At 74.6% G+C, this 90,624-nt stretch carries 66 protein-coding genes, 5 tRNA genes and 2 pseudogenes; 41 read left to right on the top strand and 32 right to left on the bottom strand.

What is annotated here, in order from left to right:
* Nucleotides 1-452 precede the first annotated feature (452 nt).
* The 4 genes from PUR56_RS28720 to PUR56_RS28705 all read right to left on the bottom strand — a co-directional run bounded on the left by PUR56_RS28720 (nt 453) and on the right by PUR56_RS28705 (nt 5,113).
* Nucleotides 453-1,142 carry a nucleoside/nucleotide kinase family protein gene (locus tag PUR56_RS28720; protein WP_329883741.1) on the bottom strand — a complete coding sequence of 230 codons (690 nt, stop codon included), beginning with the start codon at nt 1,140-1,142 and terminating at the stop codon, nt 453-455.
* Nucleotides 1,143-1,192: 50 nt separating this feature from the next.
* On the bottom strand, nt 1,193-2,164 hold the full coding sequence (locus PUR56_RS28715; RefSeq protein ID WP_329951067.1) for a S66 peptidase family protein: 972 nt from the start codon (nt 2,162-2,164) through the stop codon (nt 1,193-1,195).
* Nucleotides 2,165-2,257: 93 nt separating this feature from the next.
* Nucleotides 2,258-3,322, bottom strand: coding sequence for a tryptophan--tRNA ligase (gene trpS, locus PUR56_RS28710; protein ID WP_329951066.1), 1,065 nt, complete (start codon nt 3,320-3,322; stop codon nt 2,258-2,260).
* A 174-nt stretch (nt 3,323-3,496) separates the two neighbouring features.
* Nucleotides 3,497-5,113, bottom strand: coding sequence for an APC family permease (locus tag PUR56_RS28705; RefSeq protein ID WP_443034584.1), 1,617 nt, complete (start codon nt 5,111-5,113; stop codon nt 3,497-3,499).
* Between the two features lie 279 nt (nt 5,114-5,392).
* On the opposite strand from PUR56_RS28705, the gene PUR56_RS28700 reads away from it, so the two are divergent.
* Both PUR56_RS28700 and PUR56_RS28695 read left to right on the top strand, forming a co-directional pair.
* A complete protein-coding gene (locus tag PUR56_RS28700) occupies nt 5,393-6,514 on the top strand; it encodes an ABC transporter substrate-binding protein (RefSeq protein WP_329951065.1) in 1,122 nt (373 codons plus the stop codon).
* A gap of 203 nt (nt 6,515-6,717) precedes the next feature.
* Nucleotides 6,718-7,893, top strand: coding sequence for a hypothetical protein (locus tag PUR56_RS28695; protein ID WP_329951064.1), 1,176 nt, complete (start codon nt 6,718-6,720; stop codon nt 7,891-7,893).
* An 18-nt stretch (nt 7,894-7,911) separates the two neighbouring features.
* Here PUR56_RS28695 and PUR56_RS28690 read toward each other — a convergent pair whose 3' ends face one another.
* The gene (locus tag PUR56_RS28690; protein WP_329883735.1) at nt 7,912-8,448 is read right to left on the bottom strand and encodes an NUDIX hydrolase; all 537 of its coding nucleotides are present in this window, start codon (nt 8,446-8,448) and stop codon (nt 7,912-7,914) included.
* A 159-nt stretch (nt 8,449-8,607) separates the two neighbouring features.
* Here PUR56_RS28690 and PUR56_RS28685 point away from each other — a divergent pair, with 159 nt between their 5' ends.
* On the top strand, nt 8,608-9,618 hold the full coding sequence (locus PUR56_RS28685; protein ID WP_329883734.1) for an ATP-grasp domain-containing protein: 1,011 nt from the start codon (nt 8,608-8,610) through the stop codon (nt 9,616-9,618).
* A 96-nt stretch (nt 9,619-9,714) separates the two neighbouring features.
* On the opposite strand, the gene PUR56_RS28680 is transcribed toward PUR56_RS28685, so the two are convergent.
* On the bottom strand, nt 9,715-13,635 hold the full coding sequence (locus PUR56_RS28680) for an ABC transporter ATP-binding protein (RefSeq protein WP_329951069.1): 3,921 nt from the start codon (nt 13,633-13,635) through the stop codon (nt 9,715-9,717).
* 480 nt (nt 13,636-14,115) lie between these two features.
* On the bottom strand, nt 14,116-14,892 hold the full coding sequence (locus tag PUR56_RS28675) for an SACE_7040 family transcriptional regulator (protein ID WP_443034583.1): 777 nt from the start codon (nt 14,890-14,892) through the stop codon (nt 14,116-14,118).
* A gap of 135 nt (nt 14,893-15,027) precedes the next feature.
* Between PUR56_RS28675 and PUR56_RS28670 the strand changes: the two genes are divergently transcribed.
* From PUR56_RS28670 to PUR56_RS28655, 4 genes are all read left to right on the top strand, one after another.
* Entirely contained in the window at nt 15,028-16,749 is a 1,722-nt protein-coding gene (locus tag PUR56_RS28670; protein ID WP_329883730.1) for a carboxyl transferase domain-containing protein, read from the top strand.
* A gap of 195 nt (nt 16,750-16,944) precedes the next feature.
* Nucleotides 16,945-19,305: an acetyl/propionyl/methylcrotonyl-CoA carboxylase subunit alpha gene (locus PUR56_RS28665; RefSeq protein WP_329951061.1), complete on the top strand. Its 2,361-nt coding sequence runs from the start codon at nt 16,945-16,947 to the stop codon at nt 19,303-19,305.
* A complete protein-coding gene (locus PUR56_RS28660) occupies nt 19,302-20,300 on the top strand; it encodes a hydroxymethylglutaryl-CoA lyase (protein WP_329951060.1) in 999 nt (332 codons plus the stop codon). The genes PUR56_RS28665 and PUR56_RS28660 overlap by 4 nt, the downstream gene beginning before the upstream one ends.
* A gap of 148 nt (nt 20,301-20,448) precedes the next feature.
* The gene (locus PUR56_RS28655) at nt 20,449-21,636 is read left to right on the top strand and encodes an acyl-CoA dehydrogenase family protein (RefSeq protein ID WP_329883726.1); all 1,188 of its coding nucleotides are present in this window, start codon (nt 20,449-20,451) and stop codon (nt 21,634-21,636) included.
* Between the two features lie 105 nt (nt 21,637-21,741).
* Here the strand turns inward: PUR56_RS28655 and PUR56_RS28650 are convergent, their stop codons facing one another.
* The 3 genes from PUR56_RS28650 to PUR56_RS28640 form a co-directional block, all read right to left on the bottom strand.
* On the bottom strand, nt 21,742-22,533 hold the full coding sequence (locus tag PUR56_RS28650) for a bestrophin-like domain (protein ID WP_329883725.1): 792 nt from the start codon (nt 22,531-22,533) through the stop codon (nt 21,742-21,744).
* Between the two features lie 22 nt (nt 22,534-22,555).
* Complete coding sequence (locus tag PUR56_RS28645; protein WP_329951059.1) at nt 22,556-24,343, bottom strand: hypothetical protein; 1,788 nt, start codon at nt 24,341-24,343, stop codon at nt 22,556-22,558.
* Between the two features lie 214 nt (nt 24,344-24,557).
* Nucleotides 24,558-25,085 carry a universal stress protein gene (locus PUR56_RS28640; RefSeq protein ID WP_380364626.1) on the bottom strand — a complete coding sequence of 176 codons (528 nt, stop codon included), beginning with the start codon at nt 25,083-25,085 and terminating at the stop codon, nt 24,558-24,560.
* A 685-nt stretch (nt 25,086-25,770) separates the two neighbouring features.
* Between PUR56_RS28640 and PUR56_RS28635 the strand changes: the two genes are divergently transcribed.
* Nucleotides 25,771-27,099: an HAD-IA family hydrolase gene (locus PUR56_RS28635; RefSeq protein WP_329951058.1), complete on the top strand. Its 1,329-nt coding sequence runs from the start codon at nt 25,771-25,773 to the stop codon at nt 27,097-27,099.
* Between the two features lie 125 nt (nt 27,100-27,224).
* Here PUR56_RS28635 and PUR56_RS28630 read toward each other — a convergent pair whose 3' ends face one another.
* Nucleotides 27,225-28,025, bottom strand: coding sequence for a GNAT family N-acetyltransferase (locus PUR56_RS28630; RefSeq protein ID WP_329951057.1), 801 nt, complete (start codon nt 28,023-28,025; stop codon nt 27,225-27,227).
* Nucleotides 28,026-29,038: 1,013 nt separating this feature from the next.
* On the opposite strand from PUR56_RS28630, the pseudogene PUR56_RS28625 reads away from it, so the two are divergent.
* From PUR56_RS28625 to PUR56_RS28605, 5 genes and pseudogenes are all read left to right on the top strand, one after another.
* Nucleotides 29,039-30,226, top strand: a pseudogene (locus PUR56_RS28625) (helix-turn-helix domain-containing protein); the annotation flags it as partial.
* A 587-nt stretch (nt 30,227-30,813) separates the two neighbouring features.
* Entirely contained in the window at nt 30,814-31,416 is a 603-nt protein-coding gene (orn, locus tag PUR56_RS28620; protein WP_329951056.1) for an oligoribonuclease, read from the top strand.
* A gap of 121 nt (nt 31,417-31,537) precedes the next feature.
* Nucleotides 31,538-31,613 (top strand) — tRNA-His (locus PUR56_RS28615).
* 167 nt (nt 31,614-31,780) lie between these two features.
* A complete protein-coding gene (locus PUR56_RS28610; RefSeq protein WP_329883720.1) occupies nt 31,781-32,227 on the top strand; it encodes a DUF4442 domain-containing protein in 447 nt (148 codons plus the stop codon).
* Nucleotides 32,228-32,400: 173 nt separating this feature from the next.
* Entirely contained in the window at nt 32,401-33,462 is a 1,062-nt protein-coding gene (locus PUR56_RS28605; protein WP_329951055.1) for a hypothetical protein, read from the top strand.
* Between the two features lie 220 nt (nt 33,463-33,682).
* Here PUR56_RS28605 and PUR56_RS28600 read toward each other — a convergent pair whose 3' ends face one another.
* The 3 genes from PUR56_RS28600 to PUR56_RS28590 form a co-directional block, all read right to left on the bottom strand.
* Nucleotides 33,683-34,147, bottom strand: a complete 465-nt coding sequence (locus PUR56_RS28600) for a GNAT family N-acetyltransferase (protein ID WP_329951054.1) — start codon at nt 34,145-34,147, stop codon at nt 33,683-33,685.
* 109 nt (nt 34,148-34,256) lie between these two features.
* Nucleotides 34,257-35,195: a spermidine synthase gene (locus PUR56_RS28595; protein ID WP_329883717.1), complete on the bottom strand. Its 939-nt coding sequence runs from the start codon at nt 35,193-35,195 to the stop codon at nt 34,257-34,259.
* 91 nt (nt 35,196-35,286) lie between these two features.
* Entirely contained in the window at nt 35,287-35,805 is a 519-nt protein-coding gene (locus tag PUR56_RS28590) for a hypothetical protein (RefSeq protein WP_329951053.1), read from the bottom strand.
* Between the two features lie 376 nt (nt 35,806-36,181).
* On the opposite strand from PUR56_RS28590, the gene PUR56_RS28585 reads away from it, so the two are divergent.
* Nucleotides 36,182-37,726: a tetratricopeptide repeat protein gene (locus tag PUR56_RS28585; RefSeq protein WP_329951052.1), complete on the top strand. Its 1,545-nt coding sequence runs from the start codon at nt 36,182-36,184 to the stop codon at nt 37,724-37,726.
* Between the two features lie 24 nt (nt 37,727-37,750).
* Here the strand turns inward: PUR56_RS28585 and PUR56_RS28580 are convergent, their stop codons facing one another.
* Complete coding sequence (locus tag PUR56_RS28580) at nt 37,751-38,401, bottom strand: histidine phosphatase family protein (RefSeq protein ID WP_329951051.1); 651 nt, start codon at nt 38,399-38,401, stop codon at nt 37,751-37,753.
* 200 nt (nt 38,402-38,601) lie between these two features.
* Here PUR56_RS28580 and PUR56_RS28575 point away from each other — a divergent pair, with 200 nt between their 5' ends.
* From PUR56_RS28575 to PUR56_RS28550, 6 genes are all read left to right on the top strand, one after another.
* A complete protein-coding gene (locus PUR56_RS28575; RefSeq protein WP_329951050.1) occupies nt 38,602-39,903 on the top strand; it encodes a hypothetical protein in 1,302 nt (433 codons plus the stop codon).
* On the top strand, nt 39,900-41,567 hold the full coding sequence (locus PUR56_RS28570; RefSeq protein ID WP_329951049.1) for a hypothetical protein: 1,668 nt from the start codon (nt 39,900-39,902) through the stop codon (nt 41,565-41,567). The genes PUR56_RS28575 and PUR56_RS28570 overlap by 4 nt, the downstream gene beginning before the upstream one ends.
* Nucleotides 41,568-41,575: 8 nt before the next feature.
* The gene (locus PUR56_RS28565) at nt 41,576-42,931 is read left to right on the top strand and encodes an AAA family ATPase (protein ID WP_329951048.1); all 1,356 of its coding nucleotides are present in this window, start codon (nt 41,576-41,578) and stop codon (nt 42,929-42,931) included.
* Nucleotides 42,932-43,145: 214 nt separating this feature from the next.
* The gene (locus PUR56_RS28560) at nt 43,146-43,553 is read left to right on the top strand and encodes a hypothetical protein (RefSeq protein WP_329883709.1); all 408 of its coding nucleotides are present in this window, start codon (nt 43,146-43,148) and stop codon (nt 43,551-43,553) included.
* 217 nt (nt 43,554-43,770) lie between these two features.
* Nucleotides 43,771-44,301, top strand: a complete 531-nt coding sequence (locus tag PUR56_RS28555; RefSeq protein ID WP_329883708.1) for a bifunctional DNA primase/polymerase — start codon at nt 43,771-43,773, stop codon at nt 44,299-44,301.
* 120 nt (nt 44,302-44,421) lie between these two features.
* A tRNA-Lys gene (locus PUR56_RS28550) sits at nt 44,422-44,495 on the top strand.
* 129 nt (nt 44,496-44,624) lie between these two features.
* On the opposite strand, the gene pgi is transcribed toward PUR56_RS28550, so the two are convergent.
* Together pgi and PUR56_RS28540 are read right to left on the bottom strand one after the other, a co-directional pair.
* On the bottom strand, nt 44,625-46,286 hold the full coding sequence (gene pgi / locus PUR56_RS28545; RefSeq protein ID WP_329951047.1) for a glucose-6-phosphate isomerase: 1,662 nt from the start codon (nt 46,284-46,286) through the stop codon (nt 44,625-44,627).
* 323 nt (nt 46,287-46,609) lie between these two features.
* Nucleotides 46,610-48,193 (bottom strand): Na+/H+ antiporter, encoded by a 1,584-nt coding sequence (locus tag PUR56_RS28540; RefSeq protein WP_329883706.1) that lies wholly within the window; start codon nt 48,191-48,193, stop codon nt 46,610-46,612.
* Nucleotides 48,194-48,369: 176 nt separating this feature from the next.
* Between PUR56_RS28540 and PUR56_RS28535 the strand changes: the two genes are divergently transcribed.
* The gene (locus tag PUR56_RS28535) at nt 48,370-49,278 is read left to right on the top strand and encodes an NADP-dependent oxidoreductase (RefSeq protein ID WP_329951046.1); all 909 of its coding nucleotides are present in this window, start codon (nt 48,370-48,372) and stop codon (nt 49,276-49,278) included.
* Nucleotides 49,279-49,401: 123 nt separating this feature from the next.
* Nucleotides 49,402-49,475: transfer RNA gene (locus PUR56_RS28530), tRNA-Lys, on the top strand.
* A 96-nt stretch (nt 49,476-49,571) separates the two neighbouring features.
* On the opposite strand, the gene hemC is transcribed toward PUR56_RS28530, so the two are convergent.
* Entirely contained in the window at nt 49,572-50,507 is a 936-nt protein-coding gene (gene hemC / locus PUR56_RS28525) for a hydroxymethylbilane synthase (protein ID WP_329951045.1), read from the bottom strand.
* A gap of 17 nt (nt 50,508-50,524) precedes the next feature.
* On the bottom strand, nt 50,525-51,295 hold the full coding sequence (locus PUR56_RS28520) for a DUF2306 domain-containing protein (protein WP_329951044.1): 771 nt from the start codon (nt 51,293-51,295) through the stop codon (nt 50,525-50,527).
* A 239-nt stretch (nt 51,296-51,534) separates the two neighbouring features.
* On the opposite strand from PUR56_RS28520, the gene PUR56_RS28515 reads away from it, so the two are divergent.
* Nucleotides 51,535-52,758, top strand: coding sequence for a sensor histidine kinase (locus PUR56_RS28515; RefSeq protein WP_329951043.1), 1,224 nt, complete (start codon nt 51,535-51,537; stop codon nt 52,756-52,758).
* Entirely contained in the window at nt 52,755-53,438 is a 684-nt protein-coding gene (locus PUR56_RS28510) for a response regulator transcription factor (protein ID WP_329883701.1), read from the top strand. Before PUR56_RS28515 ends, PUR56_RS28510 begins: the two co-directional genes overlap by 4 nt.
* 81 nt (nt 53,439-53,519) lie before the next feature.
* Here PUR56_RS28510 and PUR56_RS28505 read toward each other — a convergent pair whose 3' ends face one another.
* Nucleotides 53,520-54,719, bottom strand: a complete 1,200-nt coding sequence (locus tag PUR56_RS28505) for an MFS transporter (protein WP_329883700.1) — start codon at nt 54,717-54,719, stop codon at nt 53,520-53,522.
* A gap of 65 nt (nt 54,720-54,784) precedes the next feature.
* Between PUR56_RS28505 and PUR56_RS28500 the strand changes: the two genes are divergently transcribed.
* Nucleotides 54,785-55,147: a MerR family transcriptional regulator gene (locus PUR56_RS28500; RefSeq protein ID WP_329951042.1), complete on the top strand. Its 363-nt coding sequence runs from the start codon at nt 54,785-54,787 to the stop codon at nt 55,145-55,147.
* Nucleotides 55,148-55,184: 37 nt separating this feature from the next.
* Here PUR56_RS28500 and PUR56_RS28495 read toward each other — a convergent pair whose 3' ends face one another.
* Complete coding sequence (locus tag PUR56_RS28495) at nt 55,185-56,867, bottom strand: chitinase (RefSeq protein WP_380357772.1); 1,683 nt, start codon at nt 56,865-56,867, stop codon at nt 55,185-55,187.
* Between the two features lie 140 nt (nt 56,868-57,007).
* Here PUR56_RS28495 and PUR56_RS28490 point away from each other — a divergent pair, with 140 nt between their 5' ends.
* Entirely contained in the window at nt 57,008-60,388 is a 3,381-nt protein-coding gene (locus PUR56_RS28490; RefSeq protein ID WP_329951041.1) for a S41 family peptidase, read from the top strand.
* Nucleotides 60,389-60,526: 138 nt separating this feature from the next.
* Here the strand turns inward: PUR56_RS28490 and PUR56_RS28485 are convergent, their stop codons facing one another.
* Entirely contained in the window at nt 60,527-60,823 is a 297-nt protein-coding gene (locus PUR56_RS28485) for a hypothetical protein (RefSeq protein WP_329951040.1), read from the bottom strand.
* Nucleotides 60,824-60,995: 172 nt separating this feature from the next.
* Between PUR56_RS28485 and PUR56_RS28480 the strand changes: the two genes are divergently transcribed.
* On the top strand, nt 60,996-62,039 hold the full coding sequence (locus tag PUR56_RS28480) for a helix-turn-helix transcriptional regulator (RefSeq protein WP_329951039.1): 1,044 nt from the start codon (nt 60,996-60,998) through the stop codon (nt 62,037-62,039).
* Here PUR56_RS28480 and PUR56_RS28475 read toward each other — a convergent pair.
* Nucleotides 62,030-62,998: an SDR family oxidoreductase gene (locus PUR56_RS28475; RefSeq protein WP_380357761.1), complete on the bottom strand. Its 969-nt coding sequence runs from the start codon at nt 62,996-62,998 to the stop codon at nt 62,030-62,032. The genes PUR56_RS28480 and PUR56_RS28475 overlap by 10 nt on opposite strands.
* A gap of 194 nt (nt 62,999-63,192) precedes the next feature.
* On the opposite strand from PUR56_RS28475, the gene PUR56_RS28470 reads away from it, so the two are divergent.
* Nucleotides 63,193-63,990: a phosphoribosyl-dephospho-CoA transferase MdcG domain-containing protein gene (locus tag PUR56_RS28470; protein WP_329951037.1), complete on the top strand. Its 798-nt coding sequence runs from the start codon at nt 63,193-63,195 to the stop codon at nt 63,988-63,990.
* Between the two features lie 82 nt (nt 63,991-64,072).
* On the opposite strand, the gene PUR56_RS28465 is transcribed toward PUR56_RS28470, so the two are convergent.
* Nucleotides 64,073-64,732, bottom strand: coding sequence for a pentapeptide repeat-containing protein (locus PUR56_RS28465; RefSeq protein ID WP_329883694.1), 660 nt, complete (start codon nt 64,730-64,732; stop codon nt 64,073-64,075).
* Nucleotides 64,733-65,047: 315 nt separating this feature from the next.
* Complete coding sequence (gene snpA / locus PUR56_RS28460; RefSeq protein ID WP_329883693.1) at nt 65,048-65,674, bottom strand: snapalysin; 627 nt, start codon at nt 65,672-65,674, stop codon at nt 65,048-65,050.
* A 658-nt stretch (nt 65,675-66,332) separates the two neighbouring features.
* Between snpA and PUR56_RS28455 the strand changes: the two are divergent.
* A pseudogene (locus PUR56_RS28455) lies at nt 66,333-67,205 on the top strand (LysR family transcriptional regulator); the annotation flags it as partial.
* A gap of 263 nt (nt 67,206-67,468) precedes the next feature.
* Here the strand turns inward: PUR56_RS28455 and PUR56_RS28450 are convergent.
* Nucleotides 67,469-68,659, bottom strand: a complete 1,191-nt coding sequence (locus tag PUR56_RS28450; protein ID WP_329951036.1) for a low temperature requirement protein A — start codon at nt 68,657-68,659, stop codon at nt 67,469-67,471.
* Between the two features lie 586 nt (nt 68,660-69,245).
* Nucleotides 69,246-70,955 (bottom strand): ABC transporter family substrate-binding protein, encoded by a 1,710-nt coding sequence (locus tag PUR56_RS28445; protein ID WP_329951035.1) that lies wholly within the window; start codon nt 70,953-70,955, stop codon nt 69,246-69,248.
* Nucleotides 70,956-71,318: 363 nt separating this feature from the next.
* Between PUR56_RS28445 and PUR56_RS28440 the strand changes: the two genes are divergently transcribed.
* The 5 genes from PUR56_RS28440 (at nt 71,319) to PUR56_RS28420 (ending at nt 76,192) form a co-directional block, all read left to right on the top strand.
* A complete protein-coding gene (locus tag PUR56_RS28440; RefSeq protein WP_329883690.1) occupies nt 71,319-72,302 on the top strand; it encodes an ABC transporter permease in 984 nt (327 codons plus the stop codon).
* 24 nt (nt 72,303-72,326) lie between these two features.
* Nucleotides 72,327-73,289, top strand: coding sequence for an ABC transporter permease (locus tag PUR56_RS28435; RefSeq protein ID WP_380357788.1), 963 nt, complete (start codon nt 72,327-72,329; stop codon nt 73,287-73,289).
* Nucleotides 73,286-75,499 (top strand): ABC transporter ATP-binding protein, encoded by a 2,214-nt coding sequence (locus PUR56_RS28430; protein WP_329951034.1) that lies wholly within the window; start codon nt 73,286-73,288, stop codon nt 75,497-75,499. Before PUR56_RS28435 ends, PUR56_RS28430 begins: the two co-directional genes overlap by 4 nt.
* A gap of 97 nt (nt 75,500-75,596) precedes the next feature.
* Nucleotides 75,597-75,670 (top strand) — tRNA-Lys (locus PUR56_RS28425).
* 189 nt (nt 75,671-75,859) lie between these two features.
* Nucleotides 75,860-76,192, top strand: coding sequence for a hypothetical protein (locus PUR56_RS28420; RefSeq protein WP_329951033.1), 333 nt, complete (start codon nt 75,860-75,862; stop codon nt 76,190-76,192).
* A gap of 31 nt (nt 76,193-76,223) precedes the next feature.
* Here the strand turns inward: PUR56_RS28420 and PUR56_RS28415 are convergent, their stop codons facing one another.
* Nucleotides 76,224-77,126, bottom strand: coding sequence for an alpha/beta fold hydrolase (locus PUR56_RS28415; RefSeq protein WP_329951032.1), 903 nt, complete (start codon nt 77,124-77,126; stop codon nt 76,224-76,226).
* Nucleotides 77,123-77,353, bottom strand: coding sequence for a hypothetical protein (locus PUR56_RS28410; protein WP_329951031.1), 231 nt, complete (start codon nt 77,351-77,353; stop codon nt 77,123-77,125). The genes PUR56_RS28415 and PUR56_RS28410 overlap by 4 nt, the downstream gene beginning before the upstream one ends.
* Before the next feature lie 124 nt (nt 77,354-77,477).
* Here PUR56_RS28410 and PUR56_RS28405 point away from each other — a divergent pair.
* The 3 genes from PUR56_RS28405 to PUR56_RS28395 all read left to right on the top strand — a co-directional run bounded on the left by PUR56_RS28405 (nt 77,478) and on the right by PUR56_RS28395 (nt 81,626).
* Nucleotides 77,478-77,551, top strand: a tRNA-Lys gene (locus PUR56_RS28405).
* A gap of 243 nt (nt 77,552-77,794) precedes the next feature.
* A complete protein-coding gene (locus tag PUR56_RS28400; protein ID WP_329951030.1) occupies nt 77,795-80,320 on the top strand; it encodes a transglycosylase domain-containing protein in 2,526 nt (841 codons plus the stop codon).
* A gap of 127 nt (nt 80,321-80,447) precedes the next feature.
* Nucleotides 80,448-81,626 carry an EamA family transporter gene (locus PUR56_RS28395; protein ID WP_329951029.1) on the top strand — a complete coding sequence of 393 codons (1,179 nt, stop codon included), beginning with the start codon at nt 80,448-80,450 and terminating at the stop codon, nt 81,624-81,626.
* On the opposite strand, the gene lepB is transcribed toward PUR56_RS28395, so the two are convergent.
* Entirely contained in the window at nt 81,589-82,479 is an 891-nt protein-coding gene (gene lepB, locus PUR56_RS28390; protein WP_329951028.1) for a signal peptidase I, read from the bottom strand. The genes PUR56_RS28395 and lepB overlap by 38 nt on opposite strands.
* Before the next feature lie 190 nt (nt 82,480-82,669).
* Nucleotides 82,670-83,032, bottom strand: a complete 363-nt coding sequence (locus tag PUR56_RS28385) for a chorismate mutase (protein ID WP_329951027.1) — start codon at nt 83,030-83,032, stop codon at nt 82,670-82,672.
* Between the two features lie 343 nt (nt 83,033-83,375).
* On the opposite strand from PUR56_RS28385, the gene PUR56_RS28380 reads away from it, so the two are divergent.
* Nucleotides 83,376-83,804 (top strand): OsmC family protein, encoded by a 429-nt coding sequence (locus PUR56_RS28380; protein ID WP_329883681.1) that lies wholly within the window; start codon nt 83,376-83,378, stop codon nt 83,802-83,804.
* 389 nt (nt 83,805-84,193) lie between these two features.
* Entirely contained in the window at nt 84,194-86,425 is a 2,232-nt protein-coding gene (locus PUR56_RS28375) for a putative bifunctional diguanylate cyclase/phosphodiesterase (RefSeq protein ID WP_329951026.1), read from the top strand.
* A 48-nt stretch (nt 86,426-86,473) separates the two neighbouring features.
* Here PUR56_RS28375 and PUR56_RS28370 read toward each other — a convergent pair whose 3' ends face one another.
* Nucleotides 86,474-87,589 carry an LLM class flavin-dependent oxidoreductase gene (locus PUR56_RS28370; protein WP_329883679.1) on the bottom strand — a complete coding sequence of 372 codons (1,116 nt, stop codon included), beginning with the start codon at nt 87,587-87,589 and terminating at the stop codon, nt 86,474-86,476.
* 536 nt (nt 87,590-88,125) lie between these two features.
* Here PUR56_RS28370 and PUR56_RS28365 point away from each other — a divergent pair.
* Nucleotides 88,126-88,722: a DedA family protein gene (locus PUR56_RS28365; protein ID WP_329883678.1), complete on the top strand. Its 597-nt coding sequence runs from the start codon at nt 88,126-88,128 to the stop codon at nt 88,720-88,722.
* 318 nt (nt 88,723-89,040) lie between these two features.
* Nucleotides 89,041-90,333, top strand: coding sequence for a hypothetical protein (locus PUR56_RS28360; RefSeq protein ID WP_329951025.1), 1,293 nt, complete (start codon nt 89,041-89,043; stop codon nt 90,331-90,333).
* The last annotated feature ends 291 nt before the right edge of the window (nt 90,334-90,624 follow it).

The following is a 90,624-nucleotide window of genomic DNA, read 5'->3' as shown; positions in this document are numbered from 1 at the left end:
TACTTCAAAAGGAATCTCCAACCCCGAAACAAGTCCGAGGCCGGGGATGTCAACATATCTGGCGTTGACTTTTGGCACGCTGTTGAGTTCTCAAGGAACGGACACTTCCTTCAGGCGGCTTTCACACCGGCCCTCCGGGCGCTTCGTTCTTTCGTGCTTCCAGCTTACCAGACGTTTTCCACTCCGTTTCCGGCGCTTCGTTCGTCCAACTCGCTGGTGTCTTCTGCGGCTTGACGCCCCGTCCGACGTTTCAAACTCTAGCCGAACCCCGCTCCGAAAAGCGAATCCGGCCGCAATCCCCGGAAATGGGCACGCCTAATAAACCCTGGCCGGAACGCATCGAAACAAAGACGACACGCCTCGGCCCGAATCAGGAAGAGGTGGTGTTTCAGAGGATTGGCCACTCCGGGACCGTCCGCGCTGATGCGTGTCCGGTTCTCCCTGCCGAGCGACTAGAGAACACTACGCCCGATCTGCTCCGAAGGCAAACCCGTCCCCCGGACGACGCGTGTGCAGAGCGGACGCCCGGTCTTCACGTACTCGCCGTTGGGGTGGTCGTTGGTGGTGACCCAGTGGCGGGCGGCGGCCTCGTCGCGGCCCGCGTCGCGGTGGCGGTCGAGGAGACGCCGCTCGCGCTCGGCGTCGTCGGTGTCCACGTACCAGAGTTCGTGGAGCAGCCCGCGGGCCTCCGGCCAGGGGTGGTCTCCGGCGGCGAGGTAGTTCCCCTCGGTGACGACCAGGCGGGTGTGCGGTCGGACGACGTGGCGGGCCGCCACCGGCTCGTCCAGGCCGCGGTCGAAGTCGGGGACGTAGATGTCCTGGAAGCGCTCGGTGGTGACCCGGCGCAGCAGGGCGACGTACCCGTGGGCGTCGAAGGTGGCCGGCGCACCCTTGCGGTGGCCCAGGCCCAGGCGGTCGAGCTGGGCGCCGGAGAGGTGGAAGCCGTCGAGCGGGAGGTAGGCCGCGCTGCCCGGACCCTCACGGCGTTCGACCTCGGCGACCAGGTGCCGGGCCAGGGTGGACTTGCCGGCACCGGGCGGGCCGGACAGTCCGAGGATGGCGCGCGGGTGACTGCCCGGACCGTGCAGGAGGCCGAGGGCGAGAGCGGTGAGGCTGTCCGCTGTGGGGCTGTCCGCGTTCATGGGCGCACCCTACTCACCCGTCCGTGGCGCAGTCTCCGCCTTCCTCGGCGTCAGCGGTCGAGGAGCGGCCGTTCGGCGAGGGCGGGCAGTTCCAGGGTGAGCGTGCCGGTATCGGCGTCGAGCAGCGCGGGCACGCCGAGGGGGACCGTCAGGGTCGACGGGCAGTGGCCGAAGCCCAGCTCCCAGAGGACCGGTACGCCCAGCGGGCCGAGCCGGTCGAGCATGACGTCGCGGACGCGGTCGAGCGGTCCGCAGCCCTCCCAGGAGCCGAGGGCGATTCCGGCGACGCCCTCGAAGGCGCCCGAGCGCAGGAACTGGGTGAGGATCCGGTCCAGCTGGTAGGGGTGCTCGTTGACGTCCTCCAGGATCAGGATGTTCCCGGCGAACGAGGGGCGGGCGGCGGGCGTGCCGCGCTCGGCGGCGAGCACGTGGGTGCAGCCGCCCGCGGTGATGCCGCGGGCGCGGCCCGGAACGAGCGGACCGGCGCCGGGGGCGGTGACGACCGTGGTGGCCGCGGGGTCGAAGAGGGTGCGGCGCAGGTGCTCGGCGGTCGGGCCGTCGGTGATGAAGGAGGCCGTGGCGCTCATCGGCCCGTAGAGGGTGGCGAGGCCGAGGCGCCGGGCGAAGGCCTCCTGCAGGGAGGTGACGTCACTGAAGCCGATCAGCACCTTGGGCCGGACGGCCCGCATGGCCTCCCAGTCCAGCAGGTCGACCATGCGGTGGACCCCGTAGCCGCCTCGGGCGCAGATGACGGCGTCGACGGTGGGGTCGAGCCAGGCGTTCTGCAGGTCGGCGGCGCGGTCGGCGTCGGTGCCGGCGAGGTGACCGAGCACGGGGTGGGTGTCGAGGACGTGCGGCGCGACGGTGACCCGCAAACCCCAGGACCGCAGGAGTGCGCTGCCGGCGGTGAGCCGCTGCGGATCGACGGGGCCGCTGGGGGCGACCACCACGACGTGGTCCCCGGGGCGGAGCTGCGGCGGACGGGTCAGGCCTCGGCCCGGCGTGGTCGGGAACTGGTCCATGGCCTGGCTCCTTCCGGGGTGGGGGCGGGGAGGGTGTCGTGCTCTCGGGGCGGCCCCGGCGGAGCCACCCCGAGAGGTTATGCCCTCACACCTTCACACCGACCCCATCACGGTCCTGACCTCGTCGAGGGTGGCGTCGGCGACGGCATTGGCGCGCTCGGCGCCGTCACGCAGGACCTGCCGGAGGTGGCCGCGGTCGGCGGCGAGCGCGGCGCGGCGGGCGCGGATCGGGCGGAGGTGTTCGTTGACGGCCTCGGTCACGGTGCGCTTGAGCGCGGCGGCGCCGCCGTCGCCGATCTCCTCGGCGATCTCCTCCGGCGCCCGGTCCCGGCAGAGGGCGGCGAGCAGGACGAGGCCCGAGACCCCGGGGCGGGTGACCGGGTCGTAGGTGATCCGGCGGTCGGCGTCGGTCCGGGCTCCCTTGATCAGGCGGGCGGTGGTGTCCTCGTCGGCGGAGAGCGGGACGGCGTTGCCGCGGCTCTTGCTCATCTTGCCGCCGTCGGTGCCGAGCAGCAGCGGGGTGTCGGAGAGAAGGGGGCGGGGCGTGGGGAAGACGGCGCTGCCGTCGGCGTGCGGGTAGCGCTCGTTGAAGCGGCGGGCGACGGTGCGGGCGACCTCCAGGTGAGGCAGCTGGTCCTGTCCGACGGGGACGAGGTCGGCCTTGCAGAAGAGGATGTCGGCGGCCTGGTGGACGGGGTAGGTGAACATGAGGCCGTTGACAGCGGACTGGTCGGAATGGGCGATCTCGTCCTTGACCGTGGGGTTGCGGCTCAGCTCGGCGACGCTGACCAGGCTGAGGAACGGCAGCAGCAGCTGGTTGAGGGCGGGGACCGCGCTGTGCGCGAAGATCGTGGCGCGCTCGGGGTCGAGGCCGGTGGCGAGGTAGTCGAGGACGAGGTTCTCGGTGTGCTCGGCGAGCCGGTCGGCGGTGTCCCGGTCGGTGATGACCTGGTAGTCGGCGATGACGACGAACATCTCGGCGCCCCGGGCCTGGAGGCGGACCCGGTTGCGCAGGGTGCCGAAGTAGTGGCCGAGGTGGAGCGGGCCGGTGGGGCGGTCACCGGTCAGGACGCGGTGGGCGCCCGGGTCGGCGGCGGCGCTCCCGTCGAGGGCGGGAGCTGTGGCGGCGGAGACGGTGGTGGAAACGGCGGTGGTCACGGGGTTCTCCTCGGTACGGCGTGATGCGGCCGTCCGGGGCTCCGGGCCCGTCCCGTCGGGGAAACGCGACAGGGCCGTCCATCCCGGACGGCCCTGGTCAGGCGTGGCTGGTGGCCGTCCTAGGACGGCCACCAGTCGAGACCTGCGAAGCGCTTCATGCGTTCGAGGATAGCGTCAGTCCTCCACGACGAGGGCGGGCGTGTCCTTGCGCAGCGTCTCGCCGCGGAAGAACTCCGGCCGGTACGCGCCGTACGAGAACATCAGCACCGCGCCGAGCAGCAGGATGCCGACGCCGATGACGAACACCGAGCCGATGCCGAACACGGCGCCGCTGCCGTACTCCGGGTCCCAGGCGTCGGTGAGGGTCTGCAGGAAGACGGCGGCGAGCAGCACGCCGCCGAGCAGCGGGGCGACCCCCTTGACCAGGAGGTCGCGCGGACCGTTGCGGAGCGAGCGGCGGAAGTACCGGACGCAGGCGAAGGCGGTCAGCGCGTAGTAGAAGCAGATCATCAGGCCGAGGGCCAGGATGGTGTCCTGGACGACGTTCTCGCTGATCACGCTCATGCCGACGTAGAAGGCGGCGGTGGCGACGCCGGCGGCGACCGTGGCGTAGCCGGGGGTGCGGAAGCGCGGGTGGACGGTGCCGAAGCGCGGCGGGACGGCCCGGTAGGCGCTCATGGCGAGCAGGGTGCGGGCGACCGGGATGAACGTGGTCTGCAGGCTCGCGGCCGCACTGGCGACGACGGCGAGGAACAGCAGGATGCTCCACGGCGAGCCGAGCACCGGGCGGGCCAGGGCGGCGAAGACGTTGTCGGCGGTGTCCGGGTTGCCCAGACCGGTACCGGCGGCGCCGACGCCGGCGAACATCTGGGAGGCGATCGCGACCAGCAGGTACGAGCCGACCAGGGTCACCATCGAGATCATCGCGGCCCGGCCCGGGGTCTTGGCGCTGCCGCTGGTCTCCTCGTTCATGGTGAGGCAGGTGTCCCAGCCCCAGTACATGAAGATCGACAGCGAGAGGCCCGCGGTGAACGCGCTGAACGAGCTCACTTCCAGCGGGTTGAGCCAGGAGGCGGAGAAGCCGATCGAGTCCGGCAGGTCACCGGCCGCGGCCTTGGCGACGGCGATGCCGGCGAAGAGGAGCAGCACCGCGAGCTGGAGGCCGACCAGGCTGTACTGGAACCACTTGGTGGCGGTCATGCCCCGGTAGCTCATCGCGGTGGCGGCGGCGATCAGGACGACCACCGTGAGCAGGTGGACGGCCTTGTTGTCGTTCAGCTCCGCGACCGCGCTGTTGCCGGTCATCTCGCCGAGCATCAGGTAGAGGAAGTCGGTCGCCACGCCGGCCAGGTTGGAGAGCACGATGATGGTGGCCACCGTCAGGCCCCAGCCGGCCATCCAGCCGACCCGCGGGCCGAAGGCCTTGACCGTCCAGGTGAAGGACGTTCCGCAGTCCGGGAAGTCCTTGTTCAGCTCCTTGTACGCGAACGCGACGAGCAGCATCGGCAGGAAGCCGGCCAGGAACACCGCGGGCATCTGGACGCCGACGGCGGTCACGGTGGGACCGAGCGTCGCCGTGAGGCAGTAGACCGGGGCGACCGTCGAGATGCCCAGGACCACGCTGCCCAGCAGGCCGACCGAGTTGCCCCGTAGGCCCTTGTCCCCCGTTGCCCCCGCCGCCCCCGGGTCGGGGGCTCCACCACTGGCGCCACTGACCGGGGCACCCTGCGGAGCGGTGGGCGCCGTTGCCCGTCCGCTGCTTCCGTGCTCTGAGAGCTGCTGATCGACCACCAGCGCACCCTAGGTGGGGGTACCGAAGGTTGAGTAGGCCAACCCCTGGTGATCTGAGCCACTCCCTTCGATTCACCAGGGCGTGGCATCCGATGCCGCCCGATACATGGGACGCAGGGGCGTGTACCTTTATTTCTAAGGGTTGTTATCGAATTGATTTGCCGCTTATGTCATGGTTTGAGATGTTCTGCCGCCGCCCGAAAGGGGTTCGAGCGGGAGGAATCGGGGCCTTCGGATAGGTTTGCCTCACCTAATCCCCCGACCTCGAAGGAGCGCCGCGTGGCCCCCACCTCCGGCAACCAGACCGTCGTCCCCCGCCCCTCCCGCCGGAAGCTGCTCACCGTGAGCCTCACCGGCAGCGCCGTGCTCGGCCTCGGCGGGCTGCTCACCGCCTGCGGCAGCTCCGGGGGCTCCGGAGACGGCTCGGGCGGCGGCGCGGCAGGGGGCGGCGCGAAGCCGTCCGGCGGCTCCTCCCCGGACCAGAAGTCGGTCAAGCAGGGCGGCGACGACTACGCCACCGTGATCGAGAAGATGAAGAGCTTCGGCACCGACGCCGCGCCCGGCGTCTACCCGCGGACCGTCCGCCACGCGATGGGCGAGACGGTCGTCCCCGCCAAGCCCGTCCGGGTCGTCGTACTGGACACCGGCGAGCTCGACAACGTCGTCTCGCTCGGCATCCAGCCGGTCGGCGTGGTCCACACCGACGGTTCCAAGACCATGCCGTCCTACCTCAAGGCCAAGGCCGGCAGCCCCGCCGCCGTGGGCACCATCAACAGCCTCAACCTGGAGGCCATCGCCGAGCTCAAGCCCGACCTGATCCTCGGCAGCCAGCTGCGCGCCCAGGACCAGTACGCACAGCTCTCGAAGGTCGCCCCGACCGTCTTCTCGCTGCGTCCCGGCTACCCCTGGAAGCAGAACTTCCTGCTCAACGCGAGCCCGTTCGGCCTGGAGGCGGAGGCCAGGGCCCAGCTGGACGCCTACCAGGCCGCCGCCGCCGCGATCGGCTCCGGTCTCGGCGACAAGCGGCCCACGATCACGCCGATGCGCTTCATGCCCGGCAAGATCCGGCTGTACGCGGAGCTGTCCTTCATCGGCACCATCCTCGGTGACATCGGGCTGCCGCAGCCCGGGATCGAGCAGGTCAAGGAACTCGCGGTGGAGATCAGCCCCGAGCAGATCGACAAGGCCGACGCCGACTGGATCTTCTACGGCGTCTACGGCTCGCCCAGCTCCACCAACCAGGACGCGGTTCTCGGCGGCGCGCTCTGGAAGACCCTCGGTGCGGTCAAGTCCGGCCAGGCCCGGCCGGTCTCCGACGAGACCTGGTTCCTCGGCCTCGGTGTGGCCGCGGCCAACGTCGTCCTGACCGAGCTGAAGGGCTTCGTCGCACCCGGGGCCTGAGCCCCGGACCCCGCCTCCGGCGGCCGACGCCCGGAGCCGGCTCCTGCCGTCCCGGCCCGTCCGACCGACGCCTGACGTGCCGTCATGGCGCCGTGCGGGCGGGCCGGGACGGCGTCCTCGCCCACAGCGGACGGAAAGGCGCTTGGAGCTGGTCGCAGGGTGCGGGAGGATCATCCGGACCGTACCCCGAAGGGCCCGTGCCGATGACCACGCTCGACCAGACCACCGCCGACCGCTCCCCGACCGACGCGCCAGCGCGTACGGCCGGCGAGCGGCCCCTGACCGCAGCACCGGCATCGCCGCGACCCACCGTGGAGGGCGGTGCCACGCGCTGCTCGATCGCGGCGGCGGGAACGGACTGTGCACCGGTCGGTGGCACCGGGGCCGGAGCCGCCCGGGACGGCTCGGTGCCGCGGCCGCGCGGCGGGGCGGCCGACGACGACGGGTCCGGCGCCGGCGGCTCCGGCCGGGGCGGCCCCGCAGGTGAGGGGGCGCCGGTGGCCCGGGTCCGGACCGGACCGGGCGAGGGTCCGCAGGCCGCGCAGGGGCAGGTGCCCGCGCCGGCCGGCCCCGCCGTCACCCACCGCCGACCGGCGGAGGCGGACCGCACGCCGCCGGCCGAGGAGTACGGCCACGACCCCACCGGTGCGGGCCACCCGGACATTCCCAACCCGGCCGGGACGGACGCGACCGGGACGGAAGCCGTCACCACGGAAGCCGTCGGGACGGACCGGACCGGGGCGCAGCCCGTCGGGACGGGCGGCGTGGTGTTCGTCCGGCTCCAGCAGCCGCCGACGGTCGAGGACCGGACCGTCCCCGTGCTGCGCGCGGCCCAGGAGGAGCTGCGGACCGCCGCCACCCGGCGCCCTTCGCCCTCCCGCCGGCTGCGTCGGATGCACCCGCAGCCGGCCGGTGCGGGCCCGGCGCGGGCGAACCGCGCGCGAACGCGGCAGGCGACGGACCTCCCGACCGCCTCCGGCGACGCCAGGGCCGGAGCCGGGCCCACCGGTGAGTCCGCTCCACCGGCGCCCGCCGCCGAAACGCCGCTGGGCATCCTGATCGGCGGCACCCCGAACCTGCCGGAGACCGCCGGCCGCCCCGAGGAACGGCCGACCCTCCGGGCCTCGGCGGAACTGGTCCGTCTCGGTCGCGGGACCTGCCTGGTGATCCTGCCCGCGTGGCGGCCCGCCATCGCCGTCTCGGTACCGACCGAGCACCTGCTGGCGGCCACCGGGCTCGCCTACGAGCAGCTGGCCGACACGCCGCTCTCCGTCGTGATCAACCCCGGCGCCCTCCACGACCGGGAGCTGGAACTCCGGGACTGGCAGGCCGGTCCGACCGGGCGGCAGGGCCGACGCGGCGGGCGTCGACAACCCTGACCGGAGCCCCCCGCAGGCTCAGCTGACGACCGACCCGGCGTTCGGGACGTAGCCGAGGTCGACCGGCTCCGGTTCCCGCCGGTCGGCGAGCCAGCCCTCCCGCACGGCCGACAGCAGCTCGGGAAGCCGCGGCGGCCAGAGCGCGTCGGCGTTCTCGTCGGCGAGATCGGCCGGGGTCCACCAGCGCCAGTCGAGGATCATGTCGGCGGCGTGCATCGCGCTGACGTCACCGACGGGGCCCCGGTGCGGGCCGCTCGTGAGGTAGATGTGCTCGTGCTGGCGGACGGGAGTGCCGTGCCAGGTGAAGTCGTGCTCCCAGGTGCAGAGCAGCGGGCCGGGTTCGAGGTCGGTCCAGCCGGTCTCCTCCCACAGCTCGCGCCGCGCGCCCGTGTGCGGCGTCTCACCGGGCTCGATGCCGCCGCCCGGCATGGTCCAGTGCACGCCGACCTCGCTGTTGTCCGAGCGGAGGAGGAAGACCGAACCCTGCTCGTCCAGGACCACCGTACGGGCCGCGCGTCGCGGGGTCCTTCTCACGTTTCGCCACAGGTTTCGCATCGGGTCACTCTCGCAGCGGGCCCGGTCGGCCGTCGAGCGGATTGTCCGGTGCCGGCCCGATGCCGACCCCGTCCGGGACGAGCCCGTTCGGCCCGTCGACCGGGCGGCGGTGGGGTGTTGACGGGCCGACGAACAGTCGGCGCACGTAGCCTGGCGCCCATGCCCGCACCCGCGTTCCTCCTCCCGGCCGACCCGCTCGACCCGCGCCGCCCCGATCCGCACTTCGCCTGGGAGGCGCGGCTGCTGCGCGGGCTGGGCGGCGAGCACCATCTCGTCGACCACGACGCCCTGCTCGCCGGTGACGCCCGGGCGGCGGTGGGCCGGGTGCCCGGAGGCCTCGGCCCGTTCTGGTACCGGGGGTGGATGCTGCCCGCCGATCGCTACGCCACCTTCGCCACCGCCCTGGCCGAGCGCGGCGCCCATCTGCTGACCAGCCCGCCCGGGTACGCCTCGGCGCACGAACTTCCGGGCTGGTACCGCGTGTTCGAGGGAGCGACGCCGACCAGCGTCTGGCTGCCTGCCTCGGCGTCGGTGCCGCCGGGGCCCGAGCAGTTGGCGGCGGCCGTCACACGGCTCGGCGGGCGCGGTCCGGCGATCGTCAAGGACTACGTGAAGTCACGCAAGCACGAGTGGCACGAAGCCTGCTACGTCCCCGAGTTGGCGGACCTTCCGGGGGTGGCCCGGGTGGTGGACCGGTTCGTGGAGCTGCAGGGCGAGTTCCTGGCCGGGGGTGTGGTGCTGCGGCGGTACGAGGAGTTCGCCCGGGCCTCGACGGACCGACCGGACGACCGGGATGACGGACCGTCGGGCGGGGGCGGCGACGGCGCGGATCCGGTCGGGGGCGCGGGTGCCGTCGGGGACACGGATGCGGACGGCCCGCGTGGCGAGGGCGGCAGGGGCCGCGCGGTGGAGGCCCGGGTGTGGTGGCTGGACGGAGAGCCCGTCCTGGTCGGGCCGCACCCCGACACGCCCGGCTGCGCGGCCGACCCTGACCTCGACGTGGTCCGGCCCCTGGTGCGGGCCCTCGGCTGCCGTTTCGTCACCACCGACCTCGCCCACCGGGCCGACGGTTCCGGCTGGCGCGTGGTCGAGGTCGGTGACGGGCAGGTGAGCGACCTGCCCCGGGGGGTCGACGCGTCCGGGCTGCTGGTCGCGCTGCTCGCGGCCTGAGGACGGCGCGGACGCCGCCCGGACGCGGCCCCGCCCGGACCGGGCGGCAGGGCCCCGGTCCGGGCGATGGCCCTGCCGCCCGTCCGGACCGGACGGCTAGCCGACGGCCGTACCGGGCACCGGCGCCGGACGGCCCTCCTGAAGGCCGTCTCGAAGGCCGTCGTGAAGGTCCTGCCCGTGGTGCCTGTCCGCGACGAACGCCTGCCAGAGCCGGGTGTACACGCCGCCGAGGGCGAGCAGTTCGGCGTGCGTACCGTCCTCGACCACCCGGCCGTGGTCCAGCACGACGACCCGGTCGGCGCGCTCGGCGGTGGTCAGGCGGTGCGCGATGACGAGCGCGGTACGGCCGCCGCTGAGCCGGTCCGCGGCGTGGTTCACCGCGGCCTCGGTGGCCAGGTCGAGGGCCGCGGTGGCCTCGTCCAGCAGCAGGATGTCCGGGCCGACCAGTTCCGCCCGGGCCAGCGCGATCAGCTGGCGCTGCCCCGCCGAAAGGTTTCGTCCGCGCCCGGTGACCTCGTGGTCGTAGCCGCCCGTCAGCCGGAGGATCATCTCGTGCGCGCCGACGGCCCGGGCCGCCGCCTCGACCTCGGACGCCGAGGCCGTGGGCCGGCCGTACGCGATCGCCTCGCGCACCGTCCCGGCGAAGAGGTACGCCTCCTGCGGCACCACGCCGAGCCGGTGGCGGTACTGCGCCAGGTCGTACCGGGTCAGGTCGATGCCGTCCACCCGCACCGTGCCGGTCGTCGCGTCGTAGAACCGGGCGACCAGCTTGACCAGGGTCGACTTGCCGGCCCCCGTCTCGCCGACGAGCGCCACCGTCTGGCCGGCGGGGATCCGCAGGTTCACGCCGGAGAGGACGTCCGGGGCGCCGTCCGCGCCACCGTTGTAGGCGAAGCCGACGCCGTCGAACTCGATCTCGCCGCGGAGCCCGCCCGGGACCGGCACCGGGTCGGCCGCCTGCGCGGTGCTGGTCGGGGTGCGCAGCAGCTCGCGGATCCGGCCCAGGCCCACGGCCGCCTGCTGGTAGCCGTCGAACACCTGGGAGAGCTGGTTGACCGGTGCGAAGAAGAGGTCGATGTAGAGCAGGTACGCCACCAGGGCGCCGACGGTCAGCGTCCCGGACTCGACCCGCGACGCACCGACGATCAGCACCAGCGCGGCGGCCACGCTGGAGAGGAACTGGACGAACGGGAAGTACAGCGAGATGTAGAACTGGGCCCGCACCCGGGCCTCCCGGTAGGCCATGCCCCGGGCGACGAACCGGTCGGTGTTGGTGTCCAGCCGACGGAACGCCTGGACGATCCGCATGCCCGCCACGTTCTCCTGGAGATCCGCGTTGACGGTGCTGATCAGGTCCCGGGAGATCTCGTACTGGGCCTTGGACTTCCTGCGGAAGACCAGGGTCGCGACGATCAGCAGCGGCAGCACCGCGAAGACCACCAGGGCCAGCCCGGCGTCGATGACCAGCAGGGCGGCGAAGATGCCGAGGAACGTCAGCAGGCTGACCACGGCCGTGACCACGCCGGTCTGGAGGAACGAGGTGAGCGAGTCGAGGTCGGTGGTCATCCGGGTCATGATCCGGCCGGAGAGCTCGCGCTCGTAGTAGTCCAGGCCGAGCCGGTTGAGGTGGGCGAAGATCTTGAGCCGCAGGGTGTAGAGCACCCGCTCGCCGGTCCGGCCGCTGACCCGGCTCTCGGCGCCCTGGACCAGCCAGTCCAGCAGGACGATCGCCAGCGCGGTGAGTGCGGCGACGGCGACGCCGGACAGCATCGCCTTGCTGACGCCGTCGTCGATGCCGTGGCGGATCAGGATCGGCAGGACCAGCCCGGCCCCCGCGTCCAGGGTGACCAGCAGCAGGGCGAGGGCGAGCGGGGCGCGGAAGGGGCGGAGCAGGCGGCGGAGGGAGAAATCCGGGTCGCCGGTCTCGGCCTCGCCCCGGGACACCGCCGGGGTGTCGGTGGCCGGCGGGAGGGCGGCGACCCGGGCCACCAGATCGGGGGCCGCGGTGCGGACCGCCTTGGTCAGGGCCGGGGTGGGCATCACGGGGGCCTCGGTCCGACGCCGACCGTCGGCGTCGGGTACGGCTTCGGCGTCGGGTACGGCTCGCGTCCCGGCCCCGGTCCGGGCCCCGGCGGGCTCAACCACGGCGGCGGTGCCGACGGCCTCGGCGGTCTGCGGTGTTCCGGGAGCCTCCGGTGCGGCGGTCGCGGTCGCGGACGCGGTCCGACCGGCCTCGGGGTCGGAGATCAGGGCTCGGTACTGCGGACATCGGGCGTCGAGTTCCTCGTGCGTCCCGATGTCCAGCAGACGGCCGTGCTCCAGGATCGCGATCCGGTCGGCCAGCTGGAGGGTGGAGCGTCGGTGGGCGATCAGCAGGGTGGTCCGGCCCGCCATCACCGAACGCAGCGCGTCGTGGATCTCGGCCTCGATCTGCGGATCGACCGCCGAGGTGGCGTCGTCCAGCAGCAGGATGCGCGGGTCGGTGAGGATCGCGCGGGCCAGGGCGATCCGCTGGCGCTGGCCGCCGGAAAGAGTGAGCCCCTGCTCGCCGACCTTGGTCTCGTAACCGGCGGGCAGCTGTCGGACGAACTCGTCCGCCTGGGCCGCCCGGGCGGCGGCCACGACCTGCTCGTCGGTGGCGTCCGGCCGGCCGTAGGCGATGTTGGTACGGACCGTCTCGGAGAAGAGGAAGCTCTCCTCGGGCACGATGCCGACGGCCGCCCGGACCGAGTCGAGCGTCAGGTCCCGCAGGTCGTGGCCGTAGAGGCGGACGGCGCCGGCCGCCGGGTCGTAGAACCTCGGCACCAGCTGCGCCACCGTGGACTTGCCGGAGCCCGACGCGCCGACCAGCGCCAGCGTCTCGCCGGGGGCGAGCCTGAGGCTGAGCCCGTGCAGGACGGGTGCCGGGTGCTCGGGGTCGTAACGGAACTCGACCCCGTCGAACTCCAGAGCCACGTCGGCGGCGCGGGGGCCGACGGCGGGCGGGCCGCCGGCCGTCCCCGCGACGGCGCTCCCGGGGGCGTCGCTCCCGGGAGCGGCGGCCTCCGCGGCGAGGTCGAGGGTGACCGCGTCCGGCCGCTCGCGGACCAGCGGGCGCTCGTCGACCAGCTGGAGCACCCGCTCGACGCCCGCCCTGGCCTGCTGGCCGACCGTGATGACCATGGTCAGCATCCGCACCGGACCGGTCATCTGCGCCACGTACGTGGAGAAGGCGACGAAGGTGCCGAGCGTGACACGGCCGTCGACCGCCAGCCAGCCGCCGAAGGCCAGCACGGCGACCTGGGCCAGCGCCGGGATCGCCTGCATCGCCGGGTTGTAGCGGCTGTTCAGTCGGATCGAGCGCAGCCGGGCCGCGAAGAGGCGGCGCGAGGCCGTCTCCAGCTTGTCCAGCTCCTGGGCCTCCTGCCCGAAGCCCTTGACCACCCGCACGCCGCCGATCGCCTCGTCGACCACGCCCGCGACGGCGGCCGCCTCCTGCTGGGCGGCCCAGGTGGACGGGAACAGCCGCTTCCGGCTGAGCACCGAGATCCACCAGAGCAACGGGCCCATCACCAGGGCGATCAGGGTGAGCGGAGGCGAGAGCCAGATCATCACGCCCAACGACATGACGAACATGACGAGGTAGCCGGTCATCATGGGCAGCATCGAGAGCAGCCCGTTGATCAGCTGGAGGTCGGAGGTGGCGCGGCCGACCACCTGCCCGGTGTCCAGCCGGTCCTGCCGGTGGCCGTCCAGTCGGCCGAGCGAGCGGAAGAGGTCGCTGCGCATGTCGTGCTGGACGTCCAGGGCCAGCTGCCCGCCGTAGTAGCGGCGCACCTGTGTGCAGCCGAACACCACGGCGGCGGCCAGCAGCAGGACGCCCGCCCACGGTGCCAGCGAGCGGGTGTGCGAGGTGATGACGTCGTCGATGATCAGCTTGGTGACCAGCGGCACCAGGGCGGTGACGGCCATGCCGACGAGCGAGGCGCCGAAGGCCAGCAGCACGCTGCGCCGCGACCGCCAGCAGTAGCCGAGCAGCCGTCGGAGCCAACCCTGCCCCTCGGCGCCCTCGGCGTCCTCCGCGCCGGCGGGGCGGTCGGGACCGCCCGGTCCTTCGTCCGGGCCGGGGGCCGGGTTCGGCCCGGCGTTCCCGGTGCCGTTCGACGTGCTCGTGTCGCCCCGTGCGCCGCCGGTCGTGCCGGCCGCGCCCCGGGAGCCGGTTCGGGTGCCGCTCGGGGAAAGCTCCACCGTAGATCCGTGAGTCTCAGGCATATTTAGGGATGCTAACCATTTCGTCGGGTGGCCGCCATGGATTTCAGGCCGGGGCGAGCCGGGATTCCCGGCCCGGCGGAGGAACCAACAGCCCGCAACCTGCGGTGATTCCCGCGTCGGCCCGCCCTCCGCGCCCTCTACCAGGGTCGCCGACCGCGCGCGGAATGCCCACCTCCCGCCGACGCAGCGGGCGCACCGCCATTGGTCCTAGGGCTGTCGGCCGACCCCGACGGCACGAGTCGGAGCTCAGTCCTGCGGCACGACGGTGTCGGCGACGGGGGCGGCGGCGGTGGCGGTGGTCGTGGCAACGTCGGCGGGCGCGTCCGCCGCCGCGGGCGCGACGGCGGCGGAATCGGCACTCTCGTGGCCGCCGGTGGCCACGACGGCGCCCGCGGCGACCGCTCCGGCGGCGGCCGCGAAGGCGCCGTGCGCGAGGCTGTGCAGCAGCGCGGCCATCGCGTCGCGCTGGAGTCCGGCCCGCTCGTCCTGGGCGGGGCTCGGGCCGAGGCTGTGCGGGGTCGAGTTGATCAGCCCGAAGACGGCGTGCACGGCCGCGCGGGCGACCGGCTCCGCCGCCGGGGCCGCGAGCGACGGGTAGGCCTGGCGGACCACGTCCACCCAGAGCTCCACGTAGCCGCGCTGGAGCCGGCGGACCGTCCGGCGGTCCTCCGTCCGGAGGTTCAGCAGCTCCCGGTCGTGCAGGGTGATCAGGTCGCGGTCGTCGAGCGCGAAGTCCACGTGCCTGCCGATCAGCGCGTCCAGTGCCGCGGCCGGACCGTCACTGCCACCCGCTCGGCGGCGCCCTTCCTCAAGGAGTCGCTCGCTGATGCCGATCAGCAGGTCGGCGAGCATCGCGTCCTTGCCCGCGAAGTGCCGGTAGAGCCCGGGGCCGCTGATGCCGACGGCCTTGCCGATCTCGTCCACCCCGACACCGAGGAAGCCGCGGGCGGCGAACAGCCTCGCGGCCTCCTTCCGGATCTGGTCGCGGCGCGGGAGCCCTGAGGCGGATGGGGCGTTCGACATGAGGCCCATCGTAGACAGTGGGGTTATCGGTCGTTAACCTGGGCGACAGAAGTTAACGTTCATTAACGTGTGGGGGCCGCAGGCTCACCAGGCTCTGCCGGCCCACCTGCCACCGAGGGCAAGGGAGCTCTTGGAATGGTCATCTCCACCGCCGGAGCACCTGCCGGCGTCAACGGCAGCTCCGCGACCGGCACCCCGGCGACCGGCGCAGCCTTCGGGTCCGTCGCCCCTGGTGGCGCCGCACCGGCACCACGGCTGGACACCGCCGCCGACCCCGGGTCGGAGGCCTACCGGACCAACACCGCCGCCCACCGGGCGCTGGTCGCCGAGCTCCGCGAGAAGCTCGGTGCCGCCTCGCTCGGCGGAGGCGCCAAGGCCAGGGCCCGGCACACCTCGCGCGGCAAGCTGCTCCCCCGCGACCGTGTGGACACCTTGCTCGACCCGGCCTCCCCCTTCCTCGAACTGGCCCCGCTGGCGGCCGACGGGATGTACGACGGCGCCGCACCGGCCGCCGGGGTGATCGCGGGCATCGGCCGGGTCGCCGGACGGGAGGTCGTCGTGGTCGCCAACGACGCCACCGTCAAGGGCGGCACCTACTACCCGATGACGGTCAAGAAGCACCTGCGCGCGCAGGAGGTCGCGCTGGAGAACCGGCTCCCCTGCATCTATCTGGTCGACTCCGGCGGTGCCTTCCTCCCGATGCAGGACGAGGTCTTCCCGGACCGCGACCACTTCGGCCGGATCTTCTACAACCAGGCCCGCCTCTCGGCGGCCGGGATCCCGCAGATCGCCGCCGTGCTCGGCTCGTGCACGGCGGGCGGCGCGTACGTCCCGGCGATGAGCGACCAGGCCGTCATCGTCCGCAACCAGGGCACGATCTTCCTCGGCGGGCCGCCGCTGGTGAAGGCCGCGACCGGCGAGGTGGTGACCGCCGAGGAGCTGGGCGGCGGCGACCTGCACTCCCGGACCTCCGGCGTCACGGACCACCTCGCCGAGGACGACGCCCACGCCCTCTCGATCGTCCGCACCATCGTCGCGGGACTCGGGCCGCGCGCGGCCCGGCCGTGGCCGCTCGCCCCGGCCGAACCGCCGGCCGTCGACCCGGCCGGCCTGTACGGGGCCGTGCCGGTCGACCCGCGCACGCCCTACGACGTGCGCGAGGTGATCGCGCGGCTCGTCGACGGCAGCCGGTTCGCCGAGTTCAAGGCCGAGTACGGCGCGACCCTGGTGACCGGCTTCGCCCGGATCCACGGCCACCCGGTCGGCATCGTCGCCAACAACGGCGTGCTGTTCGCCGAGTCCGCCCTCAAGGGCGCCCACTTCATCGAGCTGTGCGACCAGCGGGGCATCCCCCTCCTCTTCCTGCAGAACATCACCGGGTTCATGGTCGGCCGGCAGTACGAGGCGGGCGGCATCGCCAAGCACGGCGCCAAGATGGTCAACGCCGTCGCCTGCACCCGCGTCCCGAAGCTGACGGTGGTGATCGGCGGCTCGTACGGAGCCGGCAACTACTCGATGTGCGGCCGGGCGTACTCACCCCGCTTCCTGTGGATGTGGCCGGGCGCCAAGATCTCCGTGATGGGCGGCGAGCAGGCCGCTTCGGTGCTGGCCACCGTCCGCCGTGACCAGCTGGAGGCGCACGGCGAGGAGTGGCCGGCCGAGGCGGAGGACGAGTTCAAGCGCCCCGTCCGCGAGCAGTACGACCGCCAGGGCAACGCCTACTACGCCACCGCCCGGCTCTGGGACGACGGAGTGATCGACCCGATGGACACCCGGACCGTCCTCGGCCTGGCCCTGACGGCCTGCGCCAACGCCCCGCTGCCGCCGCCCGGCCCGTTCGGCGTCTTCCGCATGTAGGTCGTCCGCCGAAGGCCCTCCACCGGCGGGCCTTCGGCAGGCGGCCCCGTGCGCGGACGCGCGGGCCGTAGACCCGCCGGACGCCCCCGTCCGACGGCCGACGGCGCCGCAGCGCCGCCACCGCGGTCCGACCGCCGCTCCCGCTCGACCACCTCCTCACGTACGGCTCCCCCTCGACCCGGAGGAACGCCTCCCATGTTCGACACAGTTCTGGTCGCCAACCGCGGTGAGATCGCCGTCCGGGTGATCCGCACCCTGCGGCGTCTCGGCGTGCGCTCGGTCGCCGTGTTCAGCGACGCCGACGCGGACGCCCCGCACGTCCGCGAGGCCGACGTCGCGGTCCGGCTCGGCCCTGCCGACCGCAGCGACAGCTCGGCCGCCGAAACCTACCTGCGGACCGACCAGATCCTCGCCGCCGCCCGCCGGACCGGCGCCCAGGCCGTCCACCCCGGCTACGGCTTCCTCGCCGAGAACGCCTCCTTCGCCCGCGCCTGCGCAGAAGCGGGCCTCGTCTTCATCGGTCCTCCTCCCGCCGCGGTCGAGCTGATGGGTGACAAGATCAACGCCAAGGAGGCCGTACGGGCCGCCGGCGTGCCGGTGGTGCCCGGCAGCCGTGCCACCGCGCCCAGCGACGACGCACTCGTCGCGGCCGCCGACGAGATCGGCTACCCGGTCCTGCTGAAGCCGTCCGCCGGTGGCGGCGGCAAGGGCATGCGGCTGGTCCGCGACCCGGCCGACCTGCCCTCCGAGATCGCCGCCGCCCGGCGCGTCGCCCGCACCGCCTTCGGCGACGACACCCTGCTGCTGGAGCGCTGGATCGACCGGCCGCGCCACATCGAGGTCCAGGTGCTCGCCGACGCCCACGGCACCACCGTCCACCTCGGCGAACGCGAGTGCAGCCTTCAGCGCCGCCACCAGAAGCTGATCGAAGAGGCTCCCTCCGTCCTGCTCAATGCCGAGACCCGCGCCGCGATGGGCGCCGCCGCCGTCCGGGCCGCCGAGTCCTGCGGCTACACCGGCGCCGGCACCGTGGAGTTCATCGTCCCCGGCGTCGACCCGGACTCCCCCACCCCCACCGAGGGGGTGCGGGACTTCTTCTTCATGGAGATGAACACCCGCCTCCAGGTGGAACACCCCGTCACCGAGCTGGCCGTCTCCGTGGGCGGCTCGCGCTCCCGGGGTTCGTCTGCGTCAGGTTCGACCGCGGGTGATCCGGACACGGACGGTCGGGACGCCGACGATCCGGCCGTCGCCGACCCGGGAGCGGACCGGCCCCGGCGGCTCGACCTGGTCGAGTGGCAGCTGCGGATCGCCGCGGACGAACACCTCGCCTTCACCCAGTCCGACATCTCCTTCCTGGGCCACGCCATCGAGGCCCGGATCTGCGCCGAGGACCCGGAACGGGACTTCCTGCCCACCGGCGGACGCATCCTGCTCCTCGACGAACCACGGGGCGAAGGCATCCGGGTGGACTCCGGGGTCGCCCCGGGGACCGTCATCACCAGCTCCTACGACCCCATGCTCGCCAAGGTCATCGCCTACGGACCCGACCGGCCGACCGCGCTGCGACGCCTCCGCGCCGCGCTGGCCGACACCCGGATCCTCGGCGTCACCACCAACACCGGCTTCCTGCGGCGACTGCTCGCCCACCCCGAGGTCGCCGCCGGACGGCTCGACACCGGCCTGGTGGAGCAGACCGCGCAGCAGCAGCCCGGGCTGCTCGCCTCGCCCTACTCCCCGGCCGCCGCGCCCGCACCGGACACCGAAGCCCCGGAGGCCGCGGCACCCGACGCGCTGCCGCCCGGGTCACCGACACCCGCCCACCTCCTCTACTACGCCGCCGCGCTCGCACGGCACCTGGACCTGGCCCCCGCCGCCGACCACGACGGCTGGACCGACCCCTTCTCCCTTCCCTCCGGCTGGCGCCTGGGCGGCGCCCCCGCCTGGACCACCCACCGACTCCGTACCCCCGGCCAGGACCCGGTGTCGGTGCGCATCCGTTCGATCACTGCGGGCAACGTATCCGAGGCCACCGACAATCCGCCCGGCGTCGCCCCCGAGGTGGAGATCCGGCTCGACGCCGGGCCGGTCCACCGCGCCCGGGCCACCCGGGCCGGCGACCGGCTCCGCCTCACCGTGGACGGCCTGCGGACGACCTTCGCGCTGGCCGCCGACCGGGCCCCCGGCACCGCGGCCGGTCCGGTGACGTGGCTCGGGATCGACGGCGACGCCTGGCCGGTGCACGGCCACGACGCCGTCGGCGGGAACGCCGCCGCCGGCGCGGCCCACCACGGCGCCCTGACCGCACCGATGCCCGGCACCGTCACGGTCGTGAAGACCACGGCCGGCGAGACCGTCCGCAAGGGCCAGCCCCTGCTCGTCCTGGAGGCCATGAAGATGGAACACGTGATCGCCGCCCCGCACGACGGGACGGTGAGCGAGCTGCGGGCCACCGCGGGCGCCACCGTCGCGATGGAGGAACTGCTGGTCGTGGTCACCCCCGCCGAGGCCGCACCTGCCCCCGCCGAGGGCGCCGGAGCCGAGGTGCGGCCGTGACCGCCGCCACCCCCGCGCGCGAGCCCGACGCGCTCGACCTGGGCCTGCCGGCCCAGGTCCCGGCGCCCGGCCTGCCCGCGGAGGTCCGGATCCACGAGGTCGGACCGCGAGACGGGCTGCAGAACGAGAGCGCCCTCGTCCCGGTCGAGGTCAAGGCCGAGTTCATCGCCCGGCTCGCCGACGCCGGCCTGCGGACCGTCGAGGCCACCAGCTTCGTGCACCCGAAATGGGTACCCCAGCTCGCCGACGCCGAGGAGCTGATGCCCCGGCTCGCCGGTCTGCCGAGCGGGCGCCCCGGGCTGCGCCTGCCGGTCCTGGTGCCCAACGAGCGCGGGCTGGACCGTGCGCTGGCCCACCACGCCGAGGACGTCGCGGTCTTCGCCAGCGCCACCGAGACGTTCGCCCGACGCAACCTCAACCGGTCGGCGGACGAGGCGATGGAGATGTTCCGGCCCGTGGTGGAGCGCGCCACGGCCGCCGGGGTCCGGGTCCGCGGCTACCTGTCGATGTGCTTCGGCGACCCCTGGGAGGGCCCGGTCCCGCCCGCCCAGGTGATCGGTTTCGGGGTGCGGCTGCTGGAGATGGGCTGCACCGAGCTGAGCCTCGGCGACACCATCGGCGTGGCCACCCCGGGCCAGGTCACCGCTCTGCTGGACGGGTTCGCCGAGGCAGGGGTGCCGACGGGACGGCTCGCGGTGCACTTCCACGACACCTACGGCCAGGCGCTCAGCAACACGCTGGCCGCGCTGCGCTCCGGGATCACGGTGGTCGACGCCTCGGCGGGCGGCCTGGGCGGCTGCCCGTACGCCAAGAGCGCCACCGGGAACCTGGCCACCGAGGACCTGGTGTGGATGCTGCACGGACTCGGCATCCGCACCGGTGTCGACCTCCGCGCCCTGGTCGCCACCAGCGGCTGGATGGCGAGACGGCTCGGTCGCCCGAGCCCGTCCCGGACGGTCCGGGCCCTGCTGGGCCCCGGCGCCGGACAGGACTGACGTCGGCGGGGGTCCCCGGACGCCCATCCGCTCGTCCGGGCCCCGCCCTTCCCCCCTCATCACACCGCGCGTCCGCCACACCATCGAACGGACGGCGGTCGTCCCGATCAAGCCCGCGCCCACCCGGCGGGGCCTCAGGAGGATCACCATGCTCGACCACCGGTTGAACACCGAGCACGAGGAACTGCGGCGCACCGTGGCCGAATTCGCCCAGGACGTGGTCGCCCCGAAGATCGGCGAGTACTACGAGCAGGGCGAGTTCCCCTACGAGATCGTCCGGGAGATGGGACGGATGGGCCTGTTCGGCCTGCCCTTCCCCGAGGAGTACGGCGGCATGGGCGGCGACTACTTCGCGCTCTGCCTGACGCTGGAGGAGCTCGCCCGGGTCGACTCCTCGGTCGCCATCACCCTGGAGGCGGCGGTCTCGCTCGGAGCGATGCCGATCTACCGCTTCGGGACGGAGGAGCAGAAGCGCGAGTGGCTGCCCCGCCTGACCTCCGGCGAGTTGCTCGGCGCGTTCGGACTGACCGAGCCCGAGGGCGGTTCCGACGCGGGCGCCACCCGCACCACCGCCCGGTACGACGAGGCCACCGACGAGTGGGTGATCAACGGCACCAAGTGCTTCATCACCAACTCCGGCACCGACATCACCGGTCTGGTCACCGTCACCGCGCTCACCGAACCGCTCGCTCGTTCGAGTGAAGGGGGCGAATTCTCCTCGCCACGGCGCGAGATCTCCTCCATCATCGTGCCCAGCGGCACCCCCGGGTTCCAGGTGTCGAAGAAGTACTCGAAGGTCGGATGGAACGCATCCGACACCCGCGAACTGTCCTTTACCGACTGCCGCGTCCCCGCGGCCAACCTGCTGGGTGAGCGCGGCCGCGGCTACGCCCAGTTCCTGCGGATCCTCGACGAGGGCCGCATCGCGATCGCCGCCCTGGCCACCGGCCTGGCCCAGGGCTGCGTCGACCAGTCCGTCTCCTACGCCGGTACGCGCCGGGCCTTCGGCCGGACGATCGGCACCAACCAGGCGATCCAGTTCAAGCTCGCCGACATGGAGCTGCGCGCCCACACCTCCCGCCTCGCCTGGCGGGACGCCGCGTCCCGGCTGCTGCACTCGGAACCGTTCAAGAAGGAGGCCGCGATCGCCAAGCTGTACTCGTCGGAGGCCGCCGTCGACAACGCCCGCGAGGCGACCCAGATCCACGGCGGGTACGGCTTCATGAACGAGTTCCCGGTCGCCCGCTTCTGGCGCGACTGCAAGATCCTTGAAATCGGCGAGGGCACCTCGGAGGTCCAGCGCATGCTCATCGCCCGCGAGCTCGGCGTCTCCTGAGAGAGCTCCCGCAAGCCCTGTCCGCACACGACGACACGTCCCCGTCCGTCGATCCTCCCGCTCCGTCCGCCGCGCACCGGCCGGCCGGTGGGCGGGGCCGGAGGGTCACGGGAGGGGCGGCCCGACCGCACCACGGTCACCGACGTCGATCTGCTCGTACCGGGTGAGCGCGAGTTCGAACGCCGCCGGTTCGACCTTCACCGTGCCGTCGAACGGGCCGCTGAGCTGGAACACCAGACCGACCGCGAACGCCACCGCGGCGCCCATGAACCCCATCAGCACCAGATTGCGCCCGCCGGCGGTCAGCCCGATCAGCGGCGGCACGGCCAGCACGACCACCGCTCCCACCACCAGACCCCACAACTCCAGTGTCGGCGCCCGCGAGCCGACGTCGGCCAGCCGGGCCGTCCGCCGTGCGTAGGCATCCTCCAGCCCTCTCAACGTGTCCGCCTTGGCACCGAGTTCGACCGGGTCCTCGGTCCGTACCGCGTCCGCCGCGATCCGGACCCGGTCGATCGACACCCACGCCTCGGCACTGCCGTGCCCCTGCCCCAGCTGCACCCACTCCTCGTCGATCACCTGCCGGGTGTACGCCCGCAGCCGCTGCCGCACCACCGGACGGTCCGGTCCCGGCAGCAGCCGCGCGGACCAGTACACCTCGGTGAGCGCGCGGGACTCCTCGTAGGTGTGCCGACGCGCGTCGCTGAGCTCCTGCCAGGCACCGGCGACAGCGAAGCCCGTGAAGAGGGCGAAGAACCCGAGCACGGCCGCACTCACGAAGCCGACCGCGGACGAGTTCCCCTCGTCGTCCGGGGAGGAGCGAACCCGCCCGATACCGAGACCGATCACTACGGCGAGAGCCGCACCGGCCAGCACCGCGACGACGTTGACCCACATCTACGGGATCTCCCTCAGAGGTTCATGATCCACTACGGCCTCCGGGGCCACCACCGGGGCGCTTGCGCACCATCGTGGCGGCGGCCAGGACCACAAGGACCGGAAGCATGATCGCCATCAGCAGCATCAGCACTTCGCCGGTGCCCCATCCGTTCTCCCAGTCGAACGGCGAGCCTTCCGGCCCCTGGGCGGCCGCAGCCACTCCTCCACCCGAATTGCCGGAACCCACGCCCGTGTCGCCCGCGCCGGGGTTCCGGGCGTCGGCGCCCGCGCCACCCGCCCCACCATTCGCGGCACCACCCGGGGCACCCGCCGCGCCGCTCCCGGCCGCGCCTGCCGCCCCGGCCGCCGCCGGGGCGGGCACGGCCTGGAAGGGGCTCGCCGGAAGTCCGAAGAGCGCGGTACCCGGACGGAAGGGCACTGCCGACCCGGTTGCCGCCGCCACGGCAGCGGAAGCGGCAGCAGCAGCGGCGGCCTGGGCAGCGGCACTCTGGCCGGCGGCAGCGGCAGCCGCTGCGGCTGCCGCCCCCGCGATGGCTGCCGCGTTGGCGGGCGCGGCTGCCCCGGGGGCCGCAGCCGCGGCTGCTGCTGCCGCGGCTGCTGCCGCGGCGTTCGGAGCGGCAGCCGAACCGGCCGGCGGCGCGGCCGGGTTGGGCGGCGGAGCGTTCGCGGCGGCAGCGGCTGCCGCCGCGGCACCGGCCGCCGGGGGCGCGACCGCCGGGTTGACCGCCCCGGGGGCCGCTGCCCCGGCCACCGCTCCACCGGGAACGGCTGGAGCACCTGGAGCAGCGGGAGCGCCGGCGGTACCCGGCGGCGCCGGATTGCCGGCCGTGCCGGGCGGGGCTGCCGCCCCGGGCTGGGCGGGCGCACCCGGTTGGGCGGCCGGAGCCGGGCCCTCGCCCTCGTATTCCCCCGGCGCCTCCGCCGCGAGCGGGCGGGGAGCCAGCGGGCGCCCGTCCTGGCCGACCGCCCCGTCCGCTGCCAGGCCCTCGGCCCGGGCCACGGCGGAGTGCCTGCCGGGCCGGGCCTCGCCCGAGGCGGTGCAGTCCAACGGCCGGCCCGGCTCCAGCAGACCGGCCGCGGACTGGCCGAGACAGCTGACCTGCCCCACCCCGGGGAGGAGGTCCACCACGCTGACCGCGCTGACCGGCGAGTCCCCGACCGCGTCCACCCGGTACCTCAGCAGGACGTCTCCGCCCACCCGCGCCACGGTGACGCGACGCCCGGAGAGCCGCTCGGGAGAGGAGGCCGGACCAGCCGGCGGGAGGGCTCCGTCGGCCACCGCCTCCCGGTCCCCGGGCGGCACGACGGAACGGGCGACGGAACGGGCGGCGGAACGGGTCACCACACCCGAGCCCGCCGGAACGCCGACCCGGGCCAGCGTCAGCCCGGCGACCAGTCCGAGATAGCCGGCCTCCGCGGTCACGACGGCCTTGGGGAGGCCCTTCGGAGCGTCCGCCTCGACGCGGACGACGGCCCGCTGTTGACCGCTCTGCGCCGGCAGGGTGGCCGAGCACTCGACGACACCGAGGGCGGGAAGCACGAACGGCTGCTGCCCGCCGCAGACCACCGCGGCCCCGGAGACCTGGGCGTCCTTCAGGACCGAGACGGTCAGCGGGTACTCCGCCTGGTTCGCCAGCCGGTAGACCCGGAGCAGCTGTTCGCCGGACCGGACCCGGACCCCGGTGCCGGTGGCCCCGTTGGTGCGGACCTCCAGCCGCACCGCGCCACGGGCTTCTCCGCCCGCCGGGCTGAGCGCCGACGCCCCGGGGGCGCCGGCGAGGAGCGCGAGCGGCAGGAGTGCCGGCACAGCGGCCGACAGGACGAGGAGGGCGGTGACACGGCGGGGAGCACGACGGAGAGGACGTCCGGGCGGCCCGGAATCGGGCGGAGTGGGCCGATTGATCACCTTGTCATTCTTCGCACCGCGCTTCCCGGCCGGGCGGGAGCGCGGTACCGACCCACCGGCAGGGGTGACACGTTCGGCCCAGCGGCAGGCCCGCCACGCCGTAGCCGGCGAATCGTCAGGGGATCACGATCACCGGACGGTTGGCCCGGCGGGCGAGGCGACCCGACACGGATCCGAAAATCTTGCCGAGCAGGCCGTGCGTACTGCCGACCACGATGGCGTCGGCGGCGTACTCACGGCCGACCTCCTCGATCTCGTGGCAGATGTCGCCGCCCCGTTCGACCAGGACCCAGGGGACGCCGGCGAGGAAGTCCGCGCAGGCGAGCTCCAGGCCGAGCACCTCGGTCCGGTGGTCGGGGAGGTCGACGAAGACCGGCGGTTCACAGCCCGCCCAGACGGTGGCCGGCAGGCGGTTGGCCACGTGCACGATCACCAGTCCGCACTGGGAGCGGCGGGCCATGCCCACCGCGTAGGCGAGGGCGCGCTCGCTCGACAGCGAACCGTCGAAACCCACCACCACACCGTGACGGAAGGCGGGGTCGCAGGAACGCGAGGACGCCGGCCGGACCGCCGGTTCTCCGACGGCGCGGGTGGGGCCGGAGGCGCTCGGCCGGTCGGCGCCCGGACCGGGGCGGCCCGTCACCGGGGGCTCCGCGCGGTCGTCGCGGTGCTCGTCCCGCCGGTGGCGGGAACCCGAGCCGGGTCGGCCTCGGCGCACGATGTTGCGGAGGGGCCGGGTGAGGCCACTGCTCCGGACGTCCGCATCCGGCTCCACCGGTCGGAAGGACTCAGAACCAGCCATGGCACAAGGCTCTTCGAAGGGGATGGGCTGACAGGAGAGGACATCGCTGCCCGAGCAGCAGGCCCGCCCAGGGGACGACGTCGGTCTGCGCCGCGCACCACCGTTGGTGACCTGTTCCTTTCAGAGTACGACGGGCCGGGGACTCGGCCCAGCCACAAGACCTCGGGGCGACACTGTTCCCGCGAACGGGGGATGTAACCCCCGTCGGCCGTACGCCCCCGGGCACGCTGACGCGCCCCTCCGGCGACAGAGGTTCCCTGGAGCTTGACGGAGCGGGCCGGGCGGCGCAACAGGCCACCGGGACACCGTGACCGGACTGTCATGGATCGATGACGATCCGTTGCCGCCCGATCACCGCGCGGCGGGCCCGCGGCGGGTCGTCCGGGGCCCGTAGGGCGAGCCCCACCTGACGCAGCCGCCCCGGGAGTGTGGCACCGAGCCCCCGTTTCGGCCATTTCGCACGGGTTCGCGACGCCGTCTGGCATTTGCCAGGTGCATAGGCACGGCCGCTGGCACCATGCTCGGCATGCCCCTGCTCCTGCTCGACCTCGACAACACGCTGCTCCCCAGGGACGCCGCTTTCCGGGCCTGGGCTCAGGAATTCCTGACCGAACGAGGGCTGCCGCCCGGCGACGTCGACTGGCTCTCCACCATCGACGGCGGCGGCTACGTACCGCGCAGCACCGTACTGTCCGCCGCCCGCCGCCGCTACGGACTGGACGAGTCACTCGACCGCCTTCTCGCCCACTACCGGCGCGGCATCAACTCCCACATCCACTGCCCGTCCCGCAACATCGACGCGCTGCGGGCGGCGCGGGCCGCCGGGTGGACGCTCGGGATCGTCAGCAACGGCGGCACGGGGCCGCAGCTGGAGAAGATCCGCCGGACCGGACTCGGTCCGCTGGTCGACGGCTGGGTGATCTCCGAGGAGGCGGACTGCCTCAAACCGGACCCGCTGATCTTCGAGATCGCCGCGCAGCGGTGCGGCATCGCACCGATCGGCGACTGGGCCAGCCACACCTGGATGATCGGGGACCACGCCCCCGCCGACATCGCCGGGGCCGAGCTGGCCGGCCTGCACAGCGTCTGGCTGCACCACGGCCGTCCGTGGGCCGAGCCCGGCTACCGGCCCACGCTGAAGGCGGCCGGGCTGCCGGAGGCCGTCGGGCAGGTGCTGTCGGCCCGCGTCGCTCCGTCACCCCGGCCGGGGATCCGGGCGGGCGGACCGCTCGGGCGGCGGGCCGGCGACTCCGAGGGCGTCCCCCGTTCCCGGGATCGGGGAATCCCCGGTGCCAGGGCTCTCGCCCTGGCACCGACCGGGACGGTCACGGCATCCGTCGGCGCCGCGGTCCCGATCGGGACCGTCACCGCAGCCGGAATCGGCATCACGGCCGGCGGCACCCCGGCGGCCGGGACCGTCGTCACGACCGGAAGCGTGACCGCGACCGGGGTCGCCGTGGTGCCGATCGGCCCGAGGTCCCCGGGGCCGGGCATCAGGGCGCAGACCGGCGTGCGGTCAGGCGCACAGTTCTCGCCGTCCGCCCTGGACGACGGGCATGCGCCTGTTGCCGCGAACGCCACGAGCTGTGCCACCCCGCATCCGGGGGCAGGGTCCGTTGTCCGAAACCGACCCGGCGGGTTTGCCGCCGACAGCGCGGAGCACTCCGCGTCTGCGGGCACCGCCGACGTGGTGGAACCGCCGGTCGGGCTCCCGTCGACGACGGGCGGGCCGCCCGCCCGGACGAGGTTCGCGGCGCCGCCGGCCCGCAGGGTTCCGCGTCCGGGCACCGCCGCCTCCCCGCGAACCGCCGGAGCCCCGGCGGCCCCGGCGCACCGCGCCGCCCGGACCGGATAGAGGGCGACTCGCGCCGTGGTCGCCGGGCGAAGCACCGGAGCGTCGTCGCCCGAGACGCACCCGGGCGCCCGGGTGGGTCCGGGCGGCACAGGCCGCGCCGCCGGGCGGCTACGCCGGGAGCCTGCTCAGCGCGTCCACCAGCGGGTGCGGGCCAGTTCGGTGAAGCCGAGCCGGCGGTAGAGCGGCTCGCCGAGTTCGGTGGCCACCAGAGTGGCCGGACGGTCGGGGTGTGCGGCGGCCGGCGCCGTCCGCAGCACCGCCCGGGCCACTCCGCGTGAGCGCTGGGCAGGCAAGGTGGCGACCCAGTAGACGCCGGTGGCGTGGCCGTCGTCGTAGGTCAGGCAGGCACCGGCGGTCACGCCGTCGACCCGGCCGAGCCAGGCCCGGCAGCCGGGTTCGCCCAGGAGCCGCACCGGCAGCTGGGCGCCCTCGGTCCAGGGCTGCCGGGGCAGGATCGGGAAGCCGTCGACGATCGCGCGCTCGGCTTCGGCGAGGGCGTCCGCCCCCAGGACCTCACCCACCGTCAGCACCTCTGCGGCAAACACTCCCGAGCCCGAGCCCGAGCCAGTCGCCGGCCGTTCCGGCCGTTCCGGCGGCAGCGGACCGGGCTCGCGCACCATCACCGCCATCCGCCGGCCGTGGCCGCAGCCCTGGCGGGTCAGGTCCAGCCCGCCGCACGGGTCCTCCACGGTGAGCCGTACGGTGTGCCAGGCGGCGAACAGGTCCGTCAGTTCCGCTTCCGGCGCTCCCGGTTCGCCGATGGGGCGGGCGACCACCACGCGGTGGGCGTCGTCCGGGGTGCGGGCGCAGCGGACCGCGGTGAAGCCGGGGCGCGTGAGGTACTGCCAGCCGTGCGCACGCGCCTGGGCCAGCCAGAGTGCGGCGGCGTTGTCGTTGGCCTGTTCGAGCCGGCCGAGGATCTCCACTCCAGGACGGTAGCCTTGACGGCCCGTCCGCGCTGTCCGGCCCCGGCCCTGGCCGGATGAAGCCAGGGAGGCGCACACATATCGGCCGTGCGCCCTCGCGTGCACCGCCGATTTTCGGTCAATCTCGCGCGACTCCCCCGCCCTTGGGCAAATCCGCAGCCCAGACGCGCCGGCCGGGTGCGCCGAAGCCGGACGTCCCAGGACCCGTCCCGCGACAACCAGCCACCGTTGCACCGGCCCCCTTCCCAGAAGGGTCGACGGGTGCCACGCTTCGTGATCGAATGCATCACGCCAAATTGCCATGTCGACATAGCGTCGGATGGTGAACTTGTCACAACGGCAATGGTCCACCCGATAGATTCGATCTTGGCCAGCAGTGCCGCACCACCACACCACACCACCGAGGGGGCTTGAGCGCCTTGAGCAGGGTGAGCAGGAGCGACGCGGGTCCTGACAGCGGCCAGACCGCGGCCGGCATCGCGGGTCGTTCCGCGAGAGGCACCGGCAACAAGGCCCCCGCCGTCAACACCCGCACCTCCGGCACAGCCTCGTACCCCTCCTATTCCGCTGCGGCCACACCCGCCCCGGGAACCACTTCCGCACCAGCCGCCCCCGGCGGCCCCGGTGCCTCCGGCTCCCCGGGCACCCCACCCTTCCCGGCCTCCCCGGAGCACGGCGGACGCACCGTCAGCCGATCCGGAGTCAGCCACGGGACCGGGTACGGCATCGGCTCGGACGGCCGGCACGGGCAGTCGGTTACCGGCCAACCTGGCGGCCACCCCGGCGGCGGTCACCCGGGCGGCCACCCGGGCGGACAGGAGAGCGGATTCACGACCTTCGCCGCCGCTCCGACCGGCGCGCTCTCCGGCCCGGCCCTGGCCGGCGCCGGAACGTCCGGCGGGATCCCGCCGGGATCGCTCGGGCTCGGGGTGTCCGGCCACGGCGCGGGCGGACACGGCGCGGGCGGACACGGCGGACCGGGCTCCGGCCTCAACGGATCCTCGACTCCGGTGATGGCGGTCTCGCCGCGCAAGCTCTCCGGCCGGCGCAGGCGCGAGACCGTCGCCGTGCTGATCTTCGGCGGCGCACCGATCTTCGAGAGCTCGATCCCGCTCTCCGTCTTCGGTGTCGACCGCCAGGACGCCGGGGTGCCGCGCTACCGCCTCCTGGTCTGCGCCGGCGAGGAGGGGCCGCTCGCCACCACCGGCGGCCTCACCCTCTCCGCCCCCTACGGGCTGGAGGCACTCGCCCGCGCCGGGACGATCGTCGTACCGGCCTGGCGCTCGATCTCGCAGCCGCCGCCGGTCGAGGCGATCACGGCGCTCCGCAAGGCGCACCACGAGGGCGCCCGGATCATCGGCCTCTGCACCGGCGCGTTCGTGCTCGCCGCCGCCGGTCTGCTGGACGGCCGCCCGGCGACCACCCACTGGATGTACGCCCCGACCCTGGCCAAGCGCTACCCGCGGGTCCACGTCGACCCGCGCGAGCTCTTCGTGGACGACGGCGACGTGCTGACCTCGGCGGGCACCGCCGCCGGGATCGACCTCTGCCTGCACGTGGTCCGCAGCGACCACGGCGCCGAGGCGGCCAACGCGCTCGCCCGGCGGCTGGTGGTGCCGAGCCGTCGCAGCGGTGGCGGACAGGCCCAGTACATCGACCAGTCTTTACCTGAGGAGATCGGCAACGACCCGCTTGCCGAGGTGGTCACCTGGGCGCTGGAGAACCTCAACCAGCAGTTCGACGTCGAGGTGCTGGCGGCTCGCGCCTACATGAGCCGACGGACCTTCGACCGGCGCTTCCGCACGCTCACCGGCAGCGCGCCGTTGCAGTGGCTGATCACCCAGCGGGTGCTCCAGGCCCAGCGGCTGCTGGAGACCTCGGAGCTGTCGGTGGACGACGTCGCGCGCCGCTGCGGCTTCCGGTCGCCGGTGGCGCTGCGCGGGCACTTCCGGCGCCAGCTCGGGGTCTCGCCGGCCGCCTACCGGACCAGCTACCGGGCCCGTCGGCCGGGCAGCGTCTCGGCCGCCCAGGCCGCGGCGCAGGGCAACGACCTCCGGATGACCGGGGCCGTGCCGCAGCCCGCCACGGCCGCCGCCCCGGCGGGCGGGACGGTCCCGGGTCAGCACGGTGCGCACGGGCAGGCGTCGGTGCCGGGCTTCCCGGGCGGCGCCGCGACGCACCCGGGGCAGCACGGGCAGCCGTCCGGCCAGGGCGTCCACGCCCGGGCCGGGCAGCCGTACCCGCACCAGCCGGCGGGGCACCAGCAGCACCCCGGCCAGCCCGGAACCGGACGCGGCCCGGCACGGCCGCCGATGGTCCCGGCGCAGCCCGGTCCGAACGCGGGCCGGCCGCCCCGGACGGCGGAGCACGCCGCGGCCGAGGACGGGCACCCGCAACCGGGCGCCCGCGGCCAGGGGCAGGGGCACCGGACCGCGGCCGACCGGCCGCAGGACGAGTCCCCGGCGGCCGGACGCGGTCACGGCGCGGCCGGAGGCCGGCTGCCGGCGCCCGCACCGGCCGGGACCCCCGAGGCGCGGGCCCGGCAGGCCCGGGCCGGTCAGGTCCGCCCGCAGGGCGGCCGGGCCGCCGCGCCGGATGGTGTCCGGGAGCCCCGCGACGCCCGGGCCGCGCGGGACGGCCGTCCCACGCATCCGGCCCACCCCGGCCGGGAGAACCGTGAACCGGACGGTCACGCCCAGGAGGAACACGGCTCCGAGGCCTGCGCCCCGGCGCCCCGCTCGGCTCCATCGGTGCCCGTGGCGCGTGATCGCGCCGTAGGGTGAGTGGCGTGAATGACCGTTTGGTATGGATCGACTGTGAAATGACAGGCCTCGACCTCGACCGGGACGCCCTGGTCGAGGTCGCGGCGCTGGTGACCGACTCCGAGCTGAACATCCTCGGCGAGGGTGTCGACGTCATCATCCGCCCGCCGGCGGAGGCGGTGGCGCACATGCCCGAGGTGGTGCGGACCATGCACACCTCCTCCGGGCTGCTCGACGAGCTGGAGCACGGCGTGACGCTCGCCGAGGCGGAGGCGCTGGTCCTCGCGTACGTGCGCGAGCACGCGCCGGAGGCCGGCCGGACGCCGCTCTGCGGGAACTCGGTCGCGACCGACCGCGGCTTCCTGAGCCGGGACATGCCGGCCCTGGAGAGTCATCTGCACTACCGGATCGTGGACGTCTCCTCGATCAAGGAGCTGGCCCGCCGCTGGTACCCGAAGGCGTACTACAACAGTCCGCAGAAGGGCGGCAACCACCGGGCGCTCGCCGACATCCGGGAGAGCATCGACGAACTGCGGTACTACCGCGAGGCGGTGTTCGTCGCCCAGCCCGGCCCGGACACCGACACCGCGCGCGCGATCGCCGAGAAGTACCAGCCGCCGGCCGGCTGACCCGGGGACCCGGGAGGTGCCCGCTCCCTGCTGAAACCCTGGCGCGAGCACCCTCCCGGATCCTGTATTGTTCTTCCTGTCGGAACGGGAACGCGAAGAGCGGGACCGGGCCGGACAGATGGTGGGTGTAGCTCAGTTGGTAGAGCACCTGGTTGTGGTCCAGGTGGCCGCGGGTTCGAGTCCCGTCACTCACCCCAGAGCCTGAGGGGCCGGTTTCTTCAAGAGACCGGCCCCTCAGGCGTTTTCGCGTGCCCGGCCGCGGACCTCCCCGCCCTCACCGCCTCCGCCCACGTGGCCTCCGTCTCACCTTTTTCTCCCCCGGCGGAGCTGCCGCCGAAAGCTACCGGCTAGTAACGTTGCGGCCATGACCACACCTTCGATCGGCCAGCTGCTCGACTCCACCGTGCCGATGGCACGGACCCTCAAGCTGGAGTACCTGGAGACCACCCCCGAGCGTGCCGTGCTCCGGCTGCCCGACCAGCCCGAGTACCACAACCACGTCGGCGGGCCGCACGCCGGCGCGATGTTCACCCTCGCCGAATCGGCCAGCGGCTGCATCGTCCTGAGCGCCTTCGGCGACCAGCTCTCCCGCGCGGTGCCGCTCGCGGTGAGCGCCGAGATCTCGTACAGGAAGCTCGCCATGGGCGTCGTCACGGCCACCGCCGTACTCGGCCGGCCGGTCGCCGAGATCGTCGCCGAGCTGGACAAGGGCGAGCGGCCGGAGTTCCCGGTCACCGTCGAGATCACCCGTGCCGACGGTGCGGTGACCGGCGTGATGACCGTGATCTGGACGCTTCGCCCCAACTCCTGAGCCACCGGCGGACAACGGCCCGGGGTGCCGACCGGAGCGCGTCCGGCGGGCCTCGGGCGGTCGGGCGAGCCGGCAGTCGGGCGAGCGGTCGGGCCACCGCCCGATGACTGTCCGTGACGGTGGCCGTGGCGGCGGCCGTGACCTCATGGTCCGTCCGCTCGTTCTCGATTCACGTGCGAGCCAAACACCCGACCAAGGACCTGTCGTCAGAGTCCCGTCGTCCGCCCGGAGGGCGGGCCGGGCGGTGGCTCTCCCGGCTGCCGCGGGCCGTCGCGGCGGGCGGAGCGCTCCTCGCGCAGCTCTGGGGGCTCGGCGCTCCGGGCGCCCACGCGGCCGGCGCCGAACCGCTCCCGGAACCGGCGAGCCGGACGGCCGTCGGCCGGGCCCTGACCGGCGAGTCCGTACTCGGCGACTCCCCGCCCGACGGGACCGTGACCGGTGGGCCGTCAGCGGAGCGGACCGCCGGACAGACGGGCGAGGAGGCGGCCGGGGACGCAGCCGCCCCACAGCCCCCCGTGCCGCAGGACCCGCCGCCGAACAGGCCGCAGGAGCCGCCACGGTCCCCCGCGCGGCAGGACGGTCCGGTCGTCGCTCCCGGCCGGACCACGGCCCCCGGGGTGCTCGATCACCTCGCCGGCCCCACCGCCGCGATCGTCCCGGTACCGGAGCTGGACGCCGCGACCACCTCCGTCAGCAGTGCGCTCCAGGACCGGATCAGGGCCGGCGGCCTCCCGCTGCCCGGACAGCGGGCCGCCCTTCCGGACGCCTTCGCCATCGCCTCCGGGCTACTGGGCACCGTACCCGCCCAGTCCCGCCCGGCCGGGGCGCGCGCCTCCCGGGAGGGCGCTCCCGACGGGCCGTCCGCCCCGGTCGGCCGGAACGGCGCCGGTCCCCGGGCCACCCGGCCCGGCGGGGAGCAGCGCGGGCCGGCGGCCCCGCCACCCGCCCCCGGGGAGCCGGGTGACCGGCCGCACCACACCGCCGCCGACCGTCCGGGCACGGGAGCCGCCGGGAGCGGCCGGAGCGCGGCGGAACCGGACCGGCCGACGATCGCGGAGGGCTCCCCCGCCGCCGGTCCGGCCGGCTCGACGGCGGGCTCCACCACGACGGCCGCCGTCACCGTCGCGCACGGCGCCCCGGGGACCGCGACCGCCGTCCTCGCCCCGATCGCGGCCGGGCTGGCCCTGACGGGCGCCGCGATGTACAAGCACCGAGGTCTGCCCAAGGGGCACTGACCCGGACGCACACCGGCGGGGACACGCAGCGCGGCCCGGAGGACCGGCCCGGCGCAGGTCCGGTAGCGGTGCCGGGCCGGGGTCCGGGCCGGGCCGGGCCGACCGGGGCCACCGCCCGGGCCGGGACGGCGAGGCATGCCGTCCCGCCGGTGGACGGTGCACCCGGTGGACGGTGAGGTGAGAACGGTGGCCGACGGGCGGGGGCGGGGTGCCCGGGCGGTCAGTCGCCCGACGGCCCCGTCGCCAGGGCCAGCAGCGGGAGTTCGCGGCCCGGTATCGAGCCGGAGGGTACGGTGCCGATCCGGACCGCGCCCATGGCCGCGTAGAAGGACTCGGCGTTCGGGTCCGCCGCGACGAGGACCCGGCGGAAGCCCGACTCCGCGGCGCGGCGCCGCAGATGGGCCAGCAGAAACCGGCCGACACCCCGGCCGATCACGTCCGGTTCGACGAAGAGCATGTCCAACTCGCCCTCCGGCGGCGCCCCGACGAGGGTGACGAAGCCCAGCACCCGGCCGTCGGCCTCGGCCACCGCCGTCCGGTCGGCCTCGATCCGCTCCGGGTCGAGGGTGAGGTCGACCCGGCAGGCCTCCATGAACTCCGCGTCGTAGCCCCAGTGGGCCTTGGAACGCAGGGCCAGGGCGCTGAGCAGCGCCGCCTCGTCCGGTCGGGCCGGTCTGATCCGCATGGCGCCACCTCTCCCGGTCGGCCCCGTCCGGATTCCGGACGCCGGGGCCCATTGTCGGCAGGACGGGCGGCGCTGCCAACCGGTTTTCCGGGAGCCGGACGCCGCCGGATCAGCGGAAGACGCCCGGGGGCGGGGCCGGGGAGGGGGCCGCGGTGGCATCCGTGGCCGGGGTGGCGCCGGCGGCGAAGTCGGCGAGGGCGCGGCCGTGTTCGACGCGGCCGAGGGCGGCGTCCGAAGCCACCTTGCGGGTCAGTTCGGCGAGCGGGAGCCCGGTGTGGGCGGCGGCCAGGACCAGGTTGCCGAAGCGCTTGCCGCGCAGCACCGCCGGGTCGGCGACCAGGCAGAGCTCGGGGAAGACCGCCCCGAGGGTGGCCACCTGCGAGCGGGCGAACGACAGCGCCGAGCCGTCGGCGATGTTGACCGCGTACCAGCCGCCGGGGGCCAGCGCGCGGGCGGCCAGGGCGGTGAACTCGACGGTGGTGCAGTGGGCGGGCACCCGGGCGCCGGAGAAGACGTCGGCGATCACCAGGTCGACGGTGCCCTCGGGGGTCCGCTCCAGCACGCTGCGGGCGTCCGCGCCGCGCACCTTGACCTGCCAGCCGCGCTCCAGCGGGAGTTCGGCGCGGACGAGCTCCGTGAGGGCGGTGTCGATCTCGGCGACCTGCTGGCGCGAGCGGGGGCGGGTCGCGGCGACGTAGCGGGCCAGGGTGAGGGCGCCGCCGCCGAGGTGGAGGACGGTGAGCGGGCGGCCGGGCGGGGCGACCAGGTCGATGAGGTGGCCGAGCCGGCGCTGGTACTCGAACCCGAGGTGGGTCGGGTCGGCGAGGTCGACGAGCGACTGCGGCGCGCCGTCGACCAGCAGCGACCAGGCGGCGGGGCGGTCCCGGTCGGGGCGGAGTTCGGCGAGGCCGGAGTCGACGGGACGGGTGAGCGGGCCCTGGGCGTGCGCGCGACCGCCGGGGCCGGTGGCGGCCGGTCGGACGTCCGGCTCGGTACGGCTCCGGTCCGTGCTGCGCCCGGCTCTGCTGCTTCGTCCCATACCGGCCATTATCGCCGCCGTGCGGGGAGTCGCCGCAGCTCGGGGCCGGGCGGGCGGCCGTTGCGGGCCGGAACGGCGCGGACGTGGCAGGGCGGGGCGGTCAGAACGGGCCGAGGCCGCCGGCGGTGAGGGTGCAGGCGGCCTCGCAGAGCGCCGAGCGCAGGACCCAGGCGTCGGTGGGGCGGGCGGCGCAGTCGGCGCCGGCCGGGGGCATCACCCAGCGCGGGTCGGTGGGCGGCGGCAGGAAGGCGCCCGCCGAACAGGAGCTCCCGGGCAGGTGCCAGGTCGCCGAGGTGCCGGCCGGGACGAGGAAGGTGACGGTCGCGCCGCTGCGACTCTGCAGCACCGCGCCGCAGGCCCGGCGCAGCCGCAGGATGTCGACCGTCTCCAGGCCGTGCCGCAGGGCGACCGTCACGGTGTCGTACGCGGTGGCGACGGTGCCGCCGGCGTCGGCACCTGGGCCGGGGCCGGGGCCGGGGCGGCGGGACGGTCCGCCGCCGCACGGGGCGCGTCCGGGTCCGCGCTCGTCGGCCGACTCGGGGAGCAGCGCGGGGGCGGCGGCGGCGAGCACCCCGCCGGCGACCAGGCGGTGGTACTGCGGCACTCCGGTGGCCGACATGGGCCCTCCTGTCACCTCGTCGGGATGGAAGCCGCGCCGTCCGGGGTGGGGGTGCCGCCGGGGGGCGGCGGGGACGGCGGGCAGCGGCCGGGGCTTCCACGTATCAGGACAACGCCGAGGAGGCTCCTCAGGCCACGGGGCGCCTTACAGCAAGGCATGGCATTTCATGGCGGATCCGGGCAACAGTGCCCGCTTTGGCACGAATTGACCGCACATCAGCCACAAACTCGCTGTGTCCGCACGGTGACTCCCGGTACTGTCGGTGGGGCCCGACAGCCGTCGGGCCCCACCGGACCCACCCGTGGCCGGGCGCCCCCGACGCCCCACCGCCGCCCGACCCCTCGCACCACCACCCCGCACGACCACGGAGCGCACCATGGCAGCCACCCCACCGGCCAAGCCGAACCGCCCGTCGCCCAACGCCGTGATGCGCGCCCTGCGCGGCGACCGCTCGCCGGGCGAGTTCGCCATGGCCGTACGCCGGGCCGCCCGCGAGATCGGCGAGCACGTCTCCTGCGACGCGCGCTACGTCGGACGGGTCGAGTCCGGCGAGATCCGCTGTCCCAACTACGCGTACGAGCGGGTGTTCCGGCACATGTGGCCGGACCGCTCGCTCGCCGACCTCGGGTTCGTCCCCCGCGCCGCCGTCCGCCGCCGTCCGGCGGACGGCAGGGGCGGCGGCGAGGACGAGGCCTGGACGCCACCTCCGCTCCGCCCACCGTTCCTCCAGGTGCCCGCCCCGCGACTGCCGCTCGCCGCCCGACTCCCGTACGCTGCCTCGCCGTACGCGGAATCGCCCCCACCGGTCGGGGCCCCGATGCCGAGGTTCGCGGCGGCGCCCCGGGGGCCCGACGAACCGCACCATTCCGACGAGGAGAACGACGACGTGCGTCGCCGTACGTTCCTGGCCGGCGGCCCGGCCGCGCTGGCCACCGCGGCAGGCATCGACCGCCCCGGCACCCCCACGGCCGACAACGCCTTCGTACCGGGCCGCCCCGGAGCGGTTCCGCCGCCCCGCAAGGTCGGCGCGGCCGAGGTGCTCGGCGTCGAACAGGCGGTCCGGGAGATCCGGTTGGCGGACGACGCGCACGGCGCCGACGCCCTGTTCGAGCTGGCCGGGCGGTCGCTGCGGACGGCCTACCTGCTGCTCGACGCGTGCGAGTACTCCACCGAGACCGAGCGGAGGCTCCAGGCCGGCGCGGGTGAACTCGCCGTCTCGGTCGGCTGGTTGGCGCACGACTCGAACCGACTGGCGGACGCCCGGTCGTTCTACGCGGAGGCGCTCGCCACCGCGCGGATGGCCGGCGACGCCGCGCTGGAGGCGCACGTCTTCTGCAACAGCGCCTTCCTGGCCCGGGACGCCGGACGCCCCCGCGAGGCGTTGCGGGCCGCCCAGGCCGGGCAGTCCGCCGCCCGGCGGCTCGACTCCGACCGGCTGCTCGCCCTGCTCGCCATGCGCGAGGCCGGCGGGTGGGCGCTGCTGCAGGACCGCGGCGCCTGCGAGCGCGCGATCGCCCGCGCCTGCCTGCTGTTCGACGGCGGCCCGTCGGAGACCGACCCGGAGTGGATGTCCTTCTTCGGCGAGGCCGAGCTCGCCGGACTGCGGTCCCAGTGCTGGTCCGCCCTCGGGGACTGGGACCGCGCCAGCGAGCAGGCGGGGCTGGCCATAGCGCTCCAGAAGCCGCACTTCGTCCGCAACCGGGTGCTGTACACGGCCGAGCTGGCCCACGACCGGCTCGGCGGGGGCGATCTGGCCGGCGCCGCCCAGCACGGGTCGGCCGCCGTCGCACTGTTCGACGAGGTCCGCTCGGCCCGGATCCGCTCCATGCTGGCGGACACCGCGCAGCGGCTGCGCCCGCACCGGCGGGTGCCGGAGGTGGGGCGATTCCTGACCGAGTACGACGTGGCGGCGGCGGCCTGACCGGGCGTCGGCCGGCCGGCGGCGTCAGTGCTTCAGGCCCTCCAGGTGCCCGAGGTCGTTCCAGACCTCGACGGCCGGGGCGCCGTACTCCCAGGAGAGGACGCAGAGCGCGGCGGTGCCGAGCTTGAACCGCTGGGCGTACTCGGGCGGCAGGCCCAGCCAGCGCGCGGTCAGGATGCGCAGCAGGTGGCCGTGGGCGAAGAGCACCACATCGCGGTCGGCGCAGTGCATGACGGTGGTGTCCGGCTCCGGGACACCGTGCGTGTCGTTGAGATCGGCGAGGAGGGCGTCCACCCGCGCGGCGACGTCGGAGAGCTTCTCGCCGCCGGGCACACCGTCGCGCCAGATCAGCCAGCCGGGGTGGTCGGCGGCGCGGATGTCGGCGCCGGTCCGGCCCTCGTACTGGCCGTAGTCCCACTCCAGCAGCTCGGGCCGCTCGACGGCCCGGTCGCCGAGGCCGGCCAGCGCGCAGGTCTCCCTGGCCCGGTCCAGCGGGCTGGTGTAGACGAGGGCGTCGGGCAGGCCGTTCCAGGGGGCTCCGGCCAACCGGGTGCCGAGCGCCCGGGCCATCGCGCGGCCCTCGTCGGTCAGCGGGATGTCGGTGCGGCCGGTGTGGCGGCCGGTGGCGGACCACTCGGTCTCGCCGTGGCGGACCAGCAGGATTCGAGCGGGCATGGCAGGCTCCTCGCGCACAGGACGGCGTCAACGATCGGCCTCACCATTGAGCACCGGTCTCCATGATCCCTCACCTGCGCGGCGCCCACGATCCAGGCCGCCCCCCACGGAGGTCCGGGGCGGTGGCGACCACCGCCGAGGACCGTCAACGGCCGGTCCCGGCCACTCTGTCGGACCCGGATGCGACACTGGGCCGCACCATGAACGTCTCGACGAACGCCCCGTCCGGCGGGCCCGCGGAGCCGCTCGCCCAGCGGCTCGCCACGCTGCGCGGACCGGCGCCGCAGCGCAGTCTGAACGCCCGCGCCCTCGCCGCGCTGGCCGCCAATCCCGGGTGTCACCGCCGGGCCGTGCTGGACGCGGCCGGGGTGGACAAGTCCGCACTGGCCGCCCGGCTCGGCCACGCCGCTCCGTTCGGGCAGTCGCCGTTCGCCCTCGCGCGCGGCGTCATCTTCGAGTCCCGGCTGAAGGAGGACGGCTACGCGGCGTTGCTGGAGCCGCTCCGCCACCGGCTGGGCCTCCCACCCGACGGGGACACCCCGCTCGCCGTACCGGACCTGCTGCGCTCCTCCGGTCCCGCGGTCCGGGCCGACCGGACGAGGGCCGCGCTGGCGGAGGCCGCCGCGGACCCGGACGCCTGGACCCTGCTCGACCACCCGCTGCTGCGGCTCACCGTCGCCGGCTCCACCGCCTACCTGGAGCCGGACGCCGTCGTGGTGCACGGCGGGCGGTGCACCGTCGTCGAGATCAAGTCCTTCCCGGTGCTGGACGGCAGCGCGGACCCGGCCAAGGTGGGCGCCGCCGCCCGGCAGGCCGCCGTCTACGTGCTGGCGCTCCAGGAGACCGCGGCCGCGCTGGCCGGGCTGGACACGGATCCGGACCCGTACGCCGAGCAGCAGCTGCCGGGAAGCCCTCGGTCGACCGTGCTGCTGGTCTGTCCCAAGGACTTCGGCAACCGGCCGACCGCCGTCCCGGTGGACGTCCGGCGGGAACTGGCCACCACCCGCCGCCAGCTGGACCGGATGACCGGCATCGGCCGGCTGCTGGACGCGCTGCCGCCAGGGGCCGACTTCGACCTCTCCCCCGACGCGAGCGGCGCCCCGGTCCGTTCGACCGAGGAACTGACCGGGTCGGTCGAGGCGGTGCCCGCGGCCTACAGCCCGGACTGCCTCTCCACGTGTGAGCTGGGGTTCCACTGCCGCGCCCGGACCCGTTGCGACGACCGGGTCGAACAGCTCGGCCGGAGCGTCCGCGGCGAGCTGGGCACCATCCGGACGGTGACCGAGGCGCTGGCCGTCGCCCACGACGGCCCGGCCGCCCGGAGCCTCGCCGACTCCGACCCCGGCGACAGCGACAGCGACAGCGACAGCGAGAACGCCGGTCACGACGGGCACCCCGACGCCGCGGCCGACGAGGCCGCCGCCCGGCTCGTCCACGCCGCCGCGCTGCGCGCCGAGGCCCTGGGCCGCCCCGTCCCGGCCCCCGCCGGAGGCCCCCGGTGAGCCTGCTGACCACCCTCGCCCGGCTGGAGGCCGTCCGCAGCGGCCGGGCCGAGCCCCTGGCGACCGTCCGCCACCGGCACCTGTCCGACCGCCCGATGGTGGTCGTCCCGCTCACGGCGGCCGGCGAGGCCGGTGCCCCGCTGGCCGTGCTGCTCGGCACCGACCGGGACGCACCGAGGCTGCACTTCGTCCCGCAGCCGCTGAACCGCACGCTGCGCTTCGACTTCCTGGCCGAACTGGCCGCCGACCTGCTGCCCTACCTGGAGTCCTTCGGCGACGACGTGGAGCAGATCGAGGGCTCCGAGAAGGACCCGGAGACCGGCGAGAAGACGCAGGTCCTCCGCGAGCTGTGCGCGGACGCACCGCAGGTGATCGTGCCGAACACCGGTGGGATCCGGCACCTGGCGCTGCTCGGCCGGTCGACCCGGTTCCGCCGCACCGCCGAGGACGACGAACCCGGCCCCTACCCGGCGCCGGCCCGGGTGCCGCTGCTCGGCCGCTGGCTCACCCAGCTCACCGACCGCGCGATGGTGCCCGGCTCCAGCCTGCTGCTGCCGATGACCGGCCTGCTCGCCCGGCACTGGGCGACCGGCCAGAGCCACCTGGAGGACCAGCACCTGGCCGCGCTGCTCGCCTGGCACGCGCCGCCGGCCGGGCTGACCGGCGCCGAGGCCGCCGAGCGGGCCGAGACCGCGCGGGACCCCGAGGGCCGGCTGCTCCACCCGCCGGCCGGGCCGGCCACCGACCCTGCCTTCGACGCGAAGGTGCTCGCCCCGGCGATCACGCGCTACGACGCCGCCGTGGCTGCCCTGGCGGCCCTGACGGACGGCGCGGGGACCGCCGAGCGGACCGCCGCCGACCCGGCCGCCGCCGAGCGGGCCCGGGAGGCCGTCCGGGTCTCGGTCGAACGGCTGCGCGCGGTGCACGCTGACCAGCTGCTGCCCACCTGGCACGACGTCTGGCACGGCCTGGACCTGCTGCGCGCCCTGCCCCCGGGCGGACACCTGGCGGAGCGCTGGACCGGCGACCGCTGGTCCTACACCGGCCACCGGGACCGGCTGGCGGCGGGCGAGCCTCCGCAGCCCCGGGTGGACGACGCCGTGACGGCCGCCCGCAAGCTCGCCCAGCGCGAGCGCGAGCAGACCCGGCTGGACGTCCAGGAGGCGCTGGACGACCCGCTGGCGATGGCCGAGCACCGGCTGGCCGGCGAGGCGTTCACCGGCGTGGTGACCGAGGTGGTGCCGGACTACGACACCTCGGGCCGGTCACCCAAGCCGCGTCCGCTGGTGACGGTCCGCACCGACGACCGCCCGCACGCCGACCTCGGCCGGGACGCGCACCGGGTGTGGGGGTCCCCCGACCCCGGGTCCGGGAGCGCTCCGGCCGGGCAGAAGGCCCAGAAGGCGCAGATCGCCGCGGTCGACCGGACGGCGGGCACCATCACCGTGCGGGTGCTCTCCGGGATGGGGCGGAAGAAGGAGCCCGAGCCGGGGAGCCTGCCCGAGCCGGGCGAGCGGGTCACCTTCACCCTGTTCGAACTGACGGCCCGGCAGGCCGCGCCGCTGCCCGAGCCGGACGACACCCCGTGGACGCACGGCGGTCCGCCCGGTGCGACCGTCACCCTGACGGCGACCGTCCCCGCGGCCTCCGAGGATTGGGAGTGATCCGGCCGATGAGCACCGAGCAGACCCCCGGTGACGCCGCCGACGCGGCGGTGGCGCGGATCCTGGCGGCGACCGTCCACCCGGCCGTCGGCGCGCCGCGCGGGGTGGTCGTGGACTCGCCGCCCGGCGCCGGCAAGTCGACCCTGGTGGTGCGCGCCGCGCGGGAGCTGGTGGAGGCGGGCGAGCGGCTGATGATCGTCGCCCAGACCAACGGCCAGGTGGACGACCTCGTGGACCGGCTGGCCGCGAAGGCGCCCGACCTGACGATCGGCCGGCTGCACGCGGCCGACGCCCGGCCGGCGCCCGAGGTGCTGCGGCACCCCAACGTCACGCCCTCCGACAAGGTGACCGACCTCGCCGAGCTGGACGTGGTGATCTCCACCTCCGCCAAGTGGCAGTGGGTGCGGACCGAGCAGCCCTGGCGGCACGCGATCGTCGACGAGGCGTACCAGATGCGCTCGGACGCGCTGCTCGCCGTGGCCCGCCTGTTCGAGCGGGCGCTGTTCGTCGGCGACCCTGGTCAGCTGGACCCGTTCACGGTGGTCGGCACCGAGCAGTGGGCCGGCCTGTCGTACGACCCGTCGAGCAGCGCGGTGGTCACCCTGCTCGCCCACAACCCGCAGATCGAGCCGCACCGGCTGCCGGTCTCCTGGCGGCTGCCGGCCAGCGCGGCGCCGCTGATCTCCGGCGCGTTCTACCCGTACACGCCGTTCCGTTCGGGCACCGGCCCGGAGGACCGCCGGCTCACGGCTGCGGTGCGCCCGGACGGCTCCGCGCTGGACGCGGCGATCGACCGCGCCGCCGAGCACGGCTGGGCGCTGCTGGAGCTGCCGCCCCGGCACACCGTCCGGACCGATCCGCAGGCGGTCGCCGCCGTCGCGGCGACCGTCCGCAGGCTGCTGGAGCGCGGGCTGACGGCCCACTCCGAGCAGGGCTCCGTGCCCTTGACCCCCGGCCGGGTCGCGGTCGGCACCGCCCACCGGGACCAGGCGGCGGCCGTCCGGGCGGCGCTGGTCGGGGCCGGGGTCCCGGTCGATCCGACGGCCGGACCCGCGGTGACGGTGGACACCGCCAACCGGCTGCAGGGGCGCGAGTACGACGTCACCGTGGTGCTGCACCCGCTCTCCGGACGGCCCGACGCGACGGCGTTCCACCTGGAGACCGGCCGGCTCTGCGTGCTCGCCTCCCGCCACCGACACGCCTGCATCGTGGTGGCCCGGGCCGGGATCGCCGAGCTGCTGGACGAGCATCCGGCCACCGAACCGGTGCAGTTGGGCGTCCCGGTCACCTTCCCGGACGGCTGGGAGGCCAATCACCGGGTGCTGCACCACCTCTCCGGGCACCGGGTGCGGCTGGATCGCTGAGCCGCCCGCCTCGGCCGCCCGGGCCGCCGCACCCGGCCACCGGGGCCGGCCCGGGCGGTGCACGCCCCCGGCGCGCCCGGCGGGAATAGCGCCCGAACTCGCACCGTTCCGTTACCGGCCGCCGCCGCGAGACAATGGACGGCGGCCACGACCGGGCGGCGCCCGTCCCAGCCGTCGCCGCCCGCCCCTACCGAGCACCCGGAGGTGTCCTTCCATGCCCGACTCCCATGCGCAGGCGTCCGACCCGAGCGGCCCGGCCGCGGCGGCCGGTCCCGGCGAGGGCGCCGGTGCGGCGCCCGGCCGCCGGAAGCGCCCGGTGCAGCTGCTGTTCGAGCCGCAGGCCGACGAACCGGAGCCGGAACGCTTCTTCGATCTGGAGTCGATAGACGACCCGGCCGAGCTGCTGCGCCGCTCCACCGAGCTGGCGCTGGCGTTCCGCGCGGCCGCCGAGCGGGCCACCGACTTCCAGGCGGTCGCCGCGGCCCAGCTGGCGGATCCGCGCCGGTTCGACGCGCTCTCGGAGACCGAGATCGCGGGACGGGCCGACTGGACGCCGGACTACGCGGCCAAGATGATCGAGTACGGCCGCAGCCTGCTCCTGCCCCGCCGCCACGAGGACTGAGGCACGCCGGACCCGGCCGGCCGGCGGCCCGTTCCGACGCGGCCCGACCCGTGCCCCGGCCCGACCCGGCCCGGGCCCGTTTCCGGGCACCCGGAACCCTCCGCCGCCGCTGGCATATGCCGGGGGGAAGCGGAAGGGTACGCCGTCGGCCGCTCCACTGTCCGGCAAACCACGCTTTCCCTCCCGGCCACGCCCCGGACACCCCACCCTGCTGTGCGTGGACATCTGGACGTATCAGTCGGTGGAGTACGTGACCGTGGCCGGGGAGGCCTGGCTCGCCTCCGCCAGCGAGTACCCGCGCAGCATGCGCGCCCTCTGGGAGTCCCGCCCGTGGGCGCCCTCGGTGCTGCCCTGCGGACGTGCCTTCGACGTGATCAGCATGCCCGCGCTGTTCGGGCGCCGCGTGCTGGACGAGCTGTGGGCCTCCGGGCCTGGCTGCGGGCCGGTGGCCGCCTACCGCGGGCGGACGCTGCTGTTCGTACGGCCGGGGGCGGCGCCCCGGCTGCGCCGGCTGCTGGCCTGGGAGGAGTGGGCCCGGGACGTACCGCCGCTGCTCTGCCACGGGCAGGGGGACGCGGTCACCGTCCCGCCGGTGCAGCGGATGGTGAACGGCCCGGACTCCCCCGGTCTGGGCGCGGGGCGGTGGATCGTCGCCCCGGACAGCCGGGAGCCGTGGCTGCCGGGCGCCTCGGTGGTGCTCTGGGCCTGTGTCCGGGCGGCCCGGGAACCGGCCGCCGCCCTCCGCTGACGGCACCCGGCGGGGGAGCCCGGCGCGGGGCCGGAGCGGCGGTCCCGGGCGCGGCGCCGGGGGCGGATATTCGATTTTGGCCGGGCCGCGACCCGCTGCTAAAGTCTTCCCTGTCAGCAGGCGCCGCTAGCTCAGTTGGTTAGAGCAGCTGACTCTTAATCAGCGGGTCCGGGGTTCGAGTCCCTGGCGGCGCACAGACAGCCGGAAGGCCCTTCGCGAGAGCGGAGGGCCTTCCGGCGTTTCGGCGACCGGAGCCGGCGACAGGCCCGGAAAGCAGGCCCGGGGCCGGCCGGGGAGAGCTCCCCGGCCGGCCCCGGCCGGTCTCAGCGCCCGCGCAGCGCGCGGTAGCGGGCGACCAGCTCGGCGGTGGAGCTGTCCAGCTCCTCCGTGCCCTCACCGGTCAGCAGCACCGGCTCGATCCGCTTGGCGAGCACCTTGCCCAGCTCGACGCCCCACTGGTCGAAGGAGTCGATGTTCCAGACCGCGCCCTGGACGAACACCTTGTGCTCGTAGAGCGCGATCAGCTGGCCGAGCACCGACGGGGTCAGCTCGCCCGCCAGGATCGTGGTGGTCGGGTGGTTGCCGCGGAAGGTCCTGTGCGGGACGAGCTCGGCGGGCACGCCCTCCGCCGCGACCTCCTCCGGCGTCTTGCCGAACGCCAGCGCCTGCGTCTGGGCGAAGAAGTTGGCGAGCAGCAGGTCGTGCTGGGCGACCAGGCCGGGCAGCAGGTCGGCGACCGGCCGGGCGAAGCCGATGAAGTCGGCCGGGATCAGCTTGGTGCCCTGGTGGAGCAGCTGGTAGTAGGCGTGCTGGCCGTTGGTGCCGGGGGTGCCCCAGACCACCGGGCCGGTCTGCCAGCTCACCGGGTTGCCGTCGCGGTCCACCGACTTGCCGTTGGACTCCATGTCCAGCTGCTGGAGGTAGGCGGTGAACTTCGACAGGTAGTGCGAGTACGGCAGCACCGCGTGCGCCTGGGCGTCGAAGAAGGCGCCGTACCAGACCCCGAGCAGGCCGAGCAGCAGCGGGACGTTCTCCTCGGGCGGCGCGGTGCGGAAGTGCTCGTCGACCAGGTGGAAGCCGTCCAGCATCTCGCGGAAGGCGTCCGGCCCGATCGCGATCATCAGCGAGAGGCCGATCGCCGAGTCGTAGGAGTAGCGGCCGCCGACCCAGTCCCAGAACTCGAACATGTTGGCGGTGTCGATACCGAAGTCGGCCACGCCCTCCGCGTTGGTGGAGAGGGCGACGAAGTGCTTGGCCACCGCGTCGGTGTCGGCCTGCAGGCCGGTGAGCAGCCAGTTCCGGGCGGAGACCGCGTTGGTGATGGTCTCGATGGTGGTGAAGGTCTTGGACGCGACGACGAAGAGCGTCTCGGCCGGGTCGAGGTCGCGGACGGCCTCGTGCAGGTCGGCGCCGTCCACGTTGGAGACGAAGCGGACGTCGATGCCGCGGTCGGTGTAGGAGCGCAGCACCTCGTAGGCCATGGCGGGGCCGAGGTCGGATCCGCCGATGCCGATGTTGACGACGGCGCGGATCCGTCGGCCGGTGTGGCCGCGCCAGGCGCCGCTGCGGACCTGCTCGGCGAAGGCGGCCATCTTGTCGAGCACGGCGTGGACGCCGGGCACCACGTTCTCGCCGTCGACCTCGATCACGGCGTCGCGCGGGGCGCGCAGCGCGGTGTGCAGGACGGCGCGGTGCTCGGTGGTGTTGATCTTCTCGCCGCGGAACATGGCGTCCCGCAGGGCGGCGACGCCGGTGGCCCCGGCCAGCTCGCGCAGCAGGGCCAGCGTCTCGTCGGTGACGAGCTGCTTGGCGTAGTCGACGTGCAGATCGCCGACCTGGAGGGTGTAGCGGCGGCCTCGCTCCGGGTCGGCGGCGAACAGGTCGCGCAGGTGCGTCGCGCCGAACTCCTCCCGGTGCTTGGCGAGAGCGGCCCACTGCGGGGTGCGGTCCAGCGGGGTTCGGGCGTCGGCGCGGGTCTCCGACATCGGTTGCTCCTCGTTTCATCTGGGTGCAGACACCGGCGGGGCCAGGCGGGAGGGTTTCGCGAGGTCGTACCGGTTCTGGGGGTGCGCCGACTCCGTTGGCGGCCTTGCCCGGGACCAGCCTATGCAACGCCGGGACCAGGGGTGCGCATTCCGTTCGTCGGCGTCCGGTCGGCGGTCGCCGCTGTTCAGGCGCGCGTCGCGGTACGGCCGCCGGGATGTCACGGACCGTCCGGCCGGGTGCGGAGCCGCCCCGCGCGGGGCGGGACGGCCGGGCCCGCCCCGCGCGGGGAGGGCGCGGGGCGGGGCCCTTCCCGGAGGGTCCGTCACTTCCGTTCGGAGCGCAGGTCCAGGCCGCGGAGGACCTGGTCGACCAGCTCCGGGTCTGCGCCGGTCTCGGCGCGGGCGACCAGCATCTCGCGCCGGGAGGCGGCGATCATCTCCTGCTCGACGCTGTGGGCGGCGCGCCACTGGGAGAGACGCTGCTTGGCCTCGGTGGCCTCCTCCTCGGCGTAGTTCTCGGGGCAGAGCCGGGCCAGCCGGTCGTGCTGACGGTCCCTCAGCCGGTCGGCGACCTCGGCGGGCAGCTTGTCCTGCTCCTCCAGCTCGCCGAGCCGGTCGAGGCCGGCACGGGCGGCGCGCCACCAGAGCTGGCGGACCGCCTGCTCGTGCCGGTCGTGGTCGAGGTCGAGGTGGAGCCACTTGGCCAGCAAGGGCAGGGTGAGCCCCTGGACCAGCAGGGTGAAGAGCACCACGCTGAAGGCGATGAAGACCAGCCGGCCGCGTTCCGGGAAGGCGTCACCGGAGTCGACGGTGAGCGGGACGGCCAGGGCCAGCGCCACGGTCGCCACCCCGCGCATCCCGGACCACCAGAGCACCACGCTCTCCTGCCAGCTGATCGGGGTGTCCTCCTCGGAGCCGGAGCGCAGTTTCTGGGAGAGCCAGCCGGCCGGCAGCAGCCAGAGCAGCCGGACCACGACGACCACGGCGATCACCACGGCGGCGTCGCCGAGCATGCTGGTCCAGCCGGAGCCGGCCTCCTTGAGGACGGTGGCCAGTTCGAGCCCGATCAGGCCGAAGGCGACACCGGTGATCAGGATCTCGACGATCTCCCAGAAGGCGTTGCCGACCAGCCGGAAGGAGACGGCGTCGGCGTCGGCGGCCCGCTCGGCCAGGTAGAGCCCGCAGACCACGACGGCGAGGACGCCGGAGCCGTGGATCTCCTCGGCCAGGCTGTAGGCGGCGAACGGCACCAGCAGGTTGAGCGCGACCTGCTGGGTCGGGTCCTCCAGGTAGGAGGCGAGCTTGGTGTTGGCCCAGCCGAGGGCGACGCCGATGACGACGGCGAGCACCGCCGAGAGGACGAAGCGGAGCACGGCGTGGCTGGGCGAGAAGTCGCCGCCGACCACCGCGTCGATGGCCAGCGAGTAGATGACGATCGCGGTGACGTCGTTGAACAGGCCCTCGCTCTCCAGGATCGACACCAGTCGGCGGGGCAGTCCGACGCTTCCGGCCACCGCGACGGCGGCGACCGGGTCGGGCGGGGAGACGAGGGCGCCGACGGCGATGGCGGCGGCGAGCGGGAGGGCGGGGAGCAGCCAGTGCACGGTGCCGGCGACCGCGACGGTGGTGACCACCACCAGGGCGACGGCGAGCAGCAGGATGGAGCGGATGTTGGCCTTGAAGTAGCGGACCGAGGAGCGCCGCGCGACGGCGAAGATCAGCGGTGGCAGGACCAGCGGCAGGATCAGGTCGGGGTCGATGGCGATGTCCGGGATCTGCGGGACCACCGCCATGACGATGCCGAGCAGGGTCATCAGCACCGGTTGCGGCACGCCCGTGCGGCGGGCCAGCGGCATGGTCACCACGGAGGCGAGCAGCACCAGGAAGAGCAGGGGCAGCTGGCCCACGGGGAGGTTCCTCTCGGCGACGGACGGGTACGGCGCGGACGTGATCCGGGCCGCCGTCGAGGATAAATCTGACAATGCACTCAACTGTGGCAACGCGCCGAGGACAGGGGTTGACCTCAAGCAGGCTTCACGTCTGATGATCGAGCCCCGACGGTCGACCAGACAGGAGTTCCCCCATGAAGGCAGTCACCGTGCCCCGGTTCGGCGGCCCCGAAGTGCTGCGGGTGGCCGAGGTGCCCGACCCCGTCCCCGGGCCGGGCGAGGTGCGGGTCACGGTCTACGCGGCCGGGGTGCAGCCGGTCGACCTCTCCGTCCGTGCGGGCCTGGCCCCGGCCGGCGTCGAGATAGCGCCCGGGCTGGTGCCCGGCAACGAGTTCGCCGGGGTGGTCGACCGTCTCGGGCCCGGCACCGAGGGCTGGGCGGTCGGTGACGAGGTCCTGGGCTTCCGGCTGCTCGGCTGCAGTGCCGAGCGGGTCGTCGCGGACGTCGCCCGCCTGGTGCGCAAGCCGGCCGGGATGCCCTGGGAGCAGGCCGGGGCGCTCTCCGCCTCCGGGCAGACCGCGCACCTCGCGTTCGAACAGCTGAAGGTCGACCGGGGCGAGACCGTCCTGGTGCACGGCGCCGCCGGCGGGGTGGGCACGATCGCCGTCCAGCTGGCCCGGGCCCGGGGCGTGACCGTGATCGGCACCGCGGGCGAGCGCAACCACGACTACCTGCGGGAGCTCGGCGCGATCCCGGTCACGTACGGCGACGGGCTGGTCGAACGGGTCCGGGCGGTCGCGCCGCAGGGCGTGGACGCGGCCTTCGACGCGGCCGGGCGCGGGGCGTTGGAGGCCTCCGTCGAGCTGGTCGCCGACCGGGACCGGATCGGCACCGTGGTCGACTACCCGGGCGCCGGACGGCTCGGCGTCCGGGGGATCCGGGGGGAGCGGACGGCGGCCCGGCTGGCCGAGCTGGTCGGCCTGTGGGAGACGGGCGCCCTGCGGGTGGAGATCGCCGACACCTTCCCGCTGCAGCGGGCGGCCGACGCCCACCGGCTGGTCGGCACCGGGCACGTCCGGGGGAAGGTCGTCCTCGTGCCGTGACGGCGTGCGACGGGCCCCGGGCGCGGGGCGTCTCGCGCCGGGTGCCGCCCCGGGCACCGGACCGCCGCCCCGGCCGATTGTGCGTTCCGGCTGCTGACCAGGTAATGTTCCTGCCGTCAGCAGGCGCCGCTAGCTCAGTTGGTTAGAGCAGCTGACTCTTAATCAGCGGGTCCGGGGTTCGAGTCCCTGGCGGCGCACAGGCAGCCGGAAGGCCCTTCGCGAGAGCGAAGGGCCTTCCGGCGTTTCCGGGTCCGCAGGCGCGCGCCGGGCGCGGCGCGACGGGCCCGTAGCGGTCAGTGCGGGATGGCGGAGATCAGCTCGGAGGCGCCCTGCCGCTTGAGGGCGAGGGCGGTCGCCGTGCCGAGGTCCTCCGGGCTCAGCGAGCCGGCCCACTCGTGGGCGTCCAGGATCTGCTTGCCGTCCGGGGTGAAGACCCGCCCGCGCAGCGAGAGGCGGCCGTCCGGCTCGGCCTTGGCGTAGCCGGCGATCGGCGAGTTGCAGTGGCCCTGCAGCACGTGCAGGAACATCCGCTCGGCGCTCGCCTCGCGCCAGGTCGGGTGGTCACCGAGGCCGGCGACGGCGTCGATGGTGGCGGTGTCCTCGACGCGGCACTGGAGGGCCAGGATGCCGGCGCCGATCGGCGGGCACATCGTCTCGATCGGCAGGACCTCGCTGATCCGGGCCTCCTCGCCGATCCGCTCCAGGCCGGAGAGCGCGAGCAGCAGCGCGTCCGCCTCCCCCGCCTCCAGCTTGGCCAGCCGGCTGTTGGCGTTGCCGCGGATCGGCACGCACGCCAGGTGCGGGTGCGAGGCGGCGAGCTGGGCCCGGCGGCGGACCGAGGAGGTGCCGATCCGGGTGCCGGGCGGCAGCCCGTCCAGGGTGAGGCCGCCGGGGTGGACGAGCGCGTCGCGGATGTCGTCGCGCCGCAGGTAGGCGGCGAACACCGTGCCGGCCGGCAGCGGGCGGTCGGCCGGCACGTCCTTCAGGCAGTGCACGGCGAGATCCGCCTCGCCGGCGAGCAGTGCCTCGTCCACCTCCTTGGTGAACGCGCCCTTGCCGCCGAGCCGGGCCAGGTCGCCCATCCACCGGTCGCCGGAGGTGGTCACCGGCACCACCTCGGTACGCAGCCCCGGGTGCAGGACGGCGAGTTCGGCCCGGACCCGCTCGACCTGGGCGAGCGCCATCGGCGAGGAGCGGGAGACGATGCGGATCAACTCTGCGGTGGTCATGGTCGGATGATAGGTCGTCAGACCGGAAGGGCCGGCGACGGGTCACCCGAACGGCGGCCACCCGCCGTGGCGGGGGCGGGCGCCCGGGTGATGAGGTACTCGGCCACCACCAGGTTGATCAGCCAGCACGTCCAGGAGGCGGCCGCGTACGCCTGGTCGAACGGGACGCCGAGGGCGTCCATCACGACGAGCCAGACCCGCAGGGTCGCCCCGGCGAAGATCAGCGCGTAGGAGCGGGTCATCCAGGCACGGTGGCGGGCTATCTCGCCGCGCCGGACGGCCCGCCAGGCGATGGCCGTGGAGAGCAGCAGCAGGGCGTCCAGCATCCCGAAGCCGATCGGCGCGATCGGGCCGACCAGGGCCTTCGGCACCAGCACGAGACCCCCCGCGGCGGTCACCAGGACGGTGACCAGGTAGACCCGGCCGATCGTCCGGTGCAGGCCGGGACGGCGGGCCCGCAGCCGGGGCAGGAACTGCCAGGGGCCGAGCAGGATCGCCAGCACGCCGCCGCCGACGTGCAGGGCGAGCGGGAGCCGGTTGGCCAGGTAGACCGCCCGCTGCTCCTCCAGGAAGACCTCGGGGTCGAGGGTGAGGTAGCGGGAGGTGAGGAGGGCGGTGGCGGCGGCCAGCGCGGTGACCGCGAACCAGCCGGCCCGGCGGGCCCGGCCGGTGGAGGCGCGGCGCGAGGTCCGGGTGGCGGCGGGCGCACCGGCGGGGGCGGGCGGCGCGACCGTCGGTGCGGACGGCGCGGGGGTGCCGGTCGGGGCACGGGAGTCCGGATCGTTCATGCCCCGGACGGTACGGAGCCGGGGCGGTCGGGCGCGTCCACCCCTCGGGGTGGCCCGGCCTGCTCCGGGCGGGTGACCGGCGCGCCCCCGGAGGTGGTACCGGCGGGCGCCGCACCGCCGGACGGTCGGCGCCGGAATACCCCAGCAGGGCGATGCGCGGCCCGGCCGGCCACCGCTACCGTACGGCCCGTGCGCCCGCACCCCCGCGCGGCGGTCACCGCCCTCACCCGGGAGCCGCCATGAGCCCTCCGTCCGCGATCCGGCCGATCAGGATGATCCGGACGAGCCCGCTGAAGCGGATGAGCCGACTGGTCCCGCCGGTGTGGACGGGCCCGGCCGACCGGGCGGGCCGGGCGGGCCCGCTGGGCCGGACGAACTGGACCAGCCCCCGGGACGCCGTCCTGGCGGGCGTGTTCCTGATCGCCATGGCCGTCGACCGGATCGAGGCGGCCGACGGACTGCACACCGGTCTGCCCCTCGCGCTGGCGCTGAGCGCGGTCGCGGCCGGCGCGCTGGCCGTCCGGCGGACCCTGCCGCTGGCCGGCTACCTGGTGGGCTCGGCGGCGCTCTCGGCGGAGGCGCTGTTCGTCCTGCCCAGCGCCGTCTCGCCGTACGCCAACCTGGTCGGCCTCTACTCGATCGGCCTGTACGCGACGCGCCGCCGCGCCTGGTTCGGCCCCTTCGCCGCCCTGCTCGGCATGGCCGCCTACTTCGCGGACCTCGCCCACACCTACCCCGTCATCCCGACCGGCGTCCTCTTCCTGTGGCTGCTCGGCTGGGCCGTCGGCTACGGCACGGCCCGGCGGGTCGAGGAGCGGGGCGCCGCCCGGCTGCGGCTGCGCCAGCAGGTCGTGGCCGAGGAGCGGGCCCGGCTCGCCCGCGAACTGCACGACCTGGTCGGCCACACCCTGAACGTCCTCCTGATCCAGGCCGGCGCCGCCCGACGGCTGCTCGACCGGGAGCCGGAGCGCACCCGCGAGCTGCTGTCCGGGATGGAGCACAGCGGCCGCGAGGCGCTGGACGACCTCGACCGGGTCCTCGGGCTGCTGCGGCGCGGTGCCGAGGCGCCCGGGGGCCCCGCCCTGCAGCCGGGCCTGGCCGACCTGGACCGGCTCACCGGGCGGCTCGAACAGGCCGGCCTGCGGGTGAGCGTGCGGGTCGACCGGGGCGCCGACCGGGTGCCGCGGAGCCTCGACGTGTCGGCGTACCGGATCGTCCAGGAGGCGCTCACCAACACCGTCAAGCACGCCCGGGCCCGGACCGCCTCGGTCACCGTCCGGTGCACCGGTGGCTCGCTCGACATCGAGGTGAGCGACGACGGCCGGGGCTCCGACGCCGGGTACACACCCGGCCGGGGGCTGCTGGGCATCGCCGAGCGGGTCTCGATGCTCGGCGGCAGCGTGGAGCACGAGCGCGGCGAGCAGGGCGGCTTCCGGCTCCGCGCCGTGCTCCCGATCCCGTGAACATCCGGGTCGTCGTGGCGGACGACGACGCACTGCTGCGCGCGGGGGTGGCCCTCGTGCTGGAGACCGACGACCGGATCGAGGTGGTCGGCCACGCCGCGGACGGCCTGCGGGCGGTGGAGCTCTGCCGCGAACTGGTGCCGGACGTCGTCCTGATGGACGTCCGGATGCCCGGCATCGACGGGGTGGAGGCGACCCGGCGGATCACCGCCGCCGGACTGTCGACCCGGGTCCTGGTGCTGACCACCTTCCACCACGACGACTACGTGTGGGGCGCGCTGCGGGCGGGAGCGGGCGGCTTCCTCCTCAAGCGGGCCTCGGCCGAGCGGCTCATCGACGCGGTGCACACGCTCGCCGGGGGCGAGTCGGTGCTCGACCCCGCGGTCACCCGGGACCTGGTGGCGCAGGTGGTCGGCCGTGTCGCGGACCGGCCTCCGCCGTCGCCGGAGGACACCCGGCTCGCCCAGCTGACGGCGCGCGAGCGGGAGGTGCTGCGGCTGGCGGCGGAGGGGCGGTCCAACCGGGAGATCGCCACGCTGCTCGTCCTCGCCGAGTCGACGGTGAAGACGCACATGAAGCGGATCCTCACGAAGATCGACGCCCGGGACCGCGCCCAGGCGGTCGCCATCTCGTACCGGAGCGGACTGATGCCGCCCCGGGACGCGCTGGGCGGGTACTGACCCCGGGCCGGGCCCCGGCCCGGGTCCGTACGGCCCGGGGCGCGGTCAGGCCCGGCGGCGCGGTCAGGCCCTGTGGCTCGGTCAGGCCGGCGTGGTCCGGCGCGACGGGAAGGCGTGGGTGCGGGCGGCGAGGACGACCGCGAGGACGGGGAGCAGCAGGAGCAGCACGGCCCACGGGAAGGAGTCCGCGCCGAGCCCGTCGAGCAGCAGCCCGCCGGCCACGCCGCCGCCCGCCATGGCCGCGTTCCAGAGGGTGACCAGCATCGCCTGCGCGGCGTCCGCCTGCTCGCCGCCCGCGTCGCCCGCGGCGGTCTGCAGCAGGGTCGGGATGCCGCCCCAGCCGAGGCCCCACAGCACGGCCGCGGCGTAGACCGGGACGGCGCTGCCGGCCAGCACGCCGAGGACCGCCGCCGCGGCGGCGACCAGCAGGGTGGACGCGACGGTCAGGGCACGCAGTCGTCGGTGGATGTGCGCGCCGGTGAACCAGATGCTCACCAGCGAGGCGACGCCGAAGGCGAGCAGCACGGTGTCGGTGGCGCCGCCCATGCCGCGCCGGTCGAGGTAGGGGGCGACGTAGGTGTAGAGGACGGTGTGCGCGAGGACGAAGACGAAGGTCACGGCCAGGACCGGCGCCACCCCGGGGACGGCCAGGGCGCGCAGCACCGGGGCCCGTTCCGTCCGGGCCAGGCCGGGCCGCTCGGGGACGGTCGCGGCGATCCAGCCGGTCACGCCGACCGCGATCACGGTCATGACCAGGAACGACACCCACCAGCCGAGCACCCTGCCGAGGAAGGTCCCGGCAGGCACGCCCAGCGACAGGGCGAGCGGGACGCCCGTCATCGCCACGGCGATGGCCCGGCCCTGGAGTTCGGGCGGCGCGAGCCGGCGGGCGTACCCGGCGAGCAGCGCCCAGGCGAGGCCGGCGGCGACCCCGGCGAGGAACCGGGCGGCCATGGTGAGCAGGTAGTCGGTGGAGAGGGCGGTGACGGTGTTGGCCACCGCGAACCCGGCCATGGCGGTGAGCAGCAGCCGGCGGCGCGGCCGGCCGGCGGTGGCCGCGGTCAGGGGGACGGCGGTGACGGCGGTCCCGAGGGCGTAGACGGTGACGGCCTGGCCCATGGCGGATTCGCCGACGCCGAGGTCGGCGCTCATCGCGGGCAGGACGCCCGCGGGCAGGGTTTCGGTGAGGGCCGTGACGAAGACGGCGGTGGCGAGGGCCAGCAGGGCGGGCAGGGGGAGTTTCCGCTGCTCGACGGCGGTGGGTCGGTCGGTGGTCCGCATGGCGGCTATGCTCGAACGCTCACACTGGTGTGAGGGTCAATCAGTCCCGGGGTGAGGTGGGGCACATGCGGATCGGCGAGCTGTCCGAGCGGACCGGGGCGTCCCGGCGGCTGCTGCGGTACTACGAGGAGCAGGGCCTGATCCTGGCCGAACGCTGCGCCAACGGCTACCGCGCCTACGACGAGCCGACCGTGGACCGGGTGCTGCAGATCCGGGGACTGCTCGACTCGGGGCTGCCGACCAGGATCATCAAGCAGATCCTGCCGTGCCTCGACAAGCCCCGGGCCATCCACTTCCCGGACGCCACGCCGGAGATGATCGCCACCCTGGAGCAGGAGCTGGACGGCATGAGCGAGCGGATCCGGTGCCTCACCCGCAACCGGGACGCGATCGCGGAGTACCTGGAGGCGGTCCGGGTGGACCGCTGAGCGGCGGGGGTGTCCCCGCCGCCCGGCGGCCGTCCGGTCAGCGGCGGAAGTAGGAGTCGAAGTTCTTCGAGAACTCCCGGCCCGCGAACTGGTCCCAGTTGATCGACCAGGTCATCAGGCCGCGCAGGCCGGGCTGGGCGCCGGCCTTCGGGACGTAGCTGCCGCAGTTGGTGAGCTTGGTGAGGCAGTCCAGCGCCTTGTTGACCTCGGCGGGGGCGACGTAGCCGTTGCCCGCGTTGGTGGTGGCCGGCATGCCGATGGCGATCTTGGAGGCCGGCAGCGGCGGGAAGACGTTGTTCGCGTTGCCCGCCACCGGGAAGCCCTTGAGCAGCAGGTCGGTCATCGCGACGTGGAAGTCCGCGCCGCCCATCGAGTGGTACTGGTTGTCCAGGCCCATGATGGAGCCGGAGTTGTAGTCCTGGACGTGGAGCAGGGTGAGGTCGTCGCGCAGGGCGTGGATCACCGGCAGGTAGGCGCCGGCGCGCGGGTCCTGGCCGCCCCAGGGGCCCGATCCGTAGTACTGGTAGCCGAGCTGGACGAAGAACGTCTCCGGGGCCATGGTCAGCACGAAGTTCGGACCGTACTTGGCCTTCAGCGTCTTGATCGCGGAGATCAGGTTGACGACGACCGGGCTGGTCGGGTTCTTGAAGTCGGTGTCGCCGGTCTGGAGCGACAGCGAGTGGCCCTCGAAGTCGATGTCCAGGCCGTCCAGGCCCCACTTGTCGATGATCGCCGAGACGGAGCTGACGAAGGTGTCCCGGGCGGCCGCGGTGGTGAGCTGGACCTGGCCGTTCTGGCCGCCGATCGAGATCAGCACCTTCTTGCCCTTGGCGCGCTTCGCGGCGATGGCGGCCTTGAAGTCGGCGTCGGACTCGACGGTCGGGCAGTCGGCGACCGAGCACCGGTTGAACCGGATGTCGCCGGAGGTGACGGAGGTCGGCTCGCCGAAGGAGAGGTTGATGAAGTCCCACGAGTCCGGGATGTCGGCGACCTTCGTGTAGCCGGCGCCGTTGGCGAAGCTGGCGTGCAGGTAGCCGACCAGGGCCTTGCCGCCGGGCTGCGTGGTCGGCGTGACCGTGGGCGTCACGGTCGGCGTCACGGTCGGGGTGACGGTGGGCGTCACCGTCGGCGTCACGGTCGGGGTGACGGTCGGTGTCGCGGTGGGCGTGACGGTCGGGCTGGGAGCGCCCGGGCCGTCCAGCGACACGTCGTCGGCGTAGTACGTGCCCTGCCCGTACCAGCCGTGCGTGTAGACGGTGGCGCTGGTCTGGTTGGCGCCGGTGGTGAAGCTGACGCTGAGCTTCTGGTACGCACCGCCGGTGGCGGGCGTCCAGGTGGAGGTGCCGCCGTCCACGCCGAGGTAGACGTACGAGCCCTTCAGGTACGCGCTGAGCGTGTAGGTGGTGTTGGGCGCGACCGTGACGGTCTGCGCGCAGCGGGCGGTGTCGCTCGCCGAGGCGGCTGCCGCCAGGGCGTAACTGCCGCCGTGGGACTGGCCGGTGACGACGCTGCCGGAGGCCGCGGAGCAGCTCCACGGGCCGACGGCGCCGCTCTCGAAGCCGCCGTTGACCAGGAACTCGCCGGCGGAGGCGGAGGGCGCGAGGCCCAGGGTGAGGCCGACCATGGTGGCGGCGGCGACGGCGGACGCGGTACCGGCGGCCAGCAGCGTGCGCGGGCGGCGGCGGACGGCGGGCACGACGGGTACGGGGGATCTGCGCATGTGGGGGACTCTCCTCGCGGAGGCGCGGGCGTGGGGGTCGTCCGGGGCAGGCCGGAACGCGCGCAGACGGTGGGGGAACGGCGCGGCCAGGCATACCAGTTGGACTAGACCACTGAAGTGGATGCGGCGGTTCGGTGTCAATGGTCCAGACCGGTTCCGGCCCCCGCCACGGCCCGGACACCGGCCCGGAGAGGGCCCCGCCACCGGCCCGGAGAGGGCCCCGCCACGGCCCCGGCACCGGCCCGCCCGGACCGCCCCCGGTTGCCGGACGTGACACCCCGTCGAAGCATGGAGGAGTGACGTCACCCGGTTACCTCCGCCACCCCCACCTGCGCGGGAACCTGCTGACCTTCACCGCCGAGGACGACGTCTGGCTCGCACCGCTCGGCGACGACGCCGCCACCGGCCGCGCCTGGCGGGTCAGCTGCGACCGCACCCGGGTCAGCCACCCCCGCCTCTCCCCCGACGGCCGCACCCTCGCCTGGACCGGCTGGTACAGCCTGACCCCCGAGGTGTGGACCGCACCCGTCGACGGCGGCGAGGCCCACCGGCTCACCCACTGGGGCAGCCAGGACACCCGGCTGCGCGGCTGGCTGCCGGACGGCGAGCTGCTCGCCGTCACCTCGTACCACGAGCCCTTCGGCCACTACACCTGGGCGCACGCCCTGCCCGCCGACGGCGGACCCGGTCGCCGGATGCCCTGGGGGCCGGTCGGCGACGCCCAGGTCGGCCCCGCCCACACCGTGCTCCTCACCGGCTCCGCCCCGCACGAACCGGCCGCCTGGAAGCGCTACCGGGGCGGCGCCACCGGCCGGCTCTGGGTGGACGGCGAACGCCTCCTGGAGGGCCACCCCGGCCACCTCGCCTCGCCGATGCCGGTCACCTCGGCGGACGGCGACCGGATCGCCTTCCTCTCCGACCACGAGGGCATCGGCAACCTCTACTCCTGCCGCCCCGACGGCACCGACCTGCGCCGGCACACCGACCACGCCTCCTACTACGCCCGCGAGGCCGCCGGCGACGGCACCCGGATCGTCTACCAGCACGCCGGCGACCTCTGGCTGCTGGACAGCCTCGACGCCCCCGCCCCGCGCCGGCTGCGCGTCCCGCTCGGCGGCGCCCGGGCCGGCCGACGGCCCTACCAGGTGAACGCCGCCTCGCACGTCAAGGACCTCGCCTGCGACCAGACCGGCCGGGCCGGGGTGATCACCGTCCGCGGCAGCCAGTACTGGCTCACCCACCGCGACGGGCCCGCCCGGGCCCTCGCCGACACGCCCGGCGTACGCACCCGGCTGCCGGTCGTCCTCGGCCACACCGGCGAGGCCGCCTGGATCACCGACGCCCGCGGCGAGGACGCGGTCGAGATCGTGCCGCTGCCCGGCCACGAGCAGGCCCCCGGACAGCGCGGCCACCGGGTGCTCGCCGACGGCCGGCTCGGCCGCGTCCTGGAACTCACCGCCTCCCCCGACGGCACCCACCTCGCCGCCGTCGCCTCCGACGGGCGGCTCCTGCTGCTCGCCACCGCCGACGGCACCGTCCGCGAGGTCGCGGCCTCCGGCCACGGCCCGGTCGCCGGCGCCCGGTTCTCCCCCGACTCGCACTGGCTCGCCTGGTCCCAGCCGGCCGCCGGCCGCTCACTGCGCCGCATCCGGCTCACCCGCACCGACGGGCCCGCGCCCGTCACCGACGTCACGGACGGCCGGTTCGAGGACGAGCAGCCGGTCTTCACCCGGGACGGCCGCTACCTGGCCTTCCTCTCCTGGCGCGGCTTCGACCCCGTGCACGACGTGCACACCGGCGACCTCTCCTTCCCGCTCGGCTGCCGTCCCTACCTCGTGCCGCTCGCCGCCGACACGCCGTCCCCGTTCGCGGCCCCCGCCGAGGACGGCGCCCCGCGCGGCGACGGCGGCGGCGACGGCGCCGTGCACGTCGATCCCGCGGGCATCGGCGAGCGGCTGGTCCCCTTCCCTGTGCTGGCCTCCAAGTACTCGGCCACCGACAGCGTCCGGGGCGGGCTGGTCTGGCTGCGCTGGCCGATCTCCGGCACCCTCGGGCAGACCTTCACCAACCCCGACGACACCTCCGGCCGCCCCTCCCTGGAGTACTTCGACCTGGCCCGCGGCACCCGCACCACCCTCGCCGACCGGCTCGACGGCTACGCCGTCTCCGGGGACGGCGGCTCGGTCGCCGTCTACTCGTCCGGCACCCTGCGGATCCTCCCGGTGGCCGCCCCCACCGCCGCCACCAGCGTCGACCTGCGCCGGATCACCCACACCGTGCGGCCGGCCGCCGAGTGGCGGCAGTCCTACGCGGAGGCCGCCCGGATCGTCCGCGACCAGTTCTGGGACGCCGGGATGTCCGGGCTGGACTGGCCGGCCCTGGTCGCCCAGTACGAGCCGCTGCTGGACCGCATCGCCGGCCCCGACGACTTCGCCGACCTGCTGCGCGAACTCCTCGGCGAACTCGGCACCTCGCACGCCTACGTCACCGCCTCCCGGCGCGGCGAGGGGCCGTCCCTCGCCCAGCAGCCGCTCGGCCTGCTCGCCGCCAACGCCCACCGCTCCCCCGACGGACACTGGCTGCTCGACCGCATCCTCCCCGGCGAGTCCTCCGACCCGCGCGCCCGCGCCCCGCTCGCCGCCCAGGGCGTGCACGACGGCGACGAGCTGCTCGCCGTGGCCGGCCGCCCGGTCGACCCGGTGCGCGGACCGCTCCCGCTGCTCGCCGGCACCGGCGGGACCATCGTGGAACTGACCCTGCGCGGCGGCGGGCCGGACGGCCAGGTGCGGCGGATCACCGTCACACCGCTCACCGACGAGCGCCCCGTCCGGTACCAGGACTGGGTGGCCAAACGACGCGCCCTGGTCCGCGAGTTCAGCGACAGCCGGTGCGGCTACCTACACATCCCCGACCTCGGCGGCTCGGGCTGGGCCCAGTTCAACCGGGACCTGCGGCGCGAGCTCGACAAGCCCGCGCTCGTCCTCGACGTCCGCGGGAACGCCGGCGGCAACGTCTCGGAACTGGTGCTGGAGAAACTCACCCGGCGGGTACTCGCCTGGGACTTCAGCCGGGGCCGGGAGCCGGTCCGGTGGCCGCGCGACGCCCCGCGCGGGCCCGTCGTGGCACTCGCCGACGAGGCCACCAGCTCGGACGGCGACGTCATCATCGCGGCGATCAGGCTGCTCGGGCTCGGCCCGGTGGTCGGCAACCGGACCTGGGGCGGCGTGGTCGGCATGACCGGACGGCACACCCTCGGCGACGGGACGCAGATCTCGGTGCCGAAGAACGCCTCCTGGTTCACCGGCGGGCTCGGCTGGTCGGTGGAGAACCGCGGCGTCGAGCCGGACGTGCACGTGCTGCGCACCCCCCGGGACTGGGCCTCGGGCCGCTACCCCGAGCTGGTCATGGCGGTGCGGCTGGCGCTGGAGCTGCTGGACGACGTACCGGCCGCCGTCCCTCCTCCCGACGACACCCCCCGGCCGGACCTGCGGCGGCCCCCGCTGCCGCCCCGGGACCGGTGACGCGGCCGGGGACGGGGACGGGATTCGGGGGCGGTGACCCGGACGGCGGCGGGGACGCCGGGGACGGCAGGGGGACGTGACGGCGCCCGCCCGCCGGGGCGCCCGGCGGGCGGGCGCCCCGCGGCGGACCGGGCGGGGTCAGTCCCAGGGGTCGCCCTCGGCCGTCATGTTCTCGCGGGCCCGCTCCTCGGCCTCCCGCTCGCTGATCCCGGTCGACCGCCGGGCCTCGGACTCCCGGACCTCGGCCTCCCGGACCTCACGGGCCCGCTGGGTCTCGGCGTTGAAAGCGTCGGCCGCCTCGTCGTGGGCGAGCGCGGCGCGCTGGGCGGAGTCCGCCATCGCGGTGGTGTCCTGCTCGTGGCCCCCGCCGAGCGAGGACCTGTCCTCCCCTGCGGCGGCGTGCTCCTTGTGGCGGAACCTGTCGAAGATGCCCATGACTCCTCCTCCGGACGACTTCCGGGCTGCCCCCACTCTCACACCGGCACGCGACGGACGCATCCGCTGCGGAGACGGGCGGCGAGGTGCCGGGCCGGCCGGGCCGGGCGGAACCCGTGGCCCGGGCGGAACCGGTGCCGTGCCCGTTCACCCGGCCGCCGATCATTGAGGCATGCGTGCCGCCCGCCTGATCCGCATGGCCTTCCTCGTCCAGTCGAACCCCGGCGTGACCGCCGCCACCCTCGCCCGTGAGCTGGAGGTCTCCGAGCGGACGGTGATCCGGGATGCCCAGGCCCTCCAGGAGGCCGGTGTCCCGGTCCGTTCGGAGCGTGGCCGGGTGGGCGGCTACCACCTGCCGCCGGGCTACCGGACCCGGCTCACCACGCTGCACCCCACCGAGGCGGAGACCCTCTTCCTGTCCGGCGTGCCCACGGCCCTGCGGGACCTCGGGCTGTCGGACGCGGCGAGCGCGGCCCGGCTGAAACTGACCGCCACCCTGCTCCCGTCGGTGCGCACGGCGGCCGAGTCCTCGGTACGCCGCTTCCACCTCGACGCCCCCGCCTGGTTCCGCGAGCCGGAGGCGCCGCGGCTCCTGCCGGAGCTGGCCCGCGCGGTGTGGTCCGACCGGACCGTGGAGCTGACGTACGCGCGGCCGGGCAGGGACGGCGCCCCGCCCGCCGCGGTGACCCGCGTGGTGGAGCCGTACGGGGTCGTCCTGAAAGCGGGCGTCTGGTACCTGGTGGGCCGCGTTCCGGATGAGCCGGCCGACCGTGACCGTGACGGCGCCTGGCGTACCTACCGTGTCGACCGCGTCACGGCACTGGCCGCCGCTCCGGGCGCGGACGGGCCGTTCGTCCGCGACCCGGCCTTCGACCTGGCGGCGCACTGGGAGGCGCACTCGGCCGGGTTCGCCCGGGCGCTGCTGCGCGCCCGTGTCGCGGTGCGGCTGACCGCGTCGGGCCTGCGACGGCTGCCCGCCGTGGTGGACGAGGCGGCGGTCGAGGAGGCGCTGGCCTCGGCGACCGCGCCGGACGCCGCCGGGCGGGTCACACTCGACCTGCCGGCGGAGTCGGACGAGGTCGCGTTCGACCAGCTGTCCAGGCTGGGCGCGGAGGTGGAGGTGCTGGCCCCGGCGGGCCTGCGCGCCCGCTTTCGCGAGCGGGCGTCGGCCCTGGCCGCCCTGTACGGGGCACCCGAGCCCGAGGATCAGCGGTAGTCGTCGGGCGAGGCGTCCTTCCCGCCGTGGACGACGTCCTCGAAGTAGGCCCAGGCGTCCGGCCTGCTGCCGTCCACGTCCCGGACGTCGTAGGCCCTGGCGAGCTCCCCGCTGGAGGTGGACCTGCCGTTCCAGCGCGCGGCCCGGTCCGGGTCGGCGGCCAGCGCCGCGACCGTGCGCGCGAGGTAGTGCGGCGACTCGGCGATCGCGAAGGCCGGTTCCCGGGCGACGGCGTCGCGCCAGTTCTCCTCGCCGACCCCGAAGTGGGCGAGCATCTGCTCCGAGCGCAGGAAGCCCGGCGAGACCGCCACCGCCGTGCCCCCGTACTCGGCCAGTTCCTGGCCCAGCCCGAAGGCCAGGCGGATCGGGGCGTTCTTGGCCAGGTCGTAGTACATGTTCTCGCGGTAGCGGCGGTTGGAGACCGCCGTGCCGTCGGTGACCTCCACGTGCAGCGGCGCGTCGGAACGGATCAGCAGCGGGAACAGGAGTGCCGCCGTGATCACGTGCGAACGGGCTCCGAGTTCCAGGATGCGCAGGCCGTCGGCGAGCGGCGTCTCCCAGCTCTTCTTGCCGAAGACGGAACGGACGAGCAGGTGTTCGCCGCCCCACAGGTCGTTGACGAGGACGTCGAGGCGCCCCTGTTCACGGTCGATCCGCTCGGCGAGGGCGCGGACCCGGTCCTCGTCGAGGTGGTCCGTGGGGACGGCGATCCCGGTGCCGCCGGCCGCCGTGACGAGCTCCGCGCTCTCCTCGATGGTCTCCGTGCTCCGGCCGACCTCGCTGGCCCGGGCGCGGGTGGTGCGTCCGGTGACGTAGACGGTGGCGCCGGCGCGGCCGAGCTCGACGGCGAGTGCGCGCCCCGCGCCGCGGGTGGCCCCGGCCACGAGCGCGATCCGACCGACGAGCGGACCGTCCTGGACGACGTCAGGGGTGGTGGTTTCCCGGTTCATGCACTCCATCGTCCACACCAAAAGTGACAGAACACGTCACCCTTTTCCGCGAGCGTCCCGCGCGTTCCTCCGAAGCGTTCCCGTCCCCCGGGCCTTGAGCCGTTGGTCCCGGGTGGAAGCGTCGAAAGGCCGTATCCCTGACGGCGGACCAGGAGCAGGGTGGGACCCGTCAGCCGGTCCCGACCCCACCCCAGGAGCCCGCCGTGACCGTCGCCGCCCGCACCGGTGTCCACCGTCCGAGCGAGGAGCCGCACGACGGACCGCGCCGGCTGGTCGGGCCGCTGGCCGCGCTGGACGGCAGGCTGCCCGGCGTCCACGACCTGCTGCTCGTGCAGTGTCCGAGCTCGCTGCGCCCGCTCGGCGGCGGCGGGCTGCCGCACTGGGCGCGGCAGGTGCTGCGGGCCCACCCCTGGGTGACCGTCGGCCGGGCGCCCGTCGTGGCGGGTTCCCCGGCGGACACCCCGCATCCGGTGAGCTGCGTCCGGGACGCCTCGGCCGCGCCGGAGACCTGGCTGCCGGTGACGGTGCGCGGCCCGGAGCGCGGGCAGCGGCTGGACGCGCTGGTGCCCCGGGCGGCGGTGGCCCGCACGCTCCGGCCCGAACAACTCCCCGGCCGGATCGACCTGCTGACGCCGCAGCGGACGGCGGCGGTTCCGGCGCTCGCGGTTCTCCCGGTGGCCGGGCAGCTGGTGGCGGACCACCGGCTGGCCTGGGGGCCGATCGGCGCGGTCGGCTACGAGTTGGGCAGCGGCGAGCCGGTGGCCGGCCCGCTGAGCCCGCTGCGGCTGGTGCTGCGCGCGCCGCAGCCGGTAAGCCGGCGGGACGCGCTGCAGCTGCGGCGGGCGCTGAGCCGGCTGCGGGTGCCCGTCCAGGCGGAGTTGGAGACCCGGCACGGCGCCGTCCTGCTGGCCGAGTACGCGGCCGCGCCGCCGACGGTCACCCTGCTGACGCCGGACGGCCCCCGGGAGGTCCACGACCCGTGGTTCCCCCGGGAGCTGTGACAGCCGCGCCGGCCTCGCCGCCGCCCGGGGCAGGGGCAGGGGGCAGCAGACGACCGGCGACCGGGGCCGGCAGCCGGGGCGCTCAGCCGTCCTTCACGGTGATTCCCAGGGCCTGGGCGAACTGGGGTGCCAGTTCGAGCAGTTGGGTGGAGCTGATCAGGGCGCCGCGCAGGCCCTGGTGGCCGTCGGGCAGGCCCAGGGCGGCGGCGCCGCGCAGGTCCACCTTGCTGAGGGTCGCGCCGCGCAGCCGGACCTCCTCCAGGGTGGAGCCGGGGAAGGCGACGTCGGTGAGCCGCGCGTCACCGAAGTCCACGTCGCGCAGCAGGCAGTCCTCGAAGACGACGTCGCGCAGGACGGCGGCGCGCAGGTTGACCGCCTCCAGCTTGCAGCCGCGGAACACCACCCGGCGCAGCGCGGAGCCGTGCGCGGTGACGCCGGCCAGGACGCCGCCGGCGAAGAGGGCGTCCTGCCACTCGCTGTCGGCGAGGTCGCAGGCCACCCAGCGGCCGGCCTGCACCCAGGCCTCGTTGAACCGGGCCTGCCGGAGCTTGACCCCGCTCAGCGCGACACCGGTGAACGCGCACTCCAGGAAGGTCGCACCGGCGGCCGACAGGTCGGTGTACTCGCCGCCGTCGAAGTGGACGGTGTCGTAGCGCGCGTCGCTGCGCAGCGGCCCGGTGTGCGGGCGCAGCAGGTCGGCGTACGGCAGGTCTTCCAGGCGGTCGGGGACGGGCTTGGGCATGGCGGTGGCACCTCGCGGTCGGCGGCGGACGACTCTCGCCCGCATGCTCGCACGCGGCACCGACAGATCCCCTCGGGCGGCGCCCGGCGCGAGCGGGCGCGGCACCGACGGGCTTCCCCGGGCGGCGCCCGGCACGAGCGGGCGCGGCACCGACGGGCTTCCCCGGGCGGCGCCCGGCACGAGCGGGCGCGGCGGTGACACGGTGGGGCGCGCACCGCCGGCCCTGCTCGGGATCGCCGCAGTGGGCGGGCACGCGCACGGACCGGCCCGGCCGCCGGGGTTCGGCGGCCGGGCCGTCCTGCGGTGCGTCGGGCGTCAGCCGGCCAGGCCGTTCCGCCAGAGGGTGTTGACCCGGCTGCGCTCGGCGCTGTTCGGGTTCGGGTTGGTGCAGGAGGTGCCGGGGCCGCCACCGGACATCAGCTCGCTGCACGGGCCCGAGTAGTGGTCGGGCAGGCCCAGCACGTGCCCGGTCTCGTGCGCGACGACCCGCAGCGAGTTGTACTGACGGTTCTGCGCGTAGTCGAGGAAGATGTACCCGCGCCCGTGGCCGTCGGTGCTGGCGTACGAGCCGCGCGAGTCGTTGCCCTCGTAGTAGCGGAAGTCGGCGGCCGAACCGGACCGCAGCTGGACGTTGGCGACCGAGCTGTTCCAGATCTGCGTGCTCTGGGCTATCTGGTTGCGGAAGGTCGGCGCGCTGCTGGCGTCGTAGGTCACGGTGACGGCCAGCAGGTACGGGTTGGCGGCCTGCTTGGCCTTGGCGGACTTCATGACCGCCTCGTAGAACGCCTTGTTGTTGGCGTCCTCCGCGACCGAGGTCGTGCGGGCGGCGGTGGCCGTGTAGCCCTGGGTGGGCGCGGCGGCGGCCGTGGTGGGCAGGGCGGCCAGACCGGCGGCCAGCGCCAGGCCGAGCGCGGCCGAGAAGGTGCGTGAGACACGGTTCATGTGGGGGCTCCCGTTCACGGGGGTGGAGGGGTGGGGGTAGCGCGTGGTACCGGTGGTGCAGGCGGTACCGGGCGTGCGGTGGTGCGTGGGGTCGTACGCGGGGTGGTGCGCGCCGCCCGGCACGCCGACCGGCCGGAGGGGGCCGTCCGGTGGGCCGCGCCGGGGGTCGTCAGGAGGCCGGGCCGCCGGCCGGGCCGGACGTTCCGCCGGGAGGAGTCGACGCGGCTGCGCCCGGCACGCTCCGGGTGCGGGCCGGTGCCGAACGGGACGGCACCGAACGGGCCGGGGCCGGAGGGGCCGCCGGGCCTGGCACGGCGGAGGGCGTGCGCGAGACGCGATCCATGTGGGGGCTCCGATTCGCGGAAGCGCCGCGGTCCGGTGGGGGCCGGGCCTCGGGCATCGGATGAATGCTTTGCTGCCCCAGAGCTTCGGCCAGGCCGGCGGCCCGGCGGATGATGTCAACCGGCGATAGCACGAACCAATCACCGGACCGATCACCGTCCGCCGCCGGGCCGAGCGCCGGACCAATCACCGGACCGATCACCGTCCGCCGCCGGGCCGAGCGCCGGACCGACCACCGGACCGAGCGCCGGACGGACGGCGGTGCGAACCGGGCGGGCCGGGGAGGCCGGTGCCCCTGCCGACCCGACAACCTGTCATGTCCCTGGCGTTGCGCCGTTTCGACCGTTACGCTCCCGATGTGGAGCTCGACGTGAGACACCTCCGGGTGCTGTGCGCGATTGCCGATACCGGCAGCCTCCGCAAGGCCGCGTTGCAACTCGGCATGACCCAGCCGTCCCTCACCACCCAGCTGCACCGCATCGAACGGGCCGTCGGCGGCACGCTGTTCACCCGGGAACAGACCGGCAGCCGGCCCACCTCGCTCGGCCACTCGGTGCTGTCCCGGGCCAGGCCGGTGATCGCCGAGATGGCCGCGCTGATCGCCGCCGCCCGCCAGGAGGCCCGGGAGACGGCCGGCAGCGAGCGCGCCCGGCGGCTGCGGATCGGCAGCGTCGGCAGCCGGGCGGTGGCCGCGTGGCTGCGCCGGGTGCACGAACGGCTGCCGGAGACCGACACCACCATCCAGATCGACATCTCCGCCAACGCACTGCTCCGGATGATCGCCGCCGACCAACTGGACGTCGCCTTCGTCCACGAGAGCGAGGGGTTCCCGCTGCGGCTGCCCCCGGACGCCGAGCACCGGGTGCTGATGGCCCGTGAGCCGCAGTTCGTCGCGCTCGCCGCCAACCACCCGGCAGCCGCCCGGCCGGTGGTCCGGCTGGCCGAACTCGCCGACGACACCTGGATGGTGGATCCGACGGCGGACCACGAGTACGCGGCGATGCGCCGGGTGTTCCGCGCCGCCGGGCTCAACCCGCGGGTGGTCCAGGTCCGCGACAACACGACCGCCGCCGAGCTGGTCGCCTCCGGCGAGGCCGTCCGCCCCTGCCAGCCGACCTCCGCCCCCGGTCCCGGCAGCGTCGTGCGCCGGCTGTACGGCGACCCGCTGGCCGTCCGGCTGCTGCTGGTCTGGCGGCCCCGTGCGCTCGGCGTGCCGGCCCGCGAAGCCCTGTTCGGGGAGCTGCGGGCCGTCTACCTGGACCTGGCGCAGGCCAGTCCGCCGTACCGGACCTGGCTCGCCGGGCACGGCGAGATCCTCCGCGACCTCCTGGGCGACCGGCCCCCCGAACAGCCGCCCACCGGGCGGGCCGAGGACGGCCCCGCGGCCGGCCGGCCGCGGGAGCCCGCGCCCCAGCCGCGCGAGCCGGCGCCCCCGCGCCGTCCGGCCTCCGCTCAGCCCTCCCGGGCGTGCAGCACCACCCCGACCCCCACGGTCACCGCGCTCACCAGACCGGCCGCCAGGACCCCGGCCCAGCCCGCCGCCGTGCAGGCGAGCACCGCCACCGACGCGACCGGCAGCAGCACCTGAGCCGCGCCGGTCTTGACGTGCCGGGAGTGCAGCAGCCAGACGGTGATCAGGTAGAGCGCGGTCGGCACGGTCACCGTCGCGGTGGCGGCCGTCTCGGAGATGTGCGCCTTGTGCACGGCCGATTCGACCGCCACCTCCAGCCCTGCGCCGATCGCGGCCGCCGCGCCGAACACCAGGTAGTGGCCGTACCCCCAGAGGAAGGCCTGCCGGTTGGAGCGGAGGTGCTCGTGGACCGGCCGGGCGAAGTAGATCCACCAGGCCGAGAAGCAGATCAGCAGGCCGCCGCCGGCGACCGGCAGCAGCCGGCTCAGGCCCTCGTGCTCGTCCACGGCGGACTGCACCGCGATGGTCGCCGCCGCCACCGTCTCGCCGAGCACGATCAGGGTGAACAGGCCGTACCGCTCGGCGATGTGGTGCGGGTGCCAGGTGGTCCGGAGCCGCAGTTCCGCGAGCACCGGCACGGAGAGCTCCGCCACGATGCCGAGCGGGATGAGCACCGCCCGGGCACCGTCCGGCAGCACCAGGACCACGACCCAGGCGATCTGGCAGAGCGTGATCCCGGCGGCGTACCGCAGCGCCACGCCGCGTGCCGGGCCCTCCTCGCCGGCCGCCGCGCGCAGCCACTGGGTCACCATGGCCAGCCGCATCACCACGTACCCGATGACCGAGAGCACCAGGTCCTGGTCGGCGAACATCCGGGGCACGCCGGCCGCCAGGATCAGCACACCGGCGATCTGCACCAGGGTGGTGATCCGGTAGGGGACGTCGTCGCAGTCGTAGGCGGAGGCGAACCAGGTGAAGTTCATCCAGGCCCACCAGATCGCGAAGAAGGCGAAGAGGTAGCCGGTCAGGCCGTCGCCCCAGTGGCCGGCGGCGAGGTCGTGGGCGAGCTCCCGCCCGGCCTGGCCGACCGCGACCACGAAGCAGAGGTCGAAGAAGAGCTCCAGCGGGGTGGCCACCCGGTGCGGCTCGTCCCGGCTGCGCGGGACCATCCGGCGCACCGCGCGCGGGTCGGTGTGGTGCGGGTGGGGTGATGCGGCGGAATCGCTGGTCATCGGCGGTCTCCGGGCTCCGGACGGGCGGGCTGGCAGGTACCCGCCGCATCCTGGCAGCGGCCCGGTCGGCACGCACGCACCGGCGCGGCGCCGTACGGCGGTCGGCGGCACCACCGTACGGCCGGCGTCCCGCCCTGGCGCCCGGCGCGCAGGGCCCGGGACGGCACCGGACGGTCCGATGTGCCGTGTCGTCAGCCAGAGTTGACGCTGCGGTGCGCGAACCGGGTGACAGCACGGCGGGTTTCCGGGCGCGCCAGCGCCGTACGGCACGGCGGCCCCGAACACCCCGCTAGATTCTTCCCCGGTTGGAAGCGGGCGGGTCCGGGCGGACCCACGACACGGGCGGCCTGCGGGCATCGCGGAAGGTCAAGGCCGGTGGCAGGACAGCGGGGGCGGCAGAGCCGTTCCTCCCGTGTCCGCACCACCGGCCTCGTGATCACCGCGCTGCTCGTTAGCGCCTGCCGTGCGGCTCACGACCTCCGCATCGCACGTCGCCTCCGCACCCGCCTCCGCGCCCGTCTCAGCACCCGTCTCGGCGCCCGCGCACTCGTCCGCGCCCGCCGTACGGTCGCACCGGCCCCGGCGGCTACTTCTCCCAGCCGACCTTGGCGTAGTCCAGGCTCGCCAGGCCGAAGGCACCGTAGTTGGCGAGGCCCTTGCGGGTCGCCAGCACGGTCGGCCGCTGGTACAGCTCGACGGTGTGGCCGAGCTCCCAGATCTTGGCGTCCGCCTGGTTGTAGAACTTCGCGGCCTCCACCGGGTCGATGGTGCCGGCCGCCTTCTTCAGCAGCCCGTCGATCTCCTCGGTGCCGAGCTTGGAGTAGTTCCCGAAGACGTTGTCCCCCTGCGGCAGCCGGAAGTTCAGCAGGCTGGTGGAGAGCGGGAACGAGTCGGTGTTGCGCCAGCTGGCGATGTCGAACTTGCCCGGGTTGACGTACTTGGTGAAGAAGTCGTTCGACGGGACCTTGTCCAGCTCCACCTTGACGCCCGCCGCCAGCCACATCGCCTGGGCGGCGGTGGCGAGGTCGAGCTGGGCCTGCGTGGTGGCCTCGTTGACCACCCAGTGCAGGGTCAGCGGCTTGCCGTCCCTGGTGCGCGGCTGGCCGCTGCCGGACTCCTTCCACCCCGCCTCGTCGAGCAGCTTCTTCGCCGCGGGCACGTCGAACCTGGCCCACTCGCCCGAGTTGTCCTGGTAGCCGGTCTGGTTGGGCATGAAGATGTGGTTGCCGAGCGGCTTGAACTCGACCGGGACGCCGTTGTTGGCGATCTTGATCAGCGAGTTGCGGTCCAGCGCCTTGCCGAGCGCCTGGCGGACCTTCAGGTCCTCCAGCGGACCGCCGCCGCCGAAGGAGATGTGCACCTCGTCCCACGGGCTGGCCGACCGGATCACCGTGTCCTTGGCGTCCTTGAGCTGCCCGTACGCGGTGGCGGTACCCGCCGTCGCGGAGTCGATCTCGTTGTTGAGGAAGGACTGGGTGGTCGCCGACTGCGACATCACCCGGAAGGTGATCTTCTCCGCCTTGGGCTTGGCGCCCCACCAGGCCGGGTCCGGGACCAGCGTGATGGTCTGCGCGGTCTTGTCCGCCGTCCCGATCTTCAGCGCGCCGGCCGTGATCGGGATCTTCTCGACCCAGCCCTTGTTGAAGTCGTCCGCGGTGGCGATCCCGGCGGCCGGGATCAGCGGGCGGAAGAGGTTCTGCCAGTCCGCGTACGTGTCCGCGAAGGTCACCTTGACCTCGGCCGGGTCGGCCCCCTGCTCGACCGCGGAGATCAGCTCGTAGCCGGAGGAGTCGGCGATGTTGTAGCCGTCCTTCTTGCCGTTGCTGGCCTCCCAGTCGGCCTTGAAGTCCAGGTAGCTCAGCGGCTTGCCGTCGGACCACTTGGCCTTCGGGTTGAGCTTGTAGGTGACCACCTGCGGGGAGGTCGAGGTGACCTTGGCGTCCACCAGGTAGTCGGGGGAGGGCTTGAACGCGCCGGCCTCGTCGGTCGTGAAGAGGTTCGGCTCCAGGGCCCGCATGATCTCGACCGCGTCACCGTACCGGCCGTCCACCTGGAACGGGTTCCACTGGGTGATCCACTGGTAGAGCGGGAACCGGACCTCACCGCCGTCGCGGACCAGGTCCGCCGCCCTGGCGTTGATGTCGATGGCGCCCTGGGCCGGCGCCCCGCTCCTGACCGCGGTGTCGGCGGAGCCGCCGCCGCCCGAGGTGCACGCCGCGGCGGCGAGGGTGACGGCGAGGGCGAGCACGGCGGCACGGCCGAGTCGGCGGCGTGCGGGCGTGGCGAGAGCGTCCATGAGGGTTCCCCCCGTGATGTCCGGCGAGTGGTGAGAGTTGAGCGTCGCGAGGTGTGGCGAGGCTTGAGCGTGGGCAGCCAAGTCGGTGCCGGCGGAGCGAAGGTAACAGTCGATCAGAACCAGTACCAGGGGGCCTGGTTCACACCTGACCCAACCGAAACACGGCGCAACACCGCCGCAACACCCCGGCCGCCCGCCGGTGCAACACTCTGACCTGCGGTTTCCCGACCACCCCCGGGATCCCGCGCCCCGACCTCCCCCACCCGCCCCCTCACCGGGCCGCTACCGGGCCCACCGACCGAAGGCCACCCACCCGATGCCCACCCGACGCGTCGGCCCCGCCCCCACCCCGGGCAGCCGTTGATGCTCCGCTACCTGACGAAGCGGCTGGCCTACTACGCGGTCCTGCTCGCCGCCGCCGTCTTCCTGGCGTACGCGCTCTCCGCCGCCGCCCTCCAGCCGCGCACCTACTTCGAGGCCAAGGTGCCGCGCCCCGCCGCCGCCTCGGTCGAGCGGCAGCTCACCGACCTGAACCTGAACGACCACACCCCGGTCGTCGAGCGGTTCGGCCGGTGGGCCGGCGACCTGGTGCTCCACGGCGACCTCGGCCGCACCATCCACGACACCCCGGTGATCGACGACTTCCGCCGCCGGGTCTGGGTCTCGCTGCGGCTGCTGCTGATCGGCAGCCTGCTCGGCATGGTGCTCGGCGTCGCCGCCGGGGCCTGGAGCGCGGTCCGCCAGTACCGGATCTCCGACCGGCTGCTCACCCTCGTCTCCTTCGTCCTGCTCTCCACCCCGGTCTTCCTGGTCGCCCTCTTCCTGAAGAACGGCGCCATCGCCGCCAAGGAGGCCGTCGGCCACGAGGTCGTGCCGTTCACCGGCTACGAGACCCCCGGGCTCACCGGCGGGCTCGGCACCCACCTCGCCGACTGGGCGCTGCACCTGCTGCTGCCCACCCTCTCGCTGGCGCTCGGCGGCCTCGCCACCTACAGCCGCTACCAGCGCGGCACGATGCTCGACGTGCTCGGCTCCGACTACCTGCGCACCGCCGAGGCCAAGGGCCTCACCCGCGGCCGCGCCCTGCTCAGGCACGGACTGCGGACCGCGGTGATCCCGATGTCGACGATGTTCGCCTACAGCTTCCTCGGCATCTTCACCGGCGCCGCCTTCACCGAGACCATCTTCGGCTGGCACGGCATGGGCGAATGGTTCATCCAGTCCATCAACCAGCAGGACGTCAACGCGGTCGTCGCGGTCAACCTGTTCGCCGCCGTCGTGGTCCTCGCCTCCGGCTTCCTCGCCGACACCCTGCACGCCGCCCTCGACCCGCGCGTGCGGACCTGACCGGAGGAGAGCCCCGTGACCACCGTGATCGTCGAGCCCGCCGGGCCCGTGGAGCCCGCCCCGGCCGCCGGCGCCACCACCGCAGCCGCTCCCGGGGTGACCGGCCGGGGCCGGCTCGTCCTCGCCCGCCTGCTCGCCGCCCGCTGGGCGGTGGCCGGCGCCGTCGTCGTCGTGCTGCTGTTCGCCCTCGCCTTCGGCGGCCAGCTCCTCACCCCCTGGGACTACGCCGCCCCCGACTACACGGCGCTGCGTCAACCCCCGTCCGCGACTCACTGGTTCGGCACCAACGGGGTCGGCCAGGACGTCTTCGCCCAGACCGTCCGCGGCCTGCAGAAGTCACTCGTCATCGGCCTGCTGGTCGCCCTCTTCTCGACCGTGCTGGCCTCCCTGGTCGGCGCCTGCGCCGGCTACTTCGGCGGCTGGACGGACCGGATCCTGATGTTCCTGGTCGACCTGATGCTGGTCTTCCCGGCGTTCCTGGTCGTCACGATCATCTCGCCGCGCCTCAGGGGCGCCGGCTGGCTCGCCTTCGTCCTGCTGCTCGCCCTGTTCAACTGGATGATCACCGCCCGGGTGGTCCGCTCGATGACCGTCTCCCTGCGCGAGCGGGAGTTCGTCCGCGCCGCCCGGTTCATGGGCGTCCACCCGCTGCGGATCATCACCCGGCACATCCTCCCGAACGTCGCCTCCTTCCTCATCATCGACGCCACCATCGCCGTCGGCGGCGCCGTGATGAGCGAGACGGCGCTCTCCTACTTCGGCTTCGGCGTCAAGGCGCCCGACGTCTCGCTCGGCACCCTGCTCGCCGCCGGCACCAGCGAGGCGCCCGTCTTCCCCTGGCTGTTCTACTTCGCGGCCGGGCTGCTGGTCCTCTTCGTCCTCGCCGTCAACCTGATCGGGGACGGACTGCGCGACGCCCTCGACCCGACCTCCGAGGCCGCCCGGCGCCCCCGTCGCTCCGCCCGCAGGAAGAAGGCCCGCACGTGACCACCACCGTCGAGACCCCGCCGCCCGGCGCGCCCGCACCCCCACCCGCCGACCCGCTGCTGACCGTCCGGGACCTCCACGTCGACTTCACCGGACCGCGCGGCAGCGCCCCCGTCCCCGCCGTCCGCGGCGTCGACCTCACCCTGCGGCGCGGCGAGACCCTCGGCATCGTCGGCGAGTCCGGCTCCGGCAAGTCGGTCACCGCCCTGGCCGTGCTCGGCCTGCTGCCCGGCACCGCCCGCGTCCGGGGCTCGGTCCGACTGGACGGGCGCGAACTCGTCGGCCTGCCCGGGCGCGAGCTCGCCGCCGTCCGCGGCCGGCGGATCGCCATGGTCTTCCAGGACCCGCTCTCCGCCTTCACCCCCGTCTACCGGATCGGCGACCAGATCGTCGAGGCGCTCCGCATCCACCAGCCCCTCGACCGGGCCGCCGCCCGCAAACGGGCCGCCGAACTCCTCGACCTCGTCGGCATCCCCGCACCCGACCGCGCCCTCGACAGCTTCCCGCACGAGTTCTCCGGCGGCATGCGGCAGCGCGCGATGATCGCCATGGCCGTCGCCAACGACCCCGACGTCCTGCTCGCCGACGAACCCACCACCGCCCTCGACGTCACCATCCAGGCCCAGGTCCTCGACGTGCTGCGCACCGCCCGGCGCGAGACCGGCGCCGCGCTCGTCCTGGTCAGCCACGACCTCGGCGTGATCGCCGGGATGGCCGACCGGGTCGCGGTCATGTACGCGGGCCGGGTGGTCGAGACGACCGGCGTCGACGAACTGTTCGCCGCACCCCGGCACCCGTACACGCTCGGGCTGATCGGCGCGGTGCCCCGGCTGGACGGACGCGGCGGGCCGCTGGTGCCGATCCCCGGCGTGCCCGCGCCGATGGCCGAGCTGCCGGCCGGGTGCCCGTTCGCGGCGCGCTGCCCGCTGGCCGAGGACCGCTGCCGGAGCACGGAGCCGCCGCTCGCGGGGACGGGCGGACCGGCCACGGCGGTGGCGGGCCGGACGGCCGGGGCCGCGGACGGGACCGGCGTCGACGGCGTCGACGGGGCCGCCGGGGAGGCGGACGGGCCGGCGCCGGTCGAGGGGCATCTCGCCGCCTGCGTCCGCGCGGGCGAGCTGGCCGAACGGCGGCCCGCGCCCGCCGAGGTCTACCCGGTACCCGCCCTCCCCCCGCCCGCGGCGGACCCCGTCCCGAGGGAGGAGCGCGCCCCGGTCCTCGACGTCACCGGGCTCACCAAGACCTTCCCCCTCCTCAAGGGCACCGTGTTCAAGCGCCGGATCGGCTCGGTGTACGCGGTGGACGGCGTCGACCTGTCGATCCGGGCGGGCGAGACGCTCGGCCTGGTCGGCGAGTCCGGCTCCGGCAAGTCCACCACCCTGTTCGAACTGCTGCGCCTCGCCGCCCCCGAGTCCGGCCGGATCGAGCTGCTCGGCCGGGACGCCGCAGGGCTCTCCCGCGCCGAGGCCCACCGGATGCGGGCCCGGCTGCAGATCGTCTTCCAGGACCCGATGGCCAGCCTCGATCCCCGGATGCCGGTCGGCGACATCGTGGCCGAACCGCTGCGCGCCCAGCGGGCCTCCGGGGGCGAGATCGCCGGCAGGGTCCCCGAGCTGCTCCGGCAGGTGGGCCTCGACCCGGCCCACGCCGTCCGCTACCCGCACCAGTTCTCCGGCGGGCAGCGCCAGCGGATCTCGATCGCCCGTGCGCTGGCCGTCCGGCCGAAGCTGCTGGTGCTCGACGAACCGGTCTCCGCACTCGACGTCTCCATCCAGGCCGGCGTGCTCAACCTGCTCCAGGCCCTCAAGGCGGAGCTGGGCCTCTCCTACCTCTTCGTCTCGCACGACCTCTCGGTCATCCGCCACCTCGCCGACCGGGTCAGCGTCATGTACCTGGGACGGACGGTCGAGGAGGGCGAGGTCTCCGCCGTCTTCGACCGTCCGCGCCACCCCTACACCCGCGCACTGCTGTCCGCCGTCCCGCTGCCGGACCCGGCTGCCGAACGGGCCCGGGCCCGCATCCTGCTCGCCGGCGACCCGCCCTCCCCCACCGCCCGGCGCACCGGCTGCGCGTTCCGCACCCGCTGCCCCGTCTACGCGCGGCTCGGCGGCCCGGCCGCGCGCACCCGCTGCGAGACCGAGGCCCCGCTGCCGACCGGGCCCGCGCCGGACACCGACCACCGGGCGGCGTGCCACTTCCCGGAGGGGTAACGCCTCCGGCGGTTGTGCCGGTCGCCACGGTGCGTGTCCGGCCGGTGGCGATTCGGCGGATCGGACCGACTGCGTGTAATGTCTTCCAGGTCAGCAGGCGCCGCTAGCTCAGTTGGTTAGAGCAGCTGACTCTTAATCAGCGGGTCCGGGGTTCGAGTCCCTGGCGGCGCACCGACAGCCGAAGGGCCCCTCGCGAGAGCGAGGGGCCCTTCGGCGTTCCCCGCACACCCCTGCCCGGCCCGTCCGGGCACCTTCGTTCCCGGTTCCGGCACGCCCGCACCGTCGTGCCGGATAGCTTGGGGGCGCTGCCCCACCGCGCGCGACGCGCGCTCGCACGGCCCCACCGGAGGTGCTGTCGCCATGGCTCCGCCCGACTCCGGACCGCACGGCCGGCGCCCGATGCCCGAGGAACTGGTGCTGCTCTGCACCGATCCGGCCCACGGCCGGATGCCCGTCCCGGCCGCGGCCTTCTACCGGGCGCTCACGGGCGCCTCCCCCGTCGGGGCCTGCGGACCGGACGGGCCCGACCTGCAACTGGCGGGGCTGATCGGCGCGGCCCGACTGGACCGGCGGATCTTCCCCGGCCCGGAGAACACCGAGGTCCGCACGGCCGCACGGCGGCTCGTCAAGGAACTGCCGGTGGCCCGGGCCGTGCGCCGCCTCGTCGACGCGGACAACGCCAGCGGCGGCTGAGGCCGGCGCCGTCCGGACGCCTCGGGCGGGGTCAGCGGGTCTCCAGGATCGCCGAGGCCACGGCGTCCGGACGGTCGAACATCAGCAGGTGCCCGGCCGGGGCGGTGGTCCGGAACTCGGCGCCGAGCAGCGCGGCCAGCTCGCGCTGGACGGCCAGCCACTCCTCGGTCCGGCGGCTGCGGAGGCCGTCGTCGGCGGCGAGCACGGTGACCGGCAGGCCGTCCGGCAGTGGCGTGGTGCGGCGCAGTGCGGCGAGCTCGGCGGCCATGTCCAGGTAGTGGGTGTTCTCCCGGAGCAGCGCGCGCAGTGAGCGGCCGGTCCGGTAGCAGTGCCGGACCAGCGACACGGGGGCGAGGTCCTCACGGCGGACCGTCGAGGCGCGGGCCACCCACCGGCGCGCGGCGGGCCCGAGCAGGTACGGCACCGCGACCGCGGTGGCCGCCCCGGCAGCCGCGCGGGCCGTCAGGTCCCGCAGCTCCGGGGCCGGACGCGGACGCGGGTCCGCCTCGGCGCTGCCGTCCAGCAGCACCAGCCCGGCGGTCCGGTCCGGGTACAGCCGGGCGAAGGTCTCGACGTGGAAGCCGGCGAGCGAGTGACCGGCCACGGTGCACGGCTCCTCCCGGCCCAGCGCCTCCAGCACCGCACGGATCCGGTGGGCCTCACGTGCGGCCGTCGGGAGCGCCCGGGTCGCGGGCTCGGGCGCGCTCAGCCCGTAGCCGGGGCGGTCGAAGCGGACCACCGTCCGGTACGGGGTGAGGAAGGGGACGACCAGGTCCCAGTCGAACCAGCTGCTGCCGAGCCCGCCGGTGAGCAGGCAGAGCGGGCCGTCGCCCTCGACGCGGACGTGCAGGGGGACGCCGTCGACGCGCAGGAAGGCCGCGGTGTCCCCGGCGGCCCGGCGATGCGGGGAGGCGCCCTGCCCGGGGCCGGTCATCCCGGCCCGCTCTCCCGGGACGGGTCCGCGCCCGCCGCCTCGGCGGCCGGGGAGAGGCCGCCCAGCGGCAGGCCCGCGGCGGCGAGCTCGCCGACGCGGGCCCGGACCGGGTCGAGTCCGGTGCTGAGCGCGACCTCCAGGACCCGCGCGGTGCAGGCCACCGCACTGATCAGCAGCAGCGCGGCGGTGAGCCGAGTCTTCCGGCGGCCGGGGTGGGAGCTGGGCACGATTCCACCCTAACCGGCGGCAAACTCCACCCCAACCGGGCGGAAACGGGCAGGCCGGAGCGGGCGCCGCCGCAAGCGGTTCGAGGCACTCGCCGGGACCGTGTATTGTTTTCCACGTCAGCAGGCGCCGCTAGCTCAGTTGGTTAGAGCAGCTGACTCTTAATCAGCGGGTCCGGGGTTCGAGTCCCTGGCGGCGCACCGACATCGGGGAGCCTCTCGCCATCGCGAGGGGCTCTCCGGCTTTTTGCTGCCCATCGACGTCCGATTTGTGTGTGATGTCGGTCTCGCTTGTCCTCCCAGTGGATCCAACCGGCCCGTTGGACGCGTTTTGGGCTGTAAACCGGAAAAGGGACAAAGGTCCCCTATCGCCGACGATCCCGTCCGAGCAGGCCCGCACGGCCTGCCCCGCCCGGACGCCCGCCCGCAGGAAAGGCCGCCGCTTTGTCCCGAGACGCCCAGAGCGGCATCCAGCGCACCGCGAAACAGAACACCGGGCCGGGTACCGGGCGGGGCGGCAGGAAGTCCCGCCGCCCCCGGCGCACCGGCTGGCGCCGGCTGGTGCCCACCTGGCGGATGACGCTGACCGGCTTCGCCGCGGCCCTGGTGCTCGGCGTCGGCCTGTTCGCCCTCGGCATCACCCTGGTGAAGGTGCCGGACGCGCACGCCGCCGCGACCGCGCAGAGCAACACCTGGCTCTACCAGGACGGCTCGGTGATCGCCCGGACCGGCCAGACCAACCGGCAGAACGTCGCCCTCGACAAGGTCTCCCCCGCCGCGCAGCACGCCACCCTGGCCGCCGAGGACCGGAACTTCTACCACGAGGGCGCCGTCAACATACCCGGCCTGGTCCGCGCCGCCGTCAAGACCGCCCAGGGCGAGGGCACCCAGGGCGGCTCCACCATCACCCAGCAGTACGTGAAGAACACGTACCTGAGCCAGAAGCAGTCGATCACCCGCAAGGTGAAGGAACTCTTCATCGCCATCAAGGTGGACGCCACCGAGAGCAAGGACGAGATCCTCTCCAGCTACCTCAACACCTCGTACTACGGGCGCGGCGCGTACGGCATCCAGGCCGCCGCCCAGCAGTACTTCGGCGTCGACGCCGCCGCGCTCGACGCCGCCCAGGGCGCCTACCTGGCCGCCCTGCTGAACGCCCCGAGCGCCTACGACGTCGCCACCGCCACCCCGGCGGGCAGGCAGAACGCCGTGAACCGCTGGAACTACGTGCTGGACGGCATGGTGAAGGAGGGCTGGCTCTCCGCCGAGGAGCGCGCCGCCACCGCCTTCCCCGAGGTCAGGAACCCGCAGTCGCAGCTCGGCCTCTCCGGTCAGGCCGGCTACCTGGTCAACGCCGCGACCGAGTACCTCACCACCAACCAGATCATCACCGAGTCCGAGCTGGCCAAGGGCGGCTACACCATCAAGCTGACCGTCGACCCGGCGCGCCAGCAGGCCCTCCAGGACGCGGTCCAGGTCCAGCTGCACGACACCCTCGACCCGGACAAGCGGAAGAAGGACGCCAACGTCCAGCCCGGCGCCGTCTCGGTCGACCCGAAGTCCGGTGCCGTGGTCGCCCTGTACGGCGGCGTCGACTACACCAGGCACTACATCGACAACGCGACCCGGCGGGACTACCAGGCGGGCTCCACCTTCAAGGCCATCGGCCTGGCCGCGGCGCTGGAGAACGACGCCAGGACCCAGTCCGGCCAGACCGTCACCCCGCGCACCGTCTACGACGGCACCAGCGGCCGCAAGGTCCGCGGCGGGAAGGGCACCCCGTACGCGCCGCCGAACGAGGGCGACAAGAGCTACGGCCAGATCACCCTCCAGCAGGCCACCGACTGGTCGGTGAACTCGGCGTTCGCCCAGCTCGCCCAGGACACCGGGCTGTCGAAGGTCCGGGACACCGCGATCGCGCTCGGCCTGCCCGGCACCACCCCCGGGCTCGACCCGGTGGCGTCCATCCCGCTCGGCACCGCCACCCCGAGCGTGCTCGACCTGGCCGGGGTGTACGCCACGCTGGACAACGACGGCCGGCAGATCACCCCCTGGCTGGTGCAGTCGGTCGACCACGAGGGCGAGGCGCTCCCGCTGCCGGCCCACAAGACCACGCAGGCGGTCAGCGAGCAGACCGCGCGCGAGGTCACCTCGATGCTGGAGGGCGTGGTGAGCGACCAGGGCGGCACCGGCTGGCGCGCCAAGGCGCTCGGCCGCCCCGCCGCGGGCAAGACCGGCACCACCGACGACCAGAAGTCGGTCTGGTTCATCGGCTACACCCCGGAGCTGGTCACCTCGGTGGCGCTGTTCGGGCAGGACCCGGCCACCGGCGCGCAGGTCAGCCTGAGCGGCACCGGCGGGATCGAGGGCGCGGCGGGCGGCCAGTACCCGGCGCAGATCTGGACCACCTACATGAAGAGCGCGCTGAAGGGGCAGCCGGTCGCCGACTTCCCCGCCCCGTCGGGCGCCGAGGACTCCTCCTCGCGCAGCGGTTCCGCGAACTCCCCGAGCTCCTCCGCCTCGCCCTCGGGCGGGCCGGACGGGTCGGCCACGCCGTCCGGCGCACCGTCCTCGCCGGCGACCACCGGCGGCGGCGGGTCGGGGGCCTCGGACGGCTCGGCCACGACGCCGGGCACCGCGCCCACCGGCGGTCCGACCACCGCACCGCAGCCCACGGGCGGCGGCACCGGCGGCGCCGGATCCGGCGGCGCGACCACGGCTCCCAGCCAGCCGGCGACGTCCTCGCCGACCGGCCGGCCGACCAGGACGCCGGCGCCGACCACCGCCCCGACGACGGGTCCGACCACCGCACCGACGCCCAGCCCGCAGCCCACCGGCGGCACCGGCGGGTCGGGATCCGGCGGCAGCGGTGGTACGGGCGGTGCGGGCGGTGCGAACACCGGCGGCGCCACCGGCTCCGGGGCGGACGCGGGCGCGAACGCCCTGGCGGGCGCCGGCGCGGCACAGTAGCGCCGGCCCGGAACAGCCGGGTCCACCGCACGGAGCGGTGGGCCCGTCGCCGCACACGGCCCCCGGCAGGACCGAATAGCGGAATGACCCCTTACCGAAGTGCCGGTACGACTGTCACAATTCGTCGGTGCACAGCTCAAAACACCTGCTCGGCGGTTCCTCCGCCCGGACCCTCGGTCTCACCCTCGCGCTCGTCTCCGCCATCGCCTTCGGCGGCTCCGGCACCGCCGCCAAGCCGCTGATCGCCGCCGGGCTCTCACCGCTGCACGTGGTCTGGCTCCGGGTCACCGGCGCCGCCGTCGTCCTCCTGCCGCTCGCCTACCGCCACCGCGCCGCCGTCCTGCGGCGGCCCGGCCTGCTCATCGGCTTCGGCCTGCTCGCCGTGGCCGGCGTCCAGGCCTGCTACTTCGCCGCGATCTCCCGGATCCCGGTCGGCGTGGCGCTGCTGATCGAGTACCTCGGTCCGCCGCTGCTCATCGGCTACGTGCGGTTCGTCCAGCGACGCCCGATCAGCCGGGGCGCGGCGGTCGGCGCCGGGGTGGCCGTCGCCGGTCTGGCCTGCGTGGTCGAGATCTGGAACGGCCTGAGCTTCGACGCGCTCGGCGTCCTGTTCGCCCTCGGGGCGGCCTGCTGCCAGGTGGGCTACTTCGTGCTGGCCGACGCCGGCAGCCGGGGCGACCGGCCGGTCGACCCGATCGCGGTCAGCGCGTACGGACTGCTGATCGGCGCGATCGTGCTCACCGCCCTCACCCGCCCCTGGGAGGCCGACTGGAGCCTGCTCGGCGGGGACGTGGTGATGAACGGGCGCACCGTTCCCGCGCTGCTCCCGGCCGCGTGGATGGTCCTGATCGCGACCGTGCTCGCGTACCTGACCGGCGTGATCGCCGTGCGGCACCTGTCGCCCCCGATCGCCGGGGTGGTGGCCAACCTGGAGGCGGTCGTCGCCACCGTGCTGGCCTGGGTCCTGCTCGGCGAGCACCTCGGGCTGCCGCAGGTGACCGGCGGTCTGCTGGTGCTGGCCGGCGCCTTCGCCGCCCAGGCGAGCAAGCCCGGTACCGCGCCGGAGACGGCCACGACTGCGGCTCGGGTTGGGACTACGACTGCGGCTGGGACTGGGGCTGCGGCCTCGGTGGGGCGGGAGAACGCTCCGCCGGGAACGGACCGGGTGACGCGAGGTCCGGACGCGGTGCCGGCGGGAGCGACGGCACTCGGCGAGCGGCTGGCCGGGGCGGCGGCCGAGGCCGACGCGACGGCCGACCGGGCCGGGGTCAGCGACCGACCCAGCCGAACCAGTCGAGGTGATTGAGCGGCCACACGACGGCCGACACCGGGCCGACCACGTTGTCCACCGGCACGGCCCCGCCACCGGGGCCGCGCTGGTGGTAGCGCGAGTCCGCCGAGTCACTGCGGTGGTCGCCCTCGACCCAGACGTAGCCCTGGGGCACCGTCACCGGGCCGAAGTCCAGCCCCGCGCAGGAGTCGTCCCCGGGGTGGAGGTAGGGCTCGTCCACCTTCGTGCCGTTGACGGTCAGCGTGGTACCCGCACACTGGACGGTCTGCCCGCCCGTCGCGATGACCCGCTTGACCAGGTAGTTGTCGTCCTTGGGCGGAATCAGCCCGACGAAGCCGAGCGCGGAGCCCAGCGCGTTGGCGACCGGGTTCCCGCCGGTCGGCTGCGGAGGCAGCCAGTCCCCCGGGTCCTTGAACACCACCGGCTGACCGGCCTCGGGCTCCCAGCCGGTCAGCGGGGCCAGCTTGTTCACCCCGACCCGGTCGCCGATCCGCAGCGTGTTCTCCATCGACCCGGAGGGGATGGTGAACACCTGGAACAGGCAGGTCTTGATCAGCAGCGCGACCACCAGGCCGACCGCCGCCATCGCGGGGATCTCGATCCACCACGGACGCTGCCGGCGGGGCTTCGGAGTCCGGCGTCCCTCGGCAGCGCGCCGGGCCCGCCGGGCCTCGGCCCGGCCGCCGGACGGCACGGCGGGGGTCCCGGAGGTTCCGGAGGCTTCCGGGCTGCCGGGGTACCCCGGCGCACCGGGACCACCGCCGGCCCCGGGAGTACCGGGGGCGCCGTACGCACCGCCGCCGGAACCGACGGCCCCGGAGGGAGCGGCCCCGGCGTCGCCGTGCGTACCGGGCAGGTTCACCGCCATCGTCGCTGCTCCACTCTCCGGCTGCGGGGGAACCTGCACGCTACGCCACCCGGGGAGCCTGGCGAAATCGGGCGTTTACCCCCGCCCGACACCGCCGGAGGGGGCCGGGGCACCCGTCCTCCCGGGAACGGACCTCCGGGTGCTCTCCCGGAATCCCCCGCCCGGCCCGCGGGTCGGGCCGGGCCCGGGGTCAGACGGAATCGTTCCCGCCGGTCACGGCATCACTGGCGATGGCCTCGTGGTGGCGGATGACCTCGGCGATGATGAAGGTGAGGAACTTCTCGGCGAACACCGGGTCCAGGTGCGCACCGGCGGCCAGCTCGCGCAGGCGCTTGATCTGGGTGCGCTCGCGCGCCGGGTCGGCCGGCGGCAGCTTGTGCTCGGCCTTGAGCCGCCCGACCCGCTGGGTCGCCTTGAAGCGCTCGGCCAGCATGTGGACCACCGCGGCGTCGATGTTGTCGATGCTCTCGCGCAGGCTGGTCAGCTCGGCCCGCACGGTGTCGTCGATCCCCTCGTGCAGTTCGGCGTCGGGGGTCGTGGGGTGGTCCGTCATCGGGGCGGCTCCGCGGCTCTCTCGCAATGGGCACCCGGTCGTGCACCGGTCGTGCACCGGCCGGGCTCGGGCCCGGGTCAATCTAACAGGGCACCCCGCACGGGCCCGCACCATTTGGCCTATCCGTCCACGATATGGACGGCACCCGGAGTGATCCCCCGGCGGGGCTCCGAGCTGGCGGGGCACGCCCCCTCACCGGCACCGTCACCCGGACGGCCGAGGCGTTTTCGGACGCACGTGCCCGATGCGCTACTTGTGGCAGGCCCCCGACCTGCACGTAGGCTAAGCGCGGCATGACCGGACGTGACGACTCAGCAGTTCCTCATTACTGGAGGTACCGATCGTGGCAACCACCCGCACCGCCCGCACCGCGTGGGAAGGCAACCTGCTCGACGGCAAGGGCCAGGTGACCTTCGCGTCGTCCGGCATCGGCGAGTACCCGGTGTCCTGGCCGGCCCGGGCCGAGGCGGCGAACGGCAAGACCAGCCCGGAGGAGCTCATCGCGGCCGCGCACTCCGCGTGCTTCTCGATGGCCCTCTCGCACGGCCTGGCCGGCGCGGGCAACCCGCCGACCAAGCTCGACACCCAGGCCGACGTCACCTTCCAGCCGGGTACCGGCATCACCGGGATCCACCTCACCGTCGTCGGCGAGGTTCCCGGCCTGGACGCGGACGGCTTCGCGAAGGCCGCCGAGGACGCCAAGGCGAACTGCCCGGTGAGCCAGGCCCTGACCGGCACCACCATCACCCTCACCGCCACGCTGGCGGGCTGACGCTCCGACCTGCGGTCCTCGGGCCCGGCGGGCGCACGCACCGCGCTCGACCGGCGCCCGAGAGCGCACTACCGGAGCACACGCCCCCGGTACACGTCATGTGATGTGTACCGGGGGCGTCCGCATGTATCGCCGCACTTGCCCCCAAAGCCGACGAATCACCCTGGCGGCGGTCACCGCGCGTTGCCGACGCGTCCTATGATCGGCCGCAGCGCCCTGTTCCTCACGGTTCCTCACGCGGGCTTCCGCACGGCCGCTCCACCCCGAGCGTTCCGCACCGGACCCCGGCCCCGAGGGCCCCGGAAGAGTGCGGAGTCGGCCGCCGCCAGTCGGGTGACCGGCCGGACCAGCGTCAAGCGTCAAGCTGCAGCAGCGGACGGGAGCATGCCGTGCCGGGCCAGAACGAGGGGGCCGACGCACACTACCCGGGCGTGCGGCACGAGGAGCCACGGCACCGACACCCTCTCCCCCCGCCACCCGGCGTCCGCCCGGCCAACGGCGTCGCGCTCAACGGCACCGCACTCGACGGCGAAGCCCCCAACGGGGCCGCCCACGCCGTTCTGACCGACCCCCGCGCCCCCGCCGCCGACGGCGGCCCCCACCGCTGCCCGACCTGTTCGGCACCGCTCGGCGACGGGGCCCACCGGCCGGCCGAGGACGGGGCCGCCGAAGCGTCACCCCTGGAGGCGGAACGGCTCTCGGCCGCGCTCCGGGCGAGCGAGTCCCGCTTCCGGGCCGCCTTCTGCGACGCCGGCATCGGCATGGCACTGATCGACCCCGAGGACCGGATCATCGAGGTCAACCCCGCCTTCGCCGCCCTGACCGGCCGCACGGTCGGCGAGCTGGCCCGGACCCACATCCACGAGATCCTCGACCCCGAGGGCATGCCGCACCGCCTGTTCCCCGCCCTCGTCCACGGCGAGCGCGACCGGCTCCGGGTGGAGAAGCAGCTCAAGCACCGTGAGGGACGCACGGTCTGGAGCAAGGTGACCATCTCCCTCATCCGGGACGGCGCGGGCAGCCCCCTCTACACGCTCGCCCTGGTCGAGGACATCACCGAACAGCGGAGGCTCGGCGACCGCCTGGAGTACCAGGCCCTGCACGACCCGCTGACCCGGCTGCCCAACCGGACCTTCTTCTTCGAGCGCCTCGACGCCGCCTGCCTCACCCCCGACCGGACGACCGCCCGCCCGGCCGGGTCGGCCACGGGGTCGACCGCCGGGTCACCGGCCCGGACCGTCACCGGGACGGGGACGGCCTGGGTGGGCCCGGCGGGCCCGGCGGCCGGCTCGGCGACGACGGACGAACGCCGGGTCGGCGTCTGCTACCTGGACCTCGACGGATTCGCCGCGATCAACGAGACCCTCGGCCACCACATCGGCGACCAGCTGCTGATCGCCGTCGCGACCCGCCTGCGGCGCGGCTTCTCCGCACGCGAGACCCAGCTGGTGGCCCGGATGGGCGGCGACGAGTTCGCCGTCCTGGTGACCGACAGCAAGGGCAGCCACCAGCTGACCGACCTGGCCGCCCGGATCCTCGAAGCCCTGGAACGCCCCTTCGACGTGGCCGGCCACCGGCTGGCGGTGACCGCCAGCGTCGGCGTCGTCGAACGGTCCGTCCACGAGACCACCCCCACCGACCTGGTCAAGGACGCTGACTCCACGCTCTACTGGTCCAAGGCCGACGGCCGGGCCCGCTGGACCCTCTACGACCCCGACCGGGGCGCCCACCAGCTGACCCGCCAACTGCTCTCCACCGCACTGCGCCCGGCGCTGGAGCGCGGCGAGTTCACCATCGAGTACCAGCCACTGGTCGGCCTGGCCGACGGCACGGTGCACGGGGCCGAGGCCCTGGTGCGCTGGCGCCACCCCCGCTACGGGACGCTCTCGCCGGACCGTTTCATCCCGCTCGCCGAGGAGTCCGGCGCCATCGTGCCGCTCGGCAAGTGGGTCCTGGAGGAGTCCTGCCGCCAGGCCCGGCGCTGGCTCACCGAGTTCCCCGAGACCGAGACCTTCGTGAGCGTGAACCTGGCCGCCCGCCAGATCTGGGACTCCGACGTGGTCGCCGACGTCGCCCAGGCGCTCGAGAGCACCGGCCTGCCGGCCCGGCTGCTGCAGCTGGAGATCACCGAGAGCGCGCTGCTCGGCCCCGGCGGACGCCCGCTGCAGGCGCTCCAGGCACTCGCCGACATGGGCGTCCGGATCGCGATCGACGACTTCGGGACCGGCTACTCGAACCTGGCCTACCTCTCCCGCCTGCCGGTGCACGTACTGAAGCTGGACGGCACCTTCATCGAGGGGTTCCGCGACCCGGCCCCGACGGGCGCCCGCACCGGGCTCGCCGGCCGGGACGCGCGCCGGAGCGACGCCGACGAGCAGATCGTCGGCGCGATGGTGCAGCTGGCCCACACCCTCGGCCTGACCGTCACCGCCGAGGGCATCGAGAGCGCGGCCCAGGCCGAACGGCTCCGGCTGACCGGCTGCGACACCGCCCAGGGGTGGTACTTCGCCCGCCCCGGCGACGCGGAACTCGTCGCGGCGATACTCCGTGACGGTCGCGACGGCCGCGACGCCCAGGGAGGACCGGTCGGCCCGGGCGGTGCGGTCGGCCCCGTCGAGTAGGAGGCCCGAGGACGGCCGTCCTGCCGGCGGCCGCCCCCGAGGGGGTTCTCAGGCGTCGGCGGACTTCGGCCCGGTCAGGCCGTACGCCTCGGCGATCAGCCCGTAGGAGCGGTACCGCGCCTCGTGGCCGTGGATGTGCGAGGTGACCATCAGCTCGTCCACCCCGGTCCGCTTGCGGAGCGCCTCCAGGCCGTCGGCCACCTCGCCCGGCGAACCCAGGACGACGTTGCCCAGCCATTCGTCGATGAAGTCCGCCTCCACCGGGCTGTACGGGTAGGACTCCGCCTCCTCGGGCGTGGGGATCGGGCCCGGGTTGCCCCGGCGCAGCCGGAGCATGCCGAGCGCCGCGGACCGGGCGAGCCGGCGGGCGGTGGCCTCGTCGTCCGCCGCGACCGCGCTCACCCCGATCAGCGCGTACGGCTCGTCGAGGACCGCCGAGGGGCGGAACGCGGCGCGGTAGAGGTCGAGGGCCGGGACGGTGTTCACGCTGCTGAAGTGGTGCGCGAACGCGAACGGCAGGCCGAGGCTGCCGGCCAGCTGGGCGCTGAAGCCCGAGGAACCGAGCAGCCAGACCGGCGGCCGTCCCTCCCCCTTGGGCACGGCGGTCAGCCGCGCGTACGCGTGGTCGGGCGGGAAGGTGCCGTCCAGGAAGTGGGTCAGCTCGGCGAGCTGCCGGGGGAAGTCGTCGGCGCCCTCCGCCAGGCCGCGGCGCAGCGCGCGGGCGGTGGCGGGGTCGGTGCCGGGGGCGCGCCCGAGGCCGAGGTCGATCCGCCCGGGGTGCAGGGCCTCCAGCAGGCCGAACTGCTCGGCGATCGCCAGCGGGGCGTGGTTGGGCAGCATGACCCCGCCCGAGCCGAGCCGCAGGGTGCTGGTGTGGGCGCCGAGGTGGGCCAGCAGGACCGCGGGCGTGGAGCTGGCGACACCGGGCATGCCGTGGTGCTCGGCCACCCAGAAGCGGTGGTAGCCCCACTCCTCGGCGCTGCGGGCCAGGGTGGTGGTCGCGGACAGGGCCTGCGCGGGCGTGTAGCCGACGCCGACGGTGGCCAGGTCGAGGATCGACAGCGGCGCCGGCGCCGTGCCCCGGGCCGTACCGCGGACCACCTCGTCGACGCGTGGGTCCGTCCGGTGGTCCCGCTGGTTCTCGTGCCGGTCCTCGGTGGTCATGCCGTCCGTCCTCCTGGCCGTGGTCGCTGCCGTGCGCCGGTGGTGTCCACCGGTGTCGCTCACCGGTCTCGGCGGTCAGTGCCGTCGCCGGTGCCGAGGATGGTCAACCACGCGGCGGGGTCCGCTGTTCCCCGCCCGGTCCCGGCCCCGCCTGCGCCGCATCCGGGGACCCGCGCCGGACCGGCGGGCGCGCGGCTGACGCTCCGCCAGCAGCCGAACACCCGTGGCGACTTCACGCCAGCGCGGGAAGTCGCCAGCCCCAGGGCTCGCGGTCGGCGGTCGGCGTCCGGCAGGCTATGGGCCAGGAGCGGATCACCCAACCGGATCCGCACTCACCAGCAAGATCGTCGGGCTGGACCAGCGCCGATCGATCCCCGCGAGCCCCCGGAGCGGCACCCCGCTCCGGGGGCTCGCGCCATGGTGGGCCCTGTGACCCGCAGCACGCCGGGGTGCTTCATGGCATGAAAAGTCGAGGCGCTAGCGTTGTCCTCTGCAGCCACCTGCTCCCCCGGGCGGTCTGGAGGGAGATTTCGGATATGGACATCGCGACGCTGGTCGGATCCTCGTGGATCTGCGCCCTGGCGCTCTGCGCCGTCCTCGGCGACGCGTTCCTCCCCTTCATCCCCAGCGGGACACTCGTCATCCTGGCCGTGCTCAAGACGGCACAGATAGACGGCGCGCCGCTGATGCTCGGGCTCGGGGTGGCGATGGCCTCCTTCCTCGGCGACCTCCTGCTGCTCCGGGTCGCCCGGAGCGGGGCACCCATGGTCCGGCGGCGCCTCGAACACCGGCCGCAGCTGGCCGCCAGCGTGGAACGGGTCCAGCAGGCACTGGACGGGCGGACCACCCGGGCCGCCGCCGCGATGGTGGTGATCGCCCGGTTCGTACCGGCCGGGCGGACCGTGCTCGACCTGGCCATCGGCCACTCTCCCGCGCACCCTCACCGGTTCCTCCGGTGGTCGGCGCTGGCCGCCATGATCTGGGCGACCTACATCGTGACCCTGGGCTGGCTCAACAGCCACTGGTTCGACACCGCCTGGCTGAGCCTCGCGGTCTCCTGCACGGCGGCCACCGCGATCAGCACGGCCATCGCACGGGTCGTGCGGCGCAACCGCCGCCTCTCCCTCGGCTGACGCCCCGGCACCGCGACGCCGCGACCACCGCCGGGCACCGGCACCGAGCCCCGAGTACCGGGCATCGAGTGCCACGCATCGGGCATCGACGCGACCAATCCGTCGAAACGGGCGAATCGTCACAGGACGGCAACAGACGACACCTGCGCGCATCCCGCACACCTGTGCCATGCGTGTTCAGTGTCGACGGACCCCGGCACCTTGGGTGCCCCCGCGTCCGTATGCCATGCTGAAGACGAAAATCGATCAATTGTCCGATTTGGCCGGAGCGGCCACGGCCACGGCCGCGACCCCCGGCCCGGGGCACCAGGGGAGACCATGAGCATCATCTCTCGCAGGACCGTGCTCGCAGCCGGCGCCGCCACCGCGGCCCTCGGTGCGGTGACCGCCTGTTCCGGCAGCGGGTCGGGCTCGGGCTCGACGTCCGGCCCGACATCGGGCTCCGCCCCGGCCCCCACCGGGAGCAGCGGAAGCAACGGACCGACGAGCGGCGCCCCCACCACGAACGGCCCCAAGGGCACCCCGATCGGGGACGGCTCCACCTCCGACACCGGCCCGCAGCCGAACCAGCCGAAGGCGGAGAAGCTCAAGCCCGGCGAGCGCCCGCCGCAGTTCGTGGTCCTCTCCTGGGACGGCGCCGGCGCGACCGAGGACGGCCAGTTCCCCCGCTTCCTCAAGCTCGCCGAGGAGCACAAGGCCTCGATGACCTTCTTCCTCTCCGGCATCTACACCCTGCCGAAGGGCAAGGCGAACCAGTACCAGCCGCCGAAGCACTCGGTCGGCGCCTCCGACATCCCGTACCTCTCGGACGCCGGGGTGAAGAACACGATCAAGATCATCAGCCAGGCCTGGCTGGCCGGTCACGAGATAGGCACCCACTTCAACGGCCACTTCTGCGCGAGCCGCTCGGACGGCAACGGCGTCAACAAGTGGACCCCCGAGGACTGGGAGAGCGAGATATCCCAGGCCGTCGGCTTCGTGACCCAGTGGCGGACCAACACCGGCTTCACCGACGTCGACCCGCTCCCCTTCGACTACCGCAAGGAGCTCATCGGCGGCCGCACCCCGTGCCTGGAGGGGCAGAAGGCCCTGCTGCCGACCGCCGCCAAGCTGGGGTGGAAGTACGACGCCAGCTCCCCCGGCGGCCAGCAGATCTGGCCGCAGAAGGTGCAGGACGGCAAGGTCTGGGACTTCCCGCTGCAGAGCATCCCGTTCCCCGGGCACTCGTTCCAGGTGCTCTCCATGGACTACAACATCCTGGCCAACCAGTCGGCCGGCAGCACCAAGGGCGACCCGGCGAAGTACGACGAGTGGCGCGCGCAGGCCCGCGACTCCTACGTCGCGGGGTTCGACCGCGCCTACAACGGCAACCGCGCGCCGTTCTTCATCGGCAACCACTTCGAGCAGTGGAACGGCGGGATCTACATGGACGCCGTGGAGCAGACGATCAAGGCCGTGGCGGGCAGGCCCGAGGTCCGGCTGGTCTCCTTCAAGCAGCTGGTCGAGTGGTTGGAGGCGCAGGACCAGTCCACCCTCCGCAAGCTCCGCACCCTCGGTGTCGGCCAGGCGCCGGCCGGCGGCTGGGAGTCCTTCCTCGGCACGGCCGGCTGACGTCCCGCTGCGGCGCCCCCCTTCTTCCGACGGACGGGCGAGCGGGACCGGGGACAGACACCCGGTCCGGCCCGGGCAGCACCGAGCGGAGCCGGCCCGGACAGGGCCGGGCCGGTGTGGGGCAGAGCCGGGCCGGGCCCGGGCTAGCCGCAATGCCGTGTAGATAGAGCCGTGGGTGGCCGCGTCAAGTCGCCTGAAATGGGACGGAGCTCCTGCTAGAACCGTGTCGACCAAGATCACTGTTCGGTAGGAGCTCCGTTGGGTGCCCAGTCTGTCATCTCTCGTGAGGTT

This window comes from Streptomyces sp. BE303 (assembly GCF_036290945.1).
Classification (GTDB): domain Bacteria; phylum Actinomycetota; class Actinomycetes; order Streptomycetales; family Streptomycetaceae; genus Kitasatospora.
Note: the sequence above shows the minus strand (reverse complement) of the source record. Positions and strands in the feature narration are given on the sequence as shown.

Bases quoted from the DNA above. Each gene is read 5' to 3' on its own strand.
- lepB (WP_329951028.1), bottom strand. From the start codon at position 82,479: ATGGCGGTGAACCTGCCCGGTACGCACGGCGACGCCGGGGCCGCTCCC.
- PUR56_RS28600 (WP_329951054.1), bottom strand. From the start codon at position 34,147: ATGCGGATCAGACCGGCCCGACCGGACGAGGCGGCGCTGCTCAGCGCC.
- PUR56_RS28535 (WP_329951046.1), top strand. From the start codon at position 48,370: ATGAAGGCAGTCACCGTGCCCCGGTTCGGCGGCCCCGAAGTGCTGCGG.
- PUR56_RS28720 (WP_329883741.1), bottom strand. From the start codon at position 1,142: ATGAACGCGGACAGCCCCACAGCGGACAGCCTCACCGCTCTCGCCCTC.
- PUR56_RS28675 (WP_443034583.1), bottom strand. From the start codon at position 14,892: ATGTCGAACGCCCCATCCGCCTCAGGGCTCCCGCGCCGCGACCAGATC.
- PUR56_RS28665 (WP_329951061.1), top strand. From the start codon at position 16,945: ATGTTCGACACAGTTCTGGTCGCCAACCGCGGTGAGATCGCCGTCCGG.
- PUR56_RS28685 (WP_329883734.1), top strand. From the start codon at position 8,608: ATGCCCGCACCCGCGTTCCTCCTCCCGGCCGACCCGCTCGACCCGCGC.
- PUR56_RS28585 (WP_329951052.1), top strand. From the start codon at position 36,182: ATGGCAGCCACCCCACCGGCCAAGCCGAACCGCCCGTCGCCCAACGCC.
- PUR56_RS28500 (WP_329951042.1), top strand. From the start codon at position 54,785: ATGCGGATCGGCGAGCTGTCCGAGCGGACCGGGGCGTCCCGGCGGCTG.
- PUR56_RS28420 (WP_329951033.1), top strand. From the start codon at position 75,860: ATGGCTCCGCCCGACTCCGGACCGCACGGCCGGCGCCCGATGCCCGAG.
- PUR56_RS28715 (WP_329951067.1), bottom strand. From the start codon at position 2,164: ATGGACCAGTTCCCGACCACGCCGGGCCGAGGCCTGACCCGTCCGCCG.
- PUR56_RS28515 (WP_329951043.1), top strand. From the start codon at position 51,535: ATGAGCCCTCCGTCCGCGATCCGGCCGATCAGGATGATCCGGACGAGC.
- PUR56_RS28575 (WP_329951050.1), top strand. From the start codon at position 38,602: ATGAACGTCTCGACGAACGCCCCGTCCGGCGGGCCCGCGGAGCCGCTC.
- PUR56_RS28590 (WP_329951053.1), bottom strand. From the start codon at position 35,805: ATGTCGGCCACCGGAGTGCCGCAGTACCACCGCCTGGTCGCCGGCGGG.
- hemC (WP_329951045.1), bottom strand. From the start codon at position 50,507: ATGACCACCGCAGAGTTGATCCGCATCGTCTCCCGCTCCTCGCCGATG.
- PUR56_RS28465 (WP_329883694.1), bottom strand. From the start codon at position 64,732: ATGCCCAAGCCCGTCCCCGACCGCCTGGAAGACCTGCCGTACGCCGAC.
- PUR56_RS28495 (WP_380357772.1), bottom strand. From the start codon at position 56,867: ATGCGCAGATCCCCCGTACCCGTCGTGCCCGCCGTCCGCCGCCGCCCG.
- PUR56_RS28565 (WP_329951048.1), top strand. From the start codon at position 41,576: ATGAGCACCGAGCAGACCCCCGGTGACGCCGCCGACGCGGCGGTGGCG.
- PUR56_RS28365 (WP_329883678.1), top strand. From the start codon at position 88,126: ATGGACATCGCGACGCTGGTCGGATCCTCGTGGATCTGCGCCCTGGCG.
- PUR56_RS28505 (WP_329883700.1), bottom strand. From the start codon at position 54,719: ATGCGGACCACCGACCGACCCACCGCCGTCGAGCAGCGGAAACTCCCC.
- PUR56_RS28370 (WP_329883679.1), bottom strand. From the start codon at position 87,589: ATGACCACCGAGGACCGGCACGAGAACCAGCGGGACCACCGGACGGAC.
- PUR56_RS28440 (WP_329883690.1), top strand. From the start codon at position 71,319: ATGCTCCGCTACCTGACGAAGCGGCTGGCCTACTACGCGGTCCTGCTC.
- PUR56_RS28610 (WP_329883720.1), top strand. From the start codon at position 31,781: ATGACCACACCTTCGATCGGCCAGCTGCTCGACTCCACCGTGCCGATG.
- snpA (WP_329883693.1), bottom strand. From the start codon at position 65,674: ATGAACCGTGTCTCACGCACCTTCTCGGCCGCGCTCGGCCTGGCGCTG.
- PUR56_RS28635 (WP_329951058.1), top strand. From the start codon at position 25,771: ATGCCCCTGCTCCTGCTCGACCTCGACAACACGCTGCTCCCCAGGGAC.
- PUR56_RS28360 (WP_329951025.1), top strand. From the start codon at position 89,041: ATGAGCATCATCTCTCGCAGGACCGTGCTCGCAGCCGGCGCCGCCACC.
- PUR56_RS28690 (WP_329883735.1), bottom strand. From the start codon at position 8,448: ATGCGAAACCTGTGGCGAAACGTGAGAAGGACCCCGCGACGCGCGGCC.
- PUR56_RS28480 (WP_329951039.1), top strand. From the start codon at position 60,996: ATGCGTGCCGCCCGCCTGATCCGCATGGCCTTCCTCGTCCAGTCGAAC.
- PUR56_RS28445 (WP_329951035.1), bottom strand. From the start codon at position 70,955: ATGGACGCTCTCGCCACGCCCGCACGCCGCCGACTCGGCCGTGCCGCC.
- PUR56_RS28580 (WP_329951051.1), bottom strand. From the start codon at position 38,401: ATGCCCGCTCGAATCCTGCTGGTCCGCCACGGCGAGACCGAGTGGTCC.
- PUR56_RS28450 (WP_329951036.1), bottom strand. From the start codon at position 68,659: ATGACCAGCGATTCCGCCGCATCACCCCACCCGCACCACACCGACCCG.
- pgi (WP_329951047.1), bottom strand. From the start codon at position 46,286: ATGTCGGAGACCCGCGCCGACGCCCGAACCCCGCTGGACCGCACCCCG.
- PUR56_RS28655 (WP_329883726.1), top strand. From the start codon at position 20,449: ATGCTCGACCACCGGTTGAACACCGAGCACGAGGAACTGCGGCGCACC.
- PUR56_RS28695 (WP_329951064.1), top strand. From the start codon at position 6,718: ATGACCACGCTCGACCAGACCACCGCCGACCGCTCCCCGACCGACGCG.
- PUR56_RS28650 (WP_329883725.1), bottom strand. From the start codon at position 22,533: ATGTGGGTCAACGTCGTCGCGGTGCTGGCCGGTGCGGCTCTCGCCGTA.
- PUR56_RS28490 (WP_329951041.1), top strand. From the start codon at position 57,008: ATGGTCCAGACCGGTTCCGGCCCCCGCCACGGCCCGGACACCGGCCCG.
- PUR56_RS28520 (WP_329951044.1), bottom strand. From the start codon at position 51,295: ATGAACGATCCGGACTCCCGTGCCCCGACCGGCACCCCCGCGCCGTCC.
- PUR56_RS28670 (WP_329883730.1), top strand. From the start codon at position 15,028: ATGGTCATCTCCACCGCCGGAGCACCTGCCGGCGTCAACGGCAGCTCC.
- PUR56_RS28485 (WP_329951040.1), bottom strand. From the start codon at position 60,823: ATGGGCATCTTCGACAGGTTCCGCCACAAGGAGCACGCCGCCGCAGGG.
- PUR56_RS28595 (WP_329883717.1), bottom strand. From the start codon at position 35,195: ATGGCCGGTATGGGACGAAGCAGCAGAGCCGGGCGCAGCACGGACCGG.
- PUR56_RS28415 (WP_329951032.1), bottom strand. From the start codon at position 77,126: ATGACCGGCCCCGGGCAGGGCGCCTCCCCGCATCGCCGGGCCGCCGGG.
- PUR56_RS28385 (WP_329951027.1), bottom strand. From the start codon at position 83,032: ATGACGGACCACCCCACGACCCCCGACGCCGAACTGCACGAGGGGATC.
- PUR56_RS28560 (WP_329883709.1), top strand. From the start codon at position 43,146: ATGCCCGACTCCCATGCGCAGGCGTCCGACCCGAGCGGCCCGGCCGCG.
- PUR56_RS28475 (WP_380357761.1), bottom strand. From the start codon at position 62,998: ATGGAGTGCATGAACCGGGAAACCACCACCCCTGACGTCGTCCAGGAC.